Origin of the sequence: Escherichia sp. E1V33 (assembly GCF_004211955.1) — a bacterium.
In the GTDB taxonomy this organism is placed as follows: Bacteria; Pseudomonadota; Gammaproteobacteria; order Enterobacterales; family Enterobacteriaceae; genus Escherichia.
Genome location: NZ_RHJI01000009.1, coordinates 57,672 through 173,014 on the forward strand (window position 1 = coordinate 57,672; position 115,343 = coordinate 173,014).

Below are 115,343 nucleotides of genomic sequence, written 5' to 3' on the forward strand. Positions count from 1 at the left end.
TGCCGCCAGCGCCGGGCCGAGCTTCCAGCAGGTCAGCAGCAGCGGGAAGTTCCACGGTACAATGGCGGCAATTACGCCGACCGGTTCACGCACGATCATCGCCAGCTCATGGCTACTGGTGTTCGCCACTTCGCCATACACTTTGTCGATCGCTTCGGCGTACCAGCGAATGGCGCGCGCCGCGCCGGGAATATCATCACGCAGACTGTGACGAATCGGTTTGCCGGTGTCGAGGGTTTCCAGCAACGCCAGTTCTTCGGCGTGGGCTTCCATTAAATCAGCGAGTTTATTCAGCACCGCTTTACGTTTAGCCGGAGAAGAGAGTGACCAGTCGCCGCGTTCAAATACTCCGCGTGCTGCGCTCACCGCACGGTCGATATCGACGCTCTTGCCGCGCGCAATTTTCGCCAGCGGTGCCTGGGTGACCGGATCAACGGTTTCAAAGGTTTCATTTTCCGCTGCAGCAGTATATTCACCGTTAATAAATAAGCGGGTTTCAATGGCGAGACTTAACGCTTTATCCTGCCAGTAAGCCAGATGATGAAAATTCATTATGACTCCTGTTTCACGTCTATCAGATATATGCAGTTTGTGAACGTCAGGGCGCAGAGATCCCCAGGCCATAAGCCCGTTTATTTCCGGCGACATTCTTTATGGATTGCCGGGCGCATTGCGCTTACCCGGCTTACAGAACAAAAAGATTAAAACGTGGTGGGCGTATGGGCGCTGATAATTCGGCAAATACCTGCCGACGTATTACTGAAACTGTGCGGGATGCCGGTATTAATGGCATAACTTTGCCCAGCGACGAGATGATAATCCTGACCATTAATCGTCAGAACAATTTCACCTTCCAGTACAGTGCCTATTTCCTCACCCTGATGCTTAATTCTTTCCCCAGTGGTTGTGCCCGGCTGGTACGTTTCAAAGATCATCGCCAGCGTGCGATTCGGGTTACCGTTATGCACCAGCTTCATCGACACACCCTGACTGCCCATTTCGATTAAGTCGTCCTGATTAATGACGACCTGCGGTTCATCAGGTTTTTCCGGCTCGGAAAAGAATTCCGAGAGTGACAGTCCATACACCTTCAGCAGCTTTTGCAGCGTACTGATGGCAGGGCTGACTTTATCTTGTTCTATCGTACTGATAGCACTGTGAGTCAGCCCGGAGAGTTCGGCGGCACGACGTTGTGAAAGCCCCTGCTGCTGGCGGATTTCCGACAAGCGTTTTCCTGGCGCCAGTCCCTCATCACTCATATTTGCATTTCCTTAAACTGTAGTGGTCAGAGTCGCTGTTTTTCAGCGATATGGTGCTGACAAGCGGTGATAAAGCCCTCGAACAATATACGCGAAAGCGCGTACTCGCTACTGTTCCATTCCGGGTGCCACTGTACGCCCAGCGCAAAAGGATGATTGATGACGCTAACCGCCTCAACTAAGCCATCCGGCGAGCGAGCTTCAACACGCAACCGTGGGCTAACGACCTTCGCCCCTTGTCCATGCAGAGAGTTTACCCAAAAGTTGCTACATTCAGGTAACAACGCAGACAGCAATCCCCCCTCTTCAACCTGAACTTCATGCGACGGTGCATATTGCTGTTCCACCGGCAGTTCGGGATCTTCCCGATGTTCCAGCAATTCAGGCTGTTCGCACAGCTTGCGATGCAGCGAACCTCCGGTTGCTACCACCAGTTCCTGTAAACCCCGGCAGATGGCGAAAATGGGGATGCGCCTTTCGAGTGCGGCATTAATTAACGCCATGCTCAGAAGATCACGCCCGGGATCGGCGTCAGGCTCATCGCCGTTTTCACCATATAGGTGCGGCTGCACATTGCTGGGACTACCAGGAAGATAAATGCCATCGAGTTTCGGCAAAAGTTGTTCAAGTAACGACGATTCCGCCAGCGCATGTGGCAGCGCAATTGGCAAACCGCCTGCGTGGATGATGGCATTCAGGTACTTTTCTTGCAGAGTCTGGGTCGCATGACCCTTAAGCCTGTTCCTGCACATTACGACACCGATAACCGGATTGTTCATTATATTTTCCATGCTCAATCTCACAAAGTGGACTAAATTATCGCCATTACTGCGGTTTAAATGACCTTTCTGTTCAATATTTTTTCAATCTAGCAGTGAGTTTTCTTTTTTGCAAACTCAATTTAACATTTGACAAACATTTAGTTTGCATACAGATTCGAAGAGTGGTCATTATATTTTACGCTTTGATAACGAGCGGAAAACAAAACCAAAGGCGAAGAATCATGGAAACCAATATCGTTGAAGTAGAGAACTTTGTTCAGCAGTCAGAAGAGAGGCGGGGTAGCGCCTTTACGCAGGAAGTGAAACGCTACCTGGAGCGCTACCCGAATACGCAATATGTTGATGTTTTACTTACCGATTTGAATGGTTGCTTCCGTGGAAAACGTATTCCTGTTTCAAGCCTGAAGAAGCTCGAGAAAGGGTGTTATTTCCCGGCCTCGGTGTTTGCAATGGATATTCTGGGCAACGTAGTAGAAGAAGCGGGTCTGGGTCAGGAAATGGGCGAGCCGGATCGTACCTGTGTTCCTGTTCTCGGTTCCTTAACCCCTTCTGCCGCCGATCCAGAGTTTATCGGTCAGATGCTCCTGACCATGGTCGATGAAGATGGCGCTCCCTTTGACGTTGAGCCGCGGAACGTTCTTAACCGCCTGTGGCAGCAGCTGCGCCAGCGCGGATTGTTCCCGGTCGTAGCGGTAGAGCTGGAGTTCTATTTACTGGATCGCCAGCGCGACGCTGAAGGGTATCTGCAACCGCCCTGCGCGCCCGGCACCGATGACCGCAATACACAAAGTCAGGTTTACTCCGTTGATAATCTCAATCACTTCGCCGACGTGCTCAATGATATTGATGAACTGGCGCAGTTACAGCTGATTCCGGCAGATGGCGCGGTCGCTGAGGCCTCGCCGGGTCAGTTTGAAATCAACCTTTACCATACCGATAACGTGCTGGAAGCCTGCGATGATGCATTAGCCCTTAAACGCCTGGTGCGTCTGATGGCAGAAAAGCATAAGATGCACGCCACTTTTATGGCGAAGCCGTATGAAGAGCACGCGGGCAGTGGGATGCACATCCATATCAGCATGCAAAATAACCGTGGCGAGAACGTGCTTTCTGACGCGGAAGGTGAAGATTCGCCGCTGCTGAAAAAGATGCTCGCCGGGATGATTGACCTGATGCCGTCATCGATGGCGCTGCTGGCGCCGAACGTGAACTCGTATCGCCGCTTCCAGCCGGGGATGTATGTGCCGACGCAGGCGTCGTGGGGCCATAATAACCGTACCGTCGCCCTGCGTATTCCATGCGGCGACCGTCATAATCACCGCGTGGAATATCGCGTGGCGGGAGCGGATGCCAACCCGTATCTGGTGATGGCGGCGATTTTTGCTGGTATTTTGCATGGCCTTGATAACGAGCTGCCGTTGCAGGAAGAAGTCGAAGGCAACGGGCTGGAACAGGAAGGCTTACCCTTCCCTATTCGCCAGAGCGATGCCCTGTGGGAGTTTATCGAGAACGATCATCTGCGACGCTATTTGGGCGATCGTTTCTGCCATGTGTATCACGCCTGTAAAAATGATGAACTGTTGCAGTTTGAGCGACTCATCACAGAAACAGAAATTGAGTGGATGTTGAAAAACGCATAGTGGCCCCTTGCGGGGTTGTTTCATCGGCCTGAGCGGAGCCTGGCCTGACATTTGCTGGTAATCCAGACATTTCCCGGATGTCGCGTTATGGAGCGCAGGCGGCAACGGGCTTCCGTTAACGATTAAGACTGTGACGAGGAAATGAGATGATGCCGATGATTAAATCCCCGCATGGCGAGGGAGGCTGCGTGTGCGCCCTCCCTGCGACTGACTGGACTCCGCCCCCTTTGCTTCCCTTGCTAAACAGGTTTGATTTCAGGTCGACACGACCGCAAACCTTATTACGCAGGGGAGGCAGCAATTATGGCTATTAATTCACCGCTGAATATCGCCGCACAACCCGGCAAAACGAAACTGCGTAAATCGCTGAAGCTGTGGCAGGTGGTGATGATGGGGCTTGCCTATCTCACGCCAATGACCGTGTTCGATACCTTTGGCATTGTGTCCGGGATCAGCGACGGCCACGTTCCGGCGTCCTATCTGCTGGCACTGGCGGGTGTGCTGTTTACCGCGATCAGCTACGGTAAGCTGGTTCGTCAGTTCCCGGAGGCAGGCTCGGCCTATACCTACGCGCAAAAGTCGATTAGCCCGCACGTCGGTTTTATGGTTGGCTGGTCATCGCTGCTGGATTATCTCTTTTTGCCGATGATCAACGTACTGTTGGCGAAAATCTATCTCTCCGCCCTCTTCCCGGAAGTGCCGCCGTGGGTGTGGGTGGTGACCTTCGTCGCCATTTTAACCGCCGCGAATCTGAAGAGCGTTAACCTGGTCGCCAACTTCAATACCCTGTTTGTGCTGGTGCAAATCTCCATCATGGTGGTGTTTATCTTCCTGGTGGTTCAGGGACTGCATAAAGGTGAAGGCGTCGGCACCGTCTGGTCGCTACAGCCATTTATCAGCGAGAACGCGCATCTGATCCCGATTATTACCGGGGCGACGATCGTTTGCTTCTCGTTCCTCGGTTTCGATGCGGTGACCACGCTTTCGGAAGAGACGCCGGACGCCGCACGCGTGATCCCGAAAGCCATCTTCCTGACGGCGGTCTACGGTGGCGTTATCTTTATCGCGGCGTCGTTCTTTATGCAGCTGTTCTTTCCCGATATCAGCCGTTTTAAAGATCCGGATGCCGCACTGCCTGAAATTGCGCTGTACGTCGGCGGCAAGCTGTTCCAGTCGATTTTCCTCTGCACCACATTTGTGAACACATTGGCGTCTGGCCTGGCTTCACATGCCAGCGTGTCGCGCCTGCTGTATGTAATGGGGCGTGACAATGTGTTCCCAGAACGTGTGTTTGGCTATGTACACCCGAAATGGCGTACCCCGGCTCTGAACGTCATTATGGTCGGTATTGTCGCGATGTCGGCATTGTTCTTTGATTTAGTCACCGCGACAGCATTGATTAACTTCGGTGCTCTGGTGGCATTTACCTTCGTGAATCTGTCGGTGTTTAATCATTTCTGGCGGCGTAAAGGAATGAATAAAAGCTGGAAGGAACACTTCCACTATTTATTAATGCCGCTGGTTGGCGCGCTGACGGTGGGCGTACTGTGGATTAACCTCGAAGCCACCTCGCTGACGCTGGGTCTGGTGTGGGCCTCGCTGGGTGGAGCGTATCTGTGGTATCTGGTACGTCGTTATCGCAAAGTACCGCTGTACGAGGGTGACAGAACACCGGTGAGCGAGACGTAATTGTTGGATGCGGGCGCATTATCCGACCTGAGGGTAATGCGCCGCTCTATTAGCTATAAAAAGATGTATGACCCGGATCACGAGTGCTATTATCAGCCCCTATGCGTAGCGCATTAACCCCAGGGGCAAACAATGAACCACGATATCCCATTAAAATATTTTGATATTGCCGATGAATATGCGACTGAATGCGCAGAACCTGTCGCAGACGCAGAACGCACACCGCTGGCCCACTACTTCCAGTTACTACTCACCCGTTTGATGAACAATGAAGAGATCAGCGAAGAAGCCCAGCATGACATGGCCGCTGAAGCGGGGATTAATTCCGCGCGCATTGATGAAATCGCAGAGTTTTTGAATCAATGGGGTAATGAGTAATTATACAATTGCAGGCGCCTGGTCAGTATCGTTGCCCGGATAAAGCGTTCATGCCGCATCCGGCTAAAAATGACACACTACCTGCTTTAATGGGTTTCTCACGATCGTACCGCTCCGTTCCTCGCTAAGATGTTCTGTGAGTTATAGTTATAGAGAAATCACGGGTACGAATGTTGAACAGATGGCGACGCCACCTGTTCAACGACCAACCACACGGCCCTCATTACGACCCCTGAACACAAACGGTAATGGCAAATGTCATTAAATATTAGTAAGATAGCCTCTTTACATAAAATCCCTTAATATTATGCGCCAGGTATTATCGTCTCTTTTGGTGATTGCTGGACTTGTGAGTGGTCAGGCAATAGCCGCGCCTGAACCCACCCCGCATGCTGATATCCGCGACAGCGGTTTTGTCTATTGCGTCAGCGGGCAAGTCAACACCTTTAACCCATCCAAAGCGAGCAGTGGGTTAATTGTCGATACCCTTGCCGCCCAGTTTTATGATCGACTGCTGGATGTCGATCCGTATACCTATCGCCTGATGCCAGAACTTGCCGAAAGCTGGGAAGTGCTCGACAACGGCGCGACTTATCGCTTCCATCTGCGTCGCGATGTCCCGTTTCAAAAAACCGCCTGGTTTACTCCCACTCGCAAAATGAATGCTGATGATGTGGTGTTTACCTTCCAACGGATTTTTGACCGCAATAACCCGTGGCATAACGTCAACGGTAGTAACTTCCCCTATTTCGACAGTCTGCAATTTGCCGATAACGTTAAAAGCGTCCGCAAGCTGGATAATCATACCGTTGAGTTCCGTCTCGCCCAGCCTGATGCATCTTTTTTGTGGCATCTGGCGACCCATTATGCATCGGTAATGTCTGCCGAATACGCCCAGAAATTAGAGAAAGAAGATCGCCAGGAGCAACTCGACCGTCAGCCGGTCGGCACCGGACCGTATCAATTGTCGGAATACCGCGCCGGGCAATATATTCGCTTACAACGTCATGATGACTTCTGGCGTGGCAAACCTTTGATGCCACAAGTGGTGGTGGATTTAGGTTCCGGTGGTACAGGACGATTGTCGAAACTCTTGACCGGGGAATGCGACGTCCTGGCCTGGCCTGCCGCCAGCCAGTTATCCATTTTGCGCGACGACCCGCGTTTGCGTTTAACGCTGCGTCCGGGGATGAACGTCGCCTATCTGGCGTTTAACACCGCTAAACCGCCGCTAAATAATCCGGCTGTCCGCCATGCTCTGGCGTTGGCTATCAATAACCAGCGCCTGATGCAATCCATCTATTATGGTACGGCTGAAACTGCGGCTTCTATTTTACCGCGCGCCTCGTGGGCTTATGACAACGAGGCTAAAATTACTGAATACAACCCTGCGAAATCGCGAGAACAACTGAAAGCGTTGGGGCTGGAAAACTTAACGCTGAAGCTGTGGGTGCCGACGCGCTCGCAGGCATGGAACCCCAGTCCGCTGAAAACCGCCGAACTGATTCAGGCGGATATGGCGCAGGTTGGCGTGAAAGTGGTGATTGTACCGGTAGAAGGTCGTTTTCAGGAGGCGCGGTTGATGGATATGAGCCATGATCTGACGTTATCCGGTTGGGCGACGGACAGTAACGACCCGGACAGTTTCTTCCGTCCGTTACTGAGCTGCGCAGCAATTCATTCGCAGACCAACCTCGCCCACTGGTGCGATCCGAAATTCGACAGCGTATTGCGTAAGGCGCTCTCCTCGCAGCAACTGGCGGCGCGCATTGAAGCCTATGACGAAGCGCAGAGTATTCTGGCGCAGGAATTACCTATTTTGCCGCTGGCGTCGTCATTGCGTTTGCAGGCCTATCGGTACGATATCAAAGGTCTGGTACTTAGCCCGTTTGGTAACGCCTCCTTTGCTGGTGTGTATCGCGAGAAGCAAGAAGAGGTGAAAAAACCATGATTATCTTCACCTTACGTCGTATTTTGTTATTAATCGTCACCTTGTTCCTGCTGACCTTTGTTGGCTTCAGTTTGAGCTATTTCACTCCACACGCGCCGTTACAAGGCGCGTCACTGTGGAATGCCTGGGTGTTCTGGTTTAACGGACTGATCCACTGGGATTTTGGTGTTTCCAGCATTAACGGCCAGCCTATTGCTGAACAGTTAAAAGAAGTCTTTCCGGCAACGATGGAGTTGTGCATCCTCGCCTTCGGTTTTGCGCTGATTGTCGGGATCCCAGTGGGGATGATTGCCGGGATTACACGCCATAAGTGGCAAGATAACTTGATCAACGCCATCGCGTTGCTGGGTTTTTCCATCCCGGTTTTCTGGCTCGCGTTACTGCTGACGCTGTTTTGTTCACTGACGTTGGGCTGGCTACCCGTTTCCGGGCGTTTCGATCTGCTCTATGAAGTGAAACCAATTACCGGTTTTGCGCTGATTGACGCCTGGCTTTCGGACTCGCCGTGGCGGGATGAAATGATCATGAGTGCACTTCGCCATATGGTGCTTCCGGTCATTACCCTGTCGGTTGCGCCAACGACCGAAGTGATCCGACTGATGCGTATCAGCACTATCGAAGTGTATGACCAGAACTATGTAAAAGCGGCAGCGACCCGAGGATTGTCTCGTTTTACCATTCTGCGTCGCCACGTGCTGCATAACGCGTTGCCGCCAGTCATTCCACGTCTGGGTTTACAGTTTTCCACTATGCTGACGCTGGCAATGATCACCGAAATGGTATTTAGCTGGCCAGGATTGGGGCGCTGGTTAATTAACGCCATCCGCCAACAAGATTATGCGGCGATTTCCGCCGGAGTGATGGTGTGCGGTTCATTGGTCATTATTATTAACGTGATATCTGATATTTTGGGTGCCATGGCTAACCCTCTGAAACATAAGGAATGGTATGCCTTACGATAGCGTATACAGCGAGAAGCGCCCGCCGGGCACGCTGCGTACTGCCTGGCGCAAATTTTATAGTGACGCCTCTGCGATGGTCGGCCTGTACGGCTGCGCGGGGCTGGCTGTACTTTGTATTTTTGGCGGCTGGTTTGCGCCTTACGGCATCGACCAGCAATTTCTCGGTTATCAATTATTGCCACCGTCATGGTCGCGCTATGGCGAAGTTTCTTTCTTCCTGGGGACTGACGACCTCGGACGCGATGTTTTAAGCCGTTTACTGAGCGGAGCTGCGCCAACCGTAGGTGGCGCATTTATGGTGACGCTTGCCGCGACGATCTGTGGCCTGGTACTGGGCACCTTCGCCGGGGCGACGCACGGCCTACGCTCAGCGGTGCTTAACCATATTCTGGATACCTTACTGGCGATTCCGTCCCTGCTGTTGGCGATTATCGTAGTGGCATTTGCCGGACCGAGTTTGTCACACGCCATGTTTGCCGTCTGGCTGGCACTGCTGCCGCGTATGGTGCGTTCAATTTACAGCATGGTGCATGACGAGCTGGAAAAAGAGTACGTTATCGCCGCTCGTCTGGATGGCGCAACGACGCTGAATATTCTCTGGTTTGCTGTGATGCCAAACATCACCGCCGGGCTGGTCACTGAGATCACCCGCGCACTGTCGATGGCAATTCTCGATATCGCCGCGTTGGGCTTTCTCGATCTCGGCGCACAACTCCCCTCGCCTGAATGGGGAGCGATGCTCGGTGATGCGCTGGAACTGATTTATGTCGCCCCGTGGACCGTAATGCTGCCAGGTGCGGCAATTATGATTAGCGTGCTGTTGGTTAACCTCCTTGGCGACGGTGTCCGTCGTGCAATTATTGCGGGGGTGGAATAATGCCATTACTCGATATTCGTAACCTGACCATTGAATTTAAAACCGGGGATGAGTGGGTTAAAGCCGTTGACCGGGTAAGTATGACCTTAACCGAAGGTGAAATCCGCGGTCTTGTTGGCGAATCTGGCTCCGGCAAAAGTTTGATTGCGAAAGCGATTTGTGGGGTGAATAAAGATAACTGGCGTGTTACCGCTGACCGAATGCGTTTTGATGATATCGATTTGCTGCGTCTCTCCGCACGCGAGCGGCGCAAACTGGTTGGACACAACGTGTCGATGATTTTCCAGGAGCCGCAGTCGTGTCTTGACCCTTCAGAACGTGTCGGTCGTCAGTTGATGCAAAACATCCCGGCCTGGACCTATAAAGGCCGTTGGTGGCAGCGTTTTGGCTGGCGCAAACGTCGCGCCATTGAGCTGCTACACCGCGTGGGGATTAAAGATCATAAAGATGCGATGCGCAGTTTTCCCTATGAGTTGACCGAAGGTGAATGCCAGAAAGTGATGATTGCCATTGCACTGGCGAATCAACCGCGTCTGCTGATTGCTGACGAACCGACCAACTCGATGGAGCCAACAACCCAGGCGCAAATTTTCCGCCTGCTGACGCGTCTCAACCAAAACAGCAACACCACTATTTTGCTTATCAGCCATGACTTACAAATGCTTAGCCAATGGGCGGATAAAATCAATGTGCTTTATTGTGGCCAGACAGTGGAAACCGCGCCAAGTAAGGAGTTGGTGACAATGCCGCATCATCCTTATACCCAGGCGCTGATCCGCGCGATACCAGACTTCGGCAGCGCGATGCCGCACAAAAGTCGCCTCAATACCTTGCCGGGCGCAATTCCGCTGCTGGAACAATTACCGATTGGTTGTCGTCTGGGGCCGCGTTGCCCTTATGCACAACGAGAATGCATTGTGACGCCACGTTTGACGGGGGCGAAAAATCATCTTTATGCCTGTCATTTCCCTCTGAACATGGAGAAAGAGTGAGATGATAGAAACTCTGCTCGAAGTGCGTAATTTAAGCAAAACGTTCCGCTACAGGACCGGCTGGTTTCGCCGTCAGACAGTCGAAGCGGTAAAACCATTGAGCTTTACGCTGCGTGAACGCCAGACGTTGGCGATTATTGGTGAGAACGGTTCCGGTAAATCGACGCTGGCAAAGATGCTGGCAGGAATGATTGAGCCAACCAGCGGCGAGTTATTGATTGACGATCACCCTCTACATTTTGGTGATTATTCCTTCCGAAGCCAGCGTATTCGCATGATTTTTCAGGATCCGTCGACTTCATTGAATCCGCGTCAACGTATTTCGCAGATCCTTGATTTTCCACTGCGTTTGAATACAGACCTGGAACCGGAACAGCGTCGGAAACAGATAATTGAAACAATGCGAATGGTCGGACTGCTGCCGGATCACGTCAGTTACTATCCGCATATGTTGGCACCAGGGCAAAAACAGCGTCTTGGTCTGGCGCGCGCACTGATATTGCGCCCCAAGGTCATTATTGCCGATGAAGCCCTCGCCTCGCTGGATATGTCGATGCGTTCGCAGTTAATTAATCTGATGCTGGAGTTACAAGAGAAACAAGGCATTTCGTATATTTATGTTACCCAGCATATCGGGATGATGAAGCACATCAGCGACCAGGTTCTGGTGATGCATCAGGGCGAAGTCGTCGAACGCGGTAGTACTGCGGATGTGTTGGCGTCGCCGCTGCATGAACTTACCAAGCGGCTCATTTCCGGCCACTTTGGCGAAGCGCTGACGGCGGATGCATGGCGTAAAGATCGCTGATTATCTGAACCCTCCTTCCAGATTATTCACCTCATTCTGACAAGGGATTAATTCTTGTCAGAATGGGCGGATGGATAAAATAAAATCAAATGCCCGTGATTTAAGACGCACTCTAACCCCGCAAGAACGCAAACTATGGCGATATTTTCGCAGCCGCCGCTTTTGTGACTTTAAATTTCGTCGACAACATCCGGTGGGGAATTACATTCTTGATTTTGCCTGCTGCTCGGCGCGTGTAGTAGTCGAGCTGGATGGAGGGCAGCATGATTTGGCAGTTGCCTATGATACCAAGCGCACACGCTGGCTTGAGTCGCAGGGCTGGACCGTGCTGCGTTTCTGGAATAACGAGGTTGATTGTAATGAGGAGGCGGTGCTGGAGATTATTCTGCAGGAACTGAACCGCCGGTCACCCTCACCCCAACCCTCACCCTGAAAGGGCGAGGGGGCTGTACGTGCCTGGTGCAGCTGCGATAAAAATGTTCAGCAAAGAGCGGTTAATACAATTTGCAACAAACCTGCACGACACATCAATCGCGCACAAGGCAGTCCCCTCGCCCCTCTGGGGAGTGGGTTAGGGTGAGGGGAAAAGCATACACCAATGCCCGCGCCCTGCTCCGGTCGGACCTGGCAACTATAGCCACCCACAGCCAGGTTGATTATAATAACCGTTTATCTGTTCGTACTGTTTACTAAAACGACGAATCGCCTGATTTTCAGGCACAACAAGCATCAACAATAAGGATTAAAGCTATGGGTTTTCTTTCCGGTAAGCGCATTCTGGTAACCGGTGTTGCCAGCAAACTATCCATCGCCTACGGTATCGCTCAGGCGATGCACCGCGAAGGAGCTGAACTGGCATTCACCTACCAGAACGACAAACTGAAAGGCCGCGTAGAAGAATTTGCCGCTCAATTGGGTTCTGACATCGTTCTGCAGTGCGATGTTGCAGAAGATGCCAGCATCGACACCATGTTCGCTGAACTGGGTAAAGTCTGGCCGAAGTTTGACGGCTTTGTACACTCTATTGGTTTTGCACCAGGCGATCAGCTGGATGGCGACTATGTTAACGCCGTTACCCGTGAAGGCTTCAAAATTGCCCACGACATCAGCTCTTACAGCTTTGTTGCAATGGCAAAAGCTTGCCGCTCCATGCTGAATCCGGGTTCTGCTCTGCTGACCCTTTCCTACCTGGGCGCTGAGCGCGCTATTCCGAACTACAACGTTATGGGTCTGGCGAAAGCGTCTCTGGAAGCTAACGTGCGCTATATGGCCAACGCAATGGGGCCGGAAGGCGTTCGTGTTAACGCCATCTCCGCAGGCCCGATCCGTACGCTGGCCGCTTCTGGCATCAAAGACTTCCGTAAAATGCTGGCACACTGCGAAGCCGTTACGCCGATTCGTCGTACCGTTACCATTGAAGATGTGGGTAACTCCGCAGCGTTCCTGTGCTCCGATCTCTCTGCCGGTATCTCCGGCGAAGTGGTCCACGTTGACGGCGGTTTCAGCATCGCTGCAATGAACGAACTGGAACTGAAATAATCATTCAGTTGGTCAAGATGGGCGGCGCTCTGTCGCCCGTTTTCTCTGTTATATCTTTCTGATATTTGTTATCGCCGATCCGTCTTTCTCCCCTTCCCGCCTTGAGTCAGGATAACGATTTCCGTTATGACCAAGGAGCGCCCATGGAACAACGCCACAGTTCAGGCAAAAGCCACTGGTATCACGAGATCCAATCCAGCACTTCAGAGCATAACGTTCTGCCACTTGTCCCCGAAGCCGCAAAGGTCAACGACCCTTTTTTGCTCGACGTGATTCTTGAGGAACAAACGCTGGCCCCCTTTCAGTCATGGCTGGCACCCGCACGTGCACTTGCTGGAGATTTGTTCCCGGATCAGCTGGCAGTGACCCGATTGCAGACATTCACCGCTTATGAACGTCTGTCTACAGCCCTGACGGTTGCCCAGGTCTGCGGCGTTCAGCGGTTGTGTAACTACTATTCCGCGCGCCTGACACCGCTTCCCGGACCGGATTCCTCCAGGGAGAGCAATCATCGGCTGGCGCAAATCACACAATATGCCCGCCAACTGGCCTTCTCTCCATCTATTATTGACGGCCGCTCCCGTGAGCATCTTAAAGATGTCGGCCTTACCGCCTGGGACTGTGTGTTCATTAACCAAATTATTGGCTTTGTCGGTTTTCAGGCGCGAGTGATTGCCACATTGCAGGCTTATCTCGAGCAACCAGTACGTTGGCTACCCGGTCTGGAGATGCAAAACTATGCCGATACTTCACTGTTTGCGAATGAATCAACTCGCTGGCGTACCTGCTACGCCGTAGAAAAATCATCTGAAGATGCGGTGAACAGTTCGACGGTTGAACTCTGCCAACTGACCGAAATACTCAACCTTCACCCTGCTCTACTTTCACGTCTTGAGGAGCTATTCACCAGCACATTGGTTAGAGCAAAACCCAGCCATCAACTTGCAACGTTGTTAACCGCGCGGATTAATGGCAGCAGTACCTGCTTCGCTACCCAAACACATTCAACAAAAGAATATAAAGAGGCAATCCCCATTCTACGTCAGGGCGAAAATGAAATTAACCAATGGGCTGACCGTCATTCTGTTGAGCGCGCCACCGTTCAGGCGATACAATGGCTGACCCGAGCACCCGATCGCTTTAGCGCCGCCCAGTTAAGCCCATTACTCGAACACGAAATATCATCAACGCAGGTTATTAATCTGTTGGTATGGAGCGGGCTTTGTGGCTGGATCAATCGCTTAAAAATCGCGTTGGGTGAAACATATTAACCTTGCTGCGTCAGGCAGAATCGCGTAAAACTGTCAGCCGCTCTAATGGCCACGAAAATAGACAATTATGTTTCAGGACAACCCGCTGCTAGCGCAGCTTAAACAGCAACTGCATTCCCAGACGCCCCGCGCTGAAGGGGTGGTAAAAGCCACTGAAAAAGGCTTTGGCTTCCTGGAAGTCGATGCACAGAAAAGTTATTTCATTCCGCCGCCGCAAATGAAAAAAGTCATGCATGGCGACCGAATTATCGCGGTGATCCACAGTGAAAAAGAGCGTGAATCCGCAGAGCCAGAAGAACTGGTTGAACCGTTTCTGACTCGTTTCGTGGGTAAAGTTCAGGGCAAAAATGACCGTCTGGCCATCATTCCTGATCATCCACTCTTAAAAGACGCCATTCCTTGCCGCGCTGCCCGTGGCCTGAACCACGAGTTTAAAGAAGGCGACTGGGCGGTTGCCGAAATGCGCCGTCATCCATTGAAAGGCGATCGTTCTTTCTATGCAGAACTCACGCAGTACATCACTTTTGGCGACGATCACTTCGTACCGTGGTGGGTAACTCTGGCGCGTCATAACCTGGAAAAAGAAGCGCCGAACGGCGTTGCTACTGAAATGCTCGACGAAGGTCTGGTGCGCGAAGATCTGACTGCACTGGATTTTGTCACCATCGATAGCGCCAGCACGGAAGATATGGATGACGCCCTCTTCGCGAAGGCTCTCCCGGATGACAAACTGCAACTGATCGTGGCGATTGCCGATCCAACCGCGTGGATTGCAGAAGGTAGCAAGCTGGACAAGGCGGCAAAAGTTCGTGCATTCACCAACTATCTGCCAGGTTTCAACATTCCAATGCTGCCGCGTGAGCTTTCCGACGATCTCTGCTCACTGCGCGCCAATGAAGTTCGCCCGGTACTGGCGTGTCGGATGACGCTCTCTGCTGATGGCACCATTGAAGATAATATCGAATTCTTTGCCGCTACTATCGAGTCCAAAGCGAAACTGGTTTATGACCAGGTTTCCGACTGGCTGGAAAACACCGGCGACTGGCAGCCAGACAGTGAGGCAATTGCCGAACAAATTCGCCTCCTGGCGCAAATTTGTCAGCGTCGCGGTGAGTGGCGCCATAACCATGCACTGGTGTTTAAAGATCGCCCGGATTACCGTTTTATTCTCGGTGAAAAAGGTGAAGTGCTGGATATTGTCGCAGAGCCTCGTCGTATCGCCAACCGTATCGTCGAAGAAGCGATGATTGCGGCTAACATTTGTGCTGCCCGCGTACTGCGCGATAAGCTCGGTTTTGGCATCTATAACGTGCATATGGGCTTTGATCCGGCAAATGCTGAAGCGCTTGCAGCATTGCTAAAAACGCACGGCCTGCATGTCGATGCTGAAGAAGTGCTCACGCTGGATGGTTTCTGCAAGCTGCGTCGCGAACTGGATGCGCAACCGACCGGTTTCCTCGACAGCCGTATTCGTCGTTTCCAGTCCTTTGCCGAAATCAGCACTGAGCCAGGCCCTCACTTTGGCCTCGGCCTGGAAGCGTATGCCACCTGGACCTCGCCGATCCGTAAATATGGCGACATGATCAACCATCGCCTGCTGAAAGCGATTATTAAAGGCGAAACGGCAACGCGTCCGCAGGATGATATCACCGCACAAATGGCTGAACGTCGTCGTCTCAACCGGATGGCGGAGCGTGATGTCGGTGACTGGTTATACGCCCGTTTCCTGAAAGACAAAGCCGGGACCGACACCCGTTTTGCAGCGGAAATCGTTGATATCAGCCGTGGCGGCATGCGAGTGCGTCTGGTTGATAATGGCGCTATCGCCTTTATTCCTGCACCATTCTTACACGCCGTGCGCGATGAACTGGTTTGCAGCCAGGAAAACGGCACCGTGCAGATTAAAGGTGAAACGGTTTACAAGGTAACTGATGTTATCGACGTCACTATTGCCGAAGTTCGCATGGAAACTCGCAGCATTATTGCTCGTCCGGTAGCGTAATATTATTTTGCGGCCCATTCATTACGGATGGGCCGTTTACTTTATTCTTCTCCGCATTCGTTTTTATCCCCCCAGATTTTTTTCACAGACTTTCGTTTGTAAACTGGCGTTTTTCCAAAACTGGATTACAAATAAATATATAAATAAAACAATACGTTTAGCCGTCGCTAATTTTATGTAAGTCGTGTTGGACCTTTCTTTTAATCGCGAACTCCGCTGTTAACCGGAAGACACGCTTCATGAAAACAGTTAGGGAGTCCACAACGTTGTACAACTTTCTCGGATCGCACAACCCATACTGGCGTTTGTCGGAAAGCAGCGATGTTTTGCGCTTTTCCGCCGCCGAAACCACAGAACCTGAACGTACTTTGCAGTTAACTGCCGAACAGGCTGCTCGCATCAGGGAAATGACGGTCATCACTTCCAGCCTGATGATGAGTCTGACCGTCAATGAGAGCGATCTTTCTGTGCATCTGGTTGGACGAAAAATCAATAAGCGCGAGTGGGGAGGCAACGCGTTTGCATGGCATGACACACTTGCAGTAGCCCGCGATTTATCGCATGGACTCTCTTTTGCTGAACAGGTAGTGTCTGAAGCTCATTCCGCGATAGTCATTCTTGACAGCCGGGGGAATATCCAACGTTTTAACCGATTATGTGAAGAATACACAGGTTTCAAAGAGCACGATGTCATTGGGCAAAGCGTATTTAAGCTGTTTATGAGTCGTCGTGAAGCTGCAGCATCCAGCCGTAATAACCGTGGCTTTTTTCGCAGTGGCAATGCTTATGAAATTGAGCTCTGGATACCAACGCGCAAAGGTCAACGGCTATTTCTGTTTCGCAATAAATTTGTGCACAGCGGTAGCGGCAAAAATGAGATCTATTTAATCTGCTCCGGTACCGATATTACCGAAGAGCGTCGCGCCCAGGAACGGCTCCGCATACTGGCAAATACCGACAGCATCACCGGACTGCCGAATCGTAACGCCATGCAGGAGTTAATCGATCATGCTATTAATCAGGCTGACGACTGTAAAGTTGGTGTTGTATACCTTGATTTAGACAATTTTAAAAAGGTAAACGACGCTTACGGGCATTTATTTGGCGACCAGTTGTTACGTGAGGTGTCACTGGCCATTTTAAGCTGCCTTGAACAGGATCAGGTGCTGGCTCGTCCTGGCGGGGATGAGTTTCTGGTGCTGGCGCCCAATACATCACAAAGCGCACTGGAAGCGATGGCATCGCGTATTTTAACCCGGCTTCGCCAACCCTTCCGCATTGGTTTAATAGAAGTCTATACAGGCTGTTCCGTCGGTATTTCACTTTCGCCACAACATGGTATGGACAGCGCAGCCATTATTCGCCATGCCGATACCGCAATGTACACCGCAAAAGAAGGTGGACGCGGACAATTCTGTGTTTTTTCGCCAGAAATGAACCAACGGGTTTTCGAATATCTCTGGCTTGATACCAACCTGCGCAAGGCACTGGAAAACGATCAGTTAGTTATTCACTATCAACCGAAAATCACCTGGCGAGGTGAAGTAAGAAGTCTGGAAGCGTTGGTGCGCTGGCAGTCGCCTGAACGCGGACTAATTCCCCCGTTAGACTTTATTTCCTATGCAGAAGAGTCTGGGCTAATTGTTCCATTAGGACGTTGGGTGATTCTCGAGGTGGTGCGTCAGATAGCGAAATGGCGTGACAAAGGCATTAATCTGCGAGTCGCGGTGAACATCTCTGCTCGCCAGTTTGCCGATCAAACTCTTTTTACCGATCTGAAACAGGTTCTTCAAGAACTGAATTTTGAATACTGCCCTATTGATATCGAGTTAACTGAGAGCTGTCTGATAGAAAATGATGATCTCGCCCTCTGCGTTATTCAGCAATTTAGTCAGTTAGGCGCACAAGTGCATTTGGATGATTTTGGCACCGGCTACTCTTCGCTTTCGCAACTGGCCCGCTTTCCCATTGATGCGATTAAACTTGACCAGGCTTTTGTCCGTAATATTCACAAACAACCTGTCTCGCAGTCATTAGTGCGCGCGATTGTCGCCGTCGCCCAGGCATTGAATCTGCAAGTCATCGCCGAAGGCGTGGAAAGCGCAAAAGAAGATGCCTTTTTGACCAAAAACGGCATCAATGAGAGACAAGGATTTTTGTTTGCCAAACCAATGCCTGCCGTGGCCTTCGAACGTTGGTTTAAACGTTACCTGAAACGCTTATAAAGAGACGAATGTATATAATTAGCGATATATAATCTTATCACATGTCATTTTCTCGAATGAAAATTGGCCTTTGCCACTATACGCTTTTCTTTTAGGGGCAATTTTTGCATTATTCATTTTTACCTTTATTTGCCATAAGGATGCCCTCATGTCTGAATTTGATGCCCAGCGCGTTGCCGAACGTATTGATATTGTGTTAGATATCCTTGTGGCGGGCGATCACCACTCTGCGATCCATAATCTCGAGATACTTAAAGCAGAACTCTTGCGCCAGGTTGCTGCATCTACGCCAGACATCCCGAAGGCACCGTGGGAGATTTAACAGTCGTGCTTTCAGGCTTTCCATTTAGCAGAAAAGGATGCCAGGCGCGTCAGCTTTTTTATTGAATATTATAACGTTATAAGAATTACAGCGATGAATTCCCGACAACAAAAAATTCTACAGATGGTCATTGACCAGGGTCAGGTTAGCGTAACCGAACTGGCAAAAGCCACTGGTGTTTCTGAAGTTACTATTCGCCAGGATCTCAACACCCTCGAAAAACTGAGTTATCTGCGCCGTGCACATGGTTTTGCGGTTTCGCTTGATAGCGATGATGTTGAAACCCGGATGATGAGTAATTATACGCTGAAGCGTGAACTTGCTGAGTTTGCGGCCTCTCTGGTTCAACCAGGTGAAACTATCTTTATTGAAAATGGCAGCAGCAATGCCCTTCTGGCTCGCACGTTAGGCGAACAGAAGAAAGATGTAACCATCATTACGGTTAGCAGCTACATTGCGCATTTGTTGAAAGACGCCCCCTGTGAAGTCATTTTACTCGGTGGCGTGTACCAGAAAAAAAGCGAAAGCATGGTTGGCCCTCTGACACGTCAGTGTATCCAGCAGGTTCATTTCAGTAAGGCATTTATTGGTATTGATGGCTGGCAACCTGAAACTGGATTTACTGGGCGCGACATGATGCGTACCGACGTGGTCAATGCAGTGCTGGAAAAAGAGTGCGAAGCAATAGTTCTGACGGACAGCTCAAAATTTGGTGCCGTACATTCTTACTCCATTGGCCCTGTTGAGAAAATCAAACGGGTCATCACCGACTCGAAGATACCTGCCAGCCACCTGTTGCATCTTGAGCATAATAAACTGACGGTTCACGTCGTCGATAATTAATTCCCCCTCCTCTATGGATGATTTGCCGTTTTGCAAATCATCCGCTCTAAGATGATTCCTGGCTGTTAATTAAGACTATTTACCTGTACTTAAAACCTCAAAGTCATAAAATTAACATTAGCGATATAACAGGAAGTGACTGTCACCTGCGTGATATAACCCTGCGCGAGAGGATTTCACGGAAAATAACTTTTTCAGAAAGCATCTTAACTATTATAGTTAAAGAGAGCTTACTTCCGTGAATCATAAATTCAGGAGAGAGTATTATGTTTGTAACGAGCAAAAAAATGACCGCGGCTGTTCTGGCGATTACGCTGGCTATGTCTCTGAGTGCCTGTTCCAACTGGTCTAAACGAGATCGCAATACCGCAATCGGTGCGGGTGCAGGTGCTTTAGGTGGTGCAGTACTGACTGACGGTAGCACGCTGGGTACGTTAGGCGGCGCAGCAGTCGGTGGTATTATTGGCCACCAGGTCGGTAAATAATCGTAAATAAATGTCGATTAGCGACTCGCAATTATAATACGCTTAACTCTGTTCAGTACGAAATAACTGAATAATACACACAGTAAAATAAACGAAAGCCACGGAATATTTCCGTGGCTTTTTTTGTTAACCGCCAGCGAGCTTTACCTTCATACCTTTCGCTTCGAGCATTGATTTTAATAAATCACGCTTATCTCCCTGAATTTCGATAATTCCCTCTTTTACTGACCCTCCGCACCCGCATTTTTTCTTCAGTTCTGCCGCTAGCTTTGTCAGTTCAGCTTCATCGAGATCAACACCAGTAATCAGGCAAACACCCTTACCTTTGCGGCCGCTGGTTTGACGTTGAATACGCACAACGCCGTCACCTTTAGGCCGTACAGGGGCCACTTTCGGTTCATCGATACGTCCAGTCTCCGTTGAATAGACCAGACGGCTGTTGGAATCACTCATTATGCACTCCGCTGTAACGAGGCGTTGATCGCTTTCAGCGTTTGCGCTGGGTCCGCAGATTGCGTCACCGGGCGACCAATCACCATATAATCAACCCCAGCCGCCAGCGCCTGTTCTGGCGTCATAATGCGGCGCTGGTCGCCAGCATCACTTCCCTGCGGACGAATACCCGGCGTAACCAGTTTGAAGTCCTGACCAAACGCTTGTTTAAAACGAACGGCTTCCTGGGCAGAACACACCACGCCATCAAGACCACATTTTTGTGTCAGCGCTGCCAGACGTTCTGCATAATCTGCTGGTGACAGTGTCACGCCGAGGTCCGCCAGATCGCTTGATTCCATGCTGGTCAGCACAGTTACCGCTATTAACAACGGCGCGTCTTTGCCAAACGGAACCAGCGCCTCACGAGCTGCGGTCATCATTCGCGCCCCGCCAGAGGCATGAACATTCACCATCCACACACCTAAGTCAGCCGCTGCGGCCACGGCGTGCGCTGCTGTGTTGGGAATGTCGTGAAATTTCAGGTCAAGGAAGATATCAAAACCACGCTCTTGCAGTTCACGGACAAACTGTGGACCAAACAGCGTAAACATCTCTTTGCCAACTTTCAGACGACAATCGCGTGGGTCGATTTTGTCGACAAATGCCAACGCGGCATTCCGATTATTATAATCGAGGGCAACAACGACGGAAGAGCTCGTAACAGCGCGGGAAGAAGATGAAGCAGTTAACGTCATGACCAGACCTTCTTGATGATGGGCACCGGAAGTGGCGCGAAAAAGGTAAACGGCGTGCATTCTACCCGTGGAAATAAAAAATTAACAGTTGCGATTTCTCCCCTGCGAGGCTTTTCCATGTAGGAGTTACCGAAGCACATTTGTTGCAAACAACTATTAGTATGTTGTAACTAAAGTCGATTTTTTTTAAAAATTACAGGCCGTCCAGACCGCGAATTGGTTTAATGGTCGACCAGGCCCGACAGGACGGACAATGCCAGTAGAGGGTATAAGCGGTAAAACCGCACTTCTGGCAGCGATAACGCGGCTTACTGCGTACCTTCTCACCAACCATATCGCGCAGCACCATCAGACTCTCTTTTGCACGCCCTTCTTCCGCTTCATTGAGATGGTAATCCATCAATTTGTGGAACACGCGCATGGTGGGGTGACGTTGCAACTGGCGCGTAATATAAACCTGAGCTGCATCGCTCCCATCACGCGACTCAATGATGTCAGCAAGCATCAGTTCAGCATCAGCACCCGTATTTTCTTCCACCGCTCGCTGGAGAAACTCGGCCCATTCGGCAGTTTTACCCAGTTGCTGATAGCAGGTTTGCAGCATTTCCAGCGTTTCGCTGACCAGTTCTCTGTCCTGAGAAATAACGCGTTGCAGGCTTTCGACCGCTTTGCCGTACTCGCCTTTGGCCATAAATACACGCCCCATCATGATGGATACGCGCGCGCTGTTTTTGTCGGCCGCAGCCCCTTTTTTCAGCAACGTCATGGCTCGATCGAGATCGTCGCTGGCAATGTATTGAAGAGCCAATTCACAATAGAAATGAGCTATTTCAACCCGCTGTTTATCTTTACCCAGCTTAACCAAACGTTCGGCGACATCGATCGCCTTTTGCCATTCACTGGTGGCCTGGTAGATTTGCAGGAGTTGTTGCAATGCGCCAACGCGGAAGTCAGTTTCATCAGTCAATTGATTAAACATATCTTCCGCACGATCGTACAACCCGGCAGCCATGTAATCACGACCCAGTTGCTGAATTGCCAATAGGCGCTGTTCATAGGTCAGCGAGGCGCTTTCCATTAAGGTTTGGTGGATGCGAATTGCGCGATCGACTTCGCCACGGGATCGGAACAAGTTTCCGAGCGTAAGGTGGGCTTCAACAGTGCCGGTGTCCTCTTTGAGCATATCGAGGAACAGGTCCACCGCTTTATCTTGTTGATTGCTAAGCAGAAAGTTAACCCCTGCCACGTAATCACGCGACAGGCGGTTTGCTTCATCTTGCTTGTTTTGTTGCGCACTTCTGCGGCCCATATACCAGCCATAGGCAGCGGCTACAGGCAAAAGCAGAAACAACAACTCCAGCATAGAAGGTTATTCCTTCGCCACTGACGCATGCGGCGCTACCGCCACATCAGTCGCGGGTGAAAGCTGGTTTTCCAGTCGCTTTATTTTACGTTCAGCACGCGCCAGAGAAACACGAACTCGCAGCCAGAACAGTCCACAAATTAACCAACCGATAGCAAAACCCGCAGCAAACAATACCGCCAGCAAAGTAGAGATACGATACTCCCCTTGCGCTAACAGATAGTTAAACGTCACCTGTTGATCGTTCTGCGCACCTAATGTGACCGAGATCACGAAAATCGCTAACACCAATAAGAAAATGAGTAAATATTTCACATTACTTCCCGTTATGTGGTTAGAGCGCATAAATTATGGTCAACTTACCGCAATAGCCCTTTAAAGTACCATTTTCACGCCGACTGCGAAATGGCAACTACGTGCATTGTTGGTGATTTAAGGGCGAAAATCAGAAAATCAACCAGCGTTAACTTTCTTCTTCTCGTTGCGCTATCTCACGATTTTCTTCCGGAGGTGGTGTTAGTGGCCCACAAATTCGTTGTGCAAGCCAGGTTGCCACCGCCACCAGCGCCCACGATATCAATGTAGCCACCACCAAATCACGCGGCCAATGCATCCCGAGCAGTAGGCGGCTTCCCATGACTCCCGTGGCCCAAACCAGCAAGAGTGCAATGGTGAACGTTCGCCGACGCGGCCACAGTAACCCAACGGCCAGCAGCGCCCAACTGGCAGCAAACATGGTGTGACCGGAAGGAAAGGCAAAACCCGTCTCTTTCTGCCAGTGAGAGCGTAAATAGCCCGGTATATTATTTTCTGCAGCCAACTGTTCTTTCACTAAACTTCCGCGTTCCGCACGTTTTAAAGTGTAGAACTCCCCAACCGGAATATGATGTGTTTTTTCCAGCCATATCACAAAGGGACGCGGCTCCTGAACTTTATCTTTTATCCAGGATTTCACTCCTTGTCCAATGAGGATCGCCGCAGCCAGAATGGTAAACAGCATAATTGCGGCTTTGAGGCGAAAACGCAGACACCAGAGAAACCAAGCGAATAAAATCAGATGTGTAATGACGCCCCAGGGCTGAGTGACGGTTTCAGTGACCCAAAAGGCCGCTTTTAACAGCCAACTTTGATCTCCTGGTTGCCAACGCCAGCCAGAAATCCATACAGCTACCGGCATTACAAGTAATAGTGCAGCTCCCACTGCGGTACGTCTGGCAATCGAACGCATGGCCTCTCCTTTTTATAATTCCCACAATCATAACTGAAAATGCCTGCTCCAGTAAAAATTGACAGATTTGTGCCATTCAGTGAACGATTGGCGCGTCGTGATTAGGAGAACCCCTTCGCGTTATGGCAAAATAAGCCAATACAGAACCAGCATTATCTGGAGAATTTCATGCAGCTTAAACGTGTGGCAGAAGCCAAACTGCCAACCCCATGGGGCGATTTCCTGATGGTGGGATTTGAAGAACTGGCAACCGGACACGATCATGTCGCGTTAGTTTATGGCGATATTTCAGGACATACCCCTGTCCTGGCACGCGTCCATTCTGAGTGTCTGACCGGTGATGCCCTGTTCAGCTTGCGCTGCGATTGCGGCTTCCAGCTTGAAGCGGCACTGACACACATTGCCGAAGAAGGCCGTGGTATTTTGCTGTACCACCGTCAGGAAGGACGTAACATCGGTTTGTTGAATAAAATCCGAGCTTATGCGTTACAGGATCAAGGTTACGATACTGTAGAGGCCAATCATCAGTTAGGTTTCGCCGCTGATGAACGTGATTTCACCCTCTGCGCCGATATGTTCAAGTTACTGGGCGTCAATGAAGTCCGTCTGTTAACCAACAACCCGAAAAAAGTCGAAATTCTGACCGAAGCGGGTATCAACATTGTTGAACGCGTGCCGTTGATTGTTGGTCGTAACCCAAATAATGAACACTATCTCGATACTAAAGCCGAGAAAATGGGCCATTTGCTCAACAAATAACTCTGTTCGCTACGGTTTTAATATATTTGCCGGATGATCCATCATCCGGCAAATAAAGCTAAATTACTTCAACATATTACGAATGACATAATGCAAAATACCGTCGTTCTGGTAATAGGTTAATTCCGTTGCAGTGTCGATGCGACAACGGCATGGCACAACGTCCTGAGCACCATCAGCTCGCGTTAGTATCACAGGAACCGTAGCGCCAGGTTGAAGATTCTGCAGATCGGCAATATCAATCTTCTCTTCCCCCGTCAGCCCTAACGATTTACGCGTCACACCTTGCGGAAACTCCAGCGGCAAAATGCCCATGCCGATTAAATTCGAACGGTGAATACGTTCAAACGATTCGGCAATCACCACGCGAATACCGAGCAAACGCGGGCCTTTTGCCGCCCAGTCTCGACTCGAACCTGACCCATATTCTTTCCCGGCAATGACCGCCAGCGGTGTTTTCTCCTGCTGATAGCGCATCGCCGCGTCATAAATAGAGATAACATCATTGCCTGGTAGATGGCGCGTCATCCCCCCTTCAACACCAGGCACCATTTCGTTACGAATGCGAATATTGGCGAACGTGCCACGCATCATCACTTCATGGTTACCACGACGCGAACCGTAGGAGTTAAAGTCTTTACGCTCAACACCACGACCTTGTAGATATCTACCCGCCGGGCTATCAGGCTTAATACTGCCCGCCGGAGAGATATGGTCAGTGGTAACCGAATCACCCAGCATTGCAAGAATTCGCGCGCCGTGAATATCTTCCACTGGCGCAGGTGTTGCCTGCATTTCATCAAAGAAAGGTGATAAGCGAATGTAGGTTGAATCATCCTGCCATCCGTAGGTATCTGATCGTACAACCTTAATCTCTTTCCACTCTGCAGTTCCTTCGAAAACTTCCGCGTACTCTTTACGGAACATTTCAGTAGAGACTTGCGCAACAGCGCGGGCAATCTCTTGAGCAGATGGCCAGATATCTTTCAGATATACCGGATCGCCTTTGCGATCATGGCCGATAGGGTCAGAAGCCAGGTTGATATTCATATTTCCCGCCAGCGCATAGGCAACTACCAGCGGCGGCGAGGCCAGCCAGTTGGTTTTAACCAGCGGATGAATACGGCCTTCAAAGTTACGATTGCCAGACAGTACCGCGCCAACGGTTAAATCGCCTTTTTTGATCGCGGTTTCGATAGGATCCGGTAACGGACCAGAGTTACCAATACAGGTGGTACAGCCATAGCCCACAAGGTTAAAGCCAAGTTCATCAAGATACGGCGTCAGTTTGGCTTTTGCCAGATAGTCAGAAACCACCTTCGAGCCAGGTGCGAGAGATGCTTTGACCCACGGTTGTCGCTTGAGGCCCATAGTTACGGCTTTTTTCGCCAGCAAACCTGCGGCCATCAGCACGCTGGGGTTAGAGGTGTTGGTGCACGACGTTATCGCGGAAATAACCACTGCGCCATCCGGCAACTGATACTGATGCCCGTTCATTACATAATCGACTGGCTCGCGATCTTTATGCGTGGCGTTCACTTCCAGTTCGTTACTGGCGGCAAAAGCTTTGGGTACATCGGGCAGTGCAACGCGATCTTGTGGGCGTTTTGGCCCTGCCAGACTAGCTTCAACGTCATTCATATCCAGTTCTAACGTACTGGTAAAAATCGGCTCATCACCTGCGTTACGCCACATCCCCTGCGCTTTAGCATATTTCTCAACCAGTTCAACCTGGTCTTCACTACGCCCGCTTAACCGCATGTAATCGAGAGTGACAGCATCGATTGGGAAGAAGCCGCAGGTCGCACCATATTCCGGCGACATGTTGGCAATGGTCGCACGATCAGCCAGTGGCAGTGAGTCCAGGCCATCACCGTAAAATTCGACGAATTTACCTACTACGCCATGTTTACGTAGCATCTGAGTAACGGTCAGCACCAGATCGGTGGCGGTAATGCCTTCACGGAGTTTACCGGTGAGTTTAAAGCCCACCACATCAGGAATAAGCATGGAAACTGGCTGACCTAACATCGCTGCTTCCGCTTCGATCCCACCAACGCCCCAGCCCAGCACACCAAGGCCGTTGATCATTGTCGTGTGCGAGTCGGTACCGACGAGCGTATCCGGATAAGCAATCCACTCACCCTCCTGCAACTCACTCCACACAGCCTTACCGAGATATTCCAGGTTCACCTGGTGGCAAATCCCGGTGCCTGGCGGCACGACGCTAAAACGACTGAACGCCTGTTGTCCCCATTTCAGAAACACATAACGCTCGTGGTTGCGCTCCATTTCCAGGCGTACGTTTTCTTCAAATGCCTCATCATCGCCAAAGCGATCGACGGTCACAGAGTGGTCAATCACCAGATCGACCGGTGAGAGCGGATTCACCTTCGCAGTATCGCCGCCGAGGCGTTTAACCGCTTCGCGCATTGCCGCCAGATCAACAACAGCAGGCACGCCGGTAAAATCCTGCATTAGCACCCTTGCCGGGCGGTAGGCAATTTCACGGTCAGCATGGGCATTTTTCAGCCATCCCGCCAGCGCATGAATATCTTCTTCGGTGACCGAATTGCCGTCCTGCCAGCGCAGCAGGTTTTCGAGCAGAACTTTGAGTGATTTAGGCAGACGGGTGATATCACCCAGTGATTTGGCAGCAAGCGGCAGGCTGTAGTAGTGGTAAGTTTTGTCTTTGGCCTGCAACGTGTCCTTACTGGCTTCTCGTAGGGTTGACGACATAGCTCCTCCTTAATGACAGGGTTGCGATGCCCTGATTCTCTTCAGGGTGAATATTAAAGATAACACAAACATCGCGTAACGATTTGATAACAACTCAAATTGATAAAAGAGGAGAAGCCTTGTGGCAAAGTAAAAGAAAACCCCGCCGCAGCGGGGTCAGGGATTAGTGAGTAACAATCCAGAGGAGTTCGGCCCAGAATAGCATCGACAGAAAAAATGCGCCCATCCAGGACCAGTATTTCATATTTGTAGTGATCATAGGCTACACCCTTAACTGTTATTACTTTATGTTGAGATAACTCAACCTGTTATTGCTGTGGTGTATTAAAAGCCGTTTAATTCATTAATATATTGGTTAACAAGAATGATGATAATTATTGTTTCTGCTGATCATCTTCAGCAAACATCTCTATAAAGGCTTGCTGTTGCGGTGTTAGTTTCCAGCTATGGGGTAAAACGACGGAACAGTCCCGTTTCGTTTCCGTTTCATTGTCATTGTACTGACATAATGGTGACGGCTCCTGATGTTGCTCCTGAACAACCATAGTTACCCCCACACTTTCCAAATCAGCAGTGCGACAACCACCCAAAAGAGCGCTGAACCAAGAAATACCGCAAGCCAGGCTTTGCGTTTTAATTCAGGGTCCCGGCGGGGGGCCTGATTTCCAGAAGGCATTGCTAACCTCATATAATCGCCATCACTTATCAGCACGACGCTAAACGATTGGTATAATTAATCAAATGATAGGACAAATCCTAATGAAACTTTAGTCAAAAATCCAGCGAATTTACGAATCGTTTCCAGTGAATAATTCAATCTTTTGACCTGAAATAGATATTTGAAGAGTGGAGTTTGCAACGCGGATAAATAGACACTACTTTAAGCCCGATTTACCGTAAAAAATTTGTGGATATTTATATTATGAGCGACTAACAAATAAAAATAAATAGAGGATATATTCCGGCACCTTTGTCACATAAAAAGATGCCGGAAATAACGTGGGTAATTATTTTTCTGGCAATTTGATATCTTTGAACATGACTTCAATTTCTTCATTGGAACGCAGTGCAACGGCGGCATCAACGACGTCTCGCGTTAAATGCGGCGCAAAACGCTGAATGAAATCATACATATAGCTGCGTAAAAACGTACTACGGCGAAAACCAATTTTAGTTGTGCTGTGGCTGAAGATATCATGTGCATCGACACGCACCAGATCGGGGTCTGAAACCGGATCGACCGCCATGCTGGCAATCACCCCTACTCCGAGCCCAAGACGGACATAGGTTTTAATGACGTCAGCGTCAGTTGCTGTGAAGACAATACGCGGCGTCAGCCCTGCGCGGTTAAAGGCTGTGTCCAGTTCGGAACGGCCAGTAAAGCCGAAGGTATAGGTTACTAGCGGATACTGCGCCAGTTCTTCAATCGTGATTTCCTTTTTGCCCGCCAGAGGATGATCCGGGGTTACCACAATAGCCCGGTTCCAGTGGTAGCACGGCAACATCACTAAATCTTCATATAAATGCAGGGCTTCCGTGGCAATTGCGAAATCGGCATTACCTTTAGAGACTGCATCAGCAATTTGTGTTGGCGAGCCCTGATGCATATGCAAAGAAACTCGAGGATAACGCTCGATAAAGCCTTTAATGACATTTGGCAGCGCATAACGTGCCTGAGTATGGGTCGTGGCAATATACAGCGAACCTTTATCAGGCCAGGTGTGCTCACCGGCGACGGATTTAATGGCGTCGACCTTTGACAACACTTCACGAGCAATACGAATAATTTCCTGCCCTGCGGGGGTTACCTGCGTCAGGTGCTTACCGCTACGGGAAAAAATTTGAATGCCCAGCTCATCTTCCAACATTCTGACTTGCTTACTGATCCCGGGTTGTGATGTATAAAGTCCTTCAGCCGTTGAGGAGACATTCAGGTTATGATTGACTACCTCAACAATATAGCGAAGTTGTTGTAATTTCATGTTAAACCATCCAATTAGACGCCATCAGAACATCGTTTTTTCGTCACACCTGGCGGGTGACTAATACGATTTAATAATAAAAAAAGTGATAACTATAACCACTATATCATTTATAGCTTTAGTGTATAGGTATGTAGAAAAAATAATATGCAATGAAAAAGGGCCGCTTTTGCGACCCTTTGTTTATAAAAACCTGACAGACTTAAAGGTTATTTTTTTCCTTCAACCCATTTGCCATCAACATAAAATGCTGACCAGCCAGTTGCCTTTCCGTCTTTTTCCGAAGAGACATATTGCTGTTTGGTTTTACGGCTAAAGCGAACCATTGTCTTATTACCATCTGGATCCTGCTGTGGCGCATCCGCCAGATAACGCAGTTTTTCCGGCAGACGGTCGCGGAAGCGATAAAGCTCTTCCACCAGCGGTGCACGCGTTTCACGAGATTTCGGGAAGGTGTTGGCAGCCAGGAACACGCCAGCAGCGCCGTCACGCAGCACGAAATAAGCATCTGATTTTTCGCACGCTAATTCTGGCAGCGGAACCGGATCTTCTTTCGGTGGCGCCACTTCGCCGTTACGTAAAATCTTACGCGTGTTTTTACACTCTTCGTTGGTGCAGGCCATGTATTTACCGAAACGCCCCATTTTCAGGTGCATTTCAGAGCCACATTTTTCACACTCAACGATCGGGCCGTCATAACCTTTAATGCGGAATTCGCCCTCTTCGATCTCGTAACCGTCGCAGGTTGGGTTATTACCACAGACATGCAACTTACGTTTCGGATCGATGAGATAGCTGTCCATCGCCGTGCCGCATTTCGGGCAACGACGTTTTGCGCGCAGCGCGTTGGTTTCAGCGTCTTCGCCTTCCAGCACGTTCAGCACTTCGTTTTCCGGCACCAGGTTAATGGTGGTTTTGCAACGCTCTTTCGGCGGCAGCGCATAGCCAGAACAGCCAAGGAATACCCCGGTGCTCGCTGTGCGAATACCCATTTTGCGACCACAGGTCGGGCAGTCGATGCTGGTCAGAACCATCTGGTTCGGACGCATACCCCCCTCTTCCGGATCTTTTTCAGCTTTATCTAACTGCTGAGTGAAATCCGAGAAGAAGTGATCCAGTACAGCTTTCCATTCCGCTTCGTGATTTGCCACCTGGTCGAGGCTGTTTTCCATCTGCGCGGTGAAGTCGTAGTTCATTAACTCGCGGAAATTCTCTTCCAGGCGATCGGTGACGATTTCGCCCATTTTTTCCGCATAGAAACGACGATTTTCTACTCGCACATAGCCACGATCCTGAATGGTCGAAATGATCGACGCATAGGTAGACGGACGACCGATACCACGTTTTTCCAGTTCTTTAACCAGCGATGCTTCACTGAAACGGGCTGGCGGCTTGGTAAAGTGCTGGGCTGGTGTCAGTTCAACGAGCGTCAGAGCATCGCCTTTATCGACTGCCGGTAAAATACGATCTTCATCGCCTTTACGCAGCGCAGGCATCACTTTCGTCCAGCCATCAAAGCGCAGAATACGTCCGCGTGCTTTCAGGCGGAAATCACCTGCACCAACGGTCAGCGTGGTGGAATCATATTTCGCTGGGGTCATCTGACAGGCAACGAACTGACGCCAGATTAACTGGTAAAGTTTCTGTGCGTCCGCTTCCATATCCTTCAGCGATTCCGCCATCACATTGACGTCAGAAGGACGAATCGCTTCGTGCGCTTCCTGTGAGTTTTCTTTGCTGGCGTACTGATTCGGACTTTCTGGCAGATATTTATTACCAAAATTATCGCTGATATAACCGCGAACCATATTTACCGCGTCCTGACTCAGATTAGTGGAGTCGGTACGCATGTAAGTGATATAGCCTGCTTCATACAGACGCTGCGCCATCATCATGGTTTTTTTCACGCCAAAACCAAGACGGGTGCTGGCAGCCTGTTGCAGCGTGGAGGTAATAAAAGGAGCGCCAGGTTTACTGGTGGTCGGTTTGTCTTCACGTTCCAGCACGCTATAGCGCGCTTTTTCCAGCAGACTTACCGCGGCCTGAGTTTGTTCTTTATTTACCGGACGGAACGGTTTGTCATTCTGATGGGTTACCTGCAAAGCCAATGCTTCGCCGGATGGCGTGGTCGTGCTGGCATCCACTTCCCAGAACTCTTCCGGTACGAACGCTTTAATTTCACGCTCACGTTCGACCACCAGACGGACCGCCACCGACTGAACACGACCGGCAGACAGACCACGCGCAATTTTTTTCCACAGCAGCGGAGAAACCATATACCCCACCACGCGGTCCATAAAGCGACGCGCCTGCTGGGCATTAACACGATCGATGTTCAGCTCACCAGGCTTGTTAAATGCCTGACGAATCGCGTTTTTAGTAATTTCGTTAAATACCACTCGGCTATAGCGCGCATCATCACCACCAATCACTTCCCGCAGGTGCCATGCAATGGCTTCCCCTTCGCGGTCAAGGTCGGTTGCGAGATAAATGTGGTCGGCTTTTTCAGCCAGTTGTTTCAGTTCAGAGACGACCTTCTCTTTACCTGGCAACACTTCATAGTGCGCCTCCCAATTGTGCCACGGGTCAACCCCCATACGGTTGACGAGAGCGCCACGTTCATCCTTTTTAGGCTTTTTAGCCGTCTTGGTGGAGGTAGAGTCGGCACTCTTTTTGGCAGCTGAGCCACTGGTCGGCAAATCGCGGATGTGACCGACGCTGGATTTCACCACGTAGTCACTACCCAGATACTTGTTGATCGTTTTGGCTTTTGCCGGGGACTCAACGATGACAAGAGCTTTACCCATATTCACCTTACCTAATTTGATTCTTCCAGGAATGCGTCGCACATTGATAAACCTTCCACTGGCAACGAGTTACCGATATGGACTCGCTCTCTGCGGATATCAACCCCTTGTCGTGACTCTGTTCACGAAAATTCAGGTGACTGAGTTAACAGGTCTTGGCCTACAGGCGCTATAGCACGACGTAATTTTGGTCGAATGTCAAGCAAATCTATTGCCAGATTGACGAAAGCGTCACACTGTACCTGATAAAATCCGTTACGCAACTTTATTAGCATGCAAAATCCAAAGTTGCCAGTAAGGCGCTCTTGCCGTCAGCGTGGTATATTTGTCTGCAAGCCATGCCTGGCGTAGACTAATGTCCTTGTTTAAGGAGTAAATAATGAACAAAGAGACACAACCCATCGACCGCGAAACGCTGTTGAAAGAGGCTAACAAAATCATTCGTGAGCATGAGGATACGCTCGCAGGAATTGAAGCCACCGGCGTCACGCAGCGTAATGGCGTGCTGGTGTTTAGCGGCGATTATTTTTTAGATGAACAAGGATTGCCGACAGCGAAAAGCACCGCGGTGTTTAATATGTTCAAACACCTGGCCCATGTGCTCTCGGAAAAATACCATCTGGTCGATTAAAGCAAAACGCGAGGTTTTACCCTCGCGTTTATCTTTTACAGCAACGGCTTTTGCCCGCGTTGCCACCAGCGTAGCAACAATCGGTCGGCGCTCTCTGCCGCGCTACCAGTGAATCGATCGATCAACCGTTTACGTTGCATATAACGCACATTGACCACTTCACGGCCTTCCATCAGGCTAAGGATCACTTCATCACTGGTGTTGATTTCGTCAACCAGGCCTTTCTCCACCGCCTGTTGTCCGTACCAGTGTTCCCCGGTTGCCACCTGTTCAATGTCCAGAGATGGACGCATACGCTTCACAAAATCTTTAAATAACTGATGCGTTTCGTTCAGTTCTTCGCGGAATTTCTCGCGCCCTTCTTCTGTATTTTCACCCAGCAATGTCAGCGTGCGCTTATATTGCCCGGCAGTGTGCAGTTCGATATCAATGTCTTTGCTTTTCAGGAAGCGGTTAAAGTTAGGCATTTGCGCAACAACACCAATGGAGCCAACAATGGCAAACGGCGCTGAAACAATTTTATCCGCCACACAGGCCATCATGTAACCGCCGCTGGCAGCCACTTTGTCTACCGTAACGGTTAAAGGAATATTTTTATCGCGCAGGCGCTGCAACTGTGAAGCCGCCAGACCGTAACCATGTACCATGCCGCCGGGACTTTCCAGACGCAGAACTACCTGATCCTGCGGTTTAAATGCCGCGAGTACCGCAGTGACCTCTTCACGTAGCGCGTTCACTTCATGGGCATCCATACTGCCTTTGAAATCCAGCACCCAGACACGTGGCTTGCTTTCGGTAGCCACCTCGCCCAGCTTAGCTTTTGCTTTCGCTGCCTTCGCTTCTTGCTTGTGCTTTTTCTTCTGCGCTTTGTGCCACTGTTTTTGCTGATGCGGATCCATCAGCGCCGCAGCCAGTTCTTCTTTCATCTCCTTATACTGTTCGCTGAGATTGTTGACGCGTAACTCGCCACGCTGGCGTTTATTACGTTGAGCAACATTGACAATAATGGCGGCAATAGCCGCAATCGCCACCACAACAGTGACGATTTTCGCCAAAAACAAACCATATTCAGACAACAATTCCACGAGTCCCACCTTGGTTAAACAACGCTTTGGCTCACAGTTTACAACAGGCATGTTAAACCGTCTCGCAGAGATGTTATTGCGGCGAAAGTATGACAAAGTATTCATTTTGCGGCGTTATCGCCCCAGGCTGATTGAAATGACCTTCTGTTTCAGGCATAAAACCCCAAAGTCATAAAGTACACTGGCAGCGCGACTGTTGATGTCGTCGGGGAGTAGCCATGCATTACCAACCAAAACAAGATTTACTTAATGATCGTATTATCCTGGTGACAGGCGCCAGCGACGGCATTGGCCGTGAAGCCGCTTTAACTTATGCGCGCTATGGCGCGACGGTCATTCTGCTGGGCCGGAACGAAGAAAAATTACGTCAGGTGGCCCAGAGCGCGTTCGAAGAGACAGGACGCCAGCCGCAGTGGTTTATTCTTGATTTACTGACCTGTACGTCCGAAGACTGCCAACAACTGGCACAGCGCATTGCTGTTAATTATCCACGTCTGGACGGCGTGCTGCATAATGCCGGATTGCTTGGCGACGTTTGCCCAATGCGCGAGCAAAACCCGCAGGTCTGGCAGGACGTTATGCAGGTCAACGTTAATGCCACCTTTATGCTCACCCAGGCACTGCTTCCTTTATTACTCAAATCGGACGCTGGTTCACTGGTCTTTACTTCATCAAGCGTTGGACGTCAGGGACGTGCCAACTGGGGGGCATATGCAGTGTCGAAATTTGCCACCGAAGGGATGATGCAGGTACTGGCCGATGAATATCAGCAGCGTCTGCGCGTCAACTGCATTAACCCAGGTGGTACGCGCACCGCAATGCGTGCCAGTGCCTTCCCGACCGAAGATCCACTGAAACTCAAAACACCCGCTGATATCATGCCGCTCTACCTTTGGCTGATGGGCGATGACAGCCGCCGTAAAACCGGCATGACCTTTGACGCCCAACCGGGCCGTAAACCAGGAATTTCCCAATGAATGATGAACGCTACCAACAGCGTCAACAGCGAGTGAAAGAGAAAGTAGATGCCCGTGTGGCCCAGGCCCAGGATGAACGCGGCATTATCATCGTATTTACTGGCAATGGAAAAGGCAAAACCACCGCGGCATTTGGTACAGCAACTCGCGCGGTTGGCCATGGCAAAAAAGTGGGCGTCGTGCAGTTTATTAAAGGGACCTGGCCTAACGGCGAGCGCAATTTGCTGGAGCCACATGGCGTCGAGTTTCAGGTGATGGCAACAGGCTTTACCTGGGATACGCAAAATCGCGAGTCTGATACCGCCGCCTGTCGTGAAGTCTGGCAACATGCCAAACGGATGCTGGCAGATCCTTCACTGGATATGGTTTTGCTTGATGAGCTGACTTATATGGTGGCGTATGACTATTTGCCACTGGAAGAAGTGATTCAGGCGTTAAATGAACGTCCACATCAGCAAACCGTCATTATTACGGGTCGAGGCTGTCATCGGGATATACTCGAACTGGCGGATACGGTAAGTGAGTTACGCCCCGTGAAACATGCGTTTGATGCTGGCGTAAAAGCGCAGATAGGGATTGATTACTAATCTGTAAAAATGCCGGATATGACGTCCGGCATACTTTGATTAACCGTTATTACGCCCACCAGAACGACGTCCGCCGCTCACTTGACTGTGACGTTTCACCGCACGACGAATCTGATTCGCCTTCATGCGACGACGGTCTTTTTCTACAGCAACTTTAGAACTGGTTTCTGGCGGTAATTCCACCAGCTCACGCAGATAGTTAGTCTGGGCAAGATCCAGCTCCGTCCAGCCGCCTCGTGGCAGACCTTTCGGCAGTGGGATATCACCGTAACGAACACGGATTAGGCGGCTTACCTGCACACCAACCGCTTCCCACAAACGACGAACTTCACGGTTACGGCCTTCGGTCAGAGTAACGTTGTACCACTGGTTGATCCCTTCGCCGCCGCTGAACTTGATGGTTTTAAAGGCTGCCGGACCGTCTTCCAGCTGCACACCACGGCTTAAATCACGCAGTTTCGCGTCGTCAACCTGACCAAATACGCGCACGGCATATTCACGTTCAACTTCGCGGCTTGGATGCATTAAACGGTTTGCCAGTTCACCGTCGGTGGTGAACAGCAACAGACCACAGGTGTTAACGTCCAGACGACCTACGGCAATCCAGCGTGCTCCACGCAGCTTTGGCAGACGGTCAAACACCGTTGGACGCCCTTCCGGATCGTTACGGGTACACAACTCACCTTCCGGTTTGTAATAGGCCAGAACGCGACAGATTTGTTCAGCGGACTCACGTACCGAAATCAGGTGACCATCGATACGGATTTTCAGCCCAGGGGTAACTTCAACGCGATCGCCGAGTTTAGCAATTTTGCCATCGACACTCACACGACCGGCTTCAATAATAGATTCGATTTCACGGCGAGAACCGTGGCCGGCACGCGCCAGCACTTTCTGTAACTTTTCGCTCATTGAGCTTCCTTTTGGTGTCGCCTTCCCAGGCGTCTGGTATGCTTTTGTGCAGCAGTGGGCCAGAATTATCACCAGACCCACTGATATTAAAGTCTGTTTGAACTCTTCAGGCCGTAGCTGGCCTGCCTTTGAGGCGGAACATCATACACGATCTTTATGGTTAAAGCTTGTTTCGATTAACATCGGCTTTATTACCAACCACCACCAGCGCCAGTACCACCACTGGAAAAAATCAGCCCCAACAAACCAGTATAGACCAAGCAGCTAACTCCTTGTTTAATCTGCATATTTCTCGTCAGGAAATGAATATTCTCTTTAACGTCGAGAACACCATCGGGATACACACCGCCCAACGACCAACAACAAAATAATGCAGCGTAATATCCCTGCCATTGTCTTCCATCCGTGGAACACAATTTTTTATAAGAAAGGCGTCACATCACCCACGCCTTCACGTATGACGACTGGCGTATCATCGGTAAGATCGATAACTGTTGTGGGTTTCTGCCCGAGATAGCCGCCATGGATAATCAAATCCACCTGTTTTTCCAGACGATCTTTAATTTCTTCCGGGTCCGATTCGGTAAATTCGCTGCCTGGCAGCATTAGCGAAGTGGAAAGCATCGGTTCGCCCAATGCTTCAAGCAACGCCTGCGCAATCGGGTTAGAAGGCACACGCATACCGATGGTTTTGCGTTTTTCCTGTAACAGACGACGCGGCACTTCTTTCGTCCCTTTCAGGATAAAAGTGTAGTTACCCGGCGTGTTATTTTTCATCAAACGAAACGCAACGTTATCCACAAATGAATAGGTCGAGAGTTCAGAAAGATCGCGACACATCAGAGTAAAGTTGTGGCCGTCCGGCAGTTGGCGAATACGACAAATACGCTCCATCGCGTTTTTATCTTCAATTTTACAGCCAAGCGCATAGCCGGAATCGGTTGGATAAACAATCACCCCGCCTTTACGCACGATCTCCACCGCCTGATTAATCAGACGTTGCTGCGGGTTATCAGGATGAATATAAAAAAACTGGCTCATAATTCCCTCTCTGTGGTGTTCTGCGGCTGTTCCCATAGCTGCCAGACGCCTTCAACGCCTGCGGGCAGCCAGAGTTTACGACCCAGTTCGATCCACGGGCATGGCTGATGAAAATCAGATCCTTGTGATGCCCATAAATGGTGCTGGCGGGCAAGTGTCGCCAGCTGGGTGCGTTCATTGGGCGATTGCTGGCACTGCGCGACTTCCATCGCGTCGCCGTGGTGTTCGGCAAAATGCGCAACCAATCTTTTCAGCCATTTAGCACTAAGATTGTACCGCCCTGGATGAGCTAGCACCGCCTTACCGCCAGAATGATGAATGACATCAATAGCTTGTTCTATTGTACACCACTGTGGCGGAACGTATCCGGTTTTCCCGCGCGCCAGATACTTTTTAAAGACATCCGCCATTGAACTGGCTTTGCCGCACTCCACAAGGAAACGAGCAAAATGACCGCGCGTTACTGCGCCGCCCTGCGCCAGTCGTTGCGCGCCTTCCAGTGCCCCAGGTATTTGCGCTTTTTCAAGTCTTTCGGCAATGAGCTGCGCCCGCTGATTGCGGCGTTCTGTCTGCTGCGCGAGGAACTCACACATTAGCGGGTGAGTAATATCAATATTCAGCCCGACAATATGAATTTCATGATTTTCCCAGACCGTGGAAATTTCCACGCCGGGAATAAGATTCAGCGCCAGTCCCGAACGTGAAATTTCCTCTCTTGCTGGTGCGATTGCAGCTGTGGTGTCATGGTCGGTGATTGCCAGGGTGCCGACGCGCATCTCGACTGCACGGTGCACCAATGCTTCTGGCGTCAGGCAACCATCGGAGGCTGTGGTGTGGCTGTGCAGGTCGTAAATTACTGCGTAATTCGTGTCGCTCAAGGCGCACTCCCGTTCTGGATAATGTTTTTTGCGCCGACATCATAACGGTTCTGGCAAATATTCTGAAATGAGCTGTTGACAATCAATCATCGAACTAGTTAACTAGTACGCAAGTTCACGTAAAAAGGGTATCGACAATGAAAGCAATTTTCGTACTGAAAGGTTGGTGGTGCACTTCCTGAAACGGGCAGTGTATTCACCATGCGTAAAGCAATCAGATACCCAGCCCGCCTCATAAGCGGGTTTTTTTTTGAGCAAAATTAGAGAATAACAATGCAAACACAAAAACCGACTCTCGAACTGCTAACCTGTGAAGGCGCTTATCGCGACAATCCCACCGCGCTTTTTCACCAATTGTGTGGGGATCGTCCGGCAACGCTGCTGCTGGAATCCGCAGATATCGACAGCAAAGATGATTTAAAAAGCCTGCTGCTGGTAGACAGTGCGCTGCGCATTACAGCTTTAGGTGACACTGTCACAATTCAGTCCCTTTCCGGCAACGGCGAAGCCCTGCTGACACTACTGGATAACGCCCTGCCTGCGGGTGTGGAAAATGAACAATTACCAAACTGCCGTGTGCTGCGCTTCCCCCCTGTCAGTCCACTGCTGGATGAAGACGCTCGCTTATGCTCCCTTTCGGTTTTTGACGCTTTCCGCTTATTGCAGAATCTGTTGAATGTACCGAAGGAAGAACGAGAAGCCATGTTCTTCGGCGGCCTGTTCTCTTATGATCTGGTGGCGGGATTTGAAGATTTACCGCAACTGGCAGCGGAAAATAACTGCCCTGATTTCTGTTTTTATCTCGCTGAAACGCTGATGGTTATCGATCATCAGAAGAAAAGCACCCGCATTCAGGCCAGCCTGTTTGCTCCGAATGAAGAAGAAAAACAACGTCTCACTGCTCGCCTGAACGAACTACGTCAGCAACTGACCGAAGCCGCGCCACCGCTGCCGGTGGTTTCCGTGCCGCATATGCGTTGTGAATGTAATCAGAGCGATGAAGAGTTCGGTGGCGTAGTGCGTTTGTTGCAAAAAGCGATTCGCGCCGGAGAAATTTTCCAGGTGGTTCCATCTCGCCGTTTCTCTCTGCCCTGCCCGTCACCGCTGGCGGCCTATTACGTGCTGAAAAAGAGTAATCCCAGCCCGTACATGTTTTTTATGCAGGATAATGATTTCACTCTGTTTGGCGCCTCGCCGGAAAGTTCGCTCAAGTATGACTCCACCAGCCGCCAGATTGAGATCTACCCGATTGCAGGAACACGTCCACGCGGTCGTCGTGCCGATGGCTCGCTGGACAGAGACCTCGACAGCCGCATCGAACTGGAAATGCGTACCGATCATAAAGAGCTTTCTGAACATCTGATGCTGGTAGATCTCGCCCGAAATGACCTTGCGCGCATTTGTACTCCGGGCAGCCGCTACGTTGCCGATCTCACCAAAGTTGACCGTTATTCCTATGTGATGCACCTCGTCTCCCGCGTGGTCGGTGAGTTGCGCCACGATCTCGACGCCCTGCACGCTTACCGCGCCTGTATGAATATGGGCACGTTAAGCGGTGCGCCGAAAGTGCGCGCGATGCAGTTAATTGCCGAAGCCGAAGGTCGTCGCCGCGGCAGCTACGGCGGCGCGGTGGGCTACTTCACCGCGCACGGCGATCTCGACACCTGCATTGTGATCCGCTCAGCGCTGGTGGAAAACGGCGTCGCCACCGTGCAAGCCGGTGCTGGCGTAGTCCTTGATTCTGTTCCGCAGTCGGAAGCCGACGAAACCCGTAATAAAGCCCGCGCTGTACTGCGCGCTATCGCCACCGCGCACCATGCACAGGAGACGTTCTGATGGCTGACATTCTGCTGCTCGATAATATCGACTCTTTTACTTACAACCTGGCAGATCAGTTGCGCAGCAATGGTCATAACGTGGTGATTTACCGCAACCATATTCCGGCGCAGACCTTAATCGAACGCCTGGCGACGATGAGCAATCCGGTGCTGATGCTTTCTCCTGGACCCGGTGTGCCGAGCGAAGCCGGTTGTATGCCGGAACTCCTCACCCGCTTGCGTGGCAAGCTGCCAATTATTGGCATTTGCCTCGGACATCAGGCGATTGTCGAAGCTTACGGGGGCTATGTCGGTCAGGCGGGCGAAATTCTTCACGGTAAAGCGTCGAGCATTGAACATGACGGTCAGGCGATGTTTGCCGGATTAACAAACCCGCTGCCGGTAGCGCGTTATCACTCGTTGGTTGGCAGTAATATTCCGGCAGGTTTAACCATCAACGCTCATTTTAATGGCATGGTGATGGCAGTGCGTCACGATGCGGATCGCGTTTGTGGATTCCAGTTCCATCCGGAATCCATTCTTACTACCCAGGGCGCTCGCCTGCTGGAACAAACGCTGGCCTGGGCGCAGCAGAAACTGGAACCGACTAACACGCTGCAACCGATTCTGGAAAAACTGTATCAGGCGCAGACCCTTAGTCAGCAGGAAAGTCACCAGCTATTTTCAGCGGTGGTACGTGGCGAACTGAAACCGGAACAACTGGCGGCGGCGCTGGTGAGCATGAAAATTCGCGGCGAGCACCCAAACGAAATCGCCGGAGCAGCAACCGCGCTACTGGAAAACGCCGCGCCGTTCCCACGCCCGGATTATCTGTTTGCTGATATCGTCGGTACTGGCGGTGACGGCAGCAACAGTATCAACATTTCTACCGCCAGTGCGTTTGTCGCCGCGGCCTGTGGGCTGAAAGTGGCGAAACACGGCAACCGTAGCGTCTCCAGTAAATCTGGCTCGTCCGATCTGCTGGCGGCATTCGGTATTAATCTTGATATGAATGCCGATAAATCGCGCCAGGCGCTGGATGAGTTAGGCGTCTGTTTCCTCTTTGCGCCGAAGTATCACACCGGATTCCGCCACGCGATGCCAGTTCGCCAGCAACTGAAAACCCGCACCCTGTTCAACGTGCTGGGACCACTGATTAACCCGGCGCATCCGCCGCTGGCGTTAATTGGTGTCTACAGCCCGGAACTGGTGCTGCCGATTGCCGAAACCTTGCGCGTGCTGGGGTATCAACGCGCGGCGGTGGTACACAGCGGCGGAATGGACGAAGTTTCCTTACACGCGCCAACGATTGTTGCCGAGCTGCACGATGGCGAAATTAAGAGCTATCAGCTGACCGCTGAAGATTTTGGCCTGACGCCTTACCACCAGGAGCAACTGGCAGGCGGAACACCGGAAGAAAACCGTGACATTTTAACACGCTTGTTACAAGGTAAAGGCGACGCCGCCCATAAAGCAGCTGTCGCGGCGAATGTCGCCATGTTAATGCGCCTGCATGGCCATGAAGATCTGCACGCCAATGCGCAAACCGTTCTTGAGGTACTGCGCAGTGGTTCAGCTTACGACAGAGTCACCGCACTGGCGGCACGAGGGTAAATGATGCAAACCGTTTTAGCAAAAATCGTCGCAGACAAGGCGATTTGGGTAGAAGCCCGCAAACAGCAGCAACCGCTGGCCAGTTTTCAGAAGGAGGTTCAGCCGAGCACGCGGCATTTTTATGATGCGCTACAGGGTGCACGCACGGCGTTTATTCTGGAGTGCAAGAAAGCGTCGCCGTCAAAAGGCGTGATCCGTGATGATTTCGATCCGGCACGCATTGCAACCGTCTACAGAAATTACGCTTCGGCAATTTCGGTGCTGACTGACGAGAAATATTTTCAGGGAAGCTTTGATTTCCTCCCCATCGTCAGTCAAATCGCCCCACAGCCGATTTTATGTAAAGACTTCATTATCGACCCTTACCAGATCTATCTGGCGCGCTATTACCAGGCCGATGCCTGCTTATTAATGCTTTCAGTACTGGATGACGAACAATATCGCCAGCTTGCTGCTGTCGCCCATAGTCTGGAGATGGGTGTGCTGACCGAAGTTAGTAATGACGAGGAACTGGAGCGCGCCATTGCATTGGGGGCAAGAGTTGTCGGTATCAACAACCGCGATCTGCGTGATTTGTCGATCGATCTCAACCGCACGCGCGAGCTTGCGCCGAAACTGGGGCACAACGTGACGGTGATCAGCGAATCCGGCATCAATACTTACGCTCAGGTGCGCGAGTTAAGCCACTTCGCTAATGGTTTTCTGATTGGTTCGGCGCTGATGGCCCATGATGATTTGAACGCCGCCGTGCGCCGGGTGTTGCTGGGCGAGAATAAAGTGTGTGGCCTGACGCGTGGGCAAGATGCTAAAGCCGCTTATGATGCGGGGGCGATTTACGGTGGGTTGATATTTGTTACAACGTCACCGCGCTGCGTCAATGTTGAACAGGCGCAAGCGGTGATGACTGCGGCAACGTTGCAATACGTTGGCGTGTTCCGCAATCACGATATTGCCGATGTGGTGGACAAAGCTAAGGTGTTATCGCTGGCGGCAGTACAACTGCATGGCAGTGAAGACCAGCATTATATCGATGAACTACGTAAGGCATTGCCGGAAAACGTTGCCATCTGGAAAGCATTAAGCGTCGGTGAAACGCTGCCCGCACGCGATTTGCAGCACGTCGATAAATATGTTTTTGATAACGGTCAGGGCGGGAGCGGGCAACGTTTCGACTGGTCACTATTAAACGGTCAATCGCTTGGCAACGTTCTGCTGGCGGGAGGCTTAGGCGCAGATAACTGCGTGGAAGCGGCAAAAACCGGCTGCGCCGGGCTTGATTTTAATTCTGCTGTAGAGTCGCAACCGGGCATCAAAGACGCACGTCTTTTGGCCTCGGTTTTCCAGACGCTGCGCGCATATTAAGGAAAGGAACAATGACAACATTACTTAACCCCTATTTTGGTGAGTTTGGCGGCATGTACGTGCCACAAATCCTGATGCCTGCTCTGCGCCAGCTGGAAGAAGCTTTTGTCAGCGCGCAAAAAGATCCTGAATTTCAGGCCCAGTTCAACGACCTGCTGAAAAACTATGCCGGGCGTCCAACCGCACTGACCAAATGCCAGAACATTACGGCTGGGACGAACACCACGCTGTATCTGAAGCGCGAAGATTTGCTGCACGGCGGCGCGCATAAAACCAACCAGGTGCTCGGTCAGGCTTTACTGGCGAAGCGGATGGGTAAAACCGAAATCATCGCCGAAACCGGGGCCGGTCAGCATGGCGTGGCGTCGGCCCTTGCCAGCGCCCTGCTCGGCCTGAAATGCCGTATTTATATGGGGGCCAAAGACGTTGAACGCCAGTCGCCAAACGTTTTTCGTATGCGCTTAATGGGTGCGGAAGTGATCCCGGTGCATAGCGGTTCCGCGACGCTGAAAGATGCCTGTAACGAGGCGCTACGCGACTGGTCCGGCAGTTATGAAACCGCGCACTATATGCTGGGCACCGCAGCTGGCCCGCATCCTTATCCGACCATTGTGCGTGAGTTTCAGCGGATGATTGGCGAAGAAACCAAAGCACAGATTCTGGAAAGAGAAGGTCGCCTGCCGGATGCTGTTATCGCCTGTGTTGGCGGCGGTTCGAATGCCATCGGTATGTTTGCTGATTTCATCAACGAAACCAATGTCGGCCTGATTGGCGTGGAGCCAGGCGGTCACGGTATCGAAACCGGCGAGCATGGCGCACCATTGAAACATGGTCGCGTGGGCATCTATTTCGGTATGAAAGCACCGATGATGCAAACCGAAGACGGGCAGATTGAAGAATCTTACTCCATTTCTGCCGGGCTGGATTTCCCGTCCGTCGGCCCGCAACACGCGTATCTTAACAGCACTAGACGCGCTGATTACGTGTCTATTACCGATGATGAAGCCCTGGAAGCCTTCAAAACGCTGTGCCTGCACGAAGGGATTATCCCGGCGCTGGAATCCTCCCACGCCCTGGCCCACGCACTGAAAATGATGCGTGAAAACCCGCAAAAAGAGCAGCTGCTGGTAGTTAACCTTTCCGGTCGCGGCGATAAAGACATCTTCACCGTTCACGATATTTTGAAAGCACGAGGGGAAATCTGATGGAACGCTACGAATCTCTGTTTGCCCAGTTGAAGGAGCGCAAAGAAGGCGCATTCGTTCCTTTCGTCACGCTCGGGGATCCGGGCATTGAGCAGTCGCTGAAAATTATCGATACGTTGATCGAAGCAGGTGCTGATGCATTGGAGCTAGGCATCCCCTTCTCCGACCCGCTGGCCGATGGCCCGACCATTCAAAACGCCACACTGCGGGCTTTTGCCGCGGGTGTGACCCCGGCACAATGTTTTGAGATGCTGGCACTGATTCGTCAAAAGCATCCGACCATTCCGATCGGCCTTTTGATGTACGCCAACCTGGTGTTTAACAAAGGCATTGATGAGTTTTATGCTCAATGTGAAAAAGTGGGCGTCGATTCGGTGTTGGTTGCCGATGTGCCAGTAGAAGAGTCTGCGCCCTTCCGCCAGGCCGCGTTGCGCCATAACGTCGCACCTATCTTCATCTGCCCGCCAAATGCCGATGACGACCTGCTGCGCCAGATAGCCTCTTACGGTCGCGGTTACACCTATTTGCTGTCGCGAGCGGGCGTGACCGGAGCAGAAAACCGCGCCGCGTTACCCCTCAATCATCTGGTTGCGAAGCTGAAAGAGTACAACGCTGCGCCTCCATTGCAGGGATTTGGTATTTCCGCCCCGGATCAGGTAAAAGCAGCGATTGATGCAGGAGCTGCGGGCGCGATTTCTGGTTCGGCCATTGTTAAAATCATCGAGCAACATATTAATGAGCCAGAGAAAATGCTGGCGGCACTGAAAGTTTTTGTACAACCGATGAAAGCGGCGACGCGCAGTTAATACGAGACAAACCGCCAGAAAACATCTGGCGGTTTATTGACGGGCAAATAATTAAAAACGATAACCCGCAGAGAACATAAATACCCACGGTTCAAGGCGGACATTGTCAGAGTAATGTCCTGCTGGCAGCACTGCGCCGTTGGATTTATATTTCACCTCAGTGTCGATATCCATGTACCAGACCGACATATTCAGCAACCAGTCACGGTTGATGAGATAATCCACACCGACTTGTCCTGCCACACCCCATGAATCTTTCAGACTAAGGTCGGATAAGCCAAGACCTTCACCGGTGTCATTGAAGTCATTATTAAAAAAGGTGGTGTAGTTAATACCCGCACCAATGTAAGGACGGAATTTACTGCCGGAATCGCCAAAATACCATTGTGCCATCAGTGTTGGCGGTAAATGGTGGACTGTCGCAATATCCCCGGTTGTGGCTGTGCCAACCTTATGACGAAACGGCGATGCCGCCAGCAATTCCACACCAATGTTATCGGTCGCCATATAAGTGAAGGTCAGGCCCAGTTGGGTGTTATTGGTCACGCTAAAGCCACCCAGACTTCCCAGAGTTCCATCCGCGCCTTCCGTTGGACGCACCGTTGCCGAACCTGCACGAATGAAAAACTCGCCTGCCTCATGCGCAAAGGCAGTGCCAGAGAGAAGAGTTGTTACTGCCAATGCCGCCACTGTTAATTTTTTCATGTTCGCTCCGTCGTTATGGTTATAAAAACGCGACGAATATACCTACATTGGAGTAACAAATGATCCTACATAGATCACATTACATTCGCTAAATGACCATTTATTGATCTGGATTAATTTAGAAGTTGTATCGCAAATCCTGGTTAATGTGACTCAAATCAATTTGAATGCTTTTCATCTCCGAAAGTATTCTTTTGCTACCTTATTGGCCTTTTAAGCAGGCGGTAAGTTGCGGTATTTATGCATACAGCCCTTCTGCTTGTCAGGAATTTGTCGTGTCCGGAGAAAGCAATAGATCCTGTGATCGCACCCACGCACGCTGTGGATTACCTGCGCTTTACAAAGATATGCTTTTCCATACAAGTCGTGATGCTGCCACTGAAGGGATAACCAGGGTACAATTGCCCGCTAATTAACACCTGCATAAAACTCAAGGAGAGTGCATGTCTATCACGGCGCAGTCCGTATACCGTGACACCGGAAATTTCTTCCGTAATCAATTTATGACCATTCTGTTGGTATCATTGCTTTGTGCATTTATCACAGTGGTGTTAGGACATGTTTTCTCACCCAGTGACGCACAGCTTGCGCAGCTCAATGACGGCGCGCCCGTTAGTGGCAGCGGTGGGTTGTTCGATCTGGTGCAAAATATGTCCCCGGAACAGCAACAAATTTTGCTGCGTGCTTCCGCTGCGTCCACTTTTTCAGGATTAATCGGTAACGCCATTCTCGCCGGAGGCGTAATATTAATCATCCAACTGGTGTCTGCGGGTCAGAGAGTCAGTGCGCTGCGAGCTATTGGTGCCAGTGCGCCGATATTGCCAAAGTTATTTATTCTGATTTTTCTGACTACCCTTTTAGTACAGATTGGCATCATGCTGGTAGTCGTTCCGGGAATTTTAATGGCCATTTTACTGGCACTGGCGCCGGTAATGTTGGTGCAGGATAAAATGGGCGTTTTCGCCTCTATGCGCAGCAGTATGCGGCTGACATGGGCGAATATGCGCCTGGTGGCACCTGCTGTACTAAGCTGGTTACTGGCAAAAACGCTATTACTGCTGTTTGCCTCTTCGTTTGCCGCATTAACCCCGGAAATTGGCGCCGTACTGGCGAACACTTTAAGCAACCTGATTTCAGCCGTATTGCTTATCTATCTGTTCCGCCTGTACATGTTGATTCGCCAATAACCTGAAGTATTTGATTACGGAATCGTAAAATGAAGCAGTTTCTTGATTTTTTACCGCTGGTTGTCTTCTTCGCGTTCTACAAAATTTATGACATCTATGCGGCAACTGCGGCGCTCATCGTCGCCACAGCGATTGTGCTGATTTATAGCTGGGTTCGCTTCCGGAAAGTGGAGAAGATGGCCCTGATCACCTTTGTTCTGGTGGTCGTTTTCGGTGGTCTGACGCTGTTCTTCCACAATGATGAGTTTATTAAATGGAAGGTCACTGTCATCTACGCTCTGTTTGCCGGTGCTTTGTTGGTTAGCCAATGGATAATGAAAAAGCCGCTGATTCAGCGCATGCTGGGTAAAGAACTCACTCTACCGCAGCCGGTGTGGTCGAAACTTAATCTGGCCTGGGCAATCTTCTTTATTCTTTGCGGCCTGGCGAATATCTACATCGCATTCTGGCTACCGCAAAACATTTGGGTCAACTTCAAAGTATTCGGTCTGACCGCCCTCACCTTAATCTTCACGCTGTTAAGCGGTATTTATATCTACCGCCATATGCCTCAGGAAGATAAATCATAATCTGTCTGCCGGTCCTTCGGGGCCGGCGCTGTATCTCCTCTGTTCTCCTTTGGAAAATCATAGTAGCATCGCGCCTGTGATTTTCCTTTTATGTCGGTTTTACCATGTCTACAACACCTAACGTCCCTCAGGGCGATCTTGTTTTACGTACTTTAGCCATGCCAGCCGATACCAATGCCAATGGCGATATCTTTGGTGGTTGGTTGATGTCGCAGATGGATATTGGCGGTGCCATTCTGGCAAAAGAAATTGCCCACGGTCGCGTCGTGACCGTGCGGGTTGAAGGAATGACTTTCTTACGACCAGTTGCGGTTGGTGATGTGGTGTGCTGCTATGCACGCTGTGTCCAAAAAGGGACGACATCAGTTAGCATTAATATCGAAGTATGGGTGAAAAAAGTGGCGTCTGAACCGATTGGACAGCGCTATAAAGCGACGGAAGCGTTATTTAAGTATGTTGCCGTCGACCCTGAAGGAAAGCCTCGTGCCTTACCTGTAGAGTAATAGTCAAAAGCCTCCAGTTGGAGGCTTTTGATTTTCAGGTTATTGAATTTCGGTTGTGCCGTTAATTTTAAACAGGATATTCACCACAATGCCACTTCCGGGTTTCCCCGGCTCATAACGCCATCTGCGCATCGCGTTTTTCACTTCGCGCTCAAACATGTTCGCCGGTTTGGCTGAAAGAATTTGTACGTTATCCACGCGGCCATCCGGTGTTACGTCAAATTTAACTTTAACCTGCCCTTCAATGCGTAGTGCCTGCGCGCGCGCCGGATACTGCGGCTGATTACGGCTTAATGCCCGGGGACCAGACGCTACACTTGTGACCGGCTTGCTGGTTGCTGCCGTTGCTGTGCTTGATGTCGGACGAGCAGGTGCCGTATTTTCAAACGGTGATGCCGGACGCGACTCGACCGGCTTAACATCGCGTTTGGGCTGTTCCTGCACCTTTTTCACCGGCTTCGGTTTTGGCTTAGGTTTCGGCTTCGGCTTTTCAATGACCACCGGTGCTTCTTTTGGCGGTTCTGGTATCGGCTCAGGCTCCGGTTCTGGCTCTACTACTGGTTCCGGCTGTGGTTGAACGGCTTGTGGCGGCTCAAGTTCGGCCGGGGCAACCATGGTGACAGAAATCGGCTGCGCGGGCGCAGGTAGTTCAATAACCTGATGTACCGAGGTATAGAGTAGACCCGCCACAACAGCACCATGAATGCAGACCGAAAGTAACGTCGGCCAGGGGAAGCGGCGAGGTAAATCAAGGGTCATTGAAGTCATAATCGTTTCAGTAAAAAAACCAGGCCTCGATTTTAAATGCAAATAGCAATCATATTCAATAAGGCAAGACGATCAGGATCAGTGAAAACGCAATTTTTAGCGCTATTAACCTTACTTTTAGTGCTGCCTTAACAAAGACATCATCTTTCCGTTGCAGATCTTCTCCCTTTCAAATAACGTACTTTATAACTTTTCCGAACAAGGAGTTGTGCCCGTGTTGTATGTTATTTACGCTCAAGACAAAGCCGATAGCCTCGAAAAGCGCCTTTCCGTTCGTCCGGCACATTTAGCGCGTTTGCAGTTACTGCATGATGAAGGACGTCTGCTGACCGCCGGTCCAATGCCAGCGGTAGACAGTAACGATCCTGGCGCCGCAGGATTTACTGGCTCAACCGTTATTGCTGAATTTGAATCGCTGGAAGCAGCCCAGGCCTGGGCAGACGCCGACCCGTACGTAGCGGCGGGTGTCTATGAGCAAGTTTCCGTGAAACCCTTTAAGAAAGTGTTCTGAATATCAATGTCCAGGGGCGCGGTGACATAAACCGTGCTCTTGTTATTTCTTTATATTTACCGTTGCCCCCAATCCACTACCACAAACAGATAATAACTTTATCTGTATCTCCCTACATACCCTCGGCATCTCCGTCGAAAAATGACAAAATTTCTCTGACTGACTCGGTATTGATCAATCAAAACCTTTGATTGCTGCGGATAAAGTCATCTACTATGGTTTAACACATTCATGTGCGCATGTTTTTCACATTCTGTACGCGTGAAGATAATTAAACAAAATTGTGGTTACAGAGGTATCAGTGAGTCACTGGACTACATTCAAGCAAACAGCGGTAAATTTATGGGTGACCCTGCGGCACGATGTTATCGCGCTTGCGGTCCTTTTAAATGGATTGCTTATTTTTAAAACAATTTATGGCATGTCGGTCAACCTGCTCGATATTTTCCATATCCAGGCATTTTCAGAACTTGACCTCTCCTTGCTGGCCAATGCGCCACTGTTTATGCTCGGCGTCTTTCTTGTTTTGAACTCGTTCGGATTGCTATTTAGGGCAAAGCTGGCATGGGCTATTAGTATCATTTTATTGCTGATAACGCTGATTTATACCCTGCACTTTTATCCCTGGCTGAAATTCAGCATTGGTTTTTGCATCTTTACCCTGATAATTTTGTTGGTGCTGCGTAAAGACTTCTCTCACAGTAGTGCTGCAGCCGGGACAATTTTTGCTTTTATTAGTTTTACGACGTTACTGTTTTACTCTACCTACGGCGCACTTTATTTAAGCGAAGGTTTTAATCCGCGAATAGAGAGCCTAATGACCGCGTTCTATTTTTCGATAGAAACTATGTCAACCGTGGGCTACGGCGATATCGTCCCGGTTTCTGAATCAGCGCGCCTGTTTACTATTTCGGTCATTATTTCCGGTATTACCGTTTTTGCCACCTCCATGACCTCGATTTTCGGCCCGCTTATCCGCGGAGGATTCAATAAACTTGTGAAAGGAAACAATCATACAATGCATCGTAAAGATCACTTTATTGTTTGCGGGCACTCTATTCTGGCAATCAACACAATTCTACAACTGAATCAACGCGGACAAAACGTCACGGTTATCAGCAACCTGCCAGAGGATGACATAAAACAGCTTGAGCAAAGACTCGGTGACAACGCCGATGTTATCCCCGGTGACAGCAATGACAGTTCAGTACTAAAAAAAGCGGGAATTGATCACTGTCGGGCTATTCTGGCGTTAAGTGATAATGACGCCGATAATGCTTTTGTCGTTCTGTCGGCTAAAGATATGAGCAAAGATGTTAAAACCGTGCTTGCCGTCAGTGATAGCAAAAACCTGAATAAGATTAAGATGGTGCATCCGGATATCATTCTTTCTCCGCAGCTATTTGGTAGCGAGATACTGGCACGTATTCTCAATGGGGAAGAGATTAATAATGATATGCTCGTCTCGATGTTGCTGAACTCCGGACATGGCATTTTCAGCGATAACAATGACGACGAAACAAAAACTGACAACAATGAATCTGCGCAAAAATAGGTTTTAAAGGCGGAAAGATTATCTTAATGGGCACCGAGTTGGTGCCCAGAACATTTAGATATTGTAGATCGCAAACAATAACGAGTTTCGCTGTTTGTTTAGAATGCACTTCCTGATGCTGTGGATACGCATATTTCGGCGCGACTGCCCCTCAAGCCAACGCGATTTCCGTCGGCTAGCCTGACGCTGCATGCGCCAGCGCCCCACTTCCGTTCTACTCCGCTTCATGTTAACTACTCTATGCAATAACAGAGCGGTCATTATACCCCCGGTCCCGACGCTGACCAGTGCTTTTACCTCGTTTTTATTTGCCAGATGAATCCATATGCGTAAACTCATAACAATGCGCTTTCAAAAGGATTTCTAATCTATGACAACCGTTTATACGTTGGTGAGTTGGTTGGCCATTCTGGGATACTGGTTGCTCATTGCAGGCGTAACTTTACGCATTCTAATGAAACGACGCGCAGTTCCCTCCGCAATGGCCTGGCTGTTGATCATTTACATTCTGCCGTTGGTCGGAATTATTGCTTATCTGGCCGTTGGCGAACTCCATTTAGGCAAACGCCGCGCCGAACGCGCCAGAGCGATGTGGCCTTCCACGGCGAAATGGCTTAACGACCTTAAAGCCTGTAAGCATATCTTCGCCGAAGAAAATAGCAGCGTTGCTGGACCGTTATTCAAGCTCTGCGAGCGTCGCCAGGGGATCGCCGGAGTCAAGGGTAATCAGCTGCAACTGATGACCGAGTCTGATGATGTGATGCAGGCGTTAATCCGCGACATTCAACTCGCTCGCCATAACATTGAGATGGTGTTTTATATCTGGCAACCAGGCGGTATGGCTGACCAGGTGGCAGAATCTTTGATGGCCGCCGCACGACGCGGTATTCATTGCCGGTTAATGCTCGACTCTGCGGGGAGTGTTGCTTTTTTCCGTAGCCCGTGGCCAGAGTTAATGCGAAATGCCGGTATCGAAGTGGTCGAGTCCTTAAAGGTTAACCTGATGCGCGTATTCTTACGCCGTATGGACCTGCGCCAGCACCGCAAGATGATCATGATCGACAACTACATCGCCTATACCGGTAGCATGAATATGGTCGATCCGCGCTTCTTCAAACAGGATGCGGGCGTAGGACAATGGATTGATCTGATGGCACGCATGGAAGGCCCTATCGCCACCGCAATGGGAATTATCTACTCTTGCGACTGGGAGATTGAGACGGGGAAACGTATTTTACCACCACCGCCTGATGTCAATATTATGCCGTTTGAGCAGGCCAGCGGTCATACGATTCATACCATTGCTTCCGGCCCGGGTTTCCCGGAAGACCTGATCCACCAGGCTTTGCTGACTGCGGCTTATTCAGCTCGTGAATATTTAATAATGACGACGCCCTACTTCGTCCCAAGCGATGACTTACTTCACGCGATCTGTACGGCGGCGCAACGCGGGGTGGATGTCAGTATCATTCTGCCGAGGAAAAATGACTCAATGCTGGTAGGCTGGGCTAGTCGCGCATTCTTTACTGAACTACTTGCGGCTGGGGTTAAGATTTATCAGTTTGAAGGTGGGTTACTGCATACCAAGAGCGTGCTGGTCGATGGTGAATTAAGTCTGGTTGGCACCGTTAATCTCGATATGCGTAGTCTGTGGCTGAATTTTGAAATCACGCTGGCTATCGACGATAAAGGTTTTGGGGCCGATCTGGCTGCCGTTCAGGATGACTATATTTCGCGCTCGCGTCTGCTCGATGCTCGGCTGTGGTTAAAACGTCCACTCTGGCAGCGTGTCGCCGAGCGACTGTTTTACTTCTTCAGTCCGTTGCTGTAAAACGTGACCAACAGATGTTAAACAGGTAGTAACTATGGATATGGATTTAAACAATCGCCTGACTGAAGATGAAACGCTTGAGCAGGCCTACGATATTTTTCTCGAACTGGCCGCTGATAATCTCGATCCGGCAGATATTCTGCTGTTCAATCTTCAGTTTGAAGAGCGCGGTGGCGCGGAGTTATTCGATCCGGCGGAAGACTGGCAGGAACATGTGGATTACGATCTGAACCCGGACTTTTTTGCCGAAGTGGTGATTGGCCTGGCGGACAGTGAAGATGGTGAAATCAACGATGTTTTCGCCCGTATTTTGTTATGCCGCGAAAAAGATCACAAACTTTGCCATATTATCTGGCGTGAATAATTTCTGCTATATTGTTGAAAAGGCTGGCAATGTGCCAGCCTTTTTTGTTTTAAAGCGGATCGACCTTCAGACACGAGACTGCATGCCTGAAACTTCCCTCCAGCACTGGCCGTGTTTTGGCACACTCCGGACCGGCAATCGGGCAACGAGTGCGGAACACACAACCAGAAGGCGGGTTGATGGGCGACGGTAATTCCCCTTCCAGTAACTGGATTGATTTATTCTTCTCCAGATCAGGGTCTGGAATGGGGACTGCCGACATTAATGCTTTGGTGTAGGGATGCAACGGATTGTGGTAGACCTCATCATACGTCCCCAACTCTACCGCATGGCCGAGATACATCACCAGCACACGATCGGAAATATGTTTTACCACGGCCAGGTCGTGAGCGATAAAGATTAATGATAATCCCATCTCACGTTGTAATTGCTGGAGTAAATTCACCACCTGCGCCTGTATTGACACATCCAGTGCCGACACCGGTTCGTCGCAGATAATCAGCTTTGGTTCGAGGATCAGCGCACGCGCAATCCCGATACGCTGACACTGACCGCCTGAGAACTCATGCGGATAGCGGTTAACCAGGTTAGGCAATAATCCAACTTTCATCATCATCGATTTCACGCGTTCGCGAACTTCCTGGCGTGACATTTTCGGATGATAAGTACGCAACGGTTCAGCAATAATCTCGCCAATGGTCATACGTGGATTCAACGACGCCAACGGATCCTGGAAAATCATCTGAATATCACTGCGAACGGCACGCCATTCATCTGGTTTCATGCCCAGTAACTCGTTACCTAACCAGGCAACACGACCGTCAGTGGCTTTGACCAAACCGATGATGGCGCGGGCAAAGGTGGACTTTCCGCATCCCGATTCCCCTACCACACCTAATGTTTCTCCTTCGTACAGGCGAAGCGTAACCCCATCGACGGCTTTCAGCGTTTTTGCGGGCTGCCAGAACCACTGTTTGCCGTCTTTGATCTCAAAGTGCACTTTCAGGTCGGCGATTTCGAGGAGGACTTTTCTTCCTTCAGCGGCAGCATTCATAACAGTTCCTCCACCGGTTTAAAGCAGGCGCGCAGCCGGCCTGGCGTGAACTCTTCCAGCGGCGGCGCGCTACTGCAAATCTCCATCGCATGCGGACAACGCGGCTGGAACGGACAACCTTTCGGCAAACGTAGCAGGTTTGGCGGGTTACCCGGGATGGTCAACATTGTTTGACCTTCCGCATCAAGACGCGGCACCGCATTGAGTAAACCGATAGAATAAGGATGAACGGGTTCATAAAAAACATCGCGCGCGTTGCCATATTCCATCGTGCGCCCAGCGTACATCACCAGAACTTTGTCACAGATCCCCGCTACCACACCGAGATCGTGGGTGATCATGATAATGGCAGTATTAAATTCCCGTTTCAGTTCATTCAATAGCGTCATGATCTGCGCCTGTACAGTCACGTCCAGCGCAGTAGTCGGTTCATCGGCAATCAGCAATTTAGGTCGACACAGCAACGCCATCGCAATCATCACACGCTGACGCATGCCGCCAGAAAACTCATGAGGGAACATCTTCATGCGCTTACGCGCTTCTGGCATTTTCACCGCATCCAGCATTTGCACCGATTCTTCAAACGCTTCGGCCTTGCCCATACCTTTATGCAGCATCAGCACTTCCATCAACTGCTCGCCAACGCGCATGTATGGATTTAACGAGGTCATCGGGTCCTGAAAAATCATCGAGATTTGTTCAGCGCGCAGTTTATTAAGTTCACGTTCTGGTAGATTGAGGATTTCGCGCCCATTAAAGGTGGCCGATCCACCAATGCGTCCGTTAGCCGCCAGCAGTCCCATTAAAGCAAATGCGGTTTGCGACTTACCGGAGCCAGATTCGCCAACGATCCCCAGAGTTTCCCCGGCACGCAGGGAAAAATTTAAATCATTGACCGCCGTGACATCGCCGTCCGGGGTGCTAAATGTCACTCGCAAATCTTTCACGTTCAGCAGTGCGTCAGCCTGTTGCTGTGCGAGCGGCACGGTTGCAGTTTCAATTATGCTCATGGCTGCACTCCTTAACGATCTTTCGGGTCGAGGGCATCACGCAAGCCATCGCCGATAAAGTTGAAACAAAACAGTGTCACCACAAGGAAACCTGCCGGAAATAGCAGCAACCACGGAGAGACTTCCATCGAGTTCGCACCATCACTGAGCAATGCGCCCCAACTACTTAATGGCTCTTGCGTACCCAGTCCCAGGAAGCTAAGAAAAGACTCAAAGAGGATCATGCTGGGTACCAGCAGAGAGGCATAGACCACCACCACACCAAGCACGTTCGGCACAATGTGGCGAATCACAATGCCAGGCGTAGATACACCGCCAACTTGTGCCGCCTCAATAAACTCTTTGCGCTTCAGACTAAGGGTTTGACCACGCACGATACGTGCCATGTCCAGCCAGGAAACCATCCCAATCGCTACGAAAATCAGCAGGATGTTTTGACCGAAAAAGGTCACCAGCAAAATGACGAAGAACATGAACGGAAAGGAGTTGAGGATTTCCAGCAGACGCATCATTACGGAATCCACCTTGCCGCCAAGATAACCGGAAAGCGAACCGTAAAGCGTTCCTACGACTACTGCCACCAGTGCTGCAGCAACACCAACCATTAATGAGATGCGCCCTCCAATTGCAACGCGCACCAGCAGATCACGGCCGGAAGAATCGGTACCAAAGTAGTGACCGGATTCCATATCCGGGGCGCTGGACATCATCGCCCAGTCGGTATCGTCATAGGCAAACTGCGAAAGCATCGGTGCCAGGATAACAAATAACGCGATCAGCACCAGCACTATCAGACTGGCCACTGCCGCACGGTTATGCATAAAACGTCGACGTGCGTCCTGCCACAAGCTTCGCCCTTCGACCTCCAGCTTTTCACTGAAATTTTCCAGCGTCTCGCTGTTTTTCTTACTTAACATCATCGCGAGCTCCAGTATCAGTAACGAATTTTCGGGTCGATAACCGCATATAGCACATCGACAATGGCATTAAACAAAATGGTTAAAGCACCAACCAGAATGGTCAGGCTTAGCACCAATGAATAGTCACGGTTCAACGCACCATTAACAAACAATTGCCCGATTCCCGGCAAACCGTAAATGGTTTCGATAACCATAGAACCGGTGATAATGCCAACAAATGCGGGTCCCATATAAGAAAGTACCGGTAGCAACGCAGGTTTTAATGCATGGCGGAAAATAATGCGCCGCATAGGTAGACCTTTCGCGCGAGCTGTACGAATGAAGTTTGAGTGTAAAACTTCAATCATTGATCCACGGGTAATACGCGCAATACTGGCGATATAAGCCAGTGATAAGGCAACCATCGGCAGGATCATAAATTTCAGCGCCCCACCGTTCCAGCCACCGCCTGGTAACCAATGCAAAATGATCGCGAATATCATGACTAATAATGGCGCAACCACAAAGCTTGGTATAACCACTCCTGTCATAGCCAATCCCATGACGGTATAGTCCCATTTGGTGTTTTGTTTTAATGCGGCAATAACGCCAGCACTAACGCCTAGTATCACAGCGAGGAAAAATGCAGCGGCTCCCAGTTTTGCTGAAACGGGAAAACTGGATGCTACCAGGTCATTGACCGAATAATCTTTGTATTTAAATGAAGGGCCGAAATCACCATGAGCCAGTTGTTTCAGGTAGCTGAAATACTGCGTCATGATTGGATCATTAAGATGATATTTCGCTTCAATATTGGCCATTACTTCTGGCGGTAACGTACGTTCGCCGGTAAAGGGACTTCCCGGCGCAAGGCGCATCATAAAGAACGAAATAGTAATGAGAATAAATAGCGTCGGAATCGCTTCCAGACAGCGACGTAGAATAAATTTTAACATTGCCGTACCTTCTGGCCTGTGCCTTCTGTAATGCGATAAAAAGCAGACACCGTGGAGCAGGATACACCTGCCCCACGCATTGCCATTAGTGCTTCACAATGTACATATTTCGGGTGTAGGTATTATCCAACGGATCTTTACCGGTATAGCCCCCAACCCACGGTTTTACCAGACGCGCGTTCACGTAGTAATAAACCGGAACAATGGCCGAATCTTTATCCAACTGTTGCTCTGCTTTCGTGTACAGCGCTGTGCGCTGCGCCTCGTCTGTAGCTTTCAGGGTTTCCGCCATAATGCTGTCAAAGGCCGGGCTCTTATAATGCGCGGTGTTCATCGAACTGTTCGACAGCATGGTGTTCAGGAAGGAAGTTGGTTCATTATAGTCGGCACACCAGCCTGCACGGGCCACATCAAAAGTGCCCTGGTGGCGGGTATCGAGGAATGTTTTCCACTCCTGGTTAACCAGTTTAACGTTCACGCCGATATTTTTCTTCCACAGTGAAGAGGCGGCAATCGCCAGCTTTTTATGCAGATCGGACGTGTTATATAACAGATTAATCGTTAGCGGTTTGTCTGCGGTATAGCCCGCTTCTGCCAGTAGTTTTTTCGCTTCTTCGTTACGTTTTTCCTGGCTCCAGCCAAACCATTCTGGTTGCGTCAGTTTTGCACCATCGGTATATGGCGGTGTGTAACCATAAGCCGGCATATCACCCTGCGCTTTGACTTTATTAACAATGATATCGCGATCCATACCCAGTTTCAGTGCGGTACGTACACGCACATCATTGAATGGCGGTTTCTGGTTGTTAATCTCGTAATAGTAAGTGCACAGATATGGATCAACGTGAACTTCGTCAGGGATTTCTTTTTTCAGTTTCTGGAACAGTTCGATCGGCATGTTGTTATAAGTCATATCGATTTCGCCGCTACGATAGCGGTTAACATCGGTGACTTCAGAAGCGATCGGTAAATAGGTCACCTGGTTAATTACCGTTTTAGCGTTATTCCAGTAGGTCGGACTGCGCTCAAGAACGATACGTTCGTTAACAACCCAATCTTTTAATGTATAGGCGCCGTTAGTAACGATATTGCCTGGCTGGGTCCATTTTTCGCCAAATTTCTCAATGGCGGCTTTTGGCACCGGGGAAGTAGATGGGTGAACCAGTAACTTATAGAAATACGGAACAGGTTCACTTAAGGTGACTTCTAATGTGTGGTCATCGATGGCTTTAACACCGAGATCGGTAATCGGCTTCTTCCCTTCCAGTATTTCATCGATACCCGCGATATGCCCGTATTGTAAGTAGCTTGCGTAGGGAGAAGCGGTATTCGGATCAACAGAACGCTGCCAGCTATACACAAAGTCTTGTGCCGTGACTGGCGTGCCGTCGGACCATTTTGCATCTTTACGCAGGTGGAACGTCCAGACTTTAGCGTCTTTGTTGTCCCAGGATTCAGCCACGCCAGGGGCCGGATGGCCATCAAGATCGCTAACCAGCAAACCTTCAAACAGGTCACGGCTGATATTAGACTCAGGAACCCCTTCAATTTTGTGCGGATCTAATGATTGAACTTCAGAACCGTTGTTGCGAACCAGCGTTTGTTTTTCCGCCAGAGTGACACCTGCGGGTACATCAGCTGCCAGTGCGATATTCCCTGCCATAAGTGCAGCCAGAACGCCTGCTGCCACTAAACTTCTCTTGGTGATGTTGGTCATTGTGTTTTGGACTCCCTCATTATAATTGCTGGTTTTTACCAGCATGTGTAATCCCGGATTAGGATACCTGTACAGCTCGGAGACTTTTTGCTGTCAGGTTGCTTTATTGTTACTAATTGCTATCACCGACTTTATTTATTTTGGTGATCAGATGACCACCTTATGTCGATTCTTACTGTGTCTCCCCTGTCGAGACACATTATTTTTTGCAGCGACCTTTAATCGCAAATCATTCTCATTGCCAATAAAAAATCGCCAGACGGTTGGCCGAAAAGTATCAAATGCCCTTCTTGCCCGCCAATACATTTTGCAAAATTGTTACGCAATTCTCTTTTACTACCCATACCAGTACGTATACCCCACGTCACCCCATCAATAAATTGATTTAAAAACAAAGGGATAAGACCACATAAGGTTATACTGTCTCTTTCGGTTATAGTCCTGACAGAAATGCGTACAATAATTTAACAATTGAATACTATTTAGCACTTTTCTCTGCCAAAGGCAGTAGAATTACTAATATCATTTCAATTATTCTTCAGCAAGGCCCAGGATTATGATGTGATGAAAATAACATGATGATGCGGATCACCAGATGAGGATAACCTTATAACTATCTGTAAAATGGGGGGAAATTATCTATTTCTTTTTCTTTTGTTAACTGCGTTGGGTAGAAGTAAATATAATGATGAAAGAAACGGAGCACCCTGACTCCGTTTCATATGAAAGGAATTAATTGAGCAGGCCCGGGAAAATCCCTTTGATACCATTGACGATAAATTCAATCCCTAATGCCATTAGCAATAACCCCATAATACGGGTAATGACGTTAATGCCAGTCTGACGCAGAACCCTCACCAACCAGGGTGCCATGCGGAATAACCCCCAGCAACATAAAGCGAACAACGCGATTGCCACAAAAAATCCGAACAGATAACCAATGCTGTGATAACGCGTTCCCCATACGATGGTTGAACTGATTGCCCCTGGTCCTGCCATCAGAGGTAATGCGAGCGGTACAACACCAATGCTTTCACGAATTGCGGTTTCTGATTTTTCTTGTTTGTTCTGTTTGTCCTCACCAAGCTTACCGCTGATCATCGACATTGCGATTGTCACGACCAGTATGCCGCCCGCGATGCGGAACGAATCAATAGATATTCCAAAAAGTTGCAGAATCGTGTCGCCGAGAAACAGTGCGATCCACAAAATAATGGCTACCGACAGGTTGGCGGTCAGATTTGTTTTGTTTCTCGCTGCCGCAGTCTGATAGCTGGTCATACTGATGAACACGGGGATGATCCCTACCGGGTTAACCAGCGCAAATAACCCGATGAAAAACTTAAAATAAACGGGAAAATCAAAAAGTGTCTGAATCACGGTTAGCTCCGAAGCAAAAGCCGGATAATGTTATCTTTAAACAAGGGTAAAAATCCGTGCTGACAATACGCCTTTTGTCAGCATTTTTCACCTCCTAACTATCTAAAATTACTATCATTCATTATTGTTATCTAGTCGTACAAAACATGCTAAGGTAGCCAACAATTAATACTACAATTTATTAACTATTAGCTATTATGGCTAAAAGCGGAGCTGAAAGGTGTCAGCTTCGCGAAATTTTGATCTGGATCACTTAATCGGTACCCAGAAGTGAGTAATCTTGCTTACGCCACCTGGAAGTGACGCATTAGAGATAAATGACTCTAATGTTTAAACTCTTTTAGTAAATCACAGTGAGTGTGAGCACGAGTAAGATTTTGATTTTCAAAGGTTAAGCAAATCATCATCGCACTGACTATACTCTCGTATTCGAGCAGATGATTTACTAAAAAAGTTTAACATTATCAGGAGAGCATTATGGCTGTTACTAATGTCGCTGAACTTAACGCACTCGTAGAGCGTGTAAAAAAAGCCCAGCGTGAATATGCCAGTTTCACTCAAGAGCAAGTAGACAAAATCTTCCGCGCCGCCGCTCTGGCTGCCGCAGATGCTCGAATCCCACTCGCAAAAATGGCCGTTGCCGAATCCGGCATGGGTATCGTTGAAGATAAAGTGATCAAAAACCACTTTGCTTCTGAATATATCTATAACGCCTATAAAGATGAAAAGACCTGCGGTGTTCTGTCTGAAGACGACACTTTCGGCACCATCACTATCGCTGAACCAATTGGTATTATCTGCGGTATCGTTCCAACAACTAACCCGACTTCAACCGCTATCTTCAAATCTCTGATTAGCCTGAAGACCCGTAACGCCATCATTTTCTCACCACACCCGCGTGCTAAAGATGCAACCAACAAAGCTGCTGATATCGTTCTGCAAGCTGCTATCGCTGCTGGTGCACCAAAAGATCTGATTGGCTGGATCGATCAACCGTCTGTTGAACTCTCCAACGCACTGATGCACCACCCAGACATCAACCTGATCCTTGCGACCGGTGGTCCAGGCATGGTTAAAGCCGCATACAGTTCCGGTAAACCGGCGATCGGCGTAGGCGCGGGTAACACTCCTGTTGTTATCGATGAAACTGCTGATATCAAACGTGCAGTTGCTTCCGTACTGATGTCCAAAACCTTCGACAATGGCGTAATCTGTGCTTCTGAACAGTCTGTTGTTGTTGTTGATTCTGTCTATGATGCTGTACGTGAGCGTTTTGCCACCCACGGCGGCTACATGCTGCAGGGCAAAGAGCTGAAAGCTGTTCAGGACGTTATCCTGAAAAATGGCGCGCTGAACGCAGCTATCGTTGGTCAGCCAGCTTATAAAATTGCTGAACTGGCAGGCTTCTCTGTACCAGAAAATACTAAGATTCTGATCGGTGAAGTGACTGTTGTTGATGAAAGCGAACCATTCGCTCATGAAAAACTGTCCCCGACTCTGGCAATGTACCGTGCGAAAGATTTCGAAGACGCGGTAGAGAAAGCAGAGAAGTTGGTTGCTATGGGCGGTATCGGTCACACCTCTTGCCTGTACACCGACCAGGATAACCAGCCGGCACGCGTTTCTTACTTCGGTCAGAAAATGAAAACTGCCCGTATCCTGATCAACACCCCGGCTTCTCAGGGTGGTATCGGTGACCTGTACAACTTCAAACTCGCGCCTTCCCTGACTCTGGGTTGTGGTTCCTGGGGTGGTAACTCCATCTCTGAAAACGTTGGTCCGAAACACCTGATCAACAAGAAAACCGTTGCTAAGCGAGCTGAAAACATGTTGTGGCACAAACTTCCGAAATCTATCTACTTCCGCCGTGGCTCTCTGCCAATCGCGCTGGATGAAGTGATTACTGATGGCCACAAACGTGCGCTCATCGTGACTGACCGCTTCCTGTTCAACAACGGCTATGCTGACCAGATCACTTCTGTACTGAAAGCAGCTGGCGTAGAAACTGAAGTTTTCTTCGAAGTTGAAGCTGACCCAACTCTGAGCATCGTTCGTAAAGGTGCAGAACTGGCGAACTCCTTCAAACCAGACGTGATTATCGCGCTGGGTGGTGGTTCCCCGATGGATGCCGCGAAGATCATGTGGGTGATGTATGAGCATCCGGAAACTCATTTTGAAGAACTGGCGCTGCGCTTTATGGACATCCGTAAACGTATCTACAAGTTCCCGAAAATGGGTGTGAAAGCGAAAATGATCGCTGTCACCACGACTTCCGGTACTGGTTCTGAAGTAACACCGTTCGCAGTTGTAACCGATGACGCAACTGGCCAAAAATATCCGCTGGCAGACTATGCACTGACCCCGGATATGGCAATTGTTGACGCCAACCTGGTTATGGACATGCCGAAGTCCCTGTGTGCTTTCGGTGGTCTGGACGCAGTAACTCACGCCATGGAAGCATATGTTTCTGTACTGGCTTCTGAGTTCTCTGATGGTCAGGCTCTGCAGGCGCTGAAACTGCTGAAAGAATATCTGCCAGCGTCCTACCACGAAGGTTCTAAAAACCCGGTAGCGCGTGAACGTGTTCACAGTGCGGCAACTATCGCAGGTATCGCGTTTGCTAACGCCTTCCTGGGTGTATGTCACTCAATGGCGCATAAATTGGGCTCCCAGTTCCACATTCCGCATGGTCTGGCAAACGCCCTGCTGATTTGTAACGTTATCCGCTACAACGCAAATGACAACCCGACCAAGCAGACTGCATTCAGCCAGTACGACCGTCCGCAAGCACGTCGTCGTTATGCTGAAATTGCAGACCATCTGGGTCTGAGCGCACCGGGCGACCGTACTGCTGCTAAGATCGAGAAACTGCTGGCATGGCTGGAAACGCTGAAAGCTGAACTGGGTATTCCGAAATCTATCCGTGAAGCTGGAGTTCAGGAAGCTGACTTCCTGGCAAACGTTGATAAACTGTCTGAAGATGCATTCGATGACCAGTGCACCGGCGCTAACCCGCGTTATCCGCTGATCTCCGAGCTGAAACAGATTCTGCTGGACACCTACTACGGTCGTGATTACGTAGAAGGCGCAGCCGTTGCTAAAGAAGCAGCTCCGGCTAAAGCAGAGAAAAAAGCGAAAAAATCCGCTTAATTAGTAGCTCTGCATAACATCATAAACGGTCCCATTTGGGGCCGTTTTTTGTTTCAGACAAAGAACGGCTATGTAAACTCAAATAATTCAGCTGTATTAATTCATCATGTTTACATTGTCGGAAAATGAGCACAAAGCGAGGTTATCGACAAATAACGCTGCCTCGTAGGTAATGAGGCATCGACGCACTAAAATCGTTCTGTGGTACGTTGAATGATGATTAAGGGTAGAGAAAGGATGATGACTCAGAAGAAGTTAGTAAAGCGGACTGACAGGATAAAAGCGCCCTATTTACCCTGCCAGTAAAGAAAATTTTATTAGTCGTGCCGATGATTATCCTGAATCGCCGTCAAAGAGCCAACTTCTAACGCTTCTTTATAGTGTTTACGGCAAACCGAGACATAACGCTCATTACCACCAATAACCACCTGCTCACCTTCGTTATAAGGTCTACCCGCCAGATCAAGACGTAGCACCATGCTTGCTTTGCGGCCACAAAAACAAATAGTTTTTAATTCGACCAGTTTGTCTGACCATGCCAGTAAGTATTGGCTACCAACAAACAATTCACCGCGAAAATCGGTACGCAAACCATAACAAAGTACGGGTATATCGAGTTGATCGACAACCTCCGATAATTCATATACTTGTTGTCTGGTTAAAAACTGGCATTCATCAACCAGTACGCAATGAATTGTCTGCTGTTCGTGTTCCGCACGAATCTCATCAAATAATGATGAATTTTGGTTAAATAATTTTGCAGGTGATGACAAACCTATACGTGAGCTGACTTTCCCTGCCCCGAAACGATCATCAATTTCCGCCGTATATACGACAGTGCGCATACCGCGTTCCTGGTAATTGTATGAAGATTGCAACAATGCCGTAGACTTACCCGCATTCATTGCGGAATAGTAGAAATATAGCTGCGCCATCAGCCACAGGCCCTCAATGATATGAAATAAAGTTGGCTGGAGTTTATCATAATTCGTCAGTTTTACAGCGTAACAGTGCGCACAGAAGTAGTATATTCGTCATCCATTACGGATGGACGACATAATCCTTCAGAGCTATCTTTGCCACTGCTTTGCTTGTTATAACCGCGTAAATGACTCTTAGTAACTATTCACAATCTTTAACCTGTTGCGCACGTAATAACCCCTGCTAGCCTCCTGGATAGCGCAATACGAAGTCCTTGCACTTATTGCGACTGTTCTACTTTTCATCATTCGCTTAATAGGGGATTTTCATAAACAGGGCTAATACCCAAGAGTGTAAAGACACCAGTGCATGTTAATCTCCACATAAAATGTGACATGAATCAGGAAGTTTTAACCTTAAGTGATGCGAAAGCATCGATGTAAATAGGGCTAAATGCCACGTCATTTCTGGCTAATTTTATGAAAAGATATTTATTGGCGGTACGAAATAAAGAACAATTTTGAATTCCTTACATTCCTGGCTATTGCACAACTGAATTTAAGGCTCTATTATTACCTCAACAAACCACCCCAATATAAGTTTGAGATTACTACAATGAGCGAAGCACTTAAAATTCTGAACAACATCCGTACTCTTCGTGCGCAGGCAAGAGAATGTACACTTGAAACGCTGGAAGAAATGCTGGAAAAATTAGAAGTTGTCGTTAACGAACGTCGCGAAGAAGAAAGCGCAGCTGCTGCTGAAGTTGAAGAGCGTACTCGTAAACTGCAGCAATATCGTGAAATGCTGATCGCTGACGGTATTGACCCGAATGAACTGCTGAATAGCATTGCTGCTGTTAAATCTGGCACTAAAGCTAAACGCGCACAGCGTCCGGCTAAATATAGCTACGTTGACGAAAACGGCGAAACCAAAACCTGGACTGGCCAGGGTCGTACTCCGGCTGTAATCAAAAAAGCAATGGATGAGCAAGGTAAATCCCTCGACGATTTCCTGATCAAGCAATAATCTTTTCTTGATTATGTTTGCTTAAAATCCCGCCATTGGCGGGATTTTTTATTGTCCGTTTTAAGACTCTTTGATAAGAATACGCTATAAAAAACGGCATTGATCACTCAATGCCGTTTCTTAGAAAACATCGCGATGGATGTTACTTCTTAATGCCCATCTCTTCTTCAAGCCAGGCTTTAAATTCAGTACCCAGTGTGTTGTGACGAATACCGTATTCAACAAAGGCCTGCATGTAACCTAATTTATTACCGCAGTCATGGCTCTTCCCTTTCATATGATAGGCTTCAACCGTTTCTTTTTCGATCAGCATATCAATCGCGTCGGTGAGCTGAATTTCATCACCTGCTCCCGGAGGGGTTTTTGCCAGCAGCGGCCAAATATCAGCACTGAGAACATAACGACCTACAATTGCAAGATTAGACGGTGCTACATCTGCTTTCGGTTTTTCTACCACGCCGACCATCGGTACACTTTCGCCAGGCGCTAAATCCACACCTTTGCAATCCACAACACCGTATGCCGTCACATCAGCAACAGGCTCCACCATTATCTGGCTATGGCCAGTTTCATCAAAGCGACGAATCATCTCTGCGAGGTTATCCTGCGATAAATCGGATTCATATTCATCCAGAATAACGTCAGGCAAAATAACAGCCACAGGTTCATCACCCACTACCGGGTGAGCACACAATACTGCGTGACCCAAACCTTTCGCCAGCCCCTGACGAACTTGCATAATAGTCACGTGTGGTGGACAAATGGACTGCACTTCATCAAGCAACTGGCGCTTTACACGTTTTTCCAGCATTGCTTCCAGTTCAAAACTGGTATCGAAATGGTTTTCAATAGAGTTTTTAGATGAGTGAGTGACCAGCACAATTTCAGTAATGCCAGCCGCAATACATTCATTCACGACGTATTGAATTAATGGCTTATCGACAAGCGGTAGCATCTCTTTCGGGATGGCTTTCGTCGCCGGCAACATCCTGGTTCCTAATCCCGCAACGGGGATAACGGCTTTTTTGACTTTCGTATTAATGGCAGCCATTTAAATTCTCCTGGACTGTTCGTGTATTGAACGTGTTCATATTTCTGTGTCGCATCCCAGTATATCAGTACCCTGACAAGGCCTGGTTCTGAAAAGGAGGCGAGTTAACATAATTAAGACAATTACTTAAACGAATGGCGACGATAGTACCACCAGCCGACATCAGTGCGTAATGCAATTTTATCCCATATAATCGTTTGCTCATTCCGCAGACAACATCAAGCGCAGTCTTCCACCTGTCCCCCAAATTTGGCATTGCCAGGCATCACATCGCTGGCTCAATTGATTCAAATAGGCGTTGCCTAATGTTCCTAACGGAACGCCATTACTGATTTGAATCTGGTGTTCACCAGCATTTAACGTTGCATTCAGGCCAGCGGAAACCAAAATGAGATTTTTTAATTCACGATGATAATAGCCGACTAATAGCGGAAACTGACCAGGCAGATTGGCCTGCCGCAGTAAATGGTTTACCTGCTTCAATAACGCCCCCAACTCTGGTAAACGCTGATTTTGGTGGGCAATCTGTTCCTGTAATAACCCATTAAACAGCGCGCGTAATAACAAAGCGGCAAGGACGCCATTATGTCCGGCACGAGTTACATCGAGACAATAAAAAGCCAGATCGTTTTCCGAAAGAGCTGCAATATCAAGCACCAGACCCGGTTTATCAACGGCTACCAGTTGGCGATAATTAACCCGGCAATGGGAAATCACCTGCTGAACCGGCGGCTGTAATTCTTGTAATAATTTAGCAGCCGCAGTGGGATTATCCACCATCGCATCCCAGTCGCGAAAAAGCCGTTCTTCTTCCTCTACGCGCGAATTAAACATGCTGGGATAAAGACACGCAAAAACCATCTCGCGCAGGCGGTTGAGATCTTTAACTGGTTTCAGCAAAACATCTTCCACTCCCAGACGTAACGCTTTCGCAATATCAGCCATATTTTCTGTAGCAGAAATAACCAGGACAGGTGTTTGGTCACCCCGGTTGCGAATATGTTCCAAAAGTTTCAGGCCGTTCATTCTCGGCATTGCAATATCACATATCATTAGATCGGGTGTGAAACCTCCCAGTAGCTCAAGGGCATCCACCCCATCAGCCGCCAGTACCGTTGTCGCTCCCAATGAGGAAAACCACGAATCCAGAAGCGAGCGAAATACTGCCTCATCTTCAACTATGAGAATCTGTTTTCCGACCAATGGCTGCGTCATGTTCTCTCCCCTGACTGGCTTTATTCAATAGTGGCATGCTATTGCCATCAGTGCCTGTCAGAATTAACTTAAGTGTAGATAAAAAATCAGGTCAAAACGTTAGTTCGAACTAGCGGTAAAAGTTCATCCATTTTCTTCTCAACCGCCAATTGTCCTGCCGAAATGGCAGCCTTCGCACGATGAAAATCGAGCGTGGAAATCTGTGGGCAAACGGGTTGAATCAGAATATCAGGCGGGTCCCCTGCCATACGGTTTCTTTTAAGGCGATTTTCCAATACCTGAATAGAAGTAGTCATAATCTCTGTTGCTGTCGGTGCCGTGACGCCTCGACGCGCAGTAATACTACTTAGCCGCTCTTTCAGCCGCGCATGCCAGGGTAGATCATCTTCACTCTCACCATTTTCAGCACTGACATTAAATGAAAGAAGATCTTGCTGCATTAAGTGAGCGTCGTGCTGGAGATCAACCGCAATTACGATATCTGCGCCCAATGCACGAGTAAGAGAGATAGGAATGGGATTGACGACTGCGCCATCAACAAGCCAGTAGCCGTTATGCGCGACCGGCGCCATCAGACCCGGAATACTGCAGGATGCACGAATAGCGAGATGGAGATCGCCTTCGGTAAACCATAATTCGCGCCCTGTGCTTAAATTGGTGGCGACTGCCGCGAAGCGCCGTGAACAATTTTCGATTTCTGTTTCCGGCATTATTTCACGATACCGATTGAACACACGCTCACCGCGTAGCAGCCCACCGCGCTGCCAGGAGAGGTCCATCAGTCGTAGAACATCCCAATAACTAAAAGAGGTAACCCACTCTTCCAGAGCGGATAATCGATCACAGGCATAGGCTGCGCCTACCAGCGAACCAATTGAACATCCTGCGACGATATCAATTTCAATGCCCATTTTTTTAAGCGCATTAATGACGCCAATATGCGACCATCCTCGTGCCGCACCGGATCCCAGCGCCAGCCCTATTTTTACTTTTCTCATTGTTCCTGAAAGCGTCCCCTGGAATGCAGCCGTAGCCACATCGCTACCGCTCGGTTAACATAGTGCTACTCCGGCGGTTAAAACGCCGTTATTGTTTCCAGGGAGATTATTTGTGTCTAAGCTTTGTCCCTGTGGTAGTGCTGTCGAGTATAGCCTATGTTGCCACCCTTATGTGTCTGGTGAAATGGTTGCACCAGATCCCGAACGTCTTATGCGTTCGCGTTACTGCGCTTTTGTGATGTGCGACGCAGATTATTTGATTAAAACCTGGCATCCATCCTGTGGCGCCTCGGCGTTACGTGCTGAATTGATTGCCGGATTTGCGCATACCGAATGGTTAGGGTTGACCGTATTTGAACGTTCATATCACGAAGGTGACGACGTAGGTTATGTCAGTTTTGTCGCTCGTTTTACTGAGAAGGGTAAATCCGGGGCGATTATTGAGCGTTCGCGATTTTTGAAAGAAAACGGCCAGTGGTACTATATTGATGGTACACGTCCGCAGTTTGGTCGCAACGATCCCTGCCCTTGTGGTTCAGGTAAAAAATTTAAAAAGTGCTGCGGCCAATAAAGGTTGACGGTACGGTTTAGCAAACACTCTCAACAAGGTTTTTCCAGCAATGCATTCACTCCAACGTAAAGTTCTGCGTACTATTTGCCCTGATCAAAAAGGCCTTATCGCGCGTATTACCAATATTTGCTACAAGCATGAGTTAAACATCGTGCAGAACAATGAATTTGTTGACCACCGTACCGGGCGCTTTTTTATGCGCACGGAGCTGGAAGGCATTTTTAATGATGCCACCCTGCTGGCAGATCTCGACGGTGCGCTGCCAGAAGGTTCAGTGCGTGAACTGAATCCCGCAGGTCGCCGCCGGATAGTGATTCTGGTCACGAAAGAAGCACATTGCCTGGGCGATCTGCTGATGAAAGCCAACTATGGTGGCCTGGATGTTGAAATCGCTGCGGTTATTGGTAACCACGAAACTTTACGTTCTCTGGTGGAACGTTTTGATATTCCGTTTGAACTGGTAAGCCATGAAGGGTTAAGCCGCAACGAGCACGATCAGAAGATGGCGGATGCCATTGAAGCGCATCAACCTGATTATGTGGTGCTGGCGAAATATATGCGGGTATTGACGCCGGAGTTTGTCGCTCGTTTCCCGAACAAAATTATCAATATTCACCACTCATTCCTGCCAGCGTTTATCGGCGCACGTCCCTATCATCAGGCTTATGAACGCGGCGTGAAGATTATTGGCGCAACGGCACACTACGTGAATGACAATTTGGATGAAGGCCCAATCATCATGCAGGACGTTATTCATGTCGATCATACCTACACGGCCGAAGATATGATGCGTGCAGGTCGTGATGTCGAGAAAAACGTATTAAGCCGTGCGCTTTACCAGGTTTTGGCCCAACGCGTCTTTGTTTACGGCAACCGAACGATTATTCTTTAATCGCCAGCAAAAATAACTGGTTGCCTTTAATCCGTTACGGATGAAAATTATGCAACCAGTTCATTTTTCTCAACGTAACACTTTACAGCGGCGCGTCATTTGATATGATGCGCCCCGCTTCCCAGCGAGGGAGCAGGCCAGTAAAAAGCATTACCCCGTGGTGGGGTTCCCGAGCGGCCAAAGGGAGCAGACTGTAAATCTGCCGTCATCGACTTCGAAGGTTCGAATCCTTCCCCCACCACCATTATTCACCACAGTGATGTGGTAACTTCGGTGAGATTGTGAAAGTTTGCGCTCATCGGGGAAGGGTGAGGAGCGAAGCGACGAATAATCATTCGCCCACTACCATCTCAAGCATTACCTCAAAATATGAATTACCCTTGGTGGGGTTCCCGAGCGGCCAAAGGGAGCAGACTGTAAATCTGCCGTCATCGACTTCGAAGGTTCGAATCCTTCCCCCACCACCATTACTTTCAAAAATTCCCGAACTCCCCAACGAATCCGCAATTAAATATTCTGCCCATGCGGGGAAGGACAAGAAGCTTCGACTAAGGTTCGACTCGAGCGCCAGCGAGAGAGCGTTGCCGCAGGCAACGACCCGAAGGGCGAAGCGCGTAGCGCTGAGTAATCCTTCCCCCACCACCATCTCTTAATTCGTTTCTCAATCTATCGGCTTCTCCCCCATTCGCCGTAAAAACTGCTGCTGTAACCTCAGCAAATCCGCTAACGTCAACAACTGATAATCCAGCCCTTGCTGGCTGGCGATTTGCGCAATAATGCGGCTTAGTGCCGGATAATGTCGATGATGCCAGTGAGGAAACAGATGATGGGTAAGATGCAAATTAATCCCGCCCAGCCAGTAGCCAAGCCATGCAGGTTGCGGCGTCCAGTCAAAGGTAGTGGCAAAGGTATGCGCCAGCCTGCCCACGGCCATTTTGCCCTCTTCTGGCGGTAACTGTGTATGCCCCTTCGCCCAGTGCGTTCCGATAATCAACATCACAAAGATAAGCGATGCCAGCAACTGGCTGAGCAGATAAGTCAGCAGGATGGTCATAAAACCAAATTCAGTCATAAGCCAGGGAAGTATCAGACACAGCGCACAATGCGCCAATTTCCCGGCTAAGAAATACCCCCAGCCAGCAAAACCACGCAGGGCCAGATGTCGCGTTACTGGCGTAACCCCTGCGCGATCGAGCCAGTCCACTACCCAGATATACCAGGGAAAGGTGAGCGCCGCGACCAGTGGCCAGTAGCGATGCTGCTGGCGCATAAAAGGTTGCCACCGTTGCCACGGCGTCTGGCGAAGAATGCCATTTTCTGCGGTGTCAGGATCGTAAAATTCAATATTGGTGAAGCCGTGATGAAAGCGAACGTGCCGTACCCGCCAGCAGTCAGGATCAAGCCCTATAGGAAAAGCGACTAACCGATTAAGCCACGCATTGGCCTTTTTACCGCGCAAAAACGCATCGTGCGAAGCGTCATGCACTACATTGACCGCCAACAGCATGGCGCAAAACATCATTGCCAGATACCACAACAGATACAGCTCCCACTGACTTTGAGACAACACCAGCAAATAACAGAACAGACAGGCGATAATCAGTGCCAGCATTTTGGCAAATGCCCAGCCGTCGGCATACCGATGATCGCCTGATTTCGCCAGATAGACTTTCGTATCGTTTTGCAGCTGCTTCACCAGTTGCGGATCATCAGCAGGAAAAGTGATTAACCTGTCGGGCTTAAACAGGTTCATAGCGTTTCCTTAACGACTTACGACCCACACCCGTCACGAATAACACACAATGGGCCAGCAAAATGCCTGCTAATCCCTTCCAGAGCAGAGTGCTCCACGAACACATATAAACAATAAAATAGAGCAGTGACAGCGTCACCGAACACCACAAAATCATTCCCCAACGCTGTCCATCACTCATGCCCCCCAGAGCTACTGACCCAGCTACCAGGAGCACAAAAAATACAGCCTGCTCACTGGTAATAAACTCAATGCCATAGCCGTATTGCTGGATGTAGCCAAGCACCAGCATAAACAGCAGGATCACCCCTGTCCCTACCGCCCACGGTGAACTCTGGTAGCGACGTTCAATCACCTGGCCAACAGAGTGAAAGCCCATTAAGCGTAAAAATGGCAGGTTACTCTCGCGCATCGGGTTGCAGGACAAGCGACTATTTTTTACGCCGTAGGCCACGTCATGATCCGGCCCGGCGTTATACGAACCAAAAAGCTTATCCCACAACAGAAAGGTGCCGCCGTAATTGGTATCGGCATATTGCTTTTCATTCAGGTGGTGAACGCGATGATGCGAAGGCGTGATCAGCACTTTTTCCAGCCAGCCCAGTTTCGGCGTTAGCGCGTTATGGTTAAAAAACTGCCAACTGTAGTGAAGAATAGAAACCGCCAAAAAGACCTGCAACGGTACACCAAGCATCGCCAGCAGCATAAAGAACGGGATTGAGGTTAACGAGGAGTACCACGAGTTCCGCACGCCTAATGACAGGTTGTAGTGTTCCCCCTGATGATGCACCACATGTACCGCCCACAGCGGGCGCACTTCGTGATGCCAGCGATGTAGCCAGTAAAAGCCGAAATCCCACGCCAGAATAGTAAACAGCCACAGCAGGATCACCGGTGCATTATCAAACATTCCAAGGCTGAAGTGATTGACCACCAGGCCATAGCAGAGCACTTCCAGGCAGCGAAATAACCACAGCATCATATGACCGGAGTTGATATTAAAAATCACGTCCAGCCAGTCCACTTTTTGCCGCCCGGTGATTTGCAATACGCCCGCTTCGGCTAACACCAACAGCACCATCAAAATGATGGGGAATAATAAATCACTCATATTGCGTCTTCCTTTTCTCGCATGTTGCGCATATCCAACCGCAAATCGACGCCAGCAACGCGCCGCCTACTAAATCGATAAATAAATGTCTGCGTAATTGCAGAATCGAAAAGCCGATCGCTATCGCCCAGACCACGCTCATCAGCGTCAGCCAACGGTTCCCCTTTTTGGCAATCGCCCATACCGCCAACAGCGTGAGCGCGGCGTGTAAGGAGGGAAAACAGTTCTGACTTGAGTCAATGGCGATCAACCCATTAAGTGCACCCGCAGATATCCCCGACTGATCAAACGAGGGATATTGCATGGTTGTGGGCCAGAGAAGATAAAACACGCCTGCCACCAGTGCCGAAAGTTGCATTGAACGGGCCAGCCAGCGCAGGTGGCAAAGTGGCGTGGATAAATAACCTAACGGCACAATTAAAAAAAACGAGAGATACAGCCACACGGCAGAAGGTGAAAATGCAATCAAATTATCAATTACTGACGGGGTTAATTGATACCCTTCACCTTGCAGGTAGTCGCTAAAGTTGTAGATTATCCCAACGGTTCCCCAGCCAAGCAGCATCTGTTTCAGGCGTAGCAGTAGATTACTCATTCCCGCCCCACTGACGCACAATCCGCCGACGCTTGGCTGCAAAAGCGACTGGCACCGTTTGCGATTCCAGCGACCAAATTAATTGCCCGGCAGCGATATCTTGGCGTATAAACAAGGCATTCAACGCTTCCCGGCAATGCTCCAGCATCTCCCATTCGCAATCTGCTATTAACGTCAATTGTGCTGGCCCGGTTTGTAGCAGGCGATAATCGGCTGTTAGCGGTAGCGTCATCGCCAGCACACGACTACAGGCATCGGCAAAAACGGTCTGAATCTCGCCGGATCTTGTTGGTAGTTGCAGTTGGTCATCCTGCCGCCCTTCGATACGTGCAATCGCCATTGTTGCACTGCCACAGAGGCATGGCTGTTCGCTTGCCACCAGCACGTCATCCAGTCGATAACGCACTATCGGCTGTGTGGTGCGGCTAAAGTCTGTGACGATTGGCACGAAACGGCGTTCATCCAGCCATTGCGGTTCAATGTGAACAAATTCTTCGTTGAGATGTAAGGTGCCACAATGACAGGTGGAAGCGAGAAAGCCTTCTGTCGCCTGATAAATTTCACCCACATTGCTAAACACGCTACGCAGTAATTCCCGATCCTGCGGCTCCAGAACTTCCGCCACCGAAATCACTTTTTTGACCTTTAGCGTTAACTCTCCGGCAATGACCGCCAGCGCGAGTGCACGTAATACCTGAGCTGGCGCGACAATAATCGTGGGCGCTCGCTGTTGCAGAAGTTTGAGTTGCGCCTGAAATGGCGCTAGCAGATCGTAAAAATCGAGACTTAACCAGCGATTATTCACGCTTTGATAGAGGTTGTTGTCCGCGCGCAAAAACAGCGCCACCCGCTCTTTGGCAAATAAACCGTCTGGTAACACTTTTGCCAGCACACCGGCAGCCCACATCTGTTGCTCGTGCGGGCTAACAACAAAAAGCCCACGACGCCCGGACGTACCTGATGAAAGCCCTACGCTGAACTTGCCCACGCAGGGTTTGAAATCACGACTCTGCTCACTGCGCATTGCACAATCGAGAAGCTCGTCGCGCTTTAAACCCGCGGTATTCATCTCATCGAAATGCGCTATCATTAACGCTTTGTCCATCAACGGCCACTGGTTAAAGGGCAATGCCAGATAACGCTGAAACCACGGGCTTTTAGACAAGACATTTTGCCGGAACAAATGCAGCCTTTTTGCCTGCCAGTTTTCCAGCGCCTGGCGATCGGTAAAATGCAGCCTGCGGGTACGAAAGTAGCGCCAGAGCAAAGCCAACGGGATCATAAATCCCCCTCGTGGCACAAACGAATCTCCACGGCGCCGTTTTGCCAAAGCTGATGTAATTGCCCAAGCGTGCGGTAGTAGGCGTGGCTGTCAGACATAACCAGATGCGCCAGCGGTGAAGGTCCTCGTAGCTCCTGATAGTTAGCAGGCGCCCATGCGGCATCGCCAGCCAGTAAAGTCCAGCCGTCGTCTGTCTGAACAAATGCACCAATATGTCCGCCAGCATGACCAGGAAGCGGCACGAGGATAATTTCGCCATTGCTTTCTGGCAGCAGATAGCCACTTTCAAACGGTGCCAGTTCAGGGGGCAAATTCACCGATGCAAAACTCTCAATAAAGCGCAGTGAGGATTCAAAATTCTCCGGGATCAGTCCTGGCACAAAGGCCTGACGCAGTGCGGCTACGCCACGCAGCGTTCTTACCTGCCGCCAGCCTTCACCAGAACAGATGCAGGCAACATCAGGGAAATCGCGCAGGCCAGCAATATGATCGGCATGAAAATGCGACAAAATAATCGCATCAACATCTTTCGCTGCGAGGCCGACGGCAGAAAGTTGCCGCACCAGCGCTTGTTGCGGATCGAAGTAAACTGGCGTGACCCGGCGATAAAGACGAAACACACCAGATTGCGTGTAGTGTTCGAACCACGATGAATAGCCGGTGTCCCACAGCCAGCGTTTATCGCCCACTTCCAGCAGCCAGGCGCGGGCGGGGAATTTACACACTTTCAGCCCTGCTCCTTTCAGCGCAATGCAGCCAATATGGGTACACCAGCCCGTTTCAAATGCGGTTATTTTTGCCATGTTCCCTCAGCCATTGTCCCGTGATTGCAATACCTTGCTCCATCGAAAAGCGCGGGCGATATCCCAGCTCTGTAATGGCCTTTTGCGCACTCAGGGTCATATCAAAACAGACTGTTCCGGCGCTGTAACGTGTGATGACAGGTTCCTGATTCACGCATTTTCCGTACAGTTCCAGGCCGCGCGCGACCAGAGAAAGCAACGGCCACGGAACGGTAGCAATTCGGTAGCTCAATCCCAGTTGCTGGCGCAGCAAGGCGTCAAGCATTACAGATAATTTCTGCGGCTGATGATTGCTGATGTTGTAAATACTGCCCGAGCGTAATCCTTCAACCTGCGTTGCCAGTTGCATGGCATACACCACGTTTTGCACGAACGTGAGATCCAGTAACGCTTCCCCCCCGCGTGGCAAACGTAAGTTACCGCCGCCCTGCTGTAGTTGCTGCATCAGGCGAGGAACAATCACCTGGTCATGAGGGCCAAACAAACCACGGGGACGCAAAAGAATAAATCTCGTGGCAGGGTATTGCGAAACGGCCCCGGTAATAACCTGCTCAGCAGCATATTTACTACTCGCATAATGGCTGGAGAATGCTCGCGCAAGATAAGTTTCTTGCAGGTCATAGTGATGTTGAAAATCAAAGTAAACCGCAGGGGTGGAGATATGGATAAACCGGGGAATATTCAGCCTGCCTGCCGCCTGTGCCAGAGTTTGGGTCGCTTTGACATTGGCAAGCCAGAACGCCGTTTTGTCGCCCCAGGGCGAGGACTTTGCCGCACAGTGCCAGACGGCATCGCAACCCTCCATCAAGCGGGCGCAGTCATCCTCGGTTGCCTCGGTTAAATCGAGAGCCACAAACTGCGCGCCTGCGCTTGTCAGGATTTTACCGACCTCGCGATTTCGCCCTGTTGCCACGACCGAAACACCCGACTCCAACAAATATTGTGCGGCATTTCGCCCGAGGCCGCTGGTCGCCCCCGTCAGGAGGATTTTCACGGTAAAAGCACCATGCCTGCCAGTGTTAATCCCGCCGCCGTGCCAATCAACATCGCAGGTTTATTCGCAACAAAACGACCGCTAATCACCGCTTCATGCAGCGCCGTGGGTATGGAAGCCGCGACCTGATTGCCGTAGAAACGGTAGACATCAATGAGCGCAGACTCCGGCACTCGCAGCCGTTTACGCATATGTTCAAGAGAAAGATGGCTGGCCTGGTGCGGGACGACCGTGCCGATATCAGCCAGTTGCAGGCCGCTTTTTTGTAGCAAGCGAGAAAAATAGTTTTCAATAAGCGAAGAAGCAAAACGAAACAGCGGTTTCCCCTGCATATGAAAAAGAAAGTCGCTGTCACAAACGCCTGACCGTGGATTACACCGTGTGCCGCCAGCGCGAATTTCACAAAGCTCGTTACCTTCGGGATACATTTCGATCAGACTGGCGATAATACCGCTGCGCCCATCGCCCCGCTCAACAATCGTGCACGCCGCGCCATCACCAAAAATTAATGAAGACTCTTCATGATCCCAGTCGATACCACGTGAAGCAATATCCGCCGAGACGATGGCAATTCGCCGGTATGCCCCACAGTTAAGTAATCCGCCAGCGACTTCCAGAGCGGAAATAAAGCTCACGCAACTACTGTTGATATCAAACCCAGCAACGCCTGCAGGCATCGCTGCGGCCTTGAGAATATGAATTGCGCTACAGGGTAATGCCTGTACGGCTATCGCTGACGCACAAATTAGCAGATCAATATCAGAAGGCTTTAAGGCAGCCGCTGATAAGGCATTATGCAAAGCCTTTGCCGCCAGTTCAGCCTGGCTGGCGTCGTTACGGGCAAAATAGCGCCAGCAAATGCCGGAACGTCGCTCAACATAGCCTGCAGGTTTATTTAACTGAACATCCAGTTGTTGAGAAGTGATTTTATCAGGGGGTAAGGCGATCCCCGTGGCGATTATTTTTATCGCCGCAGAGATCGTTGGTTGATTAGGTCGAACCACGGTCAGTGCTCCTTCACTGCTCCATAGGTGGACCCATCATATAGATGAGGTACGTTTCCCTACAATCCGAAAAATCGGCAGTGTGTAACTGGCGATTTCAGCAGGCTGACAACGTGCGTTGCGTTATGCCGGATGCGGCGTGACCGCCTTATCCGGCCTACAAAAATCTGTTAATTCAATAGATTGCAGAATTTTCGTAGGCCTGATAAGCGCAGCGCATCAGGCACTTTGTCGTGCTTAGTGGCGAGCGCGCACCAGCTGATACTTACGTGTCAGATACTCCACCGGGACGCTCCAGATGTGTACCAGACGCGAGAACGGGAACAGCAGGAATAACGTCATCCCCAGCACCAGGTGCAGACGGAAGATAAACGCCACACCATCAAGGTGTCGAGAAGCGCCACCGTGGAAGGTCACTACCGACTGCGCCCAGCCAACCAGTTTCATCATCTCGCTACCGTCCATATGCTGGGCGGAGAACGGAATGGTCAGCAGGCCCAGCGCGCACTGGATAACGAGCAGTGAAAGGATCAGGATATCCGCTCCGGTAGTCGTTGCACGCACGCGTGGGCTGAACAGACGACGCTTCAGCAACAGCACGCCGCCAATCAGACACAGCACGCCGCTGGCACCACCAGCAAACATCGCCATTTTCTGTTTCACTTCAATCGGCAGCCAGGCTTCATACATCCAGTGCGGCGTCAGCATACCGAAGAAGTGACCGACAAAAATCCCCAGAATACCGATATGGAACAGGTTCGACGCCAGGTTCATCCCTTTGCGGTCCAGCATCTGGCTGGACGCCGCGCGCCAGGTGTACTGCCCGTAGTCATAACGCAGCCAGCTACCAATCAGGAAGACCGCCCCGGCAATGTACGGGTAGATATCAAAGAAGAACATATTCAGGAATTGCATTAGTGCTGTCCTCCGGTGGTGATATTCAGATATTGCGGCGCGACGGCACCGGCAAAGCGACGCTGATGTGCAGTGATTGCTGAATCACCACAACCTTTGTCTGCAAAGAACTTAACCTGCTCTTCTTCCCAGACGGCATCCAGCGCCTGCGGCGTATCATCGCGCGCTTCATCAGCTATTTTTTCCGCCACTTTGTCGCTGTCGATAGCGGTATTCGCCAGTTTCAGCAGCAGATCAAACAGCACGGCATAACGGCTTTCACGCTGTTGCAGACGCGCACTCAGCAACGCCAGAATCGGCGCGATATCTTTCAAACCCTCCACGGCTTCGATTTGCGGCAGCTGCGCCAGATACTCCAGGTACAGAGGCAGATGGTCCGGCAGTTCACGGCTGTTTAACTGCAAGCCGTGCTGCTCGTACTGCGCCAGCAGGTCCACCATCGCCTGGCCGCGGTCGCGGGATTCGCCGTGCACATGTTCAAACAGCAACAGTGACGTGGCGCGACCACGGTCGAACAGTTCGCTGTACTGCGCCTGGGCATCGAGCGGATCCATCGTCGTTAAATCGCGCAGGAAAATGCCCAGCGCATGGGCATCTTCTTTCGACAGATTTTCCGACGCGGCAATCGCCTCAAACATCTCTTGTTGATGCTGCCATAAGGCAGCATCCGGATATTCAAGGAGACGCGATACAATCACGAGTTCGATCATGGATGCGGCTCCGTTTTGCTGGTCACGTCGATGGCATCGATACGGCGGCTGTTGAACAGATTGAATTTGGTATCTGAACCGTGGCAGCCATCACCAAAGGTAAAGCCGCAGCCATTTTTCTCCGGGAAGGCTTCCCGCGCCAGTTCACGATGACTACTCGGCACCACAAAGCGATCTTCGTAGTTAGCAATCGCCAGATAACGGTACATCTCCTGTGCCTGAGCTTCGGTCAGACCGACCTCTTCCAGCGCACGGGTATCAACTTTACCGTCAACGGTTTCAGCACGTTTGTAATGACGCATTGCCAACATGCGTTTCAGCGCACGCAGAACCGGTTGGGTATCGCCTGCGGTCAGCAGGTTCGCCAGATACTGTACCGGGATACGCAGGCTTTCGACGTCTGGCAAAATGCCGTTGCTGCCCAACTCGCCCGCATCTGCCGCAGACTGAATCGGCGACAGAGGCGGCACGTACCAGACCATCGGCAATGTGCGATATTCCGGGTGCAGCGGCAGCGCCAGTTTCCATTCCATCGCCATTTTATAAACCGGCGACTGCTGTGCGGCTTCAATAACGCTCAGCGGAATACCGTCTTTAATCGCCTGCTCGATGACCTTCGGATCGTTCGGATCGAGGAACACGTCCAGTTGACGCTGGTAGAGATCTTTCTCGTTCTCGGTGCTGGCCGCACGTTCAATTGCGTCGGCATCGTACAGCAGCACGCCGAGATAACGGATACGACCGACACAGGTTTCGGAGCAAACTGTCGGCTGACCGGCTTCAATACGCGGATAGCAGAAGATACATTTCTCCGACTTACCGCTCTTCCAGTTGAAGTAGATTTTTTTGTACGGGCATCCGGTAATGCACATACGCCAGCCACGGCATTTATCCTGATCGATCAGGACGATGCCATCTTCTTCACGTTTGTAGATAGCCCCGCTCGGGCAGGTCGCCACACATGCCGGGTTCAGGCAGTGTTCGCACAGACGCGGCAAATACATCATGAAGGTGTTCTCGAACTGGCTATACATCGCCTTCTGGATGTTGTCGAAGTTCTTGTCTTTCGCCAGTTTGTCGAACTCACCGCCCAGGTCATCTTCCCAGTTCGGCCCTTTTTCGATTTTCGCCATCCGTTCGCCAGTAATCAGCGAACGCGGACGGGCAATCGGCTGCGATTTGCTGCCTTCCGGTGCGGTATGCAGGTTCTGGTAGTCAAAATCGAACGGCTCGTAATAATCGTCGATCCCCGGCAGATGCGGGTTAGCGAAGATTTTACCCAGCAGCATGGCGCGGTTACCCATGCGCGGCTGCAGTTTGCCGTTGATTTTACGGATCCAGCCGCCTTTGTATTTTTCCTGGTTTTCCCAGTCAGTCGGGAAGCCCTGGCCCGGCTTGGTTTCCACGTTGTTGAACCACGCGTATTCCACGCCTTCACGGCTGGTCCAGACGTTTTTACAGGTAACTGAACAGGTGTGGCAGCCGATGCACTTATCGAGATTCAGCACCATGCCGACTTGTGAACGAATTTTCATTTTACGCTCTCCTGTACCTGGTCATTGCCTTCGCCATCTAACCAGTCAATGTTCTTCATCTTACGCACTACAACAAACTCATCACGGTTAGAACCTACGGTGCCGTAGTAGTTAAAACCGTATGCCAGATGGGCATAGCCGCCGATCATATGCGTCGGTTTCGGCGTGATACGGGTGACCGAGTTATGGATACCGCCACGCTGTTGGGTAATTTCCGAACCAGGCAGGTTAACGATACGTTCCTGCGCGTGGTACATCATGGTCATCCCTGCCGGAACACGCTGGCTGACAACCGCACGGGCAGTCAGCGCACCGTTGCTGTTGAAGACTTCAATCCAGTCGTTGTCGGCAATGCCCAGATCTTTGGCATCGGCTTCACTCAGCCAGACTACCGGACCACCGCGCCCCAGTGTTAGCATCAGTAAGTTGTCGCTGTAAGTGGAGTGGATCCCCCACTTCTGGTGCGGCGTCAGGAAGTTGAGCGCTTTTTCCGGATTGCCGTTGGATTTCTGGCCCATCACTTCTTTCACCGAACGGGTATCGATCGGCGGACGGTAAACCAGCAGGCTTTCACCGAAATCACGCATCCACTGGTGATCCTGATACAGCTGCTGACGACCAGAGAGCGTACGCCACGGGATCAGCTCGTGAACGTTGGTGTAACCGGCGTTGTAAGAAACGTGTTCATCTTCAAGCCCTGACCAGGTCGGGCTGGAGATAATTTTGCGCGGCTGTGCCTGAATATCACGGAAGCGAATCTTCTCGTCTTCTTTATTCAGCGCCAGATGCGTATGGTCACGACCGGTAAACTCGCTCAGGGCAGCCCAGGCTTTCACGGCTACCTGACCGTTGGTTTCCGGTGCCAGCGTCAGGATCATCTCTGCCGCATCTATTGCGGTGTTGAGCATCGGCTGACCTTTCGCCGGGCCTTCCGCTTTGGTGTAGTTGAGCTTACGCAGCAGGTCCATTTCGCTCTGGGTGTTCCAGGCGATCCCTTTACCGCCGTTACCGATTTTCTCCATCAGCGGGCCGATAGAGGTAAAGCGTTCGTAAGTCGCCGGATAATCGCGCTCTACGACCATAATGTGTGGAGCGGTTTTACCTGGAATCAGGTCGCATTCGCCTTTTTTCCAGTCTTTCACATCCAGCGGCTGCGCCAGTTCAGCGGCAGAGTCGTGCTGGATCGGCAGCGTGACGATGTCGGTTTCTTTACCCAGATGACCGACGCACACTTCGGAGAATTTCTTCGCGATAGCTTTGTAGATTTCCCAGTCGCTTTTCGCTTCCCAGGCCGGATCGACCGCCGCAGACAGCGGGTGAATAAACGGATGCATATCCGAAGTATTCATGTCGTCTTTTTCGTACCAGGTCGCCGTCGGCAAAATGATGTCGGAATAGAGACAGGTGCTCGACAGACGGAAGTCCAGCGTCACCACCAGATCCAGCTTGCCTTCCAGACCATTGTCCTGCCAGTCCACTTCTTCCGGCTTCACGCCGCCCTGCTGACCCAGGTCTTTGCCCTGGATACCGTGCTCTGTCCCCAGCAGGTACTTGAGCATAAACTCATGACCTTTACCGGAAGAACCGAGCAGGTTAGAACGCCAGATAAACAGGTTACGCGGGTGGTTTTTGCCGTTTTCCGGCTGTTCCGCAGCAAAGCGAATGGAACCCTCTTTCAGAGATTTCACCGTATAGTCCACCGGATTCATCCCGGCTTTTTCTGCTTCGCGAGCGATAGTCAGCGGGTTAGTGCCTAACTGCGGCGCAGACGGCAGCCAGCCCATGCGTTCTGCACGGACGTTAAAGTCGATCAGATGTCCGGTATAGCGGGATTTATCCGCCATCGGCGACAGCAGTTCTTCCGCAGTCACGGTTTCATAACGCCACTGGCTGGAGTGGTTATAGAAATAAGAGGTGCTGTTCATGTGACGCGCCGGACGCTGCCAGTCAAGGGCAAACGCCAGCGGCTGCCAGCCGGTTTGCGGACGCAGTTTTTCCTGACCTACATAGTGCGCCCAGCCGCCACCGCTCTGACCGACACAACCGCAGAAAATCAGCATGTTGATCAGACCACGGTAGTTCATGTCCAGGTGATACCAGTGGTTCAGACCCGCACCGACGATAATCATCGAACGACCGTGTGTTTTATCCGCGTTATCGGCAAATTCACGAGCAATACGGATAATCTGGCTACGAGAAACGCCGGTAATCTGCTCGGCCCACGCCGGAGTGTAAGCTTTGACATCGTCATAGCTGGTTGCGCAGTTAACGTCGTTCAGGCCACGTTCCAGGCCGTAGTTTGCCAGCGTCAGATCGTAAACGGTGGTCACTAGAGCGGTGCTACCGTCGGCCAGTTGCAGGCGTTTTACCGGCAGTTTGTGCAGCAGAATGTTTTCCAGCTCCACTTTGTTGAAGTGTTCAGTGCCGTCGCCGCCAAAGTACGGGAAGCCCACTTCAGCGATCTCATCCTGGCTACCCAGCAGGCTCAGTTGCAGCTCAGTTTCTTCGCCGGTTTTACCGTCGCGCTGCTCCAGATTCCATTTGCCCTTCTCGCCCCAGCGGAAGCCAATAGAACCGTTCGGCGCAACCATTTCGCCATTGGTATTAAAGGCGACAGTTTTCCATTCCGGATTGTTTTCCTGGCCCAGCGCATCAACCAGATCGGCAGCGCGCAGCATACGGCCCGCAGCGTAGTAACCGTCGCGTTCTTCCAGCATCACCAGCATCGGCATGTCGGTGTAGCGACGCACATAGTCGGTGAAATACTGGCTTGGGTTGTCGAGGTGGAATTCACGCAGCATCACGTGGCCCATCGCCAGCGCCATTGCAGCATCAGTACCTTGTTTCGGTGCCAGCCACAGATCGCACAGTTTGGCGATTTCAGCGTAGTCAGGGGTGACGGCAACAGTTTTGGTGCCTTTGTAACGCACTTCAGTAAAGAAGTGAGCATCCGGGGTACGCGTCTGCGGCACGTTTGAACCCCAGGCGATGATGTAGCTGGAGTTGTACCAGTCAGCGGATTCCGGTACGTCAGTTTGCTCGCCCCAGGTTTGTGGAGATGCTGGAGGCAGGTCGCAGTACCAGTCGTAGAAACTTAAGCAGGTACCACCAATCAGCGAGAGATAGCGCGCACCCGATGCGTAAGAAACCATCGACATTGCCGGAATTGGCGAGAAGCCAGCGACACGGTCCGGCCCGTAGTTTTTGATGGTGTAAACGTTAGATGCGGCGATCAGTTCGTTCACTTCCTGCCAGGAAGAACGAACAAAACCACCGCGTCCACGCGCCTGTTTAAAGCTTTTCGCTTTATCGGCGTCTTCGATAATAGAAGCCCATGCCTCAACCGGATCGCTATGTAGCGCCTTCGCTTCACGCCACATTTTCATCAGGCGTTTGCGCATCATCGGGTATTTCAGGCGGTTGGCGCTATAGAGATACCAGGAATAGCTGGCACCACGCGGGCAGCCGCGTGGTTCATGGTTTGGCAGGTCCGGGCGGGTACGCGGATAGTCAGTCTGCTGGGTTTCCCAGGTCACCAGACCGTTTTTAACGTAGATTTTCCAGCTGCAGGAGCCGGTGCAGTTTACCCCGTGGGTAGAGCGGACGATTTTGTCATGCTGCCAACGCTGGCGATATCCATCCTCCCAGTCACGGTTGGTATTGAGAAGCTGGCCATGCCCATCGGCAAAGGTTTCGCCCTTCTGTTTGAAGTAGCGAAACCGGTCCAGGAATTTACTCATCGGTTTTCTCCTGTGGGAGCCTGTCGGCTCTCTGATAAATCGACATTGCTAATGTTTAAAGGCAAGGTAACGCTCTGAAACAGCGTGGGAATTGATAACGATCAAGAGTGATGGGGATGAAAAATAAAGTAAATTCCTAAGATACCCCTTAAGGGTAATTAATAATTTACATCTAATAGACTGTAACTTAATGGTTTTTATGCCATTCCATATTTATACACTTCGGATTTTTAGACAGGTGGGTATTAAGGAGTATCCCCCATGGATGACATATTAATGGTGCTTAATTGACGTTATAGAAATAATCATTAGCTTTAAAGCATGTTGTAACTAAACGACAGGTAAAAAAAGCGCGACATTATGCCGCGCAAAGGATAATCAAATATTAAGATTTATTTTTTAGAATGCCGACCATATACCGCCCAGGTAATCACCACGCAGGCGATATAGAAAATCAAAAATACTTTCATTGCACCGACCGGCGACCCCGTTAATGCCAGTGAGCTACCGAACGCTTTCGGGATAAAGAAGCCACCAATAGCACCGATCGCTGAGATGAAGCCCAGTGCCGCCGCAGTATCGGTTGCCGCTTCACGCATCGCACGTTCGTCAGAACCCCCTTCTGCTTTCACGCGATCCATCGTCAGTTTACGGAAGATCACGGAAATCATCTGGAAGGTGGAGCCGCTACCCAGCCCTGCAGTCAGGAACAGTGCCAGGAAGACCGCAAAGAACGCCATAAAGCTTCCGCCCTGCCCATCAGTCGGTAAGGTGAGGAACAGCAGGCCACTGAAAATCGCCATCAGGATAAAGTTCACCAGTGTGACGCGCGTGCCGCCCAGACGGTCAGATAATGCACCGCCTGCGGAACGCGCCAGCGCCCCAATAAACGGTCCGAAGAAGGCATATTGCAGAATTTGCACATCCGGGAACTGCGTTTTTGACAGCATGGCAAAACCTGCCGAGAAGCCAATAAAGGAACCGAAAGTTGCCAGATACAGCAGGCTCATAATCCACAGATGCCCACGTTTGAGTACCGGTAACTGCTCCTTGATGGAGGCCTTCGAGGTAGCAAGGTCATTCATGCCAAACCACGCAGCGATGGTGAAGATGGCAAGGAACGGTACCCACACCCAGGATGCGTTCGCCAGATACAGCTCAGTACCATCCGGTTGGGTTATTCCCTGGCTACCAAACGCGGCAAAAATCGACAGTGATACCACCAGCGGGGCAACCAGCTGCATGACGCTAACGCCCATATTGCCCAGACCACCATTCAGGCCCAGTGCGCCACCCTGCTTCTGCTTGGGAAAGAAGAAGCTGATGTTTGCCATGCTGGAGGCAAAGTTCGCGCCAGCAAAGCCGCACAGCAGAGAGATAATGATGAAGACGCTGTATGGCGTGGTGGTATCCTGAACGGCAAAACCCAGCCAGACGCAAGGAATAATCAGAATACCGGTGCTGAATGCCGTCCAGCGACGACCACCGAAGATTGGAACCATAAAGGAGTATGGAACACGTAATAATGCGCCAGAAACCGAAGGTAGCGCAGTCAGCATAAATAGCTGATCGGTCGTAAAATTAAAGCCGACTTTCGGTAGGTTCACCGCAACGGCACTGAACAACATCCATACGCAAAACGCCAGAAGCAGGCAGGGAACGGAAATCCACAGGTTACGGCTGGCGATACGTTGACCTCGTTGTTGCCAGAACGCAGGATCTTCCGGTCGCCAATCTGTAATGACAGCTCCAGTAGCCCTTTCGGGGGCGGATGAGTGACTCATAGACACCTCTGATACTCGTTTCGATGTCTGCCACCTTAGTATCTGTAGCTAAAGGCAATTTGATGTAAATCAAACGATAATATAACTTTATCTATCATTGATATTTATCATTACCCATAGTGAGTACAGAGATTTAATAAAAATTTTGAGATTTTTCACGGCACTGTAAAATCCCTACCCTTACTGATGTAAATCACCTAACCACACGGCAAATAAGGAGTAACTCTTTCCAGGTATGGGTATACTTCAGCCAATAGCCGAGAATACCGTCATTACAGAATGTATCGCCACATTCATTAAGGTTATTGCTCATTTAAAGCCTGAAGGAAGAGGTTTATATGCTTAAACGTTGTCTCTCTCCGCTCACCCTGGTTAATCAGGTTGCGCTGATCGTTTTGCTTTCTACCGCCATTGGACTGGCGGGGATGGCAGTTTCTGGCTGGCTAGTGCAAGGCGTTCAGGGCAGTGCGCATGCGATTAACAAAGCGGGATCGCTGCGCATGCAAAGTTACCGCCTGCTGGCGGCTGTGCCATTAAGCGAGAATGACAAGCCCTTAATCAAAGAGATGGAACAAACGGCATTTAGCACTGAGTTAACTCGAGCGGCGGAACGAGACGGGCAACTGGCGCAATTACGGGGATTACAGGATTACTGGCGCAATGAACTGATTCCTGCGCTGTTGCGTGCGCAAAACCGCGAAACGGTGTCGGCAGACGTCAGCCAGTTTGTTGCCGGGCTTGATCAGCTGGTTTCTGGTTTCGACCGCACTACCGAAACGCGTATTGAGACAGTTGTACTGGTCCACAGGGTAATGGCGGTCTTTATGGCACTTTTACTGGTGTTTACCATTATCTGGCTGCGAGCGCGTTTGCTTCAACCGTGGCGACAACTACTGGCGATGGCCAGCGCCGTCAGTCATCGCGATTTTAGTAAGAGAGCGAATATTAGCGGACGCAACGAGATGGCGATGTTGGGTACAGCACTGAATAATATGTCTGCGGAACTGGCGGAAAGCTATGCCGTACTTGAGCAGCGGGTACAGGAGAAAACCGCCGGACTGGAGCATAAAAATCAGATTCTCTCTTTTTTGTGGCAGGCCAACCGTCGTTTGCATTCCCGCGCTCCGCTGTGTGAACGCCTGTCGCCTGTGCTTAACGGTCTACAAAATTTAACCCTGTTGCGTGATATCGAACTACGGGTATATGACACGGAAGATGAAGAGAATCATCAGGAGTTCACCTGTCAGCCAGATATGACTTGCGATGATAAAGGCTGCCATCTCTGCCCACGCGGCGTTTTACCCCTTGGCGATCGCGGCACCACACTGAAATGGCGGCTGGCAGACTCTCATATGCAATACGGCATTTTGCTGGCAACCCTGCCGCAGGGACGTCACCTTAGCCATGATCAACAGCAACTGGTGGATACGCTGGTTGAGCAGCTCACCGCCACACTGGCGCTGGATCGCCATCAGGAACGCCAGCAGCAGTTGATCGTGATGGAAGAGCGTGCCACCATTGCGCGCGAACTGCATGATTCTATTGCCCAATCGCTCTCTTGCATGAAAATGCAGGTAAGTTGTTTACAGATGCAAGGCGACGCGCTACCAGAAAGCAGTCGCGAACTGTTAAGCCAGATCCGTAACGAACTGAATGCGTCCTGGGCGCAGTTGCGTGAGTTACTCACCACATTCCGTTTACAGCTCACCGAACCGGGATTGCGTCCTGCACTGGAGGCGAGCTGCGAAGAGTACAGCACTAAATTTGGCTTCCCGGTGAAGCTGGATTACCAATTACCGCCACGTCTGGTGCCTTCACATCAGGCAATCCATCTGTTGCAAATTGCCCGTGAGGCATTAAGTAACGCCCTCAAACATTCGCAAGCAAGTGAGGTGGTGGTTACGGTGGCGCAAAACGATAATCAGGTCAAACTGACCGTTCAGGATAATGGCTGCGGCGTGCCTGAAAATGCCCTCCGCAGCAATCACTACGGCATGATAATTATGCGCGACCGTGCGCAAAGTTTACGTGGCGACTGCCGCGTTCGCCGTCGTGAATCAGGTGGCACTGAAGTAGTCGTCACCTTTATTCCCGAAAAAACTTTCACAGACGTCCAAGGAGATACCCATGAGTAATCAGGAACCGGCTACTATCCTGCTAATCGACGATCATCCGATGCTGCGAACTGGCGTGAAACAGCTTATCAGTATGGCACCGGATATCACGGTGGTTGGCGAAGCGAGTAATGGCGAACAGGGTATTGAACTGGCAGAGACGCTCGATCCTGATCTGATCCTGCTTGATCTAAATATGCCCGGCATGAACGGTCTGGAAACGCTGGATAAACTACGCGAAAAATCACTCTCCGGCCGCATTGTGGTGTTCAGCGTCTCTAACCATGAAGAGGACGTGGTAACCGCATTGAAACGCGGTGCAGATGGCTATCTGTTAAAAGATATGGAACCGGAAGATCTGCTGAAAGCGTTACATCAGGCTGCCGCAGGCGAAATGGTCTTAAGCGAAGCGTTAACCCCTGTTCTGGCCGCCAGCCTGCGCGCTAACCGCGCTACCACTGAACGTGATGTTAACCAGTTAACGCCACGTGAACGCGACATTCTAAAACTAATCGCCCAGGGCTTACCGAATAAGATGATTGCCCGTCGCCTGGACATCACTGAAAGCACGGTTAAAGTGCATGTGAAACACATGCTAAAAAAAATGAAGCTCAAATCTCGTGTAGAAGCCGCGGTATGGGTGCATCAGGAACGTATTTTCTGATTACGGTTCCCAGATCGGTTCGTCGTTCGACATTGCGTCGAAAGGTTCGACAAGCGTTAGCGTGATCTCATTGGAGGAGACACGCTGCCCCTGGTTATCCTCCACCACTACCGACAAGTGCCATTGATTGCTCGCCCCTTCCCCACTCTGCCAGTCCGGCATGATCAGCGTCCAGCCATCCGCACTATTGGCTGTCGCTCCCGATGTCAGACTTAACATCTGCGTATCTCCCTGCCAGATCAATTGCCGAATACCGTAATGACTGCGAACTTGTAATTTCAGTGGCACGGTTTCACCAGGTTTAAGATCCCAGGGCGGCGTCGCCAGAAACACCGTTAAGGTTTTACGCTGCCGATACTCAATAGTCGGCAGATTATTTCGCTGCGGGTTGTCATAGCGACTGCCGCGTAGCGACTGGCTTTCGGCAACTTCGCCAGCAGAAAGCTGCTTGTTGAGCGGCACGCCAAAACGGTAGTTAATATTCAGGCCGAGGTTATTTTGCCTTTCTCCACTTTCCCCCTGTTTATGCAGGGCGGTTACAGTAACGAGTGGGACAGGTGTGTAATTTAGCCCAAGACTCAAGGCGACAGGATTGTGATAACCCGTGCCGGTGTTAAACAAATCAACACTCTGACCAAAATATTGTTCGAGGCTAACGCTGGTGTTGATATGCTGGTAAAACGGCATCCGCATCCGGGCCGTCAAGTCGTAACCACGCGCCATTCGTTGCTCAAGGGTGGCAGTCTGTTCACGCCAGGAGGCAAAAGGCTGATAATAATTTGCAGAGAGGCGCAGATATTCACCCCAGGCTTCAGCGCCAAATCCAGCACGCTGGAGATTTTCGTCCAGCAAGTTGTCATAAAAGGTATTGTATCCCAGCAACCAGCTGCCGTGCGTCCAGCGTTGGCCAGCGCCAAGGTTACTGACCAGGCCATCATCCTGCTGAGTGAGCCCAATCTGGCTCCATGTAAGATAACGCTCGTTATCCTGTAGCGGTACAAACCAGCTCCCCCGGCTACCTGTAAAATGTCCTTCGTTATCCACTTTGACGTCGACACTGGCGTTCCCCCACGGCGATAGCCAGGATTCCACGTGCTGATTGACCTGCTGACTAAGCGCATCGCGGACTTTTCCCAACGCAAAAGCTCTCGCCTGCTCGCCAGTGTCCTGACCGTTATCAGTCATACTGGTTTCACCAAAATCTTTCACAATTTCAGCAAAATGTTTTTCACCGTCATGATTTTCCGCTGCCATTCCTAAGTCAGGAAGACCATCACTGTCGTTATCAAAAGGATTTGCAGCTTGCTGCTTAAAAGAGGACTGTGCGCTAGCGATACCGCCTGCCAGCAGCAAGAGTAAACAAATTGCGATAATGCGGGGGACGAAACGGCTCAAAACGTCAGTAATTTCCAATAAAAATGAACAGCTACAGCTTTATAGAATAACGATTACTGGTAATTTTTCTTGTACTTTTGCATGCTTTATGACAAATCCTAAAAAATGTGACGGATTGGTCGGACAGCACACAAGCTGTAAGATAGAAACTGAACATCTAATTCCCTGAATACAGGAGTAAATAATGCAAAGAATCGTGATCGTTGCCAATGGCGCACCCTATGGGAGCGAATCCTTATTTAACAGCCTGCGGCTGGCCATTGCGCTACGAGAGCAGGAAAGCTACCTGGATCTGCGTCTATTCCTGATGTCTGATGCGGTCACTGCCGGATTGCGCGGACAAAAACCTGGGGAAGGCTATAACATTCAGCAAATGCTGGAGATCCTCACGGCGCAAAATGTGCCTGTGAAATTGTGCAAAACCTGTACCGATGGTCGTGGCATCAGCACACTTCCGCTGATTGATGGGGTGGAAATTGGCACTCTGGTAGAACTGGCGCAATGGACGCTGCTTGCCGATAAAGTGCTCACATTTTAACTTAAATATGGGGCGCTCAAGATAATAGAGATGCCCCACTGCAAAAATGTTTCATCGGACAAACCCAGGCCGCAACACACCATCCGGGAAATTTTCCGCCAGAAGTTTTTTCACCGACACCAATAAATCACTTAGCCCGTCATCCTGCATCCTCAGTTTGTTAAGCGCATGCTCCAGGGAAAACAAGTACTGTGCGTTGGTTCCTAATGGCCCACTCGCCGCAGCAATCAACGGGGCAATCACCTGAGCGCGGGTATCGGATTCATACTCAGGATGGCGTGGGTCCATAATGAACACCAGCGCATTGACGATGCGGCCATCGTCAAGATGAAGCTGACACCAGGACGGCAGGTAGCAGCCAGTAATCATCTCGCGCTTCCACAGTAAAGTCAGCTCCTGCTCCAGAGACTCTTCCGGCAGGCGATACGCAACGCCCGTGGTACGACCGCCCTCTTTCAGTGCAAGCATCCTCCCCGGCTGGTGCGCAGTCCCCCGCCCGGCAGTAAGCCGCAAACAGAAAGCGCGATGCCACCCAACCAGCGTACCGGTGCACGACTCGGTAAACTCCAGCGCCGGATTCCACATTAATGATCCATAGCCGAAGATCCACACCGGTCCCTCATCAGGTCGACAAGACAGCGTCGCCGCCAGCGAGGCCGCCCGTTGTTCTGCCGACCATAAGAGTGATTCTTCAATTACACCAAATGCCGTTTTACAATCGGCATTCATCAAGAAATCACGCGTTATCACCTTACACCTCCGCCACTGCATACTTCCCTGCGACAACTTTTTGGCGTCTTCCGGACATTTTTACTGCTCATTTTGAAACCACTATTGGGACAATATGCAATCCACAGACCACTTGCAAGGCAGCACCGCACGAATAGCTTTAACTCGCCGCTGGGTTTTACGATTTTTTATGCCATTTATCATCATCGCCTTTGGCATATTCATGTTTCACCGCAGCCCAGGCCACTTTATGCGCTGTCTCTTCGCGACTGGCATCGCCACGCCGATCTTCTTTATCTTTATATTGCTCCCAGGCGCTGTTGAATGCTTCTTTATAGATATCCTGGGCATGAGCGGGTAAAACGTGTTTTACGCTTTCCGGGAGATCGCTTTTCGTTTTATACGGCATTGTTGACTCCTTTTTTAAAAGTGAACATTAAGTGTGGTCAACAATATCCCCTCTTGCCAAAACATAAGAATTCTCAGGTCAGACTCTTCTTAAGAGACGCGAATACAAACATTGTCTAAACACGTAGCTTATTTTTATGCTCCGAAGAGTAAAAAATCGACAGCGGGGTAAAAATTCGTAAAATGTTACCGATATCCTGACACTTTCTGTTATTTTTCCTGCCTATTTATTACATTTCCGACAAATTCATCTGCAAAGGATAACCATAATGACAAATGCTCACGAGGCGGTAAAAACCCGCCACAAGGAGACTTCGCTTATTTTCCCGGTTCTGGCGCTGGTAGTGCTGGCTCTGTGGGGAAGCAGCCAAACACTACCAGTGGTTATTGGCATCAACCTTCTTGCTCTTATTGGTATTTTAAGCAGTGCTTTTAGTGTTGTCCGTCATGCGGACGTACTAGCCCATCGTCTGGGCGAACCTTACGGTTCGCTTATTCTTAGCCTTTCCGTCGTTATTCTTGAAGTCAGTTTGATTTCAGCCTTAATGGCAACTGGCGATGCAGCGCCGACGTTAATGCGAGATACACTCTATTCAATCATTATGATTGTTACCGGCGGACTAGTTGGTTTTTCATTACTGCTGGGTGGACGTAAATTTGCTACCCAATATATGAATCTGTTTGGTATTAAACAGTATTTAATTGCCCTGTTCCCATTAGCCATAATCGTGCTGGTATTTCCGATGGCGCTGCCTGCGGCGAATTTTTCGACCGGTCAGGCGTTACTTGTAGCTTTAATTTCCGCAGCGATGTACGGCGTATTTTTGCTGATTCAGACCAAAACGCATCAAAGCCTGTTTGTCTATGAGCATGAAGATGACAGCGATGATGACGATCCGCATCATGGCAAACCGTCTGCTCATAGCAGCCTGTGGCATGCCATCTGGTTAATTATCCATCTAATTGCCGTTATTGCGGTCACAAAAATGAACGCCAGCCCGCTGGAAACATTGCTCACCAGCATGAATGCGCCGGTGGCCTTTACCGGTTTCCTGGTGGCACTATTGATTCTGTCGCCGGAAGGTTTGGGCGCGTTAAAAGCAGTTTTAAGCAACCAGGTCCAGCGCGCGATGAATCTGTTCTTTGGCTCGGTATTAGCGACTATCTCGCTTACCGTACCTGTTGTAACGCTTATCGCCTTTATGACGGGTAACGAATTGCAGTTTGCTCTGGGCGCACCAGAGATGGTGGTAATGGTAGCCTCTTTAGTACTGTGCCATATTTCATTTTCAACTGGCCGTACTAACGTACTCAACGGCGCGGCGCATCTGGCACTGTTTGCGGCCTATTTAATGACAATATTTGCCTGACATTTATATCTCCTCCGATGACGGAAATCGGGGGAGATAATAAAATTATCTGCTTATAGTATTTCTTCATACTACCTGAACAGATCGTTAATCAGAATTGCGAGCCTGTACCACAACCTGCTCGAAGCCACTGCAACAGTAGATGAAAAGCCGGAACGCATACAGCATTGCGCACATTTCAGGGATGAAGTGAAGATGAATTGAAACGTAGTATCCACACCAAGCCGGAGTTATCCGGTGAGGCGCAATGTTGCGGGGGCTTTATCCCTGGTGGCATTGGTTGCTGGAAAGAGAAAACCCCCGCACGTTGAGAGGTAAAACCTGACAACAGAACGGGGGCTAATCTTGAAACCAGACGCTTCAAGAATAGCCGCGAAATGTTGTCATTACAACAAAAAGGCGGTTATATGACGCTCGCGCAGTTTGCCGTGATTTTCTGGCACGACCTGGCAGCACCGATCCTTGCGGGAGTTATTACCGCAGCGATTGTCAGCTGGTGGCGTAGCCGGAAGTAACGTAAAAAAGGGCGTCAGGCTGCCGTAATGGCAATGTGCGCCCGAAACCGGCCGCAGGATGACACAATCCTGCGGCCTTTTTTGTATTTATTGACCCGACCTGGAAGCATCATCCACAGCACTCATGAAATGACTGCAACAGCTGATGAAAAGCCGGAATGCATACAGCATTGCGCACATTTCAGGGATGAAGTGAAGATGAATTGAGACGTAGTATCCACACCAAGCCGGAGTTATCCGGTGAGGCGCAATGTTGTGGGGGCTTTATCCCTGGCGGCATTGGTTGCTGGAAAGAGAAAACCCCCGCACGTTGAGAGGTCAAACCTGACAACAGAACGGGGGCTAATCTTGAACCATCAACAATTCAAGAATAGCCGCGAAACGTTGTCATTACAACAAAAAGGCGGTTATATGACGCTCGCGCAGTTTGCCGTGATTTTCTGGCACAACCTGGCAGCGCCGATCCTTGCGGGAGTTATTACCGCAGCGATTGTCAGCTGGTGGCGTAGCCGGAAGTAACGTAAAAACGGGCGTCAGGCTACCGTAATGGCAATGTGCGCCCGAAACCGGCCGCAGGGTGACACAATCCTGCGGCCTTTTTTGTATGCGACGCCCATAAAAAAGCCCTACCATAAACGGTAAGGCTTTTGATTTCAAATAAAAAAATTACTTGCTGGTATCCAGCTCTTCGAAACCTTTAACCAGATCATCAATCGCTTTCATCTGCTTGAGGAACGGCTCCAGTTTAGCCAACGGCAGCGCGGATGGACCATCACATTTCGCATGTTCCGGATCCGGATGCGCTTCAATAAACAGCCCCGCCAGACCTACCGCCATACCGGCTCGTGCCAGCTCAGCCACCTGAGCACGACGACCGCCGGAAGCTGCGCCAAAAGGATCGCGGCATTGCAGTGCGTGGGTAACGTCGAAAATTACCGGGGAATTGCCAGAGACTTTCTTCATTATGCTGAAGCCCAGCATATCAACGACCAGGTTGTCGTAACCGAAATTAGCACCACGGTCACAAAGAATCACTTTATCGTTGCCGCCTTCTTTGAATTTATCAACGATATTACCCATCTGGCCTGGGCTCACAAACTGTGGTTTCTTGACGTTAATTACCGCGCCAGTCTTCGCCATCGCTTCCACCAGGTCAGTCTGGCGAGCAAGAAACGCGGGCAACTGAATAACATCTACCACATCAGCAACGGGCTGCGCCTGGCTAGGCTCGTGAACGTCAGTGATAATCTTTACGCCAAATGTCTGTTTCAGTTCCTGGAAGATTTTCATCCCTTCTTCCAGTCCTGGTCCACGATAAGAGTGGATGGAGGAACGGTTGGCTTTGTCAAAAGAGGCTTTGAACACGTAAGGGATACCCAGTTTCTGGGTTACGGTTACGTAGTGTTCGCAAATGCGCATCGCCAGATCGCGAGATTCCAGCACGTTCATACCGCCAAACAGCACGAACGGCAGGTCATTTGCCACGTTGATGTCGCCAATGCTAACCACTTTTTGTTTCATAGGATCGCCTTAATCTTAAGTAAAGTGTCGATTAATTAATGCAGCACAATATGTTTATGCGCGATGTTATTAATTTGCGCACGTATCATTTCGCTGATCGGGTCTTCCGGACACTGTTCAACGAAATAATTTAAATCATTCAACGCAACGTGTTCGCAATCCAGTTGCGCGTAAATCAACCCACGATCGCGAATTTCATAGGGATCTTCCGGGTTAAACTGTAATAAAGCTTCGCTGGTACGTAGCGCCAGCTCCATCTGATTTTCTTCCATCAACGAGGCTTTGAGTGTATCCAGCAATTTGCGGATTACCTCAATGTTATCGGCTTCATCCAGGTCTTCATAAAACAGTTCCGCAGACGGGCTGATATTTCCCTTTAACCACACATCCAGCATATGTTCGCTTAATGATTCACCGTTAAAAGGGTTAATCAACCAGATTTCTCCGTCCGGGCATTCTATGCGCAATATAAGCTGCGTCGGGAATATCACCGGCAATAGCGGCAAATCGAGACGATTCGCGACCCATAATAAAACGGCGCCTAACGATACCGCACTGCCCTGTCGATTCTTTAACACCTGGTCCAGCCATAATGCATCGGAAAGACGATAAACGCCGCGTGAGGCTTTAAATCCCCATTCGCCGTAAAACAGCGCGATTAATTTTTCCAGCTGCTCTTCTAAAGGCAGAAGCTGGCTAATTTCTTCCTTCGCCAGACTAACGAGACGCTCCAGTTCGTCGTAAACATCTTGCGAGGGAAAATCGCGGCGGATTGCTTCGCAAGCCAGGATCATGCCTTCGCACAATGGCGCTTTATTAAATTCGAAATCAGCTAACGATCTCATGACTTACCCCAGTAACGGTACTTTTGTGGTGGCGAGTTTAATGATGATGTACAGCACCACCAGCGCCAGCGGGAAGGCAATAATGCGCGCCTGCTGACTGTGCATCCGACGATAATCGAGTGCAATAAAACCCAAAACGATATAAATGATAACTCCAAACAGCTTTTCAGTCAGCCACTGTGCCTGCCCGGAAAATGGCAGGATGTGCGCTTTAGCCATCAACGCAATGCCGCTTAACAATAACACCGTATCGACAACCGGCGGCACAATGCGCGTCCAGCGCGCAAATGCCTGAGGATGCTTCTGATAACGTAGCCAGAAACGTAAGGTTAATAGCCCAACAGAAAGCGCGATACTAATGAGATGAACGCTAAGCAGCGTAGTAAAACTTATCATCGATAATAGCGGCCGAGCGTTACGCGCTCGTTATCACCATAGTCACGGCAGGTTTCGACGTCATGATACCCCGCGAGGATAAATGCTTGTCGCACCGCTTCGCCCTGCTGCCAGCCATGTTCCAGAAGCAGAAAGCCGCCGGATATCAGGGCGCTACGTGACTGTTCGATGATATGCACGATGTCCGCCATTCCGTTGTCTGCCGCAACCAGCGCAGTGAGTGGCTCAAAGCGGACATCGCCTTGTTGAAGATGTGGATCCTGCTCGTCGATATACGGTGGATTGCTGACAATCATCGTAAACTGCTGTCCGACCAGCGCACCAAACCAGTCGCTTTGCAGGATGTGGATATTTGTAATCGCCAGATTTTGCGCATTGCGCTTCGCAAGAGCGACAGCGTCAGGCATTCGGTCAACCGCCGTAACATCGCAATCCGGGCGTTCGCTGGCCAATGCCAGGGCAATCGCCCCGGTGCCAGTGCCAAGATCGAGAATACGACAAGGTTGTTCTGGCAATCGCGCTAACGCCTGTTCAACCAGACATTCAGTGTCCGGACGAGGAATTAAGGTCGCTGGCGAAACAAATAGCGGCAACGACCAGAACTCACGCACACCGGTTAAATGGGCAATAGGTTCACCGGAACGACGACGGGCTAAAAGCGCGTCGAGTTGCTGACATTGTTCTACAGTCAACTGCGTTTCACCAAAGGCGAGAATATAAGTGCGCCCCTTGCCGGTAACATGTTCCAGCAGGATTTCAGCATCGCGCCGCGGGCTTTCGCTCGCCTGAAGTTGGTTTATTGCTTCACGCAGCCAGTGTTGATATTCCATTATTCCTGCTCGGACAACGCCGCCAGTTGGTCGGCCTGATGTTCCTGGACGATCGGTTCTATCAGCATATCCAGTTTACCTTCCATCACTTCATCCAGGCGGTAGAGCGTCAGGTTGATGCGGTGATCGGTAACGCGCCCCTGCGGGAAGTTATAGGTACGGTTACGATCGCTGCGATCGCCGCTACCCAGCAAGTTGCGACGGGTGGAGGCTTCTGCCTGCTGGCGTTTTGCCATTTCAGCAGCGTGGATGCGAGCACCGAGCACTGAAAGCGCCTTCGCTTTGTTTTTATGCTGCGAACGTTCGTCCTGGCATTCAACAACAATCCCGGTTGGCAAGTGAGTAATACGAATTGCCGAATCGGTGGTGTTAACGTGCTGCCCCCCCGCCCCTGAAGAGCGGAAAGTATCAATACGCAAATCTGCCGGGTTAATGTCCGGCAGTTCTGCGTCAGGCAGTTCCGGCATTACCGCAACGGTACAAGCAGAAGTATGAATACGACCCTGTGATTCCGTGGCCGGAACACGCTGCACGCGATGACCGCCGGATTCAAATTTCAATCGACCATACACACCATCACCGCTAATTTTGGCGATGATCTCTTTATAACCACCATGTTCACCCTCACTGGCGCTCATGATTTCTACACGCCAGCGGCGGGCTTCTGCGTAGCGGCTGTACATACGGAACAGATCGCCAGCGAACAGCGCCGCTTCATCACCACCAGTTCCGGCACGCACTTCAAGGAAGGCGTTACGTTCGTCATCAGGATCTTTTGGCAGTAACAGAACCTGTAATTGCTGTTCCAGTTGCTCGCTTTTTTCTTTCGCTTCACGCAGTTCGTCCTGCGCCATCTCGCGCATTTCTGGATCGTCGAGCATCATCTGCGCGGTTTCGATATCTTCCTGAACTTGTTGCCAGTCGGTAAAACAGCGCGAAACATCACTTAATTGCGCATATTCACGAGATAATGCGCGAAAACGTTCCTGGTCGGCGATGGTTTGCGCATCACCCAGCAGTGCCTGAACTTCTTCATGGCGTTCATGCAGGGCTTCCAGTTTGGCAACGATAGAAGGCTTCATAGGCGTAAATGCACCCTGTAAAAAAGAAAATGATGTACTGCTACTCCAGCCCGAGGCTGTCGCGCAGAATATTCAGGCGTTCGTTATCCCCGTCACGGGCGGCCTGTTGAAGTGATTTCGTTGGCGCATGGATCAGGCGGTTAGTCAGTTTCCATGCCAGATCCTGCATAATGGCTTGCGCATCGCCCCCCTGTTCCAGGGCCGCTAACGCTTTGGCGGTTAACTCATCGCGAACCTGTTCAGCCTGGCTGCGATAATCGCGAATGGTTTCGCTGGCGCTTTGTGCGCGCAGCCACGCCATAAATTCACTGGTTTCCTGGGCGACGATAGTTTCCGCCTCAACTGCGGCGGCCTTACGCTGCGCCAGGTTGTGCGAAATGATGCTTTGCAGATCATCAACGCTGTAAAGGTAGGCATTCGCCAGTTTACCAACTTCCGGCTCAACATCGCGTGGAACGGCAATATCCACCAGCAGCATCGGTTGGTTGCGACGACTTTTTAATGCGCGCTCCACCATACCTTTACCGATAATCGGCAACGGGCTGGCGGTGGAACTGATGATGATATCGGCTTCGCGCAGACGCTCGTCGATATCGCTCAGGGCAATCACTTCCGCGCCGACTTCATCTGCCAGAATTTGGGCGCGTTCGCGAGTGCGGTTGGCGATAATCATCTTCTGTACTTTGTGTTCACGCAGATGACGCGCCACCAGCTCGATGGTTTCGCCTGCGCCAACCAGCAATACGGTCACCATAGAGAGCGATTCAAAGATCTGTCGCGCCAGCGTACAAGCCGCAAATGCAACAGATACAGCACTGGCGCCAATATCCGTTTCGGTGCGGACGCGTTTCGCCACGGAGAAAGATTTCTGGAACATACGCTCCAGTTCGCTGGCCTTCATATGGCCTTTTTGCGAATCGGCAAAGGCTTTTTTTACCTGACCGAGGATTTGCGGCTCGCCCAATACCAGTGAATCCAGGCCACTGGCAACACGCATTAAATGGCTGACCGCGTCGTTATCCTGATGCCAGTAGAGGCTATTACGCAGATCTTCTTCGTTGAGATTATGGTAATCGCACAACCAGCGAATGAGCGCCTCTTGCAGGTTATCCTGCTCTTCAACACTAAGATAAAGTTCTGTGCGGTTACACGTCGACAACACCACGCCGCCCTGCACCATCGGCTGCGCAAGCAGGCTGTCCAGCGCCTGATCGAGCTTGTCCGGCGAAAACGATACACGTTCTCGCAACGATACAGGTGCCGTTTTATGGTTGATACCAAGTGCTAAAAGGGTCATGTCTGCGGGAAATAATACCAACGTTGATATGGTTAGTCTGCCCGCATCATACAGGATGCGTGGGATCAATAAAAGAGAGCGCCCCCTTTTGGAGTAATTGCCTAAACCCGTTAGATTCTGGCAATTAAGACAACTTGAACATAGACGATGGCTGGCGGTAACGCTAGCATTAAGGGTTATAACTGCAACGTATCTCAAGGACTTGTCATTATTATGCCCCTGCCCGATTTTCGCTTTATCCGCCTGCTACCGCTGGCTGCTCTCGTGCTCACGGCCTGTTCCGTTACGACGCCGAAAGGTCCAGGCAAAAGCCCGGATTCGCCACAGTGGCGTCAGCATCAGCAAGACGTGCGCAACTTGAATCAGTATCAGACACGCGGTGCGTTTGCCTATATTTCCGACCAACAAAAAGTGTATGCCCGTTTCTTCTGGCAGCAAACAGGCCAGGATCGCTACCGCCTGCTGCTGACTAACCCATTGGGCAGCACTGAACTGGAGTTGAATGCCCAGCCGGGTAATGTGCAGTTAGTGGACAATAAAGGCCAGCGTTACACCGCCGATGACGCCGAAGAGATGATTGGCAAATTGACCGGAATGCCGATTCCACTCAACAGTTTGCGCCAGTGGATTTTAGGTTTGCCGGGTGATGCAACCGACTACAAACTGGACGACCAGTACCGCCTGAGTGAAATCACCTACAGCCAGAACGGTAAAAAATGGAAAGTGGTATACGGCGGTTATGACACCAAAACGCAACCTGCGATGCCTGCCAATATGGAACTCACCGAAGGCGGTCAGCGTATCAAGTTAAAAATGGATAACTGGATAGTGAAATAATGCGGACTCAGTGGTCATCTCCGGCAAAGCTTAATCTGTTTTTATACATTACCGGTCAGCGTGCAGACGGCTACCACACGCTGCAAACGCTGTTTCAGTTCCTGGATTACGGCGACATTATTAGCATTGACCTTCGCAACGATGGGGAAATCCGCCTGTTAACGCCTGTTGAAGGTGTGGAGCACGAAGATAACCTGATTGTTCGCGCAGCACGCTTGTTGATGAAAGCAGCCACCACCAGCGGGCGTCTTCCGGCTGGAAGCGGTGCAGATATCAGCATTGACAAGCGTTTGCCTATGGGCGGTGGTCTGGGCGGCGGTTCATCCAATGCCGCAACCGTTCTGGTGGCTTTAAATCATCTGTGGCAATGCGGACTGAGTGTTGATGAGTTGGCAGAAATCGGTCTGACGCTGGGCGCTGATGTTCCGGTCTTTGTCCGTGGTCATGCTGCTTTTGCCGAAGGGGTTGGCGAAATATTAACGCCGGTGAATCCACCAGAGAAATGGTATCTGGTAGCGCACCCTGGCGTGAGTATTCCTACACCAATGATTTTTAAAGATCCCGAACTCCCACGCAACACGGCGAAAAGGTCAATAGAAACGTTGCTAAAATGTGAATTCAGCAATGATTGCGAGGTTATCGCAAGAAAACGTTTTCGCGAGGTTGATGCGGTGCTTTCCTGGCTGTTAGAATACGCCCCGTCGCGCCTGACTGGGACAGGGGCCTGTGTCTTTGCTGAATTTGATACAGAGTCTGAAGCCCGCCAGGTGCTAGAGCAAGCCCCGGAATGGCTCAATGGCTTTGTGGCGAAAGGCGTCAACCTTTCCCCATTGCACAGAGCCATGCTTTAAGCCGGGCAAGCTGAGTTTCGGTGACAACGTCACCTTGTTCCAGACGTTGCATCGCGCTCTTTAATACACCGCCTGGAAAGAATATTGCCTGGCCCGCACAGTTTTCGGCAGATTCTTTCCACCAATGGACGCATGCCTGAGGTTCTTCTCGTGCCTGATATGAAGCTTTTTGCTGGTAACGCCACCCCGGAACTAGCACAACGTATTGCCAACCGCCTGTACACTTCACTCGGCGACGCCGCTGTAGGTCGCTTTAGCGACGGCGAAGTCAGCGTACAAATCAACGAAAATGTACGCGGTGGTGATATTTTCATCATCCAGTCCACTTGTGCCCCTACTAACGACAACCTGATGGAATTAGTCGTTATGGTTGATGCCCTGCGTCGTGCTTCCGCAGGTCGTATCACCGCTGTTATCCCCTACTTTGGCTATGCGCGCCAGGACCGTCGCGTCCGTTCCGCTCGTGTACCAATCACTGCGAAAGTGGTTGCAGATTTCCTCTCCAGCGTCGGTGTTGACCGCGTGCTGACAGTGGATCTGCACGCTGAACAGATTCAGGGTTTCTTCGACGTTCCGGTTGATAACGTATTTGGTAGCCCGATCCTGCTGGAAGACATGCTGCAGCTGAATCTGGATAACCCGATTGTGGTTTCCCCGGACATCGGCGGCGTTGTGCGTGCCCGCGCTATCGCTAAGCTGCTGAACGATACCGATATGGCAATCATCGACAAACGTCGTCCGCGTGCGAACGTTTCCCAGGTGATGCATATCATCGGTGACGTTGCAGGTCGTGACTGCGTACTGGTCGATGATATGATCGACACAGGCGGTACGTTGTGTAAAGCTGCTGAAGCGCTGAAAGAACGTGGTGCTAAACGTGTATTTGCGTACGCGACTCACCCGATCTTCTCCGGCAACGCGGCGAACAACCTGCGTAACTCTGTAATTGATGAAGTCGTTGTCTGCGATACCATTCCGCTGAGCGATGAAATCAAATCACTGCCGAACGTGCGTACTCTGACCCTGTCAGGTATGCTGGCCGAAGCGATTCGTCGTATCAGCAACGAAGAATCGATCTCTGCCATGTTCGAACATTAATCGAACCCGGCTCAAAGACCCGCTGCGGCGGGTTTTTTTGTCTGTAATATCCATTTGTATGACCTATGCCTCCTTCACCTGCCATTTAGTTGACAGATGATGCGCTCACGGATGAAACATTATTGTGAACAAAATATTTTCCTCACATGTGATGCCTTTCCGCGCTCTGATCGACGCTTGCTGGAAAGAAAAATATACTACTGCACGGTTTACCCGTGACCTGATTGCCGGGATAACCGTCGGGATTATTGCTATCCCGCTGGCGATGGCGTTGGCTATTGGTAGTGGTGTGGCGCCACAGTACGGTTTATATACCGCTGCTGTTGCGGGGATTGTCATTGCTCTGACGGGTGGATCGCGCTTTAGCGTATCCGGTCCGACGGCAGCATTTGTGGTAATACTCTATCCCGTTTCGCAACAATTTGGACTGGCAGGGCTGCTGGTTGCGACGTTGTTGTCGGGGATCTTTTTGATCCTGATGGGTCTGGCACGCTTTGGTCGCCTGATCGAATATATTCCGGTTTCCGTCACCTTAGGTTTCACCTCGGGTATCGGGATCACCATCGGTACCATGCAGATTAAAGATTTTCTCGGTCTGCAAATGGCCCATGTCCCGGAACATTATCTACAAAAAGTCGGCGCATTATTTATGGCGCTGCCGACCATTAACGTAGGCGATGCCGCAATTGGTATCGTGACGCTTGGTATTCTGATTTTCTGGCCACGTTTGGGTATTCGTTTACCCGGCCACCTTCCGGCCTTGCTGGCAGGTTGCGCGGTGATGGGGATTGTTAACCTGCTCGGCGGACATGTTGCTACTATCGGGTCGCAATTCCACTACGTTCTGGCCGATGGTTCTCAGGGTAACGGTATTCCGCAACTGCTGCCGCAACTGGTACTGCCGTGGGATCTGCCCAATTCAGAATTCACGCTAACCTGGGATTCTATTCGCACACTGCTGCCTGCGGCATTCTCAATGGCAATGCTCGGGGCGATCGAATCTCTGCTCTGCGCCGTGGTACTGGATGGTATGACCGGGACTAAGCACAAGGCAAACAGTGAACTGGTCGGACAGGGGCTGGGGAATATTATCGCTCCGTTCTTTGGTGGTATTACCGCTACAGCTGCCATCGCGCGTTCTGCCGCTAACGTCCGTGCCGGGGCAACTTCCCCTATCTCGGCGGTGATCCACTCTATTCTGGTTATTCTCGCCCTGCTGGTACTGGCACCACTGCTCTCCTGGCTGCCGCTTTCCGCCATGGCAGCCCTGCTGTTGATGGTGGCGTGGAACATGAGTGAAGCGCACAAAGTGGTCGACTTGCTGCGCCATGCGCCGAAAGATGACATCATCGTCATGCTGCTGTGTATGTCATTGACCGTGCTGTTCGATATGGTTATTGCCATTAGCGTGGGGATTGTACTGGCATCGCTGCTGTTTATGCGACGCATCGCTCGTATGACTCGCCTGGCTCCGGTGGCAGTAGACGTTCCAGACGATGTGCTGGTCCTGCGTGTTATTGGCCCGCTGTTTTTCGCGGCGGCTGAAGGTTTGTTCACCGACCTGGAATCACGTCTGGAGGGAAAACGGATTGTTATTCTGAAGTGGGATGCCGTTCCGGTGCTTGATGCCGGTGGTCTTGATGCGTTCCAGCGTTTTGTGAAGCGTCTGCCTGAAGGGTGTGAACTGCGCGTGTGTAACGTGGAATTCCAGCCTCTGCGTACAATGGCCCGATCCGGTATTCAACCGATCCCGGGACGTCTGGCGTTCTTCCCGAATCGCAGCGCAGCGATGGCTGATCTGTAAGAAAGGCATTAAATTGACCAGTCAGCGCAAACTGACTGGTCAGCAAACTACATTATTTGTTAGCTATGACGGCGATTATCGCTACGGCGGCAACGTTTGTCATAGTGGCGAACCCACCAGTAACGGTCGCACACCTGTTCATGCCCGCCAACACGGGCTCCCGCCAGCCAGAGAATGGCACCGACGAAAATACTCAGCACTGCACCGTGTGCGAAATACTGGGGCATATCAAACTGTGGTAACTGGTTGAGGATTGAATACCCCACACCAACCACCATCACCACCAGACCCAACCCCATAAGCACGTTACCGAGTAACGAAGCGTTTTTGCGTTTCATGTGTCACCTCCGGAACTTTCTGGGTTGTAACAGGGAATACCCCTCTTCCTTATGTGTAAAGTATAGACAACACCCTGTGGGTTATGTGCGGGCGTGATCACAATTACAACCCTTATTTCAACAAAACTTTACAAATAAACGTCTGAACACCTTGACTTTCCAATAGTCGACACAGGCAATTATTACGTTATCTGCGTTTAACACGCTGTTTTTTGTCAAGCGGGGCCGCAACCAGTAAACTACGCGCCAGTTATGTACTCACTCAGGACAAAAAACGTGACGATTAAATTGATTGTCGGCCTGGCGAACCCCGGCGCTGAATACGCCGCAACGCGACATAATGCTGGCGCCTGGTTCGTTGACTTACTGGCGGAGCGTTTACGCGCTCCCCTGCGCGAAGAGGCTAAATTCTTTGGTTATACCTCGCGAGTTACCCTCGGAGGCGAAGATGTCCGCCTGTTAGTACCGACCACATTTATGAATCTCAGCGGCAAAGCCGTCGCAGCGATGGCCAGTTTTTTCCGCATTAATCCGGACGAAATTCTGGTGGCCCACGACGAACTGGATCTGCCTCCGGGCGTCGCCAAATTTAAATTGGGCGGTGGCCACGGTGGTCACAATGGACTGAAAGACATCATCAGTAAATTGGGTAATAACCCTAACTTTCACCGTTTACGCATCGGAATCGGTCATCCGGGCGATAAAAACAAAGTTGTCGGGTTTGTATTAGGCAAACCGCCTGTTAGTGAACAGAAGTTAATTGATGAAGCCATCGACGAAGCGGCACGTTGTACTGAAATGTGGTTTACAGAAGGCTTGACCAAAGCAACGAACCGATTGCACGCCTTTAAAGCGCAATAAGTCGTTGTCTGCGGCATTTTTGCCGAGTGCCGTGTATAATAGGCAAAGTTATTTCCATTTCTGCAATCTGTTAGCAATAACAGGTTGATTATTAAGATATTAAGGTGATTTAAATCATGGGATTCAAATGCGGTATCGTCGGTTTGCCCAACGTCGGGAAATCTACCCTGTTCAACGCGCTGACCAAAGCCGGTATTGAAGCGGCCAACTTTCCATTCTGTACCATTGAGCCGAACACAGGCGTCGTACCAATGCCTGACCCTCGCCTGGATCAACTGGCTGAAATCGTAAAACCGCAGCGCACGCTTCCCACTACCATGGAATTTGTCGATATCGCCGGTCTGGTAAAGGGCGCGTCGAAAGGTGAAGGTCTGGGTAACCAGTTCCTGACCAACATCCGTGAAACCGAAGCGATCGGTCACGTTGTGCGCTGCTTTGAAAATGACAACATCATTCACGTTTCCGGTAAAGTTAACCCGGCGGACGATATTGAAGTTATCAATACCGAACTGGCGCTGGCGGACCTCGACACCTGCGAGCGCGCGATTCACCGCGTACAGAAGAAAGCTAAAGGCGGCGATAAAGACGCGAAAGCCGAGCTGGCAGTACTGGAAAAATGCCTGCCACAGCTGGAAAACGCGGGCATGCTGCGCGCGCTGGATTTAAGCGCAGAAGAAAAAGCGGCTATTCGTTACCTGAGCTTCCTGACGCTGAAACCGACGATGTACATCGCCAACGTCAACGAAGACGGTTTTGAAAACAACCCGTATCTTGACCAGGTGCGTGAAATTGCGGCGAAAGAAGGTTCTGTCGTGGTTCCGGTTTGTGCTGCTGTTGAAGCAGACATTGCCGAACTGGACGACGAAGAACGTGACGAATTTATGCAGGAACTTGGGCTGGAAGAACCGGGCCTGAACCGTGTGATCCGTGCCGGTTATAAACTGCTGAACCTGCAAACTTACTTCACCGCTGGGGTGAAAGAAGTGCGAGCATGGACCATCCCTGTCGGCGCAACTGCACCGCAAGCGGCTGGCAAAATACATACCGATTTCGAAAAAGGTTTTATCCGCGCGCAGACTATCTCGTTTGAAGATTTCATCACTTACAAAGGTGAACAAGGCGCGAAAGAAGCAGGCAAAATGCGTGCAGAAGGTAAAGATTACATCGTTAAAGATGGCGATGTGATGAACTTCCTGTTCAACGTCTAATTCCGCGTAATACCCAGGCTGTTAATAACGAGCCATTATGTGAGTTGCACATAATGGCTTTTTTACGCCTGCTACGTTGCTTCTTTCAATTCTGAGTTACCGAAACTCATAATCAGACTCCTGGCAATATTAACAATGCGGCTTTTATGTGATAACAATCACAGTGCATTAACCGTTCAAGAGTTTGTCATGAAAAAAACATTTACCTTCAGCCTGTTAGTAATTGTCTTTGCGAGCCTGTTAAGTGCTTGTGTTCCTCACCATCATCACCGCCACAGCGATGGCCCGCGTGGTCCTGCGGCTTCCGGTAAGCCAATGCCACCGTCAAATGGTGGGCCAAATCATGGCAGTCATGGTCGCTATTAATTTGCAAGTCATATGTGGGAGTGTGCATACTCTCCCGCTATCTGCGACGCTTAAACTGCCCTGCATCAATGCCATATTGCTTCATTTTTCGCCACAGCGTAGTGCGGCCAATCCCAAGCAAAACCGACATTTCCTGAATACGTCCGCCAGTAACCTGGGCCGCGTTAATAATCGCCTCTTTTTCAACTTCCGCGAATGACAGACTGGTAGAAAGACGTGTAGCGCTGGCATCATCTGTCGCCTGTTCAGTAAACAGGTGTTCCGGCAAATCACTGACGCGAATGCGCCCGTTGTCGCTACTCAGAGCAAGGTTCTCAAGGACACTATACAGTTCAAAATCATTGCCGGGCCATGCGCAAGAAACCAGACGGGCGAGCGCATCGTCATCAATTTTCAGACGCGTAGAGAAGCGTTTTTCAAGACTGCGTAATTTGTTATTCACCAGTGCCGGAATACTGTCGCGCCGCATCCGCAGAGGCGGGATGGTAATTTCAAATGCATGCAGCGCGTAATACAGTTGACGACTAAAACGATTTTGTTCCACCAGCATTGCCAGGTCCGCTGTTGTAGTGGCAATCACTTTGACATCAATGGGTATTAAACGCCGCGCATCCAGTCTCGTGATGACGCCTTGTTTGATAACCTGGAGCAACGCAGACTGTAACTCCACCGCCAGATATTCAATCTTTTCAAGAAACAGCGTGCCGCCATGCGCCAGCTCCAGCCGACTCAGACGACCATTTTCATTCTCCGGGCGATCGCCACCAATAAATTCTTCCGCCAACGCCGCATCGCCATATAACTCACAATTAACAGCGATATAGGGACCCGCAGCACGCTCGCTTTCATTGTGAATCGCCTGACTTAACAGGGCTTTGCCAACGCCTTCTTCTCCACAGAGTAACACCGGGAAACTGCTGCGCGCCGCCTGGCGGCCAAAATGGATCAACCGACGGGTTTGCGGATCGTCCTGGGGCATATGGGCGAAGGTATGGCTGACTTTACCTAATTGACTGGTCATCAATTGCCGCATTTGTTCTACCGGATGGAGTAACAAAATAAAGCTAGTCCCTTGCGTTTCAATTATCGGTTTAAGGGTAATGACCGCATCAATAAACTGGTGTTGACTTTCAAAGGTCGCTTCCACATGTTTGAGCGGATGTGCCTGCTTTATTGCCTGTTGCAATACGGTTGGTAGCGTTAATAGCTCAGTGATCGCCCTTCCCTGACTCGCCGTCGCGTCCAGACGCAAAATACGCGCTGCCTGAGCATTGATAAATTGCAAATTCCCCTGCTCGTCCCAGCTAATCACGCCATCGTCCATACTTTCCAGCAAGGCGTTAAGCTGATTTAAATGCCGGTTTGTTTCAGCCAGTAAACTGTCTGTCAGCAGTAAGTTTCCTACCTCGCGTGCAATTGCCAGCGTCAAAGGCAAATCGGCTGCGGTGGTTTGCTCAACCGGACACGCCAGAGCTATCGTCCCCGTTAATCGGCCCTTGCTGTCAAACAGTGGCGTTGCACAAAATGCCCAATCCCAGAGTGCCTGTTTGAAATGTTGATCGGCCATCGTTTTCACAGCCTGACCGGAGATAGCCGCTAACGATAGCGCACAAGTACCAATAATTCCCTCTGCGCAATACGTGCCGTCATTGAATCCCAGGACACTAAGCTGGTGCAGCGTCTGCGGATCACCATAACGACTAAGGATGCAGGCGGTTTCATCAAGGATGAACAGTCCGCACGCCCGCGATTCCATATATTCCCAGGCATCTTCCAGTGCCGCTTGCCCGAGTGCCAGCATCGCTTCCTTACGCCGATAGATAGAAGCAAATGTCACGCCCCTGGCCTGATGCGGTACGCTCCATGACTCCCGTTTCATTAGCTTGCGGCATCGCTCCCAGGATGCTGCTATCAAGGGAGATACGCACTGTTTCTGGTCGTTAAAACCGTCATTCATATTTGCTGCCCTTATGACAAAAAGGTGTTCCGCATCGCAAATTTACTTATCCAGACTCGGCATGGTTCCGTTATGGAACATTTATTAAAGCATATGTTTCATTGTGAAACGTAATTTGGGTTAATTTTCTTTTCGTCAGCCTGATGCACAATGGATTTGGATTTACCGGCAGTCAGTGGTCGCCGTGTCGTTGAACATCATCCATGCCCTACCATAATTGCTGGAGCAAAATAATGAAAAAATTGATTAATGATGTGCAAGACGTACTGAACGAACAACTTGCGGGGCTGGCGAAAGCATATCCTTCGCTGTCACTGCATCAGGACCCGGTGTACGTCACCCGAGTCGATGCGCCAATTGCAGGCAAAGTGGCTTTATTGTCAGGCGGCGGCAGCGGACACGAACCAATGCACTGTGGTTATATTGGTCAGGGTATGCTCTCGGGGGCGTGTCCGGGCGAAATTTTCACCTCGCCAACGCCCGATAAAATTTTTGAATGTGCCATGCAAATCGATGGTGGCGAAGGCGTATTGCTGATCATCAAAAATTATACCGGCGATATTCTCAACTTCGAAACAGCGACAGAATTACTGCACGATAGCGGCGTAAAAGTCACCACGGTAGTCATTGATGACGACGTCGCGGTGAAAGACAGTCTTTATACCGCCGGGCGGCGCGGCGTTGCCAATACAGTATTAATAGAAAAAATTGTTGGCGCAGCGGCAGAACGCGGTGACTCGCTGGAGGCTTGTGCACAACTGGGGCGTAAGTTGAACAATCATGGCCACTCTATTGGTATCGCCCTCGGCGCCTGTACCGTTCCTGCCGCGGGCAAACCTTCTTTTACGCTGGCAGATAATGAGATGGAATTTGGTGTCGGCATTCATGGTGAGCCGGGTATTGACCGCCGCCCCTTCTCCTCCCTTGATCAGACTGTCGATGAAATGTTCGATACGCTGCTGGAAAATGGTACATACCACCGCACGCTCCGATTCTGGGATTACCGACAAGGTAGCTGGCAGGAAGAGACGCAAACTAAACAACCGCTTCAGTCTGGCGATCGAGTGATTGCGTTGGTCAACAATCTTGGCGCGACACCGCTTTCTGAACTGTATGGCGTTTATAACCGTCTCACCACGCGTTGCCAGCAAGCTGGCTTGACTATCGAGCGCAATTTAATCGGTGCGTACTGCACCTCACTGGACATGACTGGTTTTTCCATCACCTTACTGAAAGTTGATGACGAAATGCTGGCGTTATGGGACGCCCCGGTCCACACCCCGGCGCTTAACTGGGGTAAATAAGGAGATAACCATGTCACTGAGCAGAACTCAAATTGTTAACTGGCTCACTCGCTGTGGAGAAATTTTCAGCAAAGAGAGCGATTATCTTACCGGGCTGGATCGTGAAATCGGCGACGCTGACCACGGGCTGAATATGAATCGTGGCTTTAGCAAAGTGGTGGAAAAACTCCCTGCCATCGCGGATAAAGACATCGGTTTCATTCTCAAGAATACCGGCATGACGTTGCTTTCCAGCGTCGGCGGTGCCAGCGGCCCACTGTTCGGCACGTTCTTTATCCGCGCGGCACAGGCAACTCAGGCACGACAAAGCCTGACGTTGATAGAGCTTTATCAGATGTTCCGCGATGGCGCAGAGGGCGTAATCAGTCGGGGAAAAGCAGAACCAGGCGATAAAACCATGTGCGATGTCTGGGGGCCGGTGGTTGAGTCATTACGCCAGTCCAGTGAGCAAAACCTTTCTGTTCCGGCGGCGCTCGAGGCCGCCAGTCGCGTAGCGGAATCCGCTGCACAAAGCACGATTACAATGCAAGCCCGCAAAGGCCGCGCCAGTTATCTCGGTGAACGCAGTATTGGTCACCAGGATCCTGGTGCAACCTCCGTAATGTTTATGATGCAAATGTTGGCGTTAGCCGCAAAAGAGTAAGGAATTGGTGATGGTAAACCTGGTCATAGTTTCACATAGCGCCCGACTGGGAGAAGGTGTCGGTGAATTAGCCCGCCAGATGTTAACGGGCGATAGTTGTAAAATCGCCATTGCCGCAGGAATTGACGATCCACAAAATCCCATCGGTACAGATGCCGTCAAAGTAATGGAAGCCATCGAATCCGTTGCCGATGCCGACCATGTGTTGGTCATGATGGATATGGGGAGTGCGTTATTGAGCGCAGAAACCGCACTGGAATTGCTTGCGCCAGAGATCGCCGCGAGAGTACGTTTGTGTGCTGCGCCGTTGGTCGAAGGAACGCTGGCAGCAGCGGTCAGCGCAGCCTCGGGGGCGGATATCGACAAAGTCATCCATGACGCCTTGCATGCGCTGGAAGCCAAACGTGAACAACTGGGTTTACCGTCATCCGCCACTGAAGTCTCCGACATATACCCCTCGCACGATGAAGAAGCCCGTTCTCTGGCAGTGGTGATTAAAAACCGTAACGGACTCCACGTACGTCCGGCCTCCCGATTGGTCTATACCTTATCGACATTTAATGCAGACATGTTGCTGGAGAAAAACGGTAAGTGCGTAACACCGGAGAGTATTAACCAGATTGCGCTGTTACAAGTCCGCTGTAACGATACGCTGCGTCTGATTGCAAAAGGACCAGAGGCTGAAGAGGCGCTGGCCGCTTTTCGCCAGTTAGCTGAAGATAACTTTGGTGAAACGGAAGAGATAGCACCACCAACTCTGCGTCCAGTTCCGCCTGTCACAGGCAACGCCTTTTATTATCAACCGGTTTTATGCACAGTACAGGCGAAATCATCACTGAGCGTAGAAGAAGAACAAGAACGACTACGCCAGGCAATTGACTTCACGTTGTTAGATCTGATGACGTTAACGGCAAAGGCAGAAGCAAGCGGGCTCGACGATATCGCCGCAATCTTTTCCGGTCACCATACACTATTAGACGATCCTGAACTGCTGGCAGCAGCAAGCGAACTTCTTCAGCATGAACATTGCACGGCGGAGTATGCCTGGCAGCAGGTTCTTAAAGAACTTAGCCAGCAATACCAGCAGATTGATGATGAATATTTGCAGGCTCGCTATATCGATGTGGACGATCTTCTGCATCGCACCCTCCTCCACCTGACACAGACAAAAGAAGAACTCCCTCAGTTTAGCGCGCCGACCATTTTACTCGCGGAGAACATTTATCCTTCCACGGTACTTCAACTGGATCCGACCGTCGTGAAAGGCATCTGCCTTAGTGCCGGAAGTCCGGTATCCCACAGCGCTCTAATCGCCCGTGAACTGGGCATTGGCTGGATTTGCCAGCAGGGAGAGAAGCTGTATGCGATTCAACCTGAAGAGACGTTAGCGTTGGATGTAAAAGCACAGCGCTTCAGGCATCAGAGTTAAATTAGATTTGTCTGTCAGTTCGCAGAAAAAGATTTCAATCATGCTCTTACGGCGATCCTGAACTAAGGTTTTCTGATACTTGAATACCGTTTTGTTCGGTATCGCCAAAGGAGAATGATTGATGAAACCACTTGTCCCTCGTCGCTCGCAGAAAGTGGCGTTAATGCCTGCTGCCGTATTATTGTGTGCCGCCGCGCTATCTGCACAGGCAGAAGAAACACCAGTGACGCCACAATCGCCTGATATTTTGTTAGGCCCTCTGTTTAACGATGTGCAAAACGCCAAACTTTTTCCTGATCAAAAAACTTTTGCCGATGCCGTACCGAACAGCGATCCATTGATGATCCTCGCAGACTACCGGATGCAGCAGAATCAGAGCGGGTTCGATCTGCGCCATTTCGTTAACGTCAATTTCACTCTGCCGAAAGAGGGAGAGAAATATGTTCCTCCAAAGGGGCAGTCACTGCGCGAACATATTGACGGACTTTGGCCGGTATTAACCCGTTCTACCGAAAGTACCGAAAAATGGGATTCTCTGTTGCCGTTGCCGAAACCCTATGTCGTGCCGGGAGGACGTTTTCGCGAAGTGTATTACTGGGACAGTTACTTCACCATGCTGGGGCTTGCCGAAAGTGGGCACTGGGATAAAGTGGCTGACATGGTGGCGAACTTTGGTCATGAAATAGATACTTATGGACATATTCCAAACGGTAACCGCAGCTATTATTTGAGCCGATCGCAGCCGCCCTTTTTTGCCTTGATGGTGGAGTTACTCGCGCAACACGAAGGTGACGACGCGTTGAAACAATATCTGCCGCAACTGCAAAAAGAGTACGCGTACTGGATGGACGGTATTGAAAACCTGCAGGCCGGACAACAGGAAAAGCGCGTTGTTAAACTCAAGGATGGCACTATTCTTAACCGCTACTGGGATGACCACGATACGCCACGCCCGGAGTCGTGGGTAGAAGATATTGCCACCGCTAAAAGCAATCCGAACCGCCCTGCCACTGAAATTTACCGAGATCTACGTTCTGCTGCCGCCTCTGGCTGGGATTTCAGCTCACGATGGATGGACAACCCGCAGCAGTTAAATACATTACGCACTACCAGCATCGTACCGGTCGATCTCAATAGTCTGATGTATAAAATGGAGAAAATTCTCTCCCGCGCCAGTAAAGTCGTCGGGGATAACGCGATGGCCAGCCAATATGAAACGCTTGCCGATGCCCGTCAGAAAGGGATCGAAAAATACCTGTGGAACGATCAACATGGCTGGTATGCCGACTACGACCTGAAGAGCGACAAAGTACGCAATCAGTTAACTGCCGCAGCCCTGTTCCCGCTTTATGTCAATGCAGCGGCAAAAGATCGCGCGACCAAAATGGCTGCCGCCACTAAAACACATCTGTTACAACCAGGCGGACTGAACACCACATCGGTAAAAAGTGGACAGCAATGGGATGCGCCAAATGGCTGGGCCCCGCTGCAATGGGTCGCGACAGAAGGGTTGCAAAACTACGGGCAGAACAAGGTGGCAATGGACATTAGCTGGCACTTTCTGACCAATGTTCAGCACACTTATGACCGGGAGAAGAAACTGGTCGAGAAATATGATGTCAGTACCACCGGAACAGGTGGCGGCGGTGGCGAATATCCGTTGCAGGATGGTTTTGGCTGGACCAATGGCGTCACGCTGAAAATGCTCGATTTGATCTGCCCGAAAGAGCAACCGTGCGACAATGTTCCGGCAACGCGTCCGACCAGTAAATCAACATCACAACCAACTACCAAAGTCGCCGAGCCTTCGCATTAACGTTCTTTTAGCCAACAACGTCATTCTGCTTATCTGGATGACGTTGCAGTTTTGTCTGGTTTAGATTTCATCATAATTTGAAAGCGGATAGCGGCGTCAGTTCCGCTATCCGCCTTATGAAAATCTTATTCTCTTCGCAGGAGGCGGAATACGCCCAGAACGAGAATAGCTCCCACCACCGCCACCAGGAAGCTGTGCAAATTAAAACCGCTGATGGAGCCGCCAATGCCAAACATGGTCGCCAGCCAGCCGCCGACCACCGCACCGACTATCCCGAGAATACAGGTCAGGAAAAATCCACCACCATCACGCCCCGGCATGATTAGCTTGGCGATAATGCCGGCTATCAGGCCAAAAATAATCCAGGCAATAATTCCCATGTTCAGGCCCTCGTTTCTATGAACAGGACGTAAGAAATGACTACGTCAACGCTCTAAGTATAGGCAAGGGTAAATTTGATGTCGGGCGTCTGGCGGTTGATTTGCAGCCAGTATGTAAAAAAAATTCGCATTTGTATAAAGTTTTGTTAATCACTACCGATAAACCAAAGACAGTTTGTCGGTCAGGAGTTTTTCCGCGTGAGTCACTACCATGAGCAGTTCCTGAAACAAAATCCTTTAGCAGTGCTGGGCGTTTTACGCGATTTGCATAAAGCCGCAATTCCCTTGCGTATCATTTGGACTGACGGTCAACTGATCAGCAAAATACTGGCAATAAGCCCTGATAAACTGATACTGGATTACGGTAGTCAAGCAGAAGACAATAATGCTGTGCTTAAGGCGCGGCACATTACCATTACCACCGAAACTCAGGGTGCGAAGGTCGAGTTTACTGTTGAACAATTACAGCAAAGTGAATACCTGCAGCTTCCGGCCTTTATTACCGCACCACCACCCGTGCTATGGTTTGTGCAGCGACGCAGATATTTCCGCATCTCCGCCCCACTTCATCCGCCTTATTATTGCCAGACCAAACTGGCAGATAACAGCACGTTACGTTTTCGTCTTTTCGACTTATCACTGGGGGGAATGGGGGCGTTACTAGAAACGGCAAAACC

Annotated in this window: 112 protein-coding genes, 2 tRNA genes, 1 other RNA gene, 2 pseudogenes and 1 other annotated feature (2 of these 118 cut by a window edge); of the genes and pseudogenes, 60 read left to right on the forward strand and 57 right to left on the reverse strand. The window is 50.4% G+C overall.

Features of this window, described 5'->3' with window-relative positions; genetic code table 11:
- The 3 genes from puuC to puuD form a co-directional block, all read right to left on the reverse strand.
- Positions 1–552 carry the beginning of an aldehyde dehydrogenase PuuC gene (puuC, locus tag D9742_RS07235; protein WP_130236448.1) on the reverse strand. It extends 936 nt beyond the left edge of the window, so only the first 552 of its 1,488 coding nucleotides appear in the window; the start codon lies at positions 550–552; its stop codon lies off the left edge, out of view.
- Between the two features lie 149 nt (positions 553–701).
- Positions 702–1,259: an HTH-type transcriptional regulator PuuR gene (gene puuR / locus D9742_RS07240; protein WP_001278727.1), complete on the reverse strand. Its 558-nt coding sequence runs from the start codon at positions 1,257–1,259 to the stop codon at positions 702–704.
- A gap of 26 nt (positions 1,260–1,285) precedes the next feature.
- Positions 1,286–2,050 carry a gamma-glutamyl-gamma-aminobutyrate hydrolase gene (gene puuD / locus D9742_RS07245; RefSeq protein WP_086983317.1) on the reverse strand — a complete coding sequence of 255 codons (765 nt, stop codon included), beginning with the start codon at positions 2,048–2,050 and terminating at the stop codon, positions 1,286–1,288.
- A 212-nt stretch (positions 2,051–2,262) separates the two neighbouring features.
- Here puuD and puuA point away from each other — a divergent pair, with 212 nt between their 5' ends.
- The 13 genes from puuA to rnb all read left to right on the forward strand — a co-directional run bounded on the left by puuA (position 2,263) and on the right by rnb (position 16,150).
- Positions 2,263–3,681, forward strand: coding sequence for a glutamate-putrescine ligase (gene puuA, locus D9742_RS07250; RefSeq protein WP_129949223.1), 1,419 nt, complete (start codon positions 2,263–2,265; stop codon positions 3,679–3,681).
- A gap of 149 nt (positions 3,682–3,830) precedes the next feature.
- Positions 3,831–3,995, forward strand: a complete 165-nt coding sequence (locus D9742_RS07255; RefSeq protein ID WP_122992123.1) for a hypothetical protein — start codon at positions 3,831–3,833, stop codon at positions 3,993–3,995.
- Complete coding sequence (gene puuP / locus D9742_RS07260; protein ID WP_130236449.1) at positions 3,985–5,370, forward strand: putrescine/proton symporter PuuP; 1,386 nt, start codon at positions 3,985–3,987, stop codon at positions 5,368–5,370. The genes D9742_RS07255 and puuP overlap by 11 nt, the downstream gene beginning before the upstream one ends.
- 132 nt (positions 5,371–5,502) lie before the next feature.
- Positions 5,503–5,748 carry a DUF2543 family protein gene (locus D9742_RS07265; RefSeq protein WP_001015097.1) on the forward strand — a complete coding sequence of 82 codons (246 nt, stop codon included), beginning with the start codon at positions 5,503–5,505 and terminating at the stop codon, positions 5,746–5,748.
- Between the two features lie 307 nt (positions 5,749–6,055).
- Positions 6,056–7,699 (forward strand): ABC transporter substrate-binding protein SapA, encoded by a 1,644-nt coding sequence (sapA, locus tag D9742_RS07270; RefSeq protein WP_130236450.1) that lies wholly within the window; start codon positions 6,056–6,058, stop codon positions 7,697–7,699.
- Complete coding sequence (gene sapB, locus D9742_RS07275) at positions 7,696–8,661, forward strand: putrescine export ABC transporter permease SapB (RefSeq protein ID WP_064527260.1); 966 nt, start codon at positions 7,696–7,698, stop codon at positions 8,659–8,661. The genes sapA and sapB overlap by 4 nt, the downstream gene beginning before the upstream one ends.
- Positions 8,648–9,538 carry a peptide ABC transporter permease SapC gene (gene sapC, locus D9742_RS07280; protein WP_130236451.1) on the forward strand — a complete coding sequence of 297 codons (891 nt, stop codon included), beginning with the start codon at positions 8,648–8,650 and terminating at the stop codon, positions 9,536–9,538. Before sapB ends, sapC begins: the two co-directional genes overlap by 14 nt.
- A complete protein-coding gene (gene sapD / locus D9742_RS07285) occupies positions 9,538–10,530 on the forward strand; it encodes a peptide ABC transporter ATP-binding protein SapD (protein WP_001128858.1) in 993 nt (330 codons plus the stop codon). Before sapC ends, sapD begins: the two co-directional genes overlap by 1 nt.
- Position 10,531: 1 nt before the next feature.
- Positions 10,532–11,338 (forward strand): peptide ABC transporter ATP-binding protein SapF, encoded by an 807-nt coding sequence (gene sapF / locus D9742_RS07290; protein WP_000573415.1) that lies wholly within the window; start codon positions 10,532–10,534, stop codon positions 11,336–11,338.
- Positions 11,339–11,408: 70 nt separating this feature from the next.
- The gene (locus tag D9742_RS07295; RefSeq protein WP_130236452.1) at positions 11,409–11,771 is read left to right on the forward strand and encodes a DUF559 domain-containing protein; all 363 of its coding nucleotides are present in this window, start codon (positions 11,409–11,411) and stop codon (positions 11,769–11,771) included.
- A gap of 317 nt (positions 11,772–12,088) precedes the next feature.
- A complete protein-coding gene (gene fabI / locus D9742_RS07300) occupies positions 12,089–12,877 on the forward strand; it encodes an enoyl-ACP reductase FabI (protein WP_000506490.1) in 789 nt (262 codons plus the stop codon).
- Between the two features lie 143 nt (positions 12,878–13,020).
- Positions 13,021–14,148, forward strand: a complete 1,128-nt coding sequence (locus D9742_RS07305; protein WP_130236453.1) for a CMD domain-containing protein — start codon at positions 13,021–13,023, stop codon at positions 14,146–14,148.
- A gap of 67 nt (positions 14,149–14,215) precedes the next feature.
- A complete protein-coding gene (gene rnb, locus D9742_RS07310; RefSeq protein WP_130236454.1) occupies positions 14,216–16,150 on the forward strand; it encodes an exoribonuclease II in 1,935 nt (644 codons plus the stop codon).
- A gap of 63 nt (positions 16,151–16,213) precedes the next feature.
- Here rnb and D9742_RS07315 read toward each other — a convergent pair whose 3' ends face one another.
- Complete coding sequence (locus D9742_RS07315) at positions 16,214–16,327, reverse strand: hypothetical protein (protein ID WP_130236527.1); 114 nt, start codon at positions 16,325–16,327, stop codon at positions 16,214–16,216.
- Positions 16,328–16,389: 62 nt separating this feature from the next.
- On the opposite strand from D9742_RS07315, the gene pdeR reads away from it, so the two are divergent.
- The 4 genes from pdeR to osmB all read left to right on the forward strand — a co-directional run bounded on the left by pdeR (position 16,390) and on the right by osmB (position 20,025).
- On the forward strand, positions 16,390–18,375 hold the full coding sequence (pdeR, locus tag D9742_RS07320; protein WP_130236455.1) for a cyclic di-GMP phosphodiesterase: 1,986 nt from the start codon (positions 16,390–16,392) through the stop codon (positions 18,373–18,375).
- A gap of 148 nt (positions 18,376–18,523) precedes the next feature.
- Entirely contained in the window at positions 18,524–18,697 is a 174-nt protein-coding gene (gene yciZ, locus D9742_RS07325; protein ID WP_130208833.1) for a protein YciZ, read from the forward strand.
- Positions 18,698–18,790: 93 nt separating this feature from the next.
- Positions 18,791–19,540 carry a DNA-binding transcriptional regulator YciT gene (locus D9742_RS07330; RefSeq protein ID WP_130236456.1) on the forward strand — a complete coding sequence of 250 codons (750 nt, stop codon included), beginning with the start codon at positions 18,791–18,793 and terminating at the stop codon, positions 19,538–19,540.
- Between the two features lie 266 nt (positions 19,541–19,806).
- Entirely contained in the window at positions 19,807–20,025 is a 219-nt protein-coding gene (gene osmB / locus D9742_RS07335; protein WP_000498252.1) for an osmotically-inducible lipoprotein OsmB, read from the forward strand.
- A 126-nt stretch (positions 20,026–20,151) separates the two neighbouring features.
- Here the strand turns inward: osmB and yciH are convergent, their stop codons facing one another.
- The 5 genes from yciH to pgpB all read right to left on the reverse strand — a co-directional run bounded on the left by yciH (position 20,152) and on the right by pgpB (position 23,806).
- The gene (gene yciH / locus D9742_RS07340; protein ID WP_130236457.1) at positions 20,152–20,478 is read right to left on the reverse strand and encodes a stress response translation initiation inhibitor YciH; all 327 of its coding nucleotides are present in this window, start codon (positions 20,476–20,478) and stop codon (positions 20,152–20,154) included.
- Entirely contained in the window at positions 20,478–21,215 is a 738-nt protein-coding gene (gene pyrF / locus D9742_RS07345) for an orotidine-5'-phosphate decarboxylase (RefSeq protein ID WP_130236458.1), read from the reverse strand. The genes yciH and pyrF overlap by 1 nt, the downstream gene beginning before the upstream one ends.
- Positions 21,216–21,408: 193 nt before the next feature.
- Complete coding sequence (lapB, locus tag D9742_RS07350; protein WP_130236459.1) at positions 21,409–22,578, reverse strand: lipopolysaccharide assembly protein LapB; 1,170 nt, start codon at positions 22,576–22,578, stop codon at positions 21,409–21,411.
- Between the two features lie 6 nt (positions 22,579–22,584).
- The gene (lapA, locus tag D9742_RS07355; protein WP_130208843.1) at positions 22,585–22,893 is read right to left on the reverse strand and encodes a lipopolysaccharide assembly protein LapA; all 309 of its coding nucleotides are present in this window, start codon (positions 22,891–22,893) and stop codon (positions 22,585–22,587) included.
- 148 nt (positions 22,894–23,041) lie between these two features.
- A complete protein-coding gene (gene pgpB, locus D9742_RS07360) occupies positions 23,042–23,806 on the reverse strand; it encodes a phosphatidylglycerophosphatase B (protein WP_130236460.1) in 765 nt (254 codons plus the stop codon).
- 168 nt (positions 23,807–23,974) lie between these two features.
- On the opposite strand from pgpB, the gene ribA reads away from it, so the two are divergent.
- Entirely contained in the window at positions 23,975–24,565 is a 591-nt protein-coding gene (gene ribA / locus D9742_RS07365; protein ID WP_064527224.1) for a GTP cyclohydrolase II, read from the forward strand.
- A 63-nt stretch (positions 24,566–24,628) separates the two neighbouring features.
- Here the strand turns inward: ribA and acnA are convergent, their stop codons facing one another.
- From acnA to topA, 6 genes are all read right to left on the reverse strand, one after another.
- A complete protein-coding gene (gene acnA, locus D9742_RS07370; RefSeq protein WP_130236461.1) occupies positions 24,629–27,304 on the reverse strand; it encodes an aconitate hydratase AcnA in 2,676 nt (891 codons plus the stop codon).
- A 163-nt stretch (positions 27,305–27,467) separates the two neighbouring features.
- On the reverse strand, positions 27,468–27,563 hold the full coding sequence (ymiC, locus tag D9742_RS07380; protein ID WP_130236462.1) for a small membrane protein YmiC: 96 nt from the start codon (positions 27,561–27,563) through the stop codon (positions 27,468–27,470).
- Positions 27,564–27,678: 115 nt separating this feature from the next.
- A complete protein-coding gene (locus tag D9742_RS07385) occupies positions 27,679–27,849 on the reverse strand; it encodes a hypothetical protein (RefSeq protein WP_130236463.1) in 171 nt (56 codons plus the stop codon).
- Positions 27,850–27,851: 2 nt separating this feature from the next.
- The gene (locus tag D9742_RS07390) at positions 27,852–27,992 is read right to left on the reverse strand and encodes a YmiA family putative membrane protein (RefSeq protein WP_214251104.1); all 141 of its coding nucleotides are present in this window, start codon (positions 27,990–27,992) and stop codon (positions 27,852–27,854) included.
- 319 nt (positions 27,993–28,311) lie between these two features.
- Entirely contained in the window at positions 28,312–29,286 is a 975-nt protein-coding gene (cysB, locus tag D9742_RS07395; RefSeq protein ID WP_064527218.1) for an HTH-type transcriptional regulator CysB, read from the reverse strand.
- Between the two features lie 209 nt (positions 29,287–29,495).
- A complete protein-coding gene (gene topA / locus D9742_RS07400; protein ID WP_130236464.1) occupies positions 29,496–32,093 on the reverse strand; it encodes a type I DNA topoisomerase in 2,598 nt (865 codons plus the stop codon).
- Positions 32,094–32,472: 379 nt separating this feature from the next.
- Here topA and D9742_RS07405 point away from each other — a divergent pair, with 379 nt between their 5' ends.
- On the forward strand, positions 32,473–32,724 hold the full coding sequence (locus D9742_RS07405; protein WP_130208857.1) for a YciN family protein: 252 nt from the start codon (positions 32,473–32,475) through the stop codon (positions 32,722–32,724).
- 35 nt (positions 32,725–32,759) lie between these two features.
- Here the strand turns inward: D9742_RS07405 and sohB are convergent, their stop codons facing one another.
- The gene (gene sohB / locus D9742_RS07410; protein ID WP_130236465.1) at positions 32,760–33,809 is read right to left on the reverse strand and encodes a protease SohB; all 1,050 of its coding nucleotides are present in this window, start codon (positions 33,807–33,809) and stop codon (positions 32,760–32,762) included.
- Positions 33,810–34,027: 218 nt separating this feature from the next.
- Between sohB and D9742_RS07415 the strand changes: the two genes are divergently transcribed.
- Together D9742_RS07415 and cobO are read left to right on the forward strand one after the other, a co-directional pair.
- The gene (locus D9742_RS07415) at positions 34,028–34,786 is read left to right on the forward strand and encodes a YciK family oxidoreductase (RefSeq protein ID WP_130236466.1); all 759 of its coding nucleotides are present in this window, start codon (positions 34,028–34,030) and stop codon (positions 34,784–34,786) included.
- Positions 34,783–35,373, forward strand: a complete 591-nt coding sequence (gene cobO, locus D9742_RS07420) for a cob(I)yrinic acid a,c-diamide adenosyltransferase (protein WP_130236467.1) — start codon at positions 34,783–34,785, stop codon at positions 35,371–35,373. Before D9742_RS07415 ends, cobO begins: the two co-directional genes overlap by 4 nt.
- 39 nt (positions 35,374–35,412) lie before the next feature.
- Here cobO and rluB read toward each other — a convergent pair whose 3' ends face one another.
- The 4 genes and pseudogenes from rluB to rnm form a co-directional block, all read right to left on the reverse strand.
- A complete protein-coding gene (gene rluB / locus D9742_RS07425; RefSeq protein WP_001291216.1) occupies positions 35,413–36,285 on the reverse strand; it encodes a 23S rRNA pseudouridine(2605) synthase RluB in 873 nt (290 codons plus the stop codon).
- 269 nt (positions 36,286–36,554) lie between these two features.
- A pseudogene (locus tag D9742_RS23365) lies at positions 36,555–36,678 on the reverse strand (hypothetical protein); the annotation flags it as partial.
- Positions 36,679–36,705: 27 nt separating this feature from the next.
- Complete coding sequence (locus D9742_RS07430; RefSeq protein WP_130236468.1) at positions 36,706–37,326, reverse strand: L-threonylcarbamoyladenylate synthase; 621 nt, start codon at positions 37,324–37,326, stop codon at positions 36,706–36,708.
- Positions 37,323–38,204: an RNase AM gene (gene rnm, locus D9742_RS07435; RefSeq protein ID WP_001285663.1), complete on the reverse strand. Its 882-nt coding sequence runs from the start codon at positions 38,202–38,204 to the stop codon at positions 37,323–37,325. The genes D9742_RS07430 and rnm overlap by 4 nt, the downstream gene beginning before the upstream one ends.
- A 137-nt stretch (positions 38,205–38,341) precedes the next feature.
- On the opposite strand from rnm, the gene trpL reads away from it, so the two are divergent.
- The 6 genes from trpL (at position 38,342) to trpA (ending at position 45,008) form a co-directional block, all read left to right on the forward strand.
- Positions 38,342–38,386, forward strand: a complete 45-nt coding sequence (trpL, locus tag D9742_RS07440) for a trp operon leader peptide (protein WP_130236528.1) — start codon at positions 38,342–38,344, stop codon at positions 38,384–38,386.
- Positions 38,363–38,456: a sequence feature (Trp leader region), on the forward strand. Its footprint overlaps the gene before it by 24 nt.
- 21 nt (positions 38,457–38,477) lie before the next feature.
- On the forward strand, positions 38,478–40,040 hold the full coding sequence (gene trpE / locus D9742_RS07445; protein WP_130236469.1) for an anthranilate synthase component I: 1,563 nt from the start codon (positions 38,478–38,480) through the stop codon (positions 40,038–40,040).
- Positions 40,040–41,635, forward strand: a complete 1,596-nt coding sequence (gene trpD / locus D9742_RS07450; RefSeq protein WP_130236470.1) for a bifunctional anthranilate synthase glutamate amidotransferase component TrpG/anthranilate phosphoribosyltransferase TrpD — start codon at positions 40,040–40,042, stop codon at positions 41,633–41,635. The genes trpE and trpD overlap by 1 nt, the downstream gene beginning before the upstream one ends.
- A complete protein-coding gene (gene trpCF, locus D9742_RS07455) occupies positions 41,636–42,997 on the forward strand; it encodes a bifunctional indole-3-glycerol-phosphate synthase TrpC/phosphoribosylanthranilate isomerase TrpF (protein ID WP_205712868.1) in 1,362 nt (453 codons plus the stop codon).
- 11 nt (positions 42,998–43,008) lie between these two features.
- Positions 43,009–44,202 carry a tryptophan synthase subunit beta gene (gene trpB, locus D9742_RS07460; protein WP_130236471.1) on the forward strand — a complete coding sequence of 398 codons (1,194 nt, stop codon included), beginning with the start codon at positions 43,009–43,011 and terminating at the stop codon, positions 44,200–44,202.
- Positions 44,202–45,008, forward strand: coding sequence for a tryptophan synthase subunit alpha (gene trpA / locus D9742_RS07465; protein WP_000443067.1), 807 nt, complete (start codon positions 44,202–44,204; stop codon positions 45,006–45,008). The genes trpB and trpA overlap by 1 nt, the downstream gene beginning before the upstream one ends.
- A gap of 51 nt (positions 45,009–45,059) precedes the next feature.
- Here the strand turns inward: trpA and ompW are convergent, their stop codons facing one another.
- Positions 45,060–45,713 (reverse strand): outer membrane protein OmpW, encoded by a 654-nt coding sequence (ompW, locus tag D9742_RS07470; protein WP_130236472.1) that lies wholly within the window; start codon positions 45,711–45,713, stop codon positions 45,060–45,062.
- A 201-nt stretch (positions 45,714–45,914) separates the two neighbouring features.
- On the opposite strand from ompW, the pseudogene D9742_RS23370 reads away from it, so the two are divergent.
- From D9742_RS23370 to yciA, 4 genes and pseudogenes are all read left to right on the forward strand, one after another.
- Positions 45,915–46,129, forward strand: a pseudogene (locus D9742_RS23370) (YkgJ family cysteine cluster protein); the annotation flags it as partial.
- A 27-nt stretch (positions 46,130–46,156) separates the two neighbouring features.
- On the forward strand, positions 46,157–46,900 hold the full coding sequence (locus D9742_RS07475) for a YciC family protein (RefSeq protein WP_130236473.1): 744 nt from the start codon (positions 46,157–46,159) through the stop codon (positions 46,898–46,900).
- Positions 46,901–46,929: 29 nt separating this feature from the next.
- Positions 46,930–47,469: a septation protein A gene (locus D9742_RS07480; RefSeq protein ID WP_130236474.1), complete on the forward strand. Its 540-nt coding sequence runs from the start codon at positions 46,930–46,932 to the stop codon at positions 47,467–47,469.
- A 104-nt stretch (positions 47,470–47,573) separates the two neighbouring features.
- Positions 47,574–47,972, forward strand: a complete 399-nt coding sequence (gene yciA, locus D9742_RS07485) for an acyl-CoA thioester hydrolase YciA (protein WP_130236475.1) — start codon at positions 47,574–47,576, stop codon at positions 47,970–47,972.
- Positions 47,973–48,011: 39 nt separating this feature from the next.
- On the opposite strand, the gene tonB is transcribed toward yciA, so the two are convergent.
- Positions 48,012–48,731, reverse strand: coding sequence for a TonB system transport protein TonB (gene tonB, locus D9742_RS07490; protein WP_130236530.1), 720 nt, complete (start codon positions 48,729–48,731; stop codon positions 48,012–48,014).
- 223 nt (positions 48,732–48,954) lie between these two features.
- Between tonB and D9742_RS07495 the strand changes: the two genes are divergently transcribed.
- On the forward strand, positions 48,955–49,251 hold the full coding sequence (locus D9742_RS07495; RefSeq protein ID WP_000967596.1) for a YciI family protein: 297 nt from the start codon (positions 48,955–48,957) through the stop codon (positions 49,249–49,251).
- 301 nt (positions 49,252–49,552) lie between these two features.
- Complete coding sequence (kch, locus tag D9742_RS07500; protein ID WP_130236476.1) at positions 49,553–50,806, forward strand: voltage-gated potassium channel protein; 1,254 nt, start codon at positions 49,553–49,555, stop codon at positions 50,804–50,806.
- A gap of 54 nt (positions 50,807–50,860) precedes the next feature.
- On the opposite strand, the gene D9742_RS07505 is transcribed toward kch, so the two are convergent.
- Positions 50,861–51,034, reverse strand: a complete 174-nt coding sequence (locus D9742_RS07505; RefSeq protein WP_001309467.1) for a YciY family protein — start codon at positions 51,032–51,034, stop codon at positions 50,861–50,863.
- A 142-nt stretch (positions 51,035–51,176) separates the two neighbouring features.
- Here D9742_RS07505 and cls point away from each other — a divergent pair, with 142 nt between their 5' ends.
- Together cls and D9742_RS07515 are read left to right on the forward strand one after the other, a co-directional pair.
- Positions 51,177–52,637 carry a cardiolipin synthase gene (gene cls / locus D9742_RS07510; RefSeq protein ID WP_130208884.1) on the forward strand — a complete coding sequence of 487 codons (1,461 nt, stop codon included), beginning with the start codon at positions 51,177–51,179 and terminating at the stop codon, positions 52,635–52,637.
- Between the two features lie 34 nt (positions 52,638–52,671).
- Positions 52,672–53,001: an HI1450 family dsDNA-mimic protein gene (locus tag D9742_RS07515; RefSeq protein WP_130236477.1), complete on the forward strand. Its 330-nt coding sequence runs from the start codon at positions 52,672–52,674 to the stop codon at positions 52,999–53,001.
- Positions 53,002–53,050: 49 nt separating this feature from the next.
- Here D9742_RS07515 and oppF read toward each other — a convergent pair whose 3' ends face one another.
- From oppF to ychE, 6 genes are all read right to left on the reverse strand, one after another.
- Positions 53,051–54,055: a murein tripeptide/oligopeptide ABC transporter ATP-binding protein OppF gene (gene oppF / locus D9742_RS07520; protein ID WP_130236478.1), complete on the reverse strand. Its 1,005-nt coding sequence runs from the start codon at positions 54,053–54,055 to the stop codon at positions 53,051–53,053.
- Positions 54,052–55,065 (reverse strand): murein tripeptide/oligopeptide ABC transporter ATP-binding protein OppD, encoded by a 1,014-nt coding sequence (oppD, locus tag D9742_RS07525; RefSeq protein WP_130236479.1) that lies wholly within the window; start codon positions 55,063–55,065, stop codon positions 54,052–54,054. The genes oppF and oppD overlap by 4 nt, the downstream gene beginning before the upstream one ends.
- Before the next feature lie 11 nt (positions 55,066–55,076).
- The gene (oppC, locus tag D9742_RS07530) at positions 55,077–55,985 is read right to left on the reverse strand and encodes an oligopeptide ABC transporter permease OppC (protein WP_000979659.1); all 909 of its coding nucleotides are present in this window, start codon (positions 55,983–55,985) and stop codon (positions 55,077–55,079) included.
- A 14-nt stretch (positions 55,986–55,999) separates the two neighbouring features.
- Positions 56,000–56,920: an oligopeptide ABC transporter permease OppB gene (gene oppB, locus D9742_RS07535; protein ID WP_130236480.1), complete on the reverse strand. Its 921-nt coding sequence runs from the start codon at positions 56,918–56,920 to the stop codon at positions 56,000–56,002.
- Between the two features lie 85 nt (positions 56,921–57,005).
- A complete protein-coding gene (gene oppA / locus D9742_RS07540) occupies positions 57,006–58,637 on the reverse strand; it encodes an oligopeptide ABC transporter substrate-binding protein OppA (RefSeq protein ID WP_096937267.1) in 1,632 nt (543 codons plus the stop codon).
- Between the two features lie 732 nt (positions 58,638–59,369).
- Positions 59,370–60,017, reverse strand: coding sequence for an NAAT family transporter YchE (ychE, locus tag D9742_RS07545; protein ID WP_000616766.1), 648 nt, complete (start codon positions 60,015–60,017; stop codon positions 59,370–59,372).
- A gap of 477 nt (positions 60,018–60,494) precedes the next feature.
- On the opposite strand from ychE, the gene adhE reads away from it, so the two are divergent.
- Entirely contained in the window at positions 60,495–63,167 is a 2,673-nt protein-coding gene (gene adhE, locus D9742_RS07550; protein WP_130236481.1) for a bifunctional acetaldehyde-CoA/alcohol dehydrogenase, read from the forward strand.
- A gap of 317 nt (positions 63,168–63,484) precedes the next feature.
- On the opposite strand, the gene tdk is transcribed toward adhE, so the two are convergent.
- On the reverse strand, positions 63,485–64,102 hold the full coding sequence (gene tdk / locus D9742_RS07555) for a thymidine kinase (protein WP_064528778.1): 618 nt from the start codon (positions 64,100–64,102) through the stop codon (positions 63,485–63,487).
- A gap of 601 nt (positions 64,103–64,703) precedes the next feature.
- Between tdk and hns the strand changes: the two genes are divergently transcribed.
- On the forward strand, positions 64,704–65,117 hold the full coding sequence (gene hns, locus D9742_RS07560; RefSeq protein WP_105289150.1) for a histone-like nucleoid-structuring protein H-NS: 414 nt from the start codon (positions 64,704–64,706) through the stop codon (positions 65,115–65,117).
- Positions 65,118–65,259: 142 nt separating this feature from the next.
- Here hns and galU read toward each other — a convergent pair whose 3' ends face one another.
- The 3 genes from galU to rssA form a co-directional block, all read right to left on the reverse strand.
- Positions 65,260–66,168 carry a UTP--glucose-1-phosphate uridylyltransferase GalU gene (gene galU / locus D9742_RS07565; protein WP_130236482.1) on the reverse strand — a complete coding sequence of 303 codons (909 nt, stop codon included), beginning with the start codon at positions 66,166–66,168 and terminating at the stop codon, positions 65,260–65,262.
- Positions 66,169–66,369: 201 nt separating this feature from the next.
- Positions 66,370–67,383, reverse strand: coding sequence for a two-component system response regulator RssB (gene rssB / locus D9742_RS07570; protein WP_130216020.1), 1,014 nt, complete (start codon positions 67,381–67,383; stop codon positions 66,370–66,372).
- A gap of 86 nt (positions 67,384–67,469) precedes the next feature.
- Positions 67,470–68,381 (reverse strand): patatin-like phospholipase RssA, encoded by a 912-nt coding sequence (gene rssA, locus D9742_RS07575; protein WP_130236483.1) that lies wholly within the window; start codon positions 68,379–68,381, stop codon positions 67,470–67,472.
- 112 nt (positions 68,382–68,493) lie between these two features.
- On the opposite strand from rssA, the gene D9742_RS07580 reads away from it, so the two are divergent.
- From D9742_RS07580 to D9742_RS07600, 5 genes are all read left to right on the forward strand, one after another.
- Positions 68,494–68,952: a YchJ family protein gene (locus tag D9742_RS07580; protein ID WP_130236484.1), complete on the forward strand. Its 459-nt coding sequence runs from the start codon at positions 68,494–68,496 to the stop codon at positions 68,950–68,952.
- Between the two features lie 49 nt (positions 68,953–69,001).
- Entirely contained in the window at positions 69,002–69,844 is an 843-nt protein-coding gene (purU, locus tag D9742_RS07585; protein WP_130236485.1) for a formyltetrahydrofolate deformylase, read from the forward strand.
- A gap of 159 nt (positions 69,845–70,003) precedes the next feature.
- Positions 70,004–70,088 (forward strand) — tRNA-Tyr (locus D9742_RS07590).
- 138 nt (positions 70,089–70,226) lie between these two features.
- Positions 70,227–70,311: transfer RNA gene (locus D9742_RS07595), tRNA-Tyr, on the forward strand.
- A gap of 46 nt (positions 70,312–70,357) precedes the next feature.
- Positions 70,358–70,489: non-coding RNA, RtT sRNA (locus tag D9742_RS07600), on the forward strand.
- A 16-nt stretch (positions 70,490–70,505) separates the two neighbouring features.
- Here D9742_RS07600 and D9742_RS07605 read toward each other — a convergent pair.
- The 12 genes from D9742_RS07605 to narK all read right to left on the reverse strand — a co-directional run bounded on the left by D9742_RS07605 (position 70,506) and on the right by narK (position 86,070).
- A complete protein-coding gene (locus D9742_RS07605; protein ID WP_130236486.1) occupies positions 70,506–71,597 on the reverse strand; it encodes an acyl-CoA desaturase in 1,092 nt (363 codons plus the stop codon).
- Positions 71,584–72,708 carry a sterol desaturase family protein gene (locus D9742_RS07610; protein WP_130236487.1) on the reverse strand — a complete coding sequence of 375 codons (1,125 nt, stop codon included), beginning with the start codon at positions 72,706–72,708 and terminating at the stop codon, positions 71,584–71,586. The genes D9742_RS07605 and D9742_RS07610 overlap by 14 nt, the downstream gene beginning before the upstream one ends.
- A complete protein-coding gene (locus tag D9742_RS07615; protein ID WP_130236488.1) occupies positions 72,701–73,303 on the reverse strand; it encodes a phosphatase PAP2 family protein in 603 nt (200 codons plus the stop codon). The genes D9742_RS07610 and D9742_RS07615 overlap by 8 nt, the downstream gene beginning before the upstream one ends.
- Positions 73,296–74,585, reverse strand: coding sequence for a F390 synthetase-related protein (locus tag D9742_RS07620; RefSeq protein ID WP_130236489.1), 1,290 nt, complete (start codon positions 74,583–74,585; stop codon positions 73,296–73,298). The genes D9742_RS07615 and D9742_RS07620 overlap by 8 nt, the downstream gene beginning before the upstream one ends.
- Positions 74,582–75,388, reverse strand: coding sequence for an MBL fold metallo-hydrolase (locus D9742_RS07625; RefSeq protein ID WP_130236490.1), 807 nt, complete (start codon positions 75,386–75,388; stop codon positions 74,582–74,584). Before D9742_RS07625 ends, D9742_RS07620 begins: the two co-directional genes overlap by 4 nt.
- Positions 75,366–76,382 (reverse strand): NAD(P)-dependent oxidoreductase, encoded by a 1,017-nt coding sequence (locus D9742_RS07630; protein WP_130236491.1) that lies wholly within the window; start codon positions 76,380–76,382, stop codon positions 75,366–75,368. Before D9742_RS07630 ends, D9742_RS07625 begins: the two co-directional genes overlap by 23 nt.
- On the reverse strand, positions 76,379–77,386 hold the full coding sequence (locus D9742_RS07635) for a 3-oxoacyl-[acyl-carrier-protein] synthase III C-terminal domain-containing protein (RefSeq protein WP_130236492.1): 1,008 nt from the start codon (positions 77,384–77,386) through the stop codon (positions 76,379–76,381). Before D9742_RS07635 ends, D9742_RS07630 begins: the two co-directional genes overlap by 4 nt.
- A 237-nt stretch (positions 77,387–77,623) precedes the next feature.
- Positions 77,624–78,301, reverse strand: coding sequence for a respiratory nitrate reductase subunit gamma (gene narI / locus D9742_RS07640; RefSeq protein ID WP_130236493.1), 678 nt, complete (start codon positions 78,299–78,301; stop codon positions 77,624–77,626).
- Entirely contained in the window at positions 78,301–79,011 is a 711-nt protein-coding gene (narJ, locus tag D9742_RS07645) for a nitrate reductase molybdenum cofactor assembly chaperone (RefSeq protein WP_130236494.1), read from the reverse strand. The genes narI and narJ overlap by 1 nt, the downstream gene beginning before the upstream one ends.
- Positions 79,008–80,546 (reverse strand): nitrate reductase subunit beta, encoded by a 1,539-nt coding sequence (gene narH, locus D9742_RS07650; RefSeq protein ID WP_046082940.1) that lies wholly within the window; start codon positions 80,544–80,546, stop codon positions 79,008–79,010. The genes narJ and narH overlap by 4 nt, the downstream gene beginning before the upstream one ends.
- Positions 80,543–84,286, reverse strand: coding sequence for a nitrate reductase subunit alpha (locus D9742_RS07655; protein WP_130236495.1), 3,744 nt, complete (start codon positions 84,284–84,286; stop codon positions 80,543–80,545). The genes narH and D9742_RS07655 overlap by 4 nt, the downstream gene beginning before the upstream one ends.
- 392 nt (positions 84,287–84,678) lie before the next feature.
- A complete protein-coding gene (gene narK / locus D9742_RS07660; protein ID WP_130236496.1) occupies positions 84,679–86,070 on the reverse strand; it encodes a nitrate transporter NarK in 1,392 nt (463 codons plus the stop codon).
- A gap of 338 nt (positions 86,071–86,408) precedes the next feature.
- Here narK and narX point away from each other — a divergent pair, with 338 nt between their 5' ends.
- Positions 86,409–88,205, forward strand: coding sequence for a nitrate/nitrite two-component system sensor histidine kinase NarX (gene narX, locus D9742_RS07665; protein ID WP_130236497.1), 1,797 nt, complete (start codon positions 86,409–86,411; stop codon positions 88,203–88,205).
- A complete protein-coding gene (gene narL / locus D9742_RS07670) occupies positions 88,198–88,848 on the forward strand; it encodes a two-component system response regulator NarL (protein WP_064528739.1) in 651 nt (216 codons plus the stop codon). The genes narX and narL overlap by 8 nt, the downstream gene beginning before the upstream one ends.
- Here the strand turns inward: narL and D9742_RS07675 are convergent, their stop codons facing one another.
- Entirely contained in the window at positions 88,849–90,243 is a 1,395-nt protein-coding gene (locus tag D9742_RS07675) for a YchO/YchP family invasin (RefSeq protein ID WP_130236498.1), read from the reverse strand.
- Between the two features lie 184 nt (positions 90,244–90,427).
- Here D9742_RS07675 and ychN point away from each other — a divergent pair, with 184 nt between their 5' ends.
- Positions 90,428–90,781 carry a DsrE/F sulfur relay family protein YchN gene (ychN, locus tag D9742_RS07680; RefSeq protein WP_064528737.1) on the forward strand — a complete coding sequence of 118 codons (354 nt, stop codon included), beginning with the start codon at positions 90,428–90,430 and terminating at the stop codon, positions 90,779–90,781.
- 51 nt (positions 90,782–90,832) lie between these two features.
- On the opposite strand, the gene chaC is transcribed toward ychN, so the two are convergent.
- The gene (gene chaC / locus D9742_RS07685; protein ID WP_130236499.1) at positions 90,833–91,531 is read right to left on the reverse strand and encodes a glutathione-specific gamma-glutamylcyclotransferase; all 699 of its coding nucleotides are present in this window, start codon (positions 91,529–91,531) and stop codon (positions 90,833–90,835) included.
- Positions 91,532–91,688: 157 nt separating this feature from the next.
- Positions 91,689–91,919: a putative cation transport regulator ChaB gene (gene chaB, locus D9742_RS07690; protein WP_130236500.1), complete on the reverse strand. Its 231-nt coding sequence runs from the start codon at positions 91,917–91,919 to the stop codon at positions 91,689–91,691.
- Positions 91,920–92,187: 268 nt separating this feature from the next.
- Here chaB and chaA point away from each other — a divergent pair, with 268 nt between their 5' ends.
- From chaA to D9742_RS07710, 3 genes are all read left to right on the forward strand, one after another.
- Positions 92,188–93,288 (forward strand): sodium-potassium/proton antiporter ChaA, encoded by a 1,101-nt coding sequence (gene chaA, locus D9742_RS07695; RefSeq protein ID WP_130236501.1) that lies wholly within the window; start codon positions 92,188–92,190, stop codon positions 93,286–93,288.
- Between the two features lie 407 nt (positions 93,289–93,695).
- Positions 93,696–93,803: a type I toxin-antitoxin system toxin Ldr family protein gene (locus D9742_RS07700; RefSeq protein WP_130236531.1), complete on the forward strand. Its 108-nt coding sequence runs from the start codon at positions 93,696–93,698 to the stop codon at positions 93,801–93,803.
- A 411-nt stretch (positions 93,804–94,214) separates the two neighbouring features.
- A complete protein-coding gene (locus D9742_RS07710; RefSeq protein WP_130236532.1) occupies positions 94,215–94,322 on the forward strand; it encodes a type I toxin-antitoxin system toxin Ldr family protein in 108 nt (35 codons plus the stop codon).
- A 147-nt stretch (positions 94,323–94,469) separates the two neighbouring features.
- Here D9742_RS07710 and kdsA read toward each other — a convergent pair whose 3' ends face one another.
- The 6 genes from kdsA to hemA are packed head-to-tail and all read right to left on the reverse strand — an operon-like array spanning position 94,470 to position 99,774.
- Entirely contained in the window at positions 94,470–95,324 is an 855-nt protein-coding gene (kdsA, locus tag D9742_RS07715) for a 3-deoxy-8-phosphooctulonate synthase (RefSeq protein WP_000811058.1), read from the reverse strand.
- A gap of 35 nt (positions 95,325–95,359) precedes the next feature.
- Entirely contained in the window at positions 95,360–96,169 is an 810-nt protein-coding gene (gene sirB1, locus D9742_RS07720) for an invasion regulator SirB1 (RefSeq protein ID WP_001764444.1), read from the reverse strand.
- Between the two features lie 3 nt (positions 96,170–96,172).
- Positions 96,173–96,565 (reverse strand): invasion regulator SirB2, encoded by a 393-nt coding sequence (gene sirB2, locus D9742_RS07725; RefSeq protein WP_130236503.1) that lies wholly within the window; start codon positions 96,563–96,565, stop codon positions 96,173–96,175.
- Complete coding sequence (prmC, locus tag D9742_RS07730) at positions 96,562–97,395, reverse strand: peptide chain release factor N(5)-glutamine methyltransferase (RefSeq protein ID WP_130236504.1); 834 nt, start codon at positions 97,393–97,395, stop codon at positions 96,562–96,564. The genes sirB2 and prmC overlap by 4 nt, the downstream gene beginning before the upstream one ends.
- Positions 97,395–98,477 (reverse strand): peptide chain release factor 1, encoded by a 1,083-nt coding sequence (prfA, locus tag D9742_RS07735; RefSeq protein WP_000804729.1) that lies wholly within the window; start codon positions 98,475–98,477, stop codon positions 97,395–97,397. Before prfA ends, prmC begins: the two co-directional genes overlap by 1 nt.
- A gap of 40 nt (positions 98,478–98,517) precedes the next feature.
- Positions 98,518–99,774: a glutamyl-tRNA reductase gene (gene hemA / locus D9742_RS07740; RefSeq protein ID WP_130236505.1), complete on the reverse strand. Its 1,257-nt coding sequence runs from the start codon at positions 99,772–99,774 to the stop codon at positions 98,518–98,520.
- 213 nt (positions 99,775–99,987) lie between these two features.
- Here hemA and lolB point away from each other — a divergent pair, with 213 nt between their 5' ends.
- The 4 genes from lolB (at position 99,988) to dauA (ending at position 104,364) form a co-directional block, all read left to right on the forward strand.
- Positions 99,988–100,611: a lipoprotein insertase outer membrane protein LolB gene (lolB, locus tag D9742_RS07745; RefSeq protein ID WP_130205669.1), complete on the forward strand. Its 624-nt coding sequence runs from the start codon at positions 99,988–99,990 to the stop codon at positions 100,609–100,611.
- Complete coding sequence (ispE, locus tag D9742_RS07750) at positions 100,611–101,462, forward strand: 4-(cytidine 5'-diphospho)-2-C-methyl-D-erythritol kinase (protein ID WP_130236506.1); 852 nt, start codon at positions 100,611–100,613, stop codon at positions 101,460–101,462. Before lolB ends, ispE begins: the two co-directional genes overlap by 1 nt.
- 150 nt (positions 101,463–101,612) lie before the next feature.
- On the forward strand, positions 101,613–102,560 hold the full coding sequence (gene prs, locus D9742_RS07755) for a ribose-phosphate diphosphokinase (protein WP_001298109.1): 948 nt from the start codon (positions 101,613–101,615) through the stop codon (positions 102,558–102,560).
- A gap of 124 nt (positions 102,561–102,684) precedes the next feature.
- Positions 102,685–104,364, forward strand: a complete 1,680-nt coding sequence (dauA, locus tag D9742_RS07760) for a C4-dicarboxylic acid transporter DauA (RefSeq protein ID WP_130236507.1) — start codon at positions 102,685–102,687, stop codon at positions 104,362–104,364.
- Positions 104,365–104,423: 59 nt separating this feature from the next.
- On the opposite strand, the gene ychH is transcribed toward dauA, so the two are convergent.
- The gene (gene ychH / locus D9742_RS07765) at positions 104,424–104,702 is read right to left on the reverse strand and encodes a stress-induced protein YchH (RefSeq protein WP_064528711.1); all 279 of its coding nucleotides are present in this window, start codon (positions 104,700–104,702) and stop codon (positions 104,424–104,426) included.
- Positions 104,703–104,978: 276 nt separating this feature from the next.
- On the opposite strand from ychH, the gene pth reads away from it, so the two are divergent.
- The 3 genes from pth (at position 104,979) to D9742_RS07780 (ending at position 107,137) form a co-directional block, all read left to right on the forward strand.
- On the forward strand, positions 104,979–105,563 hold the full coding sequence (pth, locus tag D9742_RS07770; protein WP_000152937.1) for an aminoacyl-tRNA hydrolase: 585 nt from the start codon (positions 104,979–104,981) through the stop codon (positions 105,561–105,563).
- A 116-nt stretch (positions 105,564–105,679) separates the two neighbouring features.
- Positions 105,680–106,771 carry a redox-regulated ATPase YchF gene (gene ychF / locus D9742_RS07775; RefSeq protein ID WP_000505866.1) on the forward strand — a complete coding sequence of 364 codons (1,092 nt, stop codon included), beginning with the start codon at positions 105,680–105,682 and terminating at the stop codon, positions 106,769–106,771.
- Between the two features lie 189 nt (positions 106,772–106,960).
- Entirely contained in the window at positions 106,961–107,137 is a 177-nt protein-coding gene (locus tag D9742_RS07780) for a hypothetical protein (RefSeq protein ID WP_205712869.1), read from the forward strand.
- Positions 107,138–107,174: 37 nt separating this feature from the next.
- Here the strand turns inward: D9742_RS07780 and dhaR are convergent, their stop codons facing one another.
- Positions 107,175–109,094: a dihydroxyacetone kinase operon transcriptional regulator DhaR gene (gene dhaR / locus D9742_RS07785; RefSeq protein ID WP_130236509.1), complete on the reverse strand. Its 1,920-nt coding sequence runs from the start codon at positions 109,092–109,094 to the stop codon at positions 107,175–107,177.
- Between the two features lie 233 nt (positions 109,095–109,327).
- Between dhaR and dhaK the strand changes: the two genes are divergently transcribed.
- The 4 genes from dhaK (at position 109,328) to D9742_RS07805 (ending at position 114,286) form a co-directional block, all read left to right on the forward strand.
- Positions 109,328–110,398: a dihydroxyacetone kinase subunit DhaK gene (dhaK, locus tag D9742_RS07790; RefSeq protein ID WP_130236510.1), complete on the forward strand. Its 1,071-nt coding sequence runs from the start codon at positions 109,328–109,330 to the stop codon at positions 110,396–110,398.
- Positions 110,399–110,408: 10 nt separating this feature from the next.
- Positions 110,409–111,041, forward strand: coding sequence for a dihydroxyacetone kinase subunit DhaL (gene dhaL / locus D9742_RS07795; RefSeq protein ID WP_130236511.1), 633 nt, complete (start codon positions 110,409–110,411; stop codon positions 111,039–111,041).
- 10 nt (positions 111,042–111,051) lie between these two features.
- Positions 111,052–112,470: a dihydroxyacetone kinase phosphoryl donor subunit DhaM gene (gene dhaM / locus D9742_RS07800; protein ID WP_130236512.1), complete on the forward strand. Its 1,419-nt coding sequence runs from the start codon at positions 111,052–111,054 to the stop codon at positions 112,468–112,470.
- 121 nt (positions 112,471–112,591) lie between these two features.
- Positions 112,592–114,286: an alpha,alpha-trehalase gene (locus D9742_RS07805; RefSeq protein WP_130236513.1), complete on the forward strand. Its 1,695-nt coding sequence runs from the start codon at positions 112,592–112,594 to the stop codon at positions 114,284–114,286.
- 125 nt (positions 114,287–114,411) lie between these two features.
- Here the strand turns inward: D9742_RS07805 and D9742_RS07810 are convergent, their stop codons facing one another.
- Positions 114,412–114,666 carry a GlsB/YeaQ/YmgE family stress response membrane protein gene (locus D9742_RS07810; protein WP_000511315.1) on the reverse strand — a complete coding sequence of 85 codons (255 nt, stop codon included), beginning with the start codon at positions 114,664–114,666 and terminating at the stop codon, positions 114,412–114,414.
- 198 nt (positions 114,667–114,864) lie between these two features.
- Here D9742_RS07810 and D9742_RS07815 point away from each other — a divergent pair, with 198 nt between their 5' ends.
- On the forward strand, positions 114,865–115,343 hold the 5' portion of the coding sequence (locus D9742_RS07815) for a flagellar brake protein (protein ID WP_130236514.1). 256 nt of this gene lie beyond the right edge of the window; the window shows 479 of its 735 coding nt (coding positions 1–479); the start codon lies at positions 114,865–114,867; the stop codon falls past the right edge of the window.

Bases quoted from the DNA above. Each gene is read 5' to 3' on its own strand.
- D9742_RS07405 (WP_130208857.1), top strand. From the start codon at position 32,473: ATGAACAAAGAGACACAACCCATCGACCGCGAAACGCTGTTGAAAGAG.
- D9742_RS07295 (WP_130236452.1), top strand. From the start codon at position 11,409: ATGGATAAAATAAAATCAAATGCCCGTGATTTAAGACGCACTCTAACC.
- tonB (WP_130236530.1), bottom strand. From the start codon at position 48,731: ATGACCCTTGATTTACCTCGCCGCTTCCCCTGGCCGACGTTACTTTCG.
- hemA (WP_130236505.1), bottom strand. From the start codon at position 99,774: ATGACCCTTTTAGCACTTGGTATCAACCATAAAACGGCACCTGTATCG.
- rluB (WP_001291216.1), bottom strand. From the start codon at position 36,285: ATGAGCGAAAAGTTACAGAAAGTGCTGGCGCGTGCCGGCCACGGTTCT.
- D9742_RS07625 (WP_130236490.1), bottom strand. From the start codon at position 75,388: ATGGCAAAAATAACCGCATTTGAAACGGGCTGGTGTACCCATATTGGC.
- D9742_RS07505 (WP_001309467.1), bottom strand. From the start codon at position 51,034: ATGAAGCGGAGTAGAACGGAAGTGGGGCGCTGGCGCATGCAGCGTCAG.
- trpB (WP_130236471.1), top strand. From the start codon at position 43,009: ATGACAACATTACTTAACCCCTATTTTGGTGAGTTTGGCGGCATGTAC.
- D9742_RS07605 (WP_130236486.1), bottom strand. From the start codon at position 71,597: ATGAACCTGTTTAAGCCCGACAGGTTAATCACTTTTCCTGCTGATGAT.
- ychF (WP_000505866.1), top strand. From the start codon at position 105,680: ATGGGATTCAAATGCGGTATCGTCGGTTTGCCCAACGTCGGGAAATCT.
- ompW (WP_130236472.1), bottom strand. From the start codon at position 45,713: ATGAAAAAATTAACAGTGGCGGCATTGGCAGTAACAACTCTTCTCTCT.
- rssB (WP_130216020.1), bottom strand. From the start codon at position 67,383: ATGACGCAGCCATTGGTCGGAAAACAGATTCTCATAGTTGAAGATGAG.
- chaA (WP_130236501.1), top strand. From the start codon at position 92,188: ATGACAAATGCTCACGAGGCGGTAAAAACCCGCCACAAGGAGACTTCG.
- narH (WP_046082940.1), bottom strand. From the start codon at position 80,546: ATGAAAATTCGTTCACAAGTCGGCATGGTGCTGAATCTCGATAAGTGC.
- D9742_RS07615 (WP_130236488.1), bottom strand. From the start codon at position 73,303: ATGAGTAATCTACTGCTACGCCTGAAACAGATGCTGCTTGGCTGGGGA.
- D9742_RS07385 (WP_130236463.1), bottom strand. From the start codon at position 27,849: ATGGTTGTTCAGGAGCAACATCAGGAGCCGTCACCATTATGTCAGTAC.
- ymiC (WP_130236462.1), bottom strand. From the start codon at position 27,563: ATGATCACTACAAATATGAAATACTGGTCCTGGATGGGCGCATTTTTT.
- D9742_RS07390 (WP_214251104.1), bottom strand. From the start codon at position 27,992: ATGAGGTTAGCAATGCCTTCTGGAAATCAGGCCCCCCGCCGGGACCCT.
- D9742_RS07430 (WP_130236468.1), bottom strand. From the start codon at position 37,326: ATGAGCCAGTTTTTTTATATTCATCCTGATAACCCGCAGCAACGTCTG.
- oppD (WP_130236479.1), bottom strand. From the start codon at position 55,065: ATGAGCATAATTGAAACTGCAACCGTGCCGCTCGCACAGCAACAGGCT.
- D9742_RS07620 (WP_130236489.1), bottom strand. From the start codon at position 74,585: ATGATCCCGTTGGCTTTGCTCTGGCGCTACTTTCGTACCCGCAGGCTG.
- sapF (WP_000573415.1), top strand. From the start codon at position 10,532: ATGATAGAAACTCTGCTCGAAGTGCGTAATTTAAGCAAAACGTTCCGC.
- trpCF (WP_205712868.1), top strand. From the start codon at position 41,636: ATGATGCAAACCGTTTTAGCAAAAATCGTCGCAGACAAGGCGATTTGG.
- D9742_RS07265 (WP_001015097.1), top strand. From the start codon at position 5,503: ATGAACCACGATATCCCATTAAAATATTTTGATATTGCCGATGAATAT.
- oppA (WP_096937267.1), bottom strand. From the start codon at position 58,637: ATGACCAACATCACCAAGAGAAGTTTAGTGGCAGCAGGCGTTCTGGCT.
- kdsA (WP_000811058.1), bottom strand. From the start codon at position 95,324: ATGAAACAAAAAGTGGTTAGCATTGGCGACATCAACGTGGCAAATGAC.
- ispE (WP_130236506.1), top strand. From the start codon at position 100,611: ATGCGGACTCAGTGGTCATCTCCGGCAAAGCTTAATCTGTTTTTATAC.
- D9742_RS07305 (WP_130236453.1), top strand. From the start codon at position 13,021: ATGGAACAACGCCACAGTTCAGGCAAAAGCCACTGGTATCACGAGATC.
- prmC (WP_130236504.1), bottom strand. From the start codon at position 97,395: ATGGAATATCAACACTGGCTGCGTGAAGCAATAAACCAACTTCAGGCG.
- D9742_RS07255 (WP_122992123.1), top strand. From the start codon at position 3,831: ATGCCGATGATTAAATCCCCGCATGGCGAGGGAGGCTGCGTGTGCGCC.
- sapC (WP_130236451.1), top strand. From the start codon at position 8,648: ATGCCTTACGATAGCGTATACAGCGAGAAGCGCCCGCCGGGCACGCTG.
- D9742_RS07655 (WP_130236495.1), bottom strand. From the start codon at position 84,286: ATGAGTAAATTCCTGGACCGGTTTCGCTACTTCAAACAGAAGGGCGAA.
- cls (WP_130208884.1), top strand. From the start codon at position 51,177: ATGACAACCGTTTATACGTTGGTGAGTTGGTTGGCCATTCTGGGATAC.
- sapB (WP_064527260.1), top strand. From the start codon at position 7,696: ATGATTATCTTCACCTTACGTCGTATTTTGTTATTAATCGTCACCTTG.
- narI (WP_130236493.1), bottom strand. From the start codon at position 78,301: ATGCAATTCCTGAATATGTTCTTCTTTGATATCTACCCGTACATTGCC.
- pdeR (WP_130236455.1), top strand. From the start codon at position 16,390: ATGAAAACAGTTAGGGAGTCCACAACGTTGTACAACTTTCTCGGATCG.
- D9742_RS07810 (WP_000511315.1), bottom strand. From the start codon at position 114,666: ATGGGAATTATTGCCTGGATTATTTTTGGCCTGATAGCCGGCATTATC.
- puuD (WP_086983317.1), bottom strand. From the start codon at position 2,050: ATGGAAAATATAATGAACAATCCGGTTATCGGTGTCGTAATGTGCAGG.
- fabI (WP_000506490.1), top strand. From the start codon at position 12,089: ATGGGTTTTCTTTCCGGTAAGCGCATTCTGGTAACCGGTGTTGCCAGC.
- yciZ (WP_130208833.1), top strand. From the start codon at position 18,524: ATGTCTGAATTTGATGCCCAGCGCGTTGCCGAACGTATTGATATTGTG.
- D9742_RS07710 (WP_130236532.1), top strand. From the start codon at position 94,215: ATGACGCTCGCGCAGTTTGCCGTGATTTTCTGGCACAACCTGGCAGCG.
- oppC (WP_000979659.1), bottom strand. From the start codon at position 55,985: ATGATGTTAAGTAAGAAAAACAGCGAGACGCTGGAAAATTTCAGTGAA.
- puuA (WP_129949223.1), top strand. From the start codon at position 2,263: ATGGAAACCAATATCGTTGAAGTAGAGAACTTTGTTCAGCAGTCAGAA.
- trpE (WP_130236469.1), top strand. From the start codon at position 38,478: ATGCAAACACAAAAACCGACTCTCGAACTGCTAACCTGTGAAGGCGCT.
- chaB (WP_130236500.1), bottom strand. From the start codon at position 91,919: ATGCCGTATAAAACGAAAAGCGATCTCCCGGAAAGCGTAAAACACGTT.
- oppF (WP_130236478.1), bottom strand. From the start codon at position 54,055: ATGAATGCTGCCGCTGAAGGAAGAAAAGTCCTCCTCGAAATCGCCGAC.
- topA (WP_130236464.1), bottom strand. From the start codon at position 32,093: ATGGGTAAAGCTCTTGTCATCGTTGAGTCCCCGGCAAAAGCCAAAACG.
- prfA (WP_000804729.1), bottom strand. From the start codon at position 98,477: ATGAAGCCTTCTATCGTTGCCAAACTGGAAGCCCTGCATGAACGCCAT.
- sirB1 (WP_001764444.1), bottom strand. From the start codon at position 96,169: ATGAGATCGTTAGCTGATTTCGAATTTAATAAAGCGCCATTGTGCGAA.
- D9742_RS07475 (WP_130236473.1), top strand. From the start codon at position 46,157: ATGTCTATCACGGCGCAGTCCGTATACCGTGACACCGGAAATTTCTTC.
- narL (WP_064528739.1), top strand. From the start codon at position 88,198: ATGAGTAATCAGGAACCGGCTACTATCCTGCTAATCGACGATCATCCG.
- dhaR (WP_130236509.1), bottom strand. From the start codon at position 109,094: ATGAATGACGGTTTTAACGACCAGAAACAGTGCGTATCTCCCTTGATA.
- sapD (WP_001128858.1), top strand. From the start codon at position 9,538: ATGCCATTACTCGATATTCGTAACCTGACCATTGAATTTAAAACCGGG.
- cysB (WP_064527218.1), bottom strand. From the start codon at position 29,286: ATGAAATTACAACAACTTCGCTATATTGTTGAGGTAGTCAATCATAAC.
- lolB (WP_130205669.1), top strand. From the start codon at position 99,988: ATGCCCCTGCCCGATTTTCGCTTTATCCGCCTGCTACCGCTGGCTGCT.
- pgpB (WP_130236460.1), bottom strand. From the start codon at position 23,806: ATGCGTTCGATTGCCAGACGTACCGCAGTGGGAGCTGCACTATTACTT.
- D9742_RS07415 (WP_130236466.1), top strand. From the start codon at position 34,028: ATGCATTACCAACCAAAACAAGATTTACTTAATGATCGTATTATCCTG.
- D9742_RS07480 (WP_130236474.1), top strand. From the start codon at position 46,930: ATGAAGCAGTTTCTTGATTTTTTACCGCTGGTTGTCTTCTTCGCGTTC.
- adhE (WP_130236481.1), top strand. From the start codon at position 60,495: ATGGCTGTTACTAATGTCGCTGAACTTAACGCACTCGTAGAGCGTGTA.
- D9742_RS07515 (WP_130236477.1), top strand. From the start codon at position 52,672: ATGGATATGGATTTAAACAATCGCCTGACTGAAGATGAAACGCTTGAG.
- rnb (WP_130236454.1), top strand. From the start codon at position 14,216: ATGTTTCAGGACAACCCGCTGCTAGCGCAGCTTAAACAGCAACTGCAT.
- trpD (WP_130236470.1), top strand. From the start codon at position 40,040: ATGGCTGACATTCTGCTGCTCGATAATATCGACTCTTTTACTTACAAC.
- narX (WP_130236497.1), top strand. From the start codon at position 86,409: ATGCTTAAACGTTGTCTCTCTCCGCTCACCCTGGTTAATCAGGTTGCG.
- trpA (WP_000443067.1), top strand. From the start codon at position 44,202: ATGGAACGCTACGAATCTCTGTTTGCCCAGTTGAAGGAGCGCAAAGAA.
- rssA (WP_130236483.1), bottom strand. From the start codon at position 68,381: ATGAGAAAAGTAAAAATAGGGCTGGCGCTGGGATCCGGTGCGGCACGA.
- tdk (WP_064528778.1), bottom strand. From the start codon at position 64,102: ATGGCGCAGCTATATTTCTACTATTCCGCAATGAATGCGGGTAAGTCT.
- yciA (WP_130236475.1), top strand. From the start codon at position 47,574: ATGTCTACAACACCTAACGTCCCTCAGGGCGATCTTGTTTTACGTACT.
- acnA (WP_130236461.1), bottom strand. From the start codon at position 27,304: ATGTCGTCAACCCTACGAGAAGCCAGTAAGGACACGTTGCAGGCCAAA.
- oppB (WP_130236480.1), bottom strand. From the start codon at position 56,920: ATGTTAAAATTTATTCTACGTCGCTGTCTGGAAGCGATTCCGACGCTA.
- lapB (WP_130236459.1), bottom strand. From the start codon at position 22,578: ATGCTGGAGTTGTTGTTTCTGCTTTTGCCTGTAGCCGCTGCCTATGGC.
- D9742_RS07780 (WP_205712869.1), top strand. From the start codon at position 106,961: ATGAAAAAAACATTTACCTTCAGCCTGTTAGTAATTGTCTTTGCGAGC.
- sirB2 (WP_130236503.1), bottom strand. From the start codon at position 96,565: ATGATAAGTTTTACTACGCTGCTTAGCGTTCATCTCATTAGTATCGCG.
- yciH (WP_130236457.1), bottom strand. From the start codon at position 20,478: ATGAGTGATTCCAACAGCCGTCTGGTCTATTCAACGGAGACTGGACGT.
- osmB (WP_000498252.1), top strand. From the start codon at position 19,807: ATGTTTGTAACGAGCAAAAAAATGACCGCGGCTGTTCTGGCGATTACG.
- D9742_RS07805 (WP_130236513.1), top strand. From the start codon at position 112,592: ATGAAACCACTTGTCCCTCGTCGCTCGCAGAAAGTGGCGTTAATGCCT.
- ribA (WP_064527224.1), top strand. From the start codon at position 23,975: ATGCAGCTTAAACGTGTGGCAGAAGCCAAACTGCCAACCCCATGGGGC.
- dhaL (WP_130236511.1), top strand. From the start codon at position 110,409: ATGTCACTGAGCAGAACTCAAATTGTTAACTGGCTCACTCGCTGTGGA.
- ychH (WP_064528711.1), bottom strand. From the start codon at position 104,702: ATGAAACGCAAAAACGCTTCGTTACTCGGTAACGTGCTTATGGGGTTG.
- sapA (WP_130236450.1), top strand. From the start codon at position 6,056: ATGCGCCAGGTATTATCGTCTCTTTTGGTGATTGCTGGACTTGTGAGT.
- dhaM (WP_130236512.1), top strand. From the start codon at position 111,052: ATGGTAAACCTGGTCATAGTTTCACATAGCGCCCGACTGGGAGAAGGT.
- ychN (WP_064528737.1), top strand. From the start codon at position 90,428: ATGCAAAGAATCGTGATCGTTGCCAATGGCGCACCCTATGGGAGCGAA.
- hns (WP_105289150.1), top strand. From the start codon at position 64,704: ATGAGCGAAGCACTTAAAATTCTGAACAACATCCGTACTCTTCGTGCG.
- D9742_RS07330 (WP_130236456.1), top strand. From the start codon at position 18,791: ATGAATTCCCGACAACAAAAAATTCTACAGATGGTCATTGACCAGGGT.
- pyrF (WP_130236458.1), bottom strand. From the start codon at position 21,215: ATGACGTTAACTGCTTCATCTTCTTCCCGCGCTGTTACGAGCTCTTCC.
- puuR (WP_001278727.1), bottom strand. From the start codon at position 1,259: ATGAGTGATGAGGGACTGGCGCCAGGAAAACGCTTGTCGGAAATCCGC.
- D9742_RS07700 (WP_130236531.1), top strand. From the start codon at position 93,696: ATGACGCTCGCGCAGTTTGCCGTGATTTTCTGGCACGACCTGGCAGCA.
- galU (WP_130236482.1), bottom strand. From the start codon at position 66,168: ATGGCTGCCATTAATACGAAAGTCAAAAAAGCCGTTATCCCCGTTGCG.
- puuP (WP_130236449.1), top strand. From the start codon at position 3,985: ATGGCTATTAATTCACCGCTGAATATCGCCGCACAACCCGGCAAAACG.
- narK (WP_130236496.1), bottom strand. From the start codon at position 86,070: ATGAGTCACTCATCCGCCCCCGAAAGGGCTACTGGAGCTGTCATTACA.
- purU (WP_130236485.1), top strand. From the start codon at position 69,002: ATGCATTCACTCCAACGTAAAGTTCTGCGTACTATTTGCCCTGATCAA.
- narJ (WP_130236494.1), bottom strand. From the start codon at position 79,011: ATGATCGAACTCGTGATTGTATCGCGTCTCCTTGAATATCCGGATGCT.
- dhaK (WP_130236510.1), top strand. From the start codon at position 109,328: ATGAAAAAATTGATTAATGATGTGCAAGACGTACTGAACGAACAACTT.
- cobO (WP_130236467.1), top strand. From the start codon at position 34,783: ATGAATGATGAACGCTACCAACAGCGTCAACAGCGAGTGAAAGAGAAA.
- D9742_RS07610 (WP_130236487.1), bottom strand. From the start codon at position 72,708: ATGAGTGATTTATTATTCCCCATCATTTTGATGGTGCTGTTGGTGTTA.